We start from the raw sequence: 115,343 nt of genomic DNA on the forward strand, positions 1-115,343 counted from the left end.
AAATATTTTCTTTTCTCCTCTGTCGGTAGCGGGTCTTCCTGAAGCTCTTCTTTCGGAACCTCTGTTGCCTGCGCCGTCGTTATCGCGGTCAGGGCTTTCGTTGTATTTTGCCATATATTGAATGTAATGATGCAGTATCGCTACTGTACCTAAATGTGCGGTAATAATGAATACTTTGTAATAAGTAGCTCAGGATTTACTTGTCAGCCATTTCACCGATGATGTTTTCCTCGGTAGAAAAGTCTTTGAGTTGCGGGAGGTCTTTGATGTGGTTAATGCCGAAGTAGTCCATGAATTTCTGAGACGTGCCGTAGAGTACGGGTCTGCCAATGGTATCGGCCTTACCTTTTATTTCGATAAGTTCTTTTTCTAACAATTTGTGGATGGCATAGTCGCAGCCCACGCCACGAATCTGCTCAACAGCCGACCGGGTGATGGGCTGTTTGTAGGCAATAATTGCCAGGGTTTCCAGCGAAGAAGCCGAAAGCTTTTTCTTTGATTTGTGCTTCAGGTAGGTGCTCACCGTGTCCTGGTACTCGGGCCTGGTCAGAAACTGGTAGCCTCCGCCAATGGCGTATACCTGGAAGGCCACACCCGCCCCAGACAGGGTTTCGTTGATGCCTTCTATGCTTTCCAGCACATCGCTCACCAGCACATCCATACCCAGCGACTCGGTTAAGCAGCGCTGAATTTCTTCGATGCTTATAGGCGACTGGGCACAGAATATGAGGGCCTGAATATGATTCTGCAGAATATCCAAGGGCAAAAGGTACTAGTCGTTACGCTGAAGTTTTGCTTCGATGGTATGCTGTGTGTGCGGTACGGCACGCAGCCTTTCCTTTGGGATCAGCTTACCGGTTACGATGCAGACACCATACGTTCCGTTTTTAATGCGGATCAGGGCGTTCTCCAACTGCTGGATAAACTTCATCTGGCGGGAGGCCAGCTGGTTTAAGCTTTCTTTTTCGGCAGTATCGGCGCCATCTTCCAGCACTTTTGTTGGCGATGCGGTATTATCGGTACCGGAATCGTTACGGCGGCTCAGCGTTTCTTTTATAAAGGCAACCTCTTTGCGGGCATTCGTCAGTTTTTCGAGAATAATATTCTCAAACTCTGCGAGCTCCTCTCTGGAATAACGTTGTTTTTCTTCGTTTGTGCTCATGTTGTTGTTTCAGAACTATAATAAGTTATAACCTTCGCTACTATTCAACTTAACATCAATGCTGCTACAAAGTTCAATTATTGTACAAAAGCTATCGATGCCTGTTGTTAACTTAACAAGAACCACTCCAGATTGTTACGGCAGCAGCCTAACAACTGTTCTTCCTGCTAAATTTGGTGCAAAAGTAGTAGTAATATTTTTACTATACTATTCTGCTACTTTATTTTAATGTTTAATTATCCGGCCGTTTGATCCGTTTTGCCGAGGAGTAGTGGCTATGAAGGCTGCTGCAGTGGATTTGTCTGAATCAGGATTTACTGGATTTTATAATTTACAGGATTCGCTTCTGAGCAGAGGGTGTGGTAGCTGGTACAGAATAAAAAAAGCGCCAGGAACTGCCCGTACAACATGCTGACGGCAGCTCCTGGCGCTCCTCCTGGAACATGTTCCTTCAGAAAGACAGCATGTGCACGGCGGCGGCAGCGGCTTCCACGCCTTTGTTACCATGTTTCCCGCCGGCTCTTTCCAATGCCTGCTCCAGGGTGTTGGTAGTTACCAACCCGAACGATACAGGTTTGTTGAACTTTAGCGCTACGGTGGTCAGGCCGTTGGCTACGGCGTTGTTGATGTAGTCGTCGTGCTTGGTGTCGCCTTTTATTACCACACCCAGGCAGATTACGGCATCTATCTCCTCCTGGAGCGCCAGGAACTGCGCCCCCAGCGTCAGTTCAAAGCTGCCCGGAACGGTGTTGCGGAAAATGTTCTCCCGCTTGGCGCCATGCTGCAGCAGCGTATCGATGGCTCCGGCACAAAGGGCATCGGTGATATCGCTGTGCCACTCGGCCACTACAATGCCAAATTTCTTATCCGAAATGTCTGCAAAGTTCTCTTTGTTATAGTCGTTCAGGTTTTTTAAAGAAGTAGCCATGTTTTGAGTTAATGAGTTTAGGAGTTTGGGAGTTAGAGAGTTTGGGAGGTGTGAATTTCTGTAGGGTTGAAAACTTTAAACCCTGAATATGGGCAGAAAAGTATTTCTGCTGCTTCCTCCATTGCCTCTGCTCCTTTGGTAATTCACGAATCTGCTTTATCCCGGTTCAGTTAAGTAATCTAAATAGTAAATAATCCACACCAACTCTGCTATTAGCGGGCGGTTCTGCAGCTTTCCCATAAGATCCTTCCAGGATGACAAGAGGGGAAGAACTTTTGGAAAAGAGTAAATGCTAGTTGGTATAAATCAAAACAATCATTTAAATTTAAATCCCGGTTCAGACGATATTTCCTGTAAAAACAGAAAGCGCTTCTGCCTTATTGAAAGACAAAAGCGCTTTGCTGTTTTGGCTCACGCCTGGGAACTCAATTAATTAGTGCCAGCCAGTGCTTCTGCCCGTGCTTTGTACTTTTTAGCATCGGTTACCAGTGCAGAGGTAGCATAGTCGTTTATGATTTTATCATACGCTTCGGCCGCTGACTTAAAATTATTGCCAACTTCGAAAGCGGTACCTGCTTTCATCAGGTATTGTGGCGAAAAGTACTCGTTGGCATTGTGGTTGGCGGCTTTCATGTACATGTCGGCTGCTTCGCCATCTTTGCCCTGCTCCAGTAAAGCATCGCCCATCAGGCTGTAGGCACGGGCCTGTAACAGGTAATCGTCCGATTCGAAATCTTCCAGTTGTTCAACCGCTTCGGCAAACTTACCTTCTTGCAGCAAAGCCACGCCGGCATAATACCTGGCCAGGTTACCGGCATCGGTTCCGCTGTAGTCGTCGGCAATGGTAAGCAAGCCTTCGTACTGGCCGTCGCCGTTCAGCGCTTTGCCCAACGAGTCGGCTTCAAAATAATGTACAGCCTGGAACATGGCCTCCTGTGCTTCCCTGTTCTGAGAGGAGCGGTAGTTGTAATACAGGAAACCACCCACAATCAGTGCGGCAATTGCGATAAACACCCCGAGCAGCGTTCCCTTATTCCTCTTTACAAAATCTTCAGACTGCGCGAGGCGGTCTGCCAGCGCATCCGGATTCTCAACTATCTCCTCAAACTCGTTGTGCTTCTTTACTGTTTCTTTTGCCATTGTTTATAATGAAATATAATCTCAAAATTAAAAACTACACCGGTTGTTACACTACCTCCGTTAAGGGGTGAACATCAAAGTGCTGATTTTTAATTCCTAACCTTTGTTATTTTATCAGGTTTTAGTCCATTACGTACGGATAGTCCTGCTCTACATAGATGTCCGTGTAGAGTTCAGACGGATCCGGGTAAGGCGACTCTTCTGCAAACTTAACCGACTCGGCCACCTGCTGCTTCACTTTATCGTCTATCTGGTCCAGTTCCTCTTCTGTTGCCCAGCCCTGGAGCAGGATAGTGGCTTTTACAGCTTCGATGGTATCGCGGCCTTTGTAGTCTTCCAGTTCTTCTTTGGTGCGGTACTTGGCAGGGTCCGACATGGAGTGGCCTTTGTAGCGGTAGGTTCTGAACTCGAGCAGGGTTGGTCCTTCGCCGGCACGGGCACGCTCTGCCGCTCTTGCTACAGCTTCGTGTACGTTTTCTACCGACATCGCCTCTACCGGCTCGGATGGCATATCATAGGAAAGACCCAGTTTGTACAGTTCCGTAACGTTAGACGTACGCTGCACGGAAGTACCCATGGCGTAACCGTTGTTCTCGATTACGAAGATAACCGGCAGCTTCCAGAGCATGGCCAGGTTCAGAGCCTCGTGGAATGCACCCTGACGCACGGCACCGTCGCCCATGTAGCAGATAGCCAGGTTGCCGGTGTTGTTATATTTCTCAGTGAAGGCAAGACCAGCTGCCAGTGGCACCTGCGCCCCAACAATACCGTGTCCGCCTACAAAGTTTACTTCTTTATCGAAGATGTGCATGGAACCGCCTTTGCCTTTGGAGCAGCCGGTGGCTTTTGCAAACAATTCCGCCATGATAGCGTTCGGGCTTGTACCCAGGCCCAGCGGGTGCGCGTGGTCGCGGTAAGCTGTAATCCACTTATCGTCTTTGGTAAGTGCTGTAATGGCACCTGCCGCACAGGCTTCCTGCCCGATATATAAGTGGCAGAAACCTTTAATTTTCTGCTGACCATACAGCTGTCCGGCCTTCTCCTCAAAGCGGCGCATGAGCTTCATCATCTCATACCATCGCATGTAAGTCTCTTTTGAAAATTTTGGTTCTCTCTCTACCTTTGCATTCGCCGGCTCCGCTATTGTTTTTTCTTTCGTATCAGCCATGGGTAATTATTAATTAATATCCGTTACGCGTTTTTAAGAAATTCTACTCCAGAAATCAAGGGTTTACACCCTTATTTGGTTTAGCTTGCGAATTTAAGGAAAAAGAAATCAAAGAAGAAACTAATGTTCCTCGAAAATATCAATTTACTCTTCTTCAAGAACTACGACGAGGCATCGGTTAGTTTCTCTCCGCATATAAACTGCTTTATAGGCGACAACGGAAGCGGCAAAACCAACCTCCTGGACGCCATTTACTACCTCTCCATGACCAAGAGCGCCTTCAACAGCACCGATGTGCAGAGCATTAAGCAGGGCGAAGATTTTTTTATGATAAAAGGGCGCTTTCTGGTGGAGGACGAAAAGCACACGGTGCAGTGCAGCCTGAAGGCGGGGCAAAAAAAGACGGTAACACACAACAAAGCTATTTATGATAAGGTGAGCGACCACATCGGCCGTTTCCCGGTGGTGCTCATTTCGCCGTATGATACCGACCTGATCCGGGAGGGCAGCGAAGAGCGCCGCAAGTACTTCGACAGCCTGATCTCGCAGCTGCACCACCCTTACCTGGACCAGCTCATCAGTTATAATTATGTGCTCAAGCAGCGCAACTCGCTCCTGAAGCAGTTTGCCGAGCGCAACTACATCGACCGCGAGTACCTCCACATCCTAAATGAGCAACTGGTGCCGCTGGGCGAGCAGCTGGCCCAACAGCGGCAGGCTTTCCTGGAAACCTTCGTGCCCGTGTTCCAGAAGCACTACCGCCACATTTCCGACAGCAGCGAGACCGTTACCCTTACCTATAAAAGCCAGCTCCTGCCCGAACCCAGCCACTTTGCGCAGCTGCTGGAGCAACACGAGCGCAAAGACCTGGCCCTGCAGCGCACCACCGTGGGCACGCACAAAGATGATTTCGTGTTCCTGATGGATGGCAACCCCGTCAAGACCTTCGGCTCGCAGGGGCAGCAGAAAAGCTACGTCATCGCCCTGAAGCTGGCGCATTTTGAGGTGATTGCCGAGCAGCATCACCACAAGCCCCTGCTCCTGCTCGACGACATTTTCGACCGCCTCGACGAAAAGCGCATCGCCAAGCTCATGCAGATGGTAGCCGCCCACACCTTCGGCCAGATCTTCCTGACGGACACGCACCTGGAGCGGACGGATAAAATTCTGGAGAACCTGTCAGAACAAATCCGTAGATTTAGGGTGAAGGAGGGGACGGTGAAGGTGATTGCTTGATGGTTGAGCTTTTTTAAAGGCAATATCTTATTTAACCACCTTCGCTGTTAGAAATCGTAAATAAAAGTGTTATGGCGGCTATTGCTATTAAAGACTACATTCATACCGACCCGGAAATTTTAGGCGGTCAACCAGTTTTCAAAGGAACGAGAGTTCCAGTAGAAACACTTTTCCTGCACCTGGAGAAAGGCATCTCATTAGACGAATTTCTTGAAGATTTTCCGACTGTAAGCAAAGAACAGGCTATTGCTGTATTAAAGAATAACACAAAATCATTTTAACCCCACCCCGTGCGCTACATATTTAAAAAGAAAAGAGAAGAGATTGACAAGCGGAAGGCTGACATTCAGCCGATTGGCGACAGCATTAAGGCGCTGCTGAAGGCGTACCGGCTGCAGGGCAAACTCAGCGAGGTGAACATTGTGCAGAACTGGGAGCGGCTGATGGGCAAACCCATTGCCCTGAAGACCAAGGAAGTTTATTTTAAAGACCACAAGCTGTTTGTGCGGCTTACATCGGCCCCGCTGAAGCATGAGCTGAACATGTCGAAATCGAAGGTGCTGGAACTGCTCAACCGCGAAGCTGGCGAGGAGGTGGTAAAGGATGTGGTGTTCCTGTAAGCTTTGGCAGAAACCGGCGCGGCAGGCAAAGCAGCCCGGAAGAACCAATGCAACGATAACATCCTAAAAACCAATAATTTTGTATTTCTGAATTCCTCCTTTACATTTGTCCTCCGACTGAGAAGTAAACCAAAAAAGATTTCAATTTTAGTGTATTCATGAAGAACCTTAGCAGCTACCGTCCTGTCTCTTATTCCCGTACCACGCTTACCGAACTGATGATTCCGAGTTATGCCAACTTTGGCGGCAAGATTCACGGGGGCATTCTGCTTTCGCTCATGGATAAGGTGGCCTATGCCTGTGCGGCCAAACATGCCGGTAATTATTGTGTAACGGTATCGGTAGACGGCGTGAATTTCCTGCAGCCTGTGGAGGTGGGTGAGCTGGTGTCGCTGATGGCTTCGGTGAACTACGTGGGCAATACCTCTTTGATGGTGGGCATAAAAGTAATTGCCGAAAATATAAAATCCGGCCTGGTAAAACATACCAACACCTCCTACTTCACCTTAGTAGCCAAAGGCGATAACAACAAGCCGGTGCAGGTGCCGGGCCTTGTGCTGGAAACCCGCAACGATACCCGCCGCTTTCTCGAAGCCCTGAAACGCAGAGAGCTTACCCAACGCTACCAGACCGAACTAACGCAGGCCAAAAACGTGCTGGCTGTTGAAGAAGAACTGCACCTGCTGGAGGGCGAGCGCTGCCTGCTGGGGTTCCACGTGTAAGAAAGGTAGGTTCAGCAAAATTTTGTAAACGCCGGCCATTGCACAGCAGCTGTGGTGGCGGGGGCAGCAAAGCCAAAACTGCCAATTTTAGCTTTAAAAAGCCTTACTGCTCCTGCCACCACAGCCTTAGCTCCTCCACATCCGTAACAAAAGCTACACTTTCGTCCGTACCCCCTGCAGCTTTCTTTTTCATCTTACCGAAAAGCTGCCTACATTTAGCGTAGCAACAACAGCTACAGAGAAATGAAGTACACATCCTATTGCTACCTGCTCACCTGCTTCTGCCTGCTGGTTGCGGTAGCGTTTCCGGCACGTGTGGCAGCGCAGGTTCACGCCAACCAAGACCCGGAAATACAGCAGATGGTAAACGAAATCTCGGCGCAGAACCTGAAGGCGCTGGTCGAGAAAATGGTTTCCTTTGAAACCCGCCACACCCTCAGCTCCACCACCGATAAAAAGCGCGGCATAGGCGCTGCCCGCGCGTGGGTGAAATCGGAATTCGAAAAATACGCCAAAGCCTCCGGTGGCCGCATGACCGTAGAAATGGACCGGTTCGTGGTGAAAGGCGATGGCCGCCGTGTGCCCCAGGATACGGAAATGGCAAACGTGATGGCGATCTTAAAAGGCACCGACCCCACCGACAACCGCGTGATCATCGTGGGCGGCCACCTCGACTCCCGCGCTACCGACGTGATGGACGCCAAAAGCAAAGCCCCGGGTGCGAACGACGATGCCTCTGGTGTGGCCATTGTGATGGAAATGGCCCGTATTATGGCTTCGCGACCGTTTGCGGCTACGCTTGTTTTTGTGGCTTTCCAGGGCGAAGAGCAGGGGCTGTACGGGTCGAAGCACCTGGCAGCGCGGGCTAAAAAAGAAGGCTGGAACCTGGTAGCCATGCTCAACAACGACATCGTGGGTAACTCCTACTCCGCCGAAACCGGCATCCGCGACAACACCCGCGTGCGCGTGTTCAGCGAAGGCACTCCCGCTGCCGAAACACCAGAAGCCGTAAGCCTCCGAAGAACCTTGGGCGCCGAAAACGACAGCCCCAGCCGTAACCTGGCCCGCTACATGAAGATGGTTGGCGAAGCGTATGTAGACCAGCTGGAGGTAGTACTCGGCTACCGTGCCGACCGCTTCCTGCGCGGCGGCGACCATACGCCCTTTAACCAGCAGGGTTTTGTGGCGGTGCGCATGAGCGAGATGAACGAAGATTTCGACCACCAGCACCAGGACGTGCGTGTGGAGAAAGGCGTGCAGTACGGCGACCTGGTGGAGTTTATGGATTTTGAATACCTGCGCAAAAATGCAGGCGTGAACTTAGCAACCATGGCCTCTCTCGGTCGCGCCCCTTTTGCACCCGACAAAGTGAGCGTCCTGACTGCCGCCCTCACGAACAAAACCGACCTGCAGTGGGAAGCACCAACCAAAGGCCCGAAACCGGCAGGCTACTACGTGCTGATGCGGGAAACAAGCAGCCCGGTGTGGGAGAAAAAATTCTTTATGCAGGATACCAACGCAACGCTCAACTACTCCAAAGACAATTACTTTTTTGCCGTACAGGCCGTAGATGCTGCAGGCCATGCCAGCCTGCCGGTGCTACCGGTGCCGGTGCGGTAATAGAAAAATCCCGGCAGGTTTCAAAAACCTGCCGGGATTAAAAGTTACTGCCTCTCCTAATCCCGCTTCACCAGCTTGTTAAAATTCCCGTTCGGGTCGTGGAGCAGGGCCAGTTTGCTGTGCTCGAATTCTTTAAAAAACTCGTCCCAGCTGATCTCCTCAAAGCTCTCGTTGCTGTCGCTCTTTTTAGGGAAGTGGACGCGCAGTACGCCTTCGCCGCTGCCGTCGTCTTCGGTGCCTTTTATGATGCTGGGCACGCCGCCGTGTTTTTTTGCCCACTCCTCAATCTCTTTCCGGTTTGTTGTTTTCTTAGCTTCGCTCATCGTTTTTCTGGTTTAGTATGGTTCGGTTAACCTATACGCACTCCGGCAGGCATAGGATAAGCCAGTACCCCTGAAACAAAAAAGCAACCCACAGAGGCTGCTCCTTTAGTATTAGTATGAAGTTCTTAATATCTCTTTTTCCAGGATTCTGATATTCTGGCGGCAGACGCGGTTTCAGTTTAAGGCCAGCATGCCTTCGAAAGCTACTGTAGCAGCGCCGGAGGCAGCAACAGCAAGCGACGTGCTTGCATAAAGTCCCGTTGCCTTTACCTTATATACCTTATAGCGCCAGCGCAGGCAGCTCAGGCAACAGCAGCGAGAGGAGCAGTAAAACAAGTGTGATCACGGAAAATTTTATCTCTTTCATAGCCTCAGTAATTTAAGGTGTTCTACTCCTGAAGTCCCTGCTATTCCGCCTGAACTAACTTCTGACTAACAGATGCTGAAAAAACAGAAAGGTTGCTTCAGGCAAAATTTTTTTCTTCAAAAAAAGGAACCGTGATGTGCAGCGGGAATGGTGGCAGGAGCAGCAGATATTAATTTTACTCGTGCAGCGGCTTGTTCAGGAGTGCTTGGAAAGCAAAAGCGCCCAGCCCATACAGCAGGACGTCCGGCAGGTCTGCTGTGTGTTTTGTGGTGAGCAGGGGCAGCAGCAGTTCAAAAATAACCGCAAACGCGGCCACTGCCCCGGCTACATAGGCAACAGGCAACACAAATCCAGGATTTTTGAAATAGACGCGTTCGGCAGCTAACGCAAGCGTAAGCACGACCGGCATGCAGAGCAGGTCGTCGAGGTACGCGTGGAGGGGCCAGATATGCCTGCCCGCTAGCTCCAGCAGCTGATTCAGGCAGAAAAGAACAAAACACAACAGGAAAAACGGGTGCCGCAGTGTTTGCATACCGGGTTACAAGGCTACCAGCGCTACCGCTAAAACAATCGTTCCCAGAATCGCCAGGAAAATTTCTGCGGGTGTCATCTTCGGCATTTTCCAGGCTGCCTTTTTTCGCTTGGGCAGGTATTGGCCGCAATACGGGCACAGTTTGGCTGGCGGCACCTCACGTCCGCAGTGCGGGCATTTAATGGTTGGGAAAGCTCCGTTGTTTTCTGTGGTCATATACCAATTTACAAAAAAGCAGATTAAGAATGGGGACTAACGCAAAGGTATTCAAATAAAACAGATCCGGGTTTTCGTAGCGTTTACAAATTTTCTCTTCAGGAACTTACAGGTAAGAGCAGGCAGTGCAAGCGGATTACTGCAGCAGAGGCTGTGGTGGCAGGAGCAGAACGTTTTTGTAATTAAATCAGAAGCTAAAACAGTGGAAGGAGATTCGGCTGATTTGACAGAAGCGCCTTATTGCGGGCTATACAACCGATTGCGCAGAAGATGATAAAAAAATACAACAGGAAGCTTCTTCGCCCTGGGTCGTACGGGCAACTCTTTTAGAAAACGAGCTTTTCGCTAGGCCTCCAGGGCATTAGTAAGTGCGCCCATCACTAAACCTGCCGAAAACACCAGGAACAGCGACAATACATGGGCAGGATGAATTGCTCCAACGCGGGAGAAATGCATCAGCAGCACTACCAGGAATACCAGGACAGCAAATAAAACCGGTTTGTAAAATTTTGTCATACACGTAAACCATCAAAAGTTATGAAACAGTAAAAATTCATTTAATGCGCATGAAGTGGTTGCGTATACATTAAAAGTATGAAATAACTCTGTTTATACAAAATCCTACGCTTAGGTTAGTTCGAAAAAACCTTCTATACGCCAGAAAGGTAAACATAAATCAATTTTATTTTAAACCGCGATGCCCGATAAACAACCTTTTTATAAAATTGTTCCTGGTTCCTCTCCCCTTATTGCCACCGCCATACACGATGGCCACACCATCCGGGCGAATGTAAACAGCCTGCTGTCGCTTACGCCGCCGGAGCGCCTTCGCGAAGAAGATCCTTTTACCGCGCAATGGGTAGCTGTTACCGATACGCAGATCATCGGCCTCAACTCCCGGTTTGAGCTGGACCTGAACCGCCCGCGCCACAAAGCCATTTACCGCAAACCCGAAGACGCCTGGGGCCTTTCCGTCTGGAAAGAGGAGCTGCCCGAAGAGCTGGCGCAGGAGTCGCTGGCCCGTTACGACCAGTTTTATGAAGACGTAAAGCAGCTCCTGACGCAGGTAAAGGAGAAGCACGGCTGCTTTGTGGTGTACGACCTGCACACCTACAACCACAAACGCGAGGGCGAGGCCGGTCCTGCGGCAGACCCCGAAGCAAACCCCGAAGTAAACATTGGCACCGGCAACATGAACCGCCAGCTGTGGGCCCCGGTGGTAGATGCGTTTATGCAGGCACTCCGGTCGTACAACTACCAGGGGCGGCAGCTGGATGTGCGCGAAAATGTAAAGTTTCAGGGAGGCCATTTCATGCGCTGGATACACGACACCTTTCCCGACAGCGCCTGCGTGCTCTCGATCGAATTTAAAAAGTTTTTTATGAACGAATGGACAGGCGAGCCGGACCAGGAGCAACTGACGGCGATAAGACAGGCGCTGCAGCATACGGTGGCGCCGGTACTGGAGGCAAGGGCGCAGGTCTGTCAAAAACTACACCCATGACAGAGACCATCTCAAAGGAATTTATCCATAAAGTAACACGTGGCCTGAAGCGTGGCCGCAAGGTAAGGCGGCGCCTGCCCGATGGCGGCTGGCTGAACATAGACCGCCCCCTGCCCTTCCTGGTGCTCTTCCGGCACCCGGCAGGCGCACCAGACCACGCCACCGCCGACTTCGTGAAAGCAGAGGCTTCCTATATTATCAGCCACCAGGAACAGACTCCGGAACTGGCTACGCTGGTAAAGGAAATCGCAAAGGTGATGTCGGAGAAGTTTGATGCCTTTATGGTGCTGGAGATTTTTGCGGCACCCCAACCGGATGCCGATGCTCCTCATTTCCGGGTGCTGGGGCCGGAACACGCGCTGCCGGCAACCATGCGGGTACTGAAAGAAGAACTGGAGCTCATCCGGTTCCAGGGAGTACCTGCCACTGTTGTTACAGATAGCAACATGCGCCTACTGGAAGGCCCGTACCGGCTCCTGAACGAAGACGAGCTCAAACAGCTTAGCATCCTGATGCTGGGGCTGGAGATAAAACCGCTGTACGTGAACAAGCTCACCGGCAAAGTCTATCCCATCCTTGTTCGTGCCCTGCGTGCCCGTTTATCCGGCGCCATCAAGAAAACCGTGTTCGATTTTGTGCGTGTGCAAACATCGCACCAGCCGGAACATTACCAGGCGCTGGGGCGGCAGGCTGTGGTGCCGGCCGTGTGGCGCATCGATAAACAACTCAGTGCTATCAGCGACCAGTTCCAGTTTCTGCTGCTTGTTACGCCGGTTAATGCCGATAAAGCCTGGGAGCAGTTCAAACAAAACAACTTCGAAAAAGCGCCTGTTTTCCATTACCGGCTCATGCCCATCGATGCCGACCTGCTCAAGCGCGAGCTGTACAACATTCCCGTGGAGAAGGTGGAAGACCCGACGCTGGCGTTCCTGTTCCGCGACAAGCGGCACGAGCTCGACAAAATGATTACCATGCTCGCCGACCGCAACACGCCCCACTTCCTCTACAGCAGCCTGCAGCTCTTTGGCGGCGTAGATGAGCAACTGCTGAAAGTGGCAGAAGGCATACTGGCCGCCATTCCCGAACCGCAACGCGACGACGGTGCAGCCCTTATCCCGGTAGAAGAGTTTGCCGCCCTGGCCCAGCAGGAAATCGACTTCCTGAAAAGCCAGTACCCGGGTGTGGAGTCGGGCGTGGATATCCGTAAAGACATTGTAGGCCTGATTGTATCGAAAGGCAGGTTGAACGTAGGCACAGAGGCGAAAATACCCCGCAGCCGTGCCGAAGCGCTCATTCAGCACGAAGTGGGCACGCATATTCTCACGTATTTTAACGGGAAGGCGCAGCCCCTGCAGCAGCTGTATGTGGGCGTGCCAGGTTACGAGGAACTGCAGGAAGGGCTGGCGGTGCTCAGCGAGTACCTCGTCGGCGGCCTCGACCAGGACCGGCTGCGCCTGCTGGCAGCCCGCGTTATTACGGTACATCACCTGATCCAGGGCTGCAGCTTTACCGACAACTTCTGGCGCCTGAAGCACGACTATAAATTTACTGACGAAACAGCCTTTGACGTGACCATGCGCGTGCACCGCGGCGGCGGCCTTACCAAAGATGCCGTGTACCTGCGGGGCCTCGTGCACCTGCTCCACCACCTGAAAGAGGGCGGCGAACTGGAGCCGCTCCTGATCGGTAAGATCCGGCAGGACTACATTCCCATTGTGCAGGAACTGATTTACCGCAACGTGCTCCGCCCCATCCCCATGAAGCCCCGCTACCTCCTCGACCCCGCCCTTAAGCCAAAACTCGAGCAGCTGAAACAGGGGCTGACGGTATTTAACCTGGTGTAGATGTAGTTATTCGTTATTGGTTATTAGTTATTGGGGAGGGCATTTTAAGATAAAATGTTAAAGGAATTTTTTAACTGCTCCTGCCACCACAGCCGCTGCTGCTTTGTCTGAACCTTTGATTTACGGTGATTTTTCTGATTTACTTGATTTTTTGTCTGAATCAGGATTTACGGGATTTTAGGATTTTCAGGATTGGGTTTGTCTGAGCAATCTGTCTGAACAGGATTAAGAAGATTTAAGGAATAACAGGATTTGGTTTGTTTGTGGTTCGTGCAGGAGACGCGGGCACCGCGTCTCTACAGCCGTACCCTTAACCTCTTTACCTTTCTACCTCCCAAACTCTCTAACTCCCAAACTTCCTAAAGCTGCTCCGCAACCATCGGCGTCAATAACGAGTAACGGTGTAAACAACAAGAACAACACCCATGAACATAGGATTTGTAGTAAACGATATAAAAACAGAACAGGCAGGTTATGCCACCATTTTCCTGGCGCAGCGCATGCACAACCTCGGGCACCAGGTGTACCTGATAGGCGTTGGCGACCTGGCTTATTACCCGGACGGTTTTATGGGCGCCACCGCCACACAGGCAGAGCCCAATCATAAATATAAAACGCCAGCCACCTACATTGAGGCCATCCACAGCGACAAAGCCCGTAAGGTACGAATAACAGCGCCTGAACTGGATGTGCTCATGCTCCGCAACGACCCTTCTTCGGAACCGGAAGGCCGGGCCTGGGCACAGAATGCCGGCCTGATATTCGGGCAACTGGCGCTGCGGCACGGGGTAATTGTGCTTAACGACCCTACTTCGCTCTCCGATGCCGTTAATAAAATGTATTTCCAGCACTTCCCGGAGGCGGTTCGTCCGCGCACGCTCATTACCCGCGATAAGAATGAGATCAAGGAATTTTATAATGAGCAGCAGAACTCCATCATCCTGAAGCCTTTGCAGGGATCGGGTGGCTCCGGTGTGTTTATGGTGAAGAAAGACGATGCCACCAACCTGAACCAGATTGTGGAAGCCATCAGCCGCGACGGCTACGTGATTGCGCAGGAGTACCTGCCGGAGGCCGTGCATGGCGATGTGCGGCTGATTGTGGTGAACGGGGAAGCGCTGCAGTACAAAGGAAAATACTGCGCCATGCGGCGGGTAAACAGCAAGAACGACATCCGCAGCAACATTCATGCAGGCGGCACAGCACAACCCGCCAAAGTAGACCAGACCATGCTGGACCTGGTTGAGCTCGTCCGCCCGAAACTGATCCAGGACGGCATGTTCCTGGTAGGCCTGGACATTGTGGGCAACAAGCTGATGGAGATAAATGTGTTCAGCCCCGGCGGCATTCCCTTCGCCAGCCAACTGGAAGGCGTAGACTTTTCTGAACCTGTTATTGCTGCCTTAGAACGAAAGGTGCATTACAAAACCACCTACGGCGCCCAGATCGATAATAAGACAGTGGCGATGATTTAAATTTCTTATTCGACCAGAGGAATTTCAGTCGGGCTTCCTCTGGTCGAATATTGCCCTGTTGCCTTACTCACCTCTTCCTCTTCTCTCCTACCCTGGGAGTAGTTTGTAAAACTCCTATATATTTCTACAGGTAAGTCAGCATGCCTTGGGAATAGCCCCATATTTAGATGTAGTTTAAAACTACACCCAGTAAAGGGAGCTCTCGTTTGTTATTTAATGGTAAATTTAACCGGCAGTGTGTTACGTACAGAAATAGGTTCACCATCCTGTTCCCCTGGCACCCATGTAGGCATTTCTGCTATCACCCTTACTGCTTCAGCATCAATGGCAGGATGCACCGACTTTTTCACTTTAATGTCTTTCACTTTACCGTCTTTTTCTACAATAAAAGAAACCAGCACCGAACCAGATGCTTTATCCATTATAGCTGCCTTAGGGTATTTTATATTCTGGGCTAAAAAAACGAACAGGGCTTTTTCCCCTCCAGGAAACTGTGGCATCACTTCATAAGGGAAGTAAGGCAGTTTGGCACCATCCTCTGCAAAAACAGTTCCTTCAAGCATCTTACCGTTTTCGTATAACTCTATCCTTTTTACTCTACCGCTCTCATAATAAGTTATTAAAGAATCGTTTCGCTTATTGTTTACAAAGTTTTGCCTCATCACAAGCTTTCCATCCTTGTTCCATATTTTATATTCTCCCGATTTTATTTCCTTTCCAGCTTTATAGGCATCTGCAGCATAGTTTACTTCACTCTGTTTTGTGTCTGTTTCTAAAAAATATCTGGTAACCTTTACCACCGGTGTACCTGCCTGAATAAGTTCTTCGGTTCCATAATAGATAGCTTTCCCTTTAGCTACTTTCTCCCAGTAGGTATTGTAATACTGTCGTTCCTGTGCCATCACCTGTACACTTACCAGAACACATAAAATGAGCAAGGCTCTTCTTAATGATTTCATTGTTTAAAATCTTTCTGTTTATCAATTAATATTTTCTGCTCATTTTAGCTGGCCTTAGTGCAGCTCGCCCACAAGATCCCGGCGGGATGACAAGAGGGAGAAGATATTATGGCAGTGAATAAATGTGATTTAGTTGTTAGCTGCTGTCACCACTTCCTCTGCTGGTTCTTCCTGCGGTACTGGTGGCTCCAGTTGCACGACAAAGGTGTCTTTCACCCGGTGCGACAGGTAGAAGTAGGGTATCCAGATGGCTGCTACCAGAAACCCTCTGCCAATGTCGGTGGCGGCGCTGCTATCGATTGGCAAGTCGAGGGCAGACATGGCTACGTATTGCAGCACCGGTAGCAGGAAACTGGCGCCGTAAAAAATAACCATCAGCTTGGGCACACTGGTGCGGCGGCTCAGGAACAGGCGGATCAGCACCAGGTTGTACACTAGGAAAGCAATGTTTACCACCAGTTCCAGCGCCAGCATGGCTGCCAGAGCCGGCGAGTACGAAACAGACGAAGCGTTTAACAGTTCCTGCCACACCGTCTGGTTAAAATAGTTGTCTGTAAACAGTGCGCTCAGGGTAGTGATCGGGGTCAGGCAAACGCCAATCGTTACCAGCACCAGCCAGCCACCAATACCTTCGCCACGTCCGGCAATGTAGCCGTCTTCGGGAAGCGGGTCGTAAAAGTACAGTTTATAGGCTCCGAAACAGGCTAAGGCAAAGGCTGCAATGGCTAACAATACCACAGGCCAGCTGGCAGGTGCACCGGCGTCGGCAGCAGTTACAAAGTTCTTGTTATAAGTAATGCTGTAGCCCATATCGTCGAGCATGACCTTCTGGTGCTTTACGTAAGCTGCCATCTGCTCCGGCAGCACATGATCCTTCAGGGTGCTGTAGGCATAGCGCAGGGTGATGAGGTTGGTCCTGCTGTTATAGGTAACGTTGCTGCTGTAGTTAAAAACAGCATCTTTTATTTCTTTGGCTGTCGTGCTCACCGTCCATGATTCTGGCATGTACAGCAGTATTTCCTGCTCCACCTGCGTTGGATAGCTGAGGTACATGGGCATGGTGCGCTTACTGACCCGCGGCGAATTGATGTAACTGCGCAGCACCTGCGGGTAAAATGAAGCTGTCAGCAGGTTTTCGGTGTCATCAGATTCTTCCCAAAGATTTTTGATGGTATACTCCTCCAGCGTGGTAAATTTATTCTCGTTGGGGTAATCAATAAAATCAAGCGCACGAGCCACTTCGATGTCCGGGTAGGAGTTGGCGTAGTAGTTCAGGAAAGCTTTTTCCGTTTCTTTCAGGCTGGTGGTGGCAAAGCGGCTGCGCTGGAAGTCGGCATCGGAGCCATAGTATTCTGTTTTTACCTCCAGCGTTACGTCGCCTCCTATGCCATTAAACGAGAACGCCTCATGCACTTTTACTTTCGCGTTACCGGCGGCAGGGGCTGTTACATCCGTAAGCTTTTTGGTAGCGCCGTCTATCACCAGCGCTTTCTGGTAGTCGGGCAGCGAAATACCGTCGAAGTTGCCGCGCTGCTTGCTGATGGTAGGATCGTACCAGTAGTTTTTACCCCAGAGGCTAACCTGCACAATGCAGTGGTTAAAGGCGTAGGGCGATGGCAGAAAGTTGGTAATCTGGCCTCGCGAAGAAGAATTTACCAATACAGGATACGCCTCGATGTTCAGTTCCCGCAGCATGGTAACCAGCAGCAGGGACTTATCTTTGCAGTCGCCGAAGCGGCGGGCAAACACCTCCGATGGCGATCTTGGCTTAAAGCCGCCTATGCCAGCCTCAAAGCCCAGGTAGCGCACCTCGTCCTGCACAAACCGCAGGGCCGCCACCAACCGCTGTTCGTCGCTGCCAAACTCGTTCCGGATGCTGTCGATGCTGGCCTGCAGGTCCTTGCTCAGCTTCTCTTTCTGTGTGTATAAAGGCAGTGCCCACTTTGCCACCTGCTCCCAGGAAGTGAACTCCGATAAAAATACACCCGGGTAAGCATCGTACCAGCCCGGCGTTTCTTCATCTACGGGGGTAGCCGGCAGGTTTTGGGAGTGCCAGGTATAGGTCGTATAGCCGTTCTGGGTAGCGATAACCGGCTTTTGGGTTGTCTTGTAAAGTTTGTAGTTGATTTTGCGATGCTGCGGCGCTACCACATGCACCAGCAGCTCATCCACGGGGTCGTAGAACTGCAGGTTAAAGGAGTTGAAAAACTTGTCGTTAAACACCGGGTTTTTGCCTGATATGGTGATGGCGTACTCAATTACGTCTCCTATACGGGTATCTTCCAGCAGTACCAGGGCGGTCAGGGTTTCGTCAAAAATCTTCTGCTCCATTCTCTCCTCCCGCTGCACCACTTTCACCTTCTTCAGGTCCAGCTTGTTGATGGGCTTTCCGTTGCGCCAGACAACTACTTTGTGCAGCTGCAACTGCTCATAATTGGGGTCGTAAGAGAACTTCAGTTCGGAGCTGTTTTGTACACCTTCGTCTGTTGTTATCTTATACGTGTTGTGGTAGTAAGTATCGCCGGTAGCTACGTTCCACTGCACCACACGCTGCAGAAAATGATAGCCATCGTTTACCTCTTTCGGGTCGATGGTGGTGCTGATGCGGTGCGGGAGTTGTTTCACCCAGATCGGTTCTGCCGTAACTGCCGGCTGCCGGACCGCGGCCTGCACCTGCAGACTTATACCAAATACTATACTTGCTAAAATGCTAAAAATGCGCGTGTAAATCTGCTTCATACCTCTTTCCTGAAAATCTTTTCAAGATAAATGATATTTGTATATTTCATATAATTTTTCAGGATTTTATTTTGTCTGAGGGGGTAGTGGTATAAATTTAATCGGGCTTGAGTATTACTTTGTAAGTAGCAGTAGTACCGTTTTTACTGCGCTGGATAAATCCATATTAGAAAAAGCTTCACTCTCTTTCCAGCGCCTGCTTACCTGTTCAGTTCTTTGCACTGCATTGGAGCTATAGAGAAAGCTGGAGCTCCTGCAAAAGCTGATAAGTATTGTACTTTATTAAATTTTTTATGTATTTTTATACAGTAGCCTTTTCCCGGCTTTCTCCTATGAAACACTTACTACACCTCCTGCTCTATATATTCCTCTTTGCATCCTGCAAAAAGGACGAAATTAAATTACTTCCACCTATCACCACCTCCGGAGCTAACACCATGGGCGCTATAGTAGATGGCAAAGCCTGGATAGCCAACGGCGGAACAGGATTCCAACCTCCTAAGCCGGTGGAGGGAGGATACCATGGCACCTATTCCTATGATGTGACCCGAAATAATGTTCTCATCACTTCTTATAGTAAAGACAAAACAGGCTTTCAGTTTTACCTTAGGGATGTATCCAAACCAGGAGAATACCTGCTGAACTCCTACACCAACTTATCTGGTGGGGAATTAAAGCAGCCTATGAATTATGGAGCATATTATATACCTGGAAAAGTGTATATGACCACCAGTGAGCATACAGGAAAGGTTATTGTTACCAGAGCTGACACTGTAAACGGCATTGTATCAGGTGTATTTGAATTTACCGCTGTTCATGGGGGGGAGACTGTCACAGTCTCTAATGGTCGATTTGATGTTGATTTAAAAATGCAGTGACAAAATTAATCTTATCCACCAAAATGAAGTTTATTAGACAGCTCCATACATCATAGCTTCAGTGGGTATGGATACAGGTGCAGTAACAAATAACACCCAGCGACGGTTATATTTGTAAACTATCCGGCAGCGGTTACAACTACAGGTATAACATTATGAGCAGCTTGAACAAAGGACAAAGAGGAGGAGCCAGGCAAACGGAGGCGGAAAAGAAAAGCCTGCGGGAGCAGATGGGCGCGCTGAAAAACCTGCCCAAGTTCTTCCGGCTGATCTGGGAAACGAGCAAAGCCATGACCATTGGCAATCTGCTGCTGCGTGTGGTAAAAGCTGCTATTCCGCTGTCCATGCTCTACATCGGCAAGCTGATTATCGACGAGGTTATCCGGCTGATTGATGTGACGGGGGAGCGGGACCTGTCTTACCTGTGGCTGCTGGTGGCGGCGGAGCTGGGGTTGGCTGTGCTGTCGGAGCTCACGAACAGGGGCATAACGCTGCTCGACAGCCTGCTCGGCGACCTGTTCTCAAATAAAACCTCTGTTGCCCTTATAGAACATGCCGCTACCCTGGACCTGGCGCAGTTCGAAGATGCCACCTTCTACGACAAGCTGGAGCGGGCACGCCGGCAGACGCTCACGCGGGTGGTGCTGATGTCGCAGTTGCTGGCGCAGTTGCAGGACACGCTCACTATTGGCTTCCTGGCGGTTGGCCTGGTAGCTTTTAACCCCTGGCTCATCGTGATCCTGCTCATCGCGGTTATTCCGTCGTTCCTCGGCGAAACGCATTTCAACGAGCGCACCTACTCCCTCTCCCGCTCCTGGACACCCGAACGCCGCGAACTCGACTACCTGCGCTACATCGGCGCCAGCGACGAGACCGCCAAAGAAATCAAAACCTTCAACCTCTCCGGTTTCATCGCCAGCCGTTTCCGGCAGCTCTCGGACCGTTACTTCCAGCTGAACAAAAACCTGATTGTGCGGCGGGCACTGTGGGGAAGCGCCCTCTCCGCCATCGGCACCCTCTCCTACTACGCCGCTTACGTGTTCATCCTCTACCGGACCGTGACCGGAGCCATCTCGGTAGGCGACCTCACGTTCCTGGCAGGCTCCTTCAGCAGTATGCGGGGGCTGCTGCAGGGCATCATGATGCGCTTCTCACAGATTGCCGAAAGCGCCCTGTACCTGCAGGACCTCTTCGATTTCCTGGAGCTGAAGCCGCAGATAACGCCTCCTGCCAACCCGCTCCTCGTGCCCAGGCCCATCCAGCAGGGCTTTACCTTCGAGAATGTCGGCTTTAAGTATACCAACAGCGAGAAGTGGGCAGTCCGCCACCTCACGTTCCACCTGCGGGCGGGCGAAAAGCTGGCACTGGTGGGCGAAAACGGGGCAGGAAAAACCACACTGGTCAAGCTGCTCGCCCGCCTCTACGAGCCGACCGAGGGCAGAATTTTATTAGACGGGATTAACCTGCGGGAGTACGACCTCAACGACCTCCGCCACCAGGTAGGCATCATTTTCCAGGACTACGTACGCTTTCAGATGAGCGCCTCCGACAACATTGCCATTGGCCAGATCAGCGACATCAGCAACAAAGACCGCATCCAGGGCTCCGCGCAGAAAAGCCTTGCCGACACCGTAATCAGCCGCCTCCCGGATGGCTATGAGCAGGTGCTGGGGAAACGCTTTGCCAAGGGCGTGGAGCTGTCGGGAGGCGAATGGCAGAAGGTAGCACTGGCCCGTGCCTACATGCGCGACGCCCAGCTGCTGATACTCGACGAACCAACCTCTGCCCTCGATGCCCGTGCCGAACACGAAGTATTCCTCCGCTTCTCGGAACTGATAGCAGGCAAAACAGCAGTACTTATCTCCCACCGCTTCTCCACCGTCCGCATGGCCGACCGCATCCTGTTCCTGGAGCAGGGCCAGCTGAAGGAGCTTGGCTCGCACGAGGAACTGCTGGCGCAGGGCGGAAAGTATGCAGAGCTGTTTACGCTGCAGGCGAAGGGCTATTTGTAAGTTTGGGAGGTAGAGAGTTAGAGAGTTAGAGAGTTTGGGAGGTAGAGAGTTAGAAATTTTGTAGGGGTTGAAAATCTTCAACCCTGTCAGAGAGTTTGAGATTGTAATGTCCATTATCTGTAGAGACGCGGTGCCCGCGTCTCCTGCACGAAACACAAACAAACCAAATCCTGTTATTCCTTAAATCTTCTTAATCTTGTTCAGACAAACCTAATCCTGGAAATTCTAAAATTCTGTAAATCCTGATTCAGACAAAAAATCAACAGTTCAGGCATTCCTCCACGTGGAACACAGGAGCAGCGGGTGTGGTGGCAGGAGCAGAAAACTTTAAAACGGGAAAAAGTATGGAATGATAAGCGAAGCGAGCAGCCAGTAGAGCAGGTTCAGGGGAGTTCCTACTTTCAGGTAGTCGGAGAATTTGTAGTTGCCGGGGCCATAGATCATGGTGTTGGTCTGGTAGCCCATGGGTGTCATGAAACTGAGGGAAGCGGCATAGGCAACGGCCATCAGGAAGGGCCGGGCGCTTACGCCTAACTCATGGGCTGTAACAATCGCAATAGGCGCCAGCAGCGCGGCTGTCGCGTTGTTCGACATGAAGTTGGTGATCATGAAGGTGATGAAGAAGAACACCGACAGCAGCGCGTGGGGCCCGTACTCCCCAACCGAATGAATCAGGAAGTGTGAGAGGTAACTGGCTGCGCCTGTCTTTTCGAGTGCGGCCCCCATCGAAAGCACGCCTGCCAGCATGAAAATAACTTTCCAGTCGATGGCCTTGTACAGCTCGTCGACCTTGATGCATTTAAAGGCAATCAGCAGGATAACGCCAATGATCGAACTGAGCACGATCGGCATCAGGCCGGTGGCTGCTGCCGCCACAATGCCCACACTGATAGACAATACCGGAATAATTTTGCTGAAGTCGTAGTGGCTGCGGTCTGTTTCGGAAATAATAAGCAAATCCTCGTTTCGGCGCAGTTTGGCCGCCTGATCTTTGTCGGCTGCAATCAGCAGCACATCGCCGGCCGATAACTTGGTGTGGGTCAGTTTCTCGTGCAGGATTTCGTTACGGTGGCGTATGGCCAGCACCGTAGCGCCATAGTTCGAAGACCTGAAATCCAGCTCCTTCAGCGACCGTGTCTGCATGTAAGAGTTGGGCGTAACAATGGCTTCGTAGAGTTTGGCGTCCGCGTTGCGCAAATCCTTGTCGCGGAACTTGCGCTCCGACTTCAGTTCTATCCCTTTTTCCTCTTTCAGCTTTTTCAGCTTCTCCACATCGCACCGCACCTTCAGCACATCGTTGGCGTGCAGGATGGTATCGGGGGCAGGCTTGAATTTATTTTTTTTGCCACGGCCAATCATCAGCACGTCCATGTCGAGGTTCTGCACCAGGCCCGACCGCTGCAGGGGCATTCCGACGGATGGCGATTCAGGCAGCAGGACAATTTCGGTCAGGTAATCGCCCATGCCAAAACTCTCGGTCAGGTTTTTGGCCTGCTTGCGGCTGGGCAGCAGGTGGCGACCTACAAAAAACATGTAAACAATGCCTACCAGCAAAAACAGAACACCTGCCGGTGTAAACTCAAACATGCGCAATGGCGCCTCGCCCTGTGCCAGGGCAATACCACTTACCAGTATGTTGGTGGAGGTGCCGATAAGGGTACATATCCCGCCCATCAGCGCCCCGAACGAGAGGGGCATCAGCAGCTTGGAAGGACTGATCCGGATGTCGCGGCACACCTGTATGATGACCGGCATCAGCAAAGCTACCACAGCCGTATCGTTTATAAACGCAGACAGGCAACCGGAAATAACCATGACTGCCAGCAGGCAAAGCAGGTAGCTTTTTCGCCCTACCCGTGTCAGAAGATAACCCACGTTACTCAGTGCTCCTGACTTAAAAATACAGACACTGACGATAAACATGGCACCAACAGTGATGGTAGCAGGATTGCTGAAGCCCGCCAGGCCTTCGGCAGGGGTCAGGATGCCTGTTATCATAAACAGGGTCATGATAAAAACGGCAACAGCATCTATGGGGAAGCGGTCACTGATAAACAGCACAATGGCCAGGGTGATAATAGCCAGTACAATGCCGATTTCAAGTGTCATTTATGCAGGAATAATAAAGCTCTGGCAAAAGAAGCTTACTATATTACCAGTATTGAAGCACCAGGACTTCAATTACCAGATAATTAATGTATAATCACTTTAAAGTATGCCATTACGGGTGCAAAGGCAGTCGTAACGGAAGTTAAATATACAGATATTATCTTCACTGCAAACTAATTTACGATATTAATGTGCAGAAATATTTTTACTGGTTACCGGACAAAATATTGTTAAGTCCTTCTTCTGCAGCTTGTGCGGACGCAAACTTTTTGAGGGGTATGGCTGATTTGTAATACATTTCATCAGCCTGGAGTGTGGCTATTTTATCGGTGGGGCCTATTTGTGCCAGCAGCAGCACACCTGCTTCCAGCATCATACGCCGGGCTTCCTGGTGCAGCGTATTTAACTCCTGCGGCTGGGTAAGCATCGACGAAAAATCGGCCAGTACCGTGAAACCCGGCATGGTGAGCAACAAAATGCGCTTCCAGTCACTTAGAAAATTGGGTACGGCTTCTTTATTTTTCCAAAAACCACGAATGGTAAAATAAATACGATTTTTAGATAAATCGTACAACAGGCCATAGCACGTATTATCTGCTACGCTGAATTTGGATTTAACCGCATCTTTTTGCTTTTCGTTAGTTATCATAATGTATTCTTCTTACGAAGAAAAACACAAACATACTTATACATTATCAAGCAGTTATTGAATTTTTAGCCTAAAATATACTATTTCACACAAAAACTACCGGCTTACTACCTAATAATCAACAATATATATTTTCTTATATACAAAATCTAAAATACATTAGCCAAACCCGTTTCGGGTTTGGCCTGAAAGGCAAATAACCTCACCTGTTCCCGTTGTAAAAGTGTTGGTGTGCTGAGGCAGTGGTGGCTGGTGCAGCAAAACAGAAGGGCTTTCTTATACAATCATTCAGTTGGCTCTTCTCCATGAATTATCAGAGTAGTGTTATCTCGACCGCAGGGAGAGATCTGAAATTCATAACTTCTGCGTTACCAGATCTCTCCCTGCGGTACCAATGACAAAAAATAGTGTGAAATGAAAAGTAATTCTGAAAATTGCCTGCAAGGCCTGTAATCCGGTCTGCAGTTCCTGCCACCACTGCCTCTGCTCCTCTTTACAAAGTCATTACTTTATTTAGCTCGTGCAGCACCCCGTTTTGTAACTGCTGGTCTGCCTGCACAATACGCACGCCATTGAGTAAAGTCTCTCCTTTTTTGCGACAAACCCGGATCTTCTCGCCGCTCAGGGTTTCTACCTGCGCTCCGTCTTTAAAATCCTTCTCCAGGTAATTGCCTCTTAAAATATGCCCTGATAATACCGTTTTGATTTTATCAGGCGATTCGCTCTTTAACGCTGCCAGCGATGCTTCTGAAGGAGCCAGCAACGTAAAGTTATCTTCGTTGGAAAGAATGGCAATCAGTCCGGCGGTGGTTAAAAGCTCTGCCAGCACAGGCCGGTTATCTATTACAAACTGTAAAAGGGAAGGATTCTGCGGCGGAACAGGAGTGATGGCATGCGCATACAAGCGCGGGCAACTGGCTACAATAAATACAATTAGAACCAGGTTATAAACTATATTTTTATATAATGCTTTCATGTCTTAAAATGCTTACTGCTGTCTATATTCAGTACGCATTTTAAGACTAAAAGGTAAATACCTGGAAGTGATTATACTATAAAAAATACAAAATCAGAACAAACTCCAGTTACTGATCTGCTCAATAAAGAGCGGCCCCGCCTTGGGCACCAGCGCCAGGCTGAGGATAAAACCGTACAAAGCGCCGAATAAGTGGGCATCGTGGTTGATGTTGTCGCCCATGCGTTTGCCCTGGTAGTAAGAGTAGATAATGTAGAGGATGCCGAGGATAAAGCCAGGAATACACAGCAGCGCATACAGACAAATATCATCTGTCGGGAAAAAGAGAATACTGGCAAACACCACAGCAGCCACCCCACCAGAGGCACCTAAGGCGCGGTAACCCGGGTCGTGCCGGTGCTTGATATAGGTTGGAATATCCGATACGACAATCGCGCCCAGGTACAGGAGCAGGTAGAGCAGGATGCCGACGGTTGGGCCAAACACGTAGCTGAAAATGTACTCCACATTACTGCCAAAGAAGTAAAGCGTGAACATGTTGAAGAACAGGTGCGTGAAGTCGGCATGCAGAAAGCCCGAGGTAAGAAAGCGGTGCCAGGAGTTGTCGCGCTCTACGCGGTAGGGTTCAAAAATCCAGTTGCGCATCAGGTCGTGATTTTGCCAGGCATACCACGAAATACCAACCGTAACGATGATGATGACAAGGGTAACGTCTAAATCCATTCCGGAGAATTATTTTTTTAAAGTAAATTAACTGTCGCGCTCCATAAGCTGCATGGCCAGGCCGCGAAGCGCTGCTTTACGGGCGTCAGGCACCTGCACAGCACACAGGTGCTGCAACGCTTTCTGGAAGTAGAGATCTATCTGCTCTTCGGTCTGCTGCCGGAGGTCCAGCGCATTATAAACAGCTGTTACAGCCTCCACTTTTTCTAAGGCTATGGCTGCATTGGTCTGGTGCCGCCAGCATGTTAGCACGTCCAGTTGTTGCGGGTTTGCCTGTTCCAGGGCCGTCAGCATCAGGAAGGTCTTTTTATCAGAGAGAATGTCGCCGCCTACCTGTTTGCCGAACTTGGCTTTGTCGCCATACACATCGAGCAGGTCGTCGCGGAGCTGGAAGGCAATGCCGATGTTGTTGCCGAAGGCTTTGAGGTGTTCGGCATCCTCTTCCGGTGCCCCTTGCAGGATAGCACCCAGTTCGAGGCTGAAGCCCAGGAGCACGGCTGTCTTGAGCGTGATCATTTGGATGTATTCGTCGATGCTTACCTGCTCGCGCTGCTCAAAGTTCATGTCGATCTGCTGCCCTTCGCACACCTGGGCGGCTGTTTCGGAGAACTTCTGCAGTACCGTCGCCAGCTTATCAGGCGCAATGCCAAAGAGCAGTTGGTAGGCGCGCACCAGCATCACGTCGCCGCTGAGGATGGCGGTGTTGGCGTTCCATTTTTCGTGCACGGTTTGCTGCCCGCGGCGCAGCGGCGCCTTGTCCATGATGTCGTCGTGCATGAGCGTGAAGTTGTGGAAAACCTCTACTGCTGCGGCAGGCAACAATGCGTTTTCCACATCCTCGTCGTACATTTTTGCCGCTAAAAGCACCAGCAGCGGGCGAATTCGTTTTCCGCCCAGCGACATGATGTAGCGTATGGGTTCGTAAAGTTCCGCCGGGTTTTCGCCGTAGCGAAGTGTTGATAAGGTTTGATTCAGTTTATCAGACAGTACTGCGATATCCACAAAAATCTAATGTTGTTTCAGGGTTTTAACTAGCTCCAGATCGATGGTGCGTTCGGCCAGGTTCGTACTTTTTACCTCTACCACCACTTCGTCGCCGAACGAGATAATACGTTTGCTCTGACGGCCAATGATGCGGTAGTTGTCGGCATCCAGCTCGTAATAGTCGTCGTTGAGGTCGGAGAGGCGCACCATGCCTTCACACTTGTTTTCTTCGATCTCCACAAAGATACCCCATTCTGTGACACCAGACACTATTCCTTTATACTCGTTTCCGATGGTATCTTTCATAAACTCTACCTGCTTGTACTTGATAGAGGCACGCTCGGCATCGGCAGCACGTTTTTCCATGTCGGAAGAGTGGCGGCAGCGGTCTTCGTACTCTTCCTTATCCACCGACTGCCCCCCATCGAGGTAGTGCTGCAACAGGCGGTGCGCCATCATATCGGGGTAACGACGAATAGGCGAGGTGAAGTGCGAATAGTGGTCGAAGGCCAGGCCAAAGTGGCCTTCGGGCTCAGTGCTGTACTTTGCCTTGGCCATCGTCCGGATGGCCAGGTTCTGCAGCACGCTCTGCTCCGGCTTGCCTTCCGTTTCTTCAGCCAGGTTGTTCAGCTCGTTTGATATGTCGCCATCCGGATCAACTTTATAGCCAAACTTGCGGGCGAAAAGCGAGAAGGTGCTCAGCTTATCCGGGTCGGGAGAGCCGTGCGTACGGTACACCATGGTCGGACGTTTTTTGCCCCTGCCCTTGTTAAATACAAACTCAGCTACCTTTTTGTTTGCCAGCAGCATGTATTCTTCTATCAGCTTGTGTGCATCCTTGCGCTCCTTCACATAAATAGAAAGCGGTCTGCCCTGCTCGTCGAGCTTAAACTTCACCTCGATGGTTTCGAAGCTGATGGCGCCGTTTTTAAAGCGTTTGTCTTTGAGCTTTTTGGCAATGTCGTTGAGGGTGTTTATTTCATAGGCGAAATCTCCTTCGCCGGTTTCGATGCGCTCCTGGGCTTCTTCGTAGGCAAAGCGGCGGTCGGAGTAGATAATGGTACGGCCAAACCAGGTGTCGTAGAGTTTACCATTGTCGTCGAGCTCAAACACTACTGAGAACGTCAGCTTCTCTTCGTTGGGGCGTAAAGAACACAAGCCGTTCGACAGCCGCTCGGGCAGCATCGGGATGGTGCGGTCGACGAGGTAAACGGAGGTGGCGCGGTGGAAAGCCTCTTTCTCCAGCAGCGATTTGGGGTGCACGTAGTGCGTTACGTCGGCAATGTGCACGCCAATTTCCCAGTTACCATTTTCGAGCTTCTGTATCGAGAGCGCATCGTCGAAGTCTTTGGCATCGGCGGGGTCGATGGTGAAGGTGGTGACGTCGCGGAAGTCGCGGCGGATTTTTATTTCGGCGGTAGTTATCTTGTCCGAAATGTTTTCTGCTTCTTCCTCCACAGCCTCCGGAAACTCGAACGGCAAGCCAAATTCGGCCATAATGGAATGTATTTCGGCTTCGTGCTCTCCGGCAGGACCAAACACACGCACTACTTCACCAGTCGGGTTCTTATCCGGTGCGTCGGGCCACTCCACTATCTTCACCAGCACTTTGTCGCCGGACTTGGCATCGTTCAGGCCGCGTTCGCCGATAAATACATCGAAGTACAAACGCTTGAAATCGGGCACAACGAAGCCGTAGTTTTTGGAGAGCTGCATAATACCCACCAACTCCGTACGCTGGCGCTCGAGTATCTCCACCACAATGCCTTCCTGGCGACCATTGCGCACCATCGGCAGCACCTCTACCTTCACCACATCGCCGTGCATGGCATATTTCAGGTGCTCCCGGAACACCCGCACATCGTCTTCGGTCTCTTCCGACACAATATAGGCGTATTTGCTGTTGGCCAGGTCCACGCGCCCGGTAATGATGTTTACGCGCAGGTTGAGCATAAACTTATCATCGTCGAGGGCAATCAGTTTGGTTTCCTTTACCAGCCGGCGCAGGCATTCGTTTACTTCCTCGCGGCCAGATTTGGTGTTAATGGCCAGCCGGCGCAGGATCTGGCGGTAGCTGAGTGCGGTATCAGGCGATTGGGCAAAGGCTTCGAATACTTTTGCTTTCATGCCTCTGGGGCCACCCCCGCCGCCACGGGCTATATCTTCCCTGGAGGAGGAACCTGTCAGCAAAGGCCTTTCCCTGGATGGACCGCCCCCGGATGCTCTGCCCCTGGACGAACCGCCGCCACCTCTTGAGGAACCCCCTCTTTTTGAAGATGAGCCGCTCCTGGAGCCGCCCTTCCTGGCTCCGCTTTCTGATCTTTCGCTTCGTTTGCTGTTTCTGCCTTTCATGTTCTATTTTGTCTCTGTGGCGCAACCGGTGGTTGCGCTCTTTGGTGTATTAACCTTTAGCTTGAAAATATGTTCGTATACGCCTGCAAGAGGAGGCGTGGCTAAAGCTGTTTCTTATATCTGCTTCAATTTATAGAAAAAAGTCTATATTTTAGGTATACGAGGTGGCAATTCCGGCGTATGTTTGAATATCTGAATCACGGATTTGAAGGATTTAAGGATTACACGGATTTTTTGGGTAGCGCGTTCCTCTTTCTGAAATGCATGAAACACAAGCGTCACGTAATCTAAAAACGTGCAGTCAGAGCGTATGTAACAGCATCTGTGGAATCTTTAAATCCTTAAAATCCGTGGTTCAGGCAGGAGCAGTGGCTATGGTGGCAGGAGCAGTAACGTTTTTAGCATCAAACCTATTGAAAAACTATGTCAAAGAAGAAAAAGAAATCCGGTGGCGGTGCAGCGCCGGCAAAACTGAGCGACAAAGGCTACCTGAGCAGCGGCCGTGCCCGTAATCTGCCTGTATACAAATGTCTGATAAACGAAGGTTGGGAAGAGCAGGGAATGGCGCAGGTGTATGTGCTCCGCCAGCATGCCAACAGCAATATAACCGTGGGTATTTACCTGGTCGATACTTTTTGCGCGGGCATGAAAGACAGCTTTTATCTTTTCAACGAGCCACTGCACCAGGTGGAAGAAAGGATTGCTTCCCACCCGCTGCCACTGGAGGAGATATCCTACGAGCTGGCCCACAACATTATTTATGGCGCCATCGCCTTTGCCCAGGAATACGGCATTGAACCCGATGCCAGCTTTAGTCTCACGCAAATGATTCTCGAAGAAGATACTGAGGATGTGGAGCTGATCGAGCTGGAGTTTGGCCGGAACGGCAAACCGGTTTTGATGCTTAACCCCGACAGCGGCCCCCGTGTCGACTATTTTAAACGCCAGCTGGAGAAGTACGCAGGACCAGGAAATTATGAAGTGATTGACATGATGGATGATGAATTTGAGGACGAGGACCAATTTGACGATGAAGATGAGGACGATTATTTCCAGTACCCCGAAGACTGGGACGAAGAAGAATGGGAGGATTTTATAGAAGAAACGGAGCCGGAAGCCCTGATAAAGTACCCGGATGTAGGCCTCTACATGTTCGAAAAAGTAGTTTCGGAACCGGCTCGTGCCGAAGAATTACCTCAGTCTGAAACAGTTGCATTTGACATCAATTTTGACCCCTTACCCACTGATTATTCAGAAGAAGAGGCGGAAGAGGTAAAGGAGGTTACAGAACTAATAAATCGTTATAAACCATCAGACGACGAATTAGAAGATCTTAAAGACAGGCTGAAAGCAACTATTGAGCAGTGGCCGGAAAATTTCGTTTTTAAAGAAAAGCTGGTCTATGTTTACCGTGCCCTCGAAGAGGATGCTGCTGCAGATAAAGTAATTGTGGAGCTTTACAATCAGTTTCCAGACGCTATCAAAGCAAAACGGTTGTATACAGAGTACCTACTGGACGAAGGAAGAATAGACGATGTTCCCGCTGTTTTTGACAACAAGTTTAGTTTTGTAAGGCTTTTCCCGGAGCGTAAAACGTTTCATATTTCTGAAATAGCGGATTTTAACTACGCCATGGCGGAATATTTTCTTGCAAAGAAAGATGTACGCGCAGCTAACACTTACTTAGATATTTTAGAAGAATTGGATAGTAATGGCCCAAACAAGGGCAGTGTTCCATTAAGCTCCATGCTATTTTTTACTGTTAAAGCAGCTGTAATACAAGAAATGGAGCCGGTGCTGCGCGAAGCAAAACAGGACGAAGTTAAAAAGCTGCAGCTGATTGCCAAGCTGGTGAAATGATTGTCTGAACCTCAGAATAAGCAGATTTAAGGATGGCGCAAATTTTCCGAAACAGCTTTAATAATGTAAAGCCGGTTTACTATCGAAACGGCTTTACATTCTGCTGTCCCTGCCTGTATAGCTTTGTACTTCTGTTTCAGTGTCTGGTTTATACAGTTACTTCAGGTAAAAACCTATAAAAAGCTGTAAGGACGAGCTTTGAAGACCTACCATATCAACTTCATTGTCGTAATAACTTTTATCTGCACGAAGCTCAACTTCCAAACCTTTTAACATATTTGGAAAGTAAATACCTGCGCCTCCTGAAACACCATATATCAATTCTATATTACTTCCAGGTTCATCGAAAGTATCGTTGTATGTAAATCCATGAGGAGTTCTTTTTATCTGGCTCTTAAAGGCTGTACCAACATGAGGCCCAAATGACAGATAAGGTCTGTATCCCTTGGATGCGAAAGAATAACGGATCAGAACAGGTAACTGTAAGAAATTGGAAGAAATGTTTGCATCTACAGTGGTAAAACTATTAAGAGGAACCTTTAATGTAGCCTCTCCTTCTCTATGAATAAATTGAAGTCCAGGCTGTAAAGCAAAGCCTATATCTTTTCCCAATAATTTTGCAGATATACCTGCCGCAAAGCCTAACGTATGACCAAAAGTTCCACCAGAATTATACTTATTGCTATTACCAAGCCGGAATTGATGCGCATCTAAAGCCAAATTAATTACAGGCTTAACAGAAAACTTCTCAGGAACATAGCTAATAACTTGATTCGCTTTGTGTCCCGTACATGTATTATAGTAGTCTACAAACTCTGATAAGTCATTTAATGTGTACTTGTACTGTTGCTTAGAATTTTTATTACTTAGACTATCACCTGTTTTACATTCTGCTGAAAGGTAGGAGACGAAACTCAAAAAATTAGTAGGGGTAACAACAAATAGGGTATCATTTCGCTTCAAAAAGAAATTTTCTTTTGTATTAGCATACTTTTGCCTGTATAAGCTCAGATAACCCGTTATTATTTCCTGGAAGTATTTATCATGCCCCATTATACCGTGAACAGAAAAATATTTTCCGTCAGTAAATGCTGCTTTTATAGTAGAAGGGGTGTAAAGTTCTTTTTTAAATTGGCTATTCTCAAAAAGAAGAAGAGAATCGTTTTTAATGGCTACCTTCCCTCTTAAAGTATCATTTTGAATTGTTACTATATATCCTTCCATAAGCCTTTTCTGACCATAAGCTTGAAAAGAAATAAAAAAGATAAAAGGAAAAATAAGCTTAGCTACTATATTCACTGCTGTTGGTTATGAATGAAAATATACAAAAAATAATATTCGCAAAGGTAAATTAATTTATGGAATAGAATAATGCATGAGAAATTTAATATTAAAGAATCTTATTTCATTTGTATTTGAATTCATACCATTCCTGCCCGCATCGCCTCCCGCTTCTGCTGCGCGGCCATAATGTCTTCGGGCTCGCCTTTCGGGATGGCGCTGATGAGGGTGCGGGTATACTCCTGCTGCGGGTTGCGGTACATCTGTTCGGGCGTACCGCTCTCCACGATCTGCCCTTTGCTCATGACCAGTATCCGGTCCGACATGTATTTGGCAACGGAGAGGTCGTGGGTAATGAAGATGTAGGTCATCCGGAACTCCTGCTTTAGCTTGTTGAGCAAATTAAGCACCTGCGCCTGCACCGACACATCCAGGGCCGATACCGATTCGTCGCAGATGATGCACTTCGGCTGCAGTGCCAGTGCCCTTGCAATACAGATTCGCTGCCGCTGACCGCCCGAAAACTCGTGTGGATAACGCTGAAAGTGTTCCGGTAGAAGTCCCACCTTCTCAAGCAGTTCCATCGCTTTTCCACGGCGTTCTTTTTCGTTGGCATAGAGCTTATGCACACGCATCGGCTCTATAATGGCATCGCCAACGGTATGCATCGGGTTGAGCGAGGCGTACGGGTCCTGGAAAATCATCTGGAAGTGGCGGCGGCCTTTTCGCATTTCTTCTGAACTCAGTTGGGCAATGTCGCGCCCGTCGAAGATGATGTTGCCGGAAGTCGGCTCCACAAGGCGCAGGAGTGTGCGGCCAAGCGTGGTTTTGCCACAACCCGACTCGCCAACAAGGCCGATGGTTTCGCCCGGGTACACATCGAAGCTCACACCGTCTACCGCCTTCACGTAATCGGTGGTGCGGGAAAAGAAGCCTTTTTTGATGGGGAAGTACACCTTCAGGTTTTTTACCTGTAGCAGAGGTGGCTTCTGCCGGTTTTCCTGCTGCTGCTTAATACTCGTAACAGTGCCTACATATTCGTTTACTACATCCACCAGCGACGGCTCATATACCTGCGGTTTCTTTTCCACAATCCTTCCGTCCGGCGTTTCCTCCATAAAATCCGATACTGTAGGCAGAATAGACTGCGGCTTGGCCGTTAGTTTAGGGCGGCAGGCCAGCAGGCCTTTCGTGTAGGGGTGCTGCGGATTGGTGAAGATATCGAGCACCCTCCCCTGCTCTACCAGCTTGCCTTTGTACATCACCAGGATGCGGTCGGCTATCTCGGCTACTACGCCCAGGTCGTGGGTGATGAACAGCACGGCGGTGTTTTCTTTTACCCGCAGCTCGTCAATCAATTCCAACATGCGCGCCTGCACCGTAACATCTAAGGCAGTGGTGGGTTCGTCAGCAATTAACAAAGAAGGCTCGCAGGCCATGGCCATGGCTATCATTACACGCTGCTTCTGCCCCCCGGATATTTCGTGTGGATAAGCATCGTAAATCTTCTCCGGTCGCGGCAGCCTTGCCTTCTCAAAAAGGACAATGGTGCGTTCCTTGGCCTCTTTTTCGGATAAATCCGTGTGCAGCAGTAACACCTCCGCCACCTGTTTTCCACAGGTATACACCGGATTCAGCGACGACATCGGCTCCTGGAAAATCATGGAAATTTCATTGCCACGCACCTGCTGCATCTGCTTCTCCGAGAGTTGAAACAAATCCACCTGCCCCAGCCGCTCCGACTGGAAGATAGCCGTTCCGCCTGCTATCTTTCCCGGCGGGGTATTGATCAGCCGCATCACCGACAGCGACGTTACCGACTTGCCAGAACCCGACTCTCCTACGATCGCCACCGTCTCGCCCGGGTATATCTCAAACGATACCCTGTCCACGGCCTTGGTGGTGCCGCGGTGTGTGGAAAAAACCGTTTCCAGGTTCCGGACCTGGAGAATGGGAGCAGGTGTAGCCAAAAGTTGTACAGGTTATGCTTCTGGTAAAAATAAGGGTTTACAAAATAGAGAAAAAATGTTATTTTAATTAAATAAATCTGTTTAGCTTGTAATAAAATTATTTATATTTGCAACCGTATAGTACTCGCTAATATACATTTAGTTGCCCCTACCTATCTCCGCTCCGAAAGGAAGAAATAAAACTTGATTCAGTAGCTGAAATAATCTTTTTATACTTCATAAATGAAAAAAAATCTACTAATTCCAAGTATGTTCCTGGTGCCAATGCTGCTGTTTTCCGGTTGTGCATCTATGTTAAATTCAAAATACCAGAAGCTGAATATCACTACCAGTAACACTTCGGCCAAGGTTTATGTTAATAAGGACTTTGCCGGACAGGGCAAGGTTGTTCCTGTTAAGCTGGAAAGGAACTTTAAAGTACAACAGCTTAGGGTAGAGCAGGAAGGTTACAAGCCTGAGTATAAAGTGGCCCTTCAGTCAAAAAGATCGCCGCTTTACATCCTGTCGTGGCTTCCGTTAGGCTCTGTGTTTGTTGTGCCGACTTATGGTATTTTCTCTCTCATGATACCATATTTAGATATGGGGGCTAAAAGCTTCAATTACAAAAAGGATGATATCAATATAAAGCCTGCTTCTAACATTATTGCCAGAAAGGAGAACAACAAATTTATTTACCTTGAGAGCACCTCCTTTAATGTAGGCAAGGAAGATCTGGTTTTTAAGAGCTACAGAAATCACGAAGACTACTACAAAGGGAAGAAAGAAACTTCTTCTACCAAAGGCAAAAGCGACATTAAGTTAGACAACACCATTTTTTCGGACGCCCTAACAGATGTGCTAACCAAATACGGTTACACCGACACTACACGATCTATCTTACGAAACAGGACTAACACGCTGTATATGAGTGCTGAGGTAAAGAACCTTCAGTTTGTGGACCTGTTCAATTATAAAAGAAAAAGAGCCCAAAGCTATTCTATAGGAGAGGCAACTATCGACTGGACCTTTTACGATGTATACGGTCAGAAAAAGTATCAAAAAACAATCACATCAAAATCAGGTGAATTCAGCCCGGACTTTTATGAGGAGCCACAGGACTTTGTTGTTAACATTCTTGAAGACGCTATCACGGCATCTTTTTTTGAGGTACTGAAAGCAAAAGAAGTGCAGACGCTTTTAAATGAAGAAGTAAAAGAAAAGCCTGCTTACCAGCCGCTTGCCATTAAAAAAAGTAACGTATCCTCGCTGGTGAAAACAATAGCCGATGCGCAAAATGCTACCGTAACCATTGCAAGCAAAGACGGGCATGGCAGTGGCATTGTGATAAACAACGAAGGCTATATTTTAACTAACTTTCATGTAATAGCTAACCAAAAGGACAACCTGAAGGTAATATTAAAAGGGGGCGAAAAACTTACCTGCAATGTTGTACGAGTAAACGAATTTGCTGATTTAGCGCTACTTAAAGTAGATAAAGAACTCACCTCTTCTTTTGATTTACCCGACGTGTCTGATTATACTCCAGGAATGGATGTTTTTGCAATCGGAACACCTAAGTCTATCGAACTTGGTCAGACTTTGTCAAAAGGCATTATTTCTGGCATCAGGAATGATAAAGAGTCTGAATGGATACAGACCGATGTGAGCATTAACCCTGGTAACAGCGGCGGTGCGTTGATAGACAAAAATGGTAAACTGATCGGGATTGTAAATTCAAAAGTTACCGGCTTTGGTGTAGAAGGAATCGCTTTTTGTATACCAGCATATAAGGTTACCCAGTTCCTGGCACTAAGTTATGAATAGCATGCTGTAATTTTTTAGAGTAACAGTAACAAAAGCGGCTGCTCCACCTGGGCAGCCGTTTTTGTTTTTACACTCTTTTTGTTCTTGTTTGCGACAGAAGAACATAGCTGTTAACTTTAATACTTAAATTTTCATCGACGATGACCACCAATACCATTATTTTCGATTTAGGTGCTGTTTTAATAGACTGGCACCCGCACCACCTGTACAAGAAGATTTTCGATAACGAAGAGGATATGCACTACTTCCTCGCCAACATCTGCACCCCGGAATGGAACGAGGAACAAGACGCTGGACGCACCTGGGAAGAAGCCACCAACCTCCTGCTGGCCCAATACCCCGAGCACGAAGCCAACATCCGGGCCTACAGCGAACGCTGGATAGAAATGATTGGCGGCCCCATTGAAGGCACTGTCGAAATTTTCCGGGAGCTAAAGGAAAGCAGCCTTTACAAAATCTACGCGCTTACCAACTGGTCGCATGAAACTTTCCCGCTGATGCTGGAGCGCTACGAGTTCCTGCAGTGGTTCGATGGCATTGTGATGTCGGGTGAAGAAAAAGACCGCAAACCTTTTCCGAGCTTTTACCAGCTGCTCCTCGACCGCTACCAGGTAAAGCCAAAAGAAGCGGTGTTTATCGATGATAACCTCCGTAATATACACGCTGCAGAACAGATTGGCATTCCTTCTGTTCATTTTACTTCGCCTGAGGAGCTAAGGGAGAAGCTCGTAGAGCGGGGGGTGTTTTAGATAGTATGACCTCGCAGCGTCTTTCAGACCTGCGAGCGTCTTGCTCGCTACAAAGCAAAGAAGATTTCTCCGCTTCAACAGTTCTAATTTTTATGTCTTTCCTGTAGTATCAGCTATCCCGGAGACGCTCGCAGGTCTTGGAGACGCTGCGAGGTCTGTGCAAATAAAAAAAGGGGCTGCTCCACATGGAACAGCCCCTTTTTGTTTATAAACCCTGCCGCCTCTCGGCTGGCGTATGATTTTCTGGGTGGTGATGGTGCTCGCCGAAGAAACGCTTCTGGTTGAGGAGTATCAGCACTACGCCTATGAAAATGGCCGAATCTGCTACGTTGAAGATGGGCCACAGCGACATGGGTCTGCCGCCGAAAATGGGTACCCAATGCGGAATGATGCCTTCCCAGATGTCAACGTAGAACATATCGATTACCTGTCCGTGGAACCAGGGCGTGGAGGAGCCATAGGGGGCGTTGTCGAACCAGACGCCGTAGAAGGTGCTATCGATGAGGTTGCCGATGGCGCCGCCGAGGATGAGGGCGATGCACCAGACAAGGCCTTTCGGAGCTTTGTGCCTTACCAGGTAGTACAGGTAATAGCCTATACCAAACATGGCCACGAGCCGGAACAGCGTCAGGATGAGTTTGCCGTAGTCGGAGCCCAGTTCTACCCCGAAGGCCATACCCGGGTTCAGGGTGTAGTGCAGCTTCAGCCAATCGCCGATGAGCTTAATCTCGCCTGGCAAACCCATTTCCATGTTGTAGTGCACGATAAGCTTTACCGCCTGGTCGACCAGGATGACAAGCAAGCTCACCAGGTAATATTTCCAGTATTTCATATGGTTAAATTAGGCAGCGCATGCACCGGGTGCATGCGCTGCTGTAAGTTTATCAACTCTGCTAAGGGTAGTATGGTTCAGAAAAATGCGTTAAAACTGTTCTGCACCACCCACCACAGCCTTAGCTCCTTTAGCTACCTAGGCTGTAGCTCCTGCTTTTGCATCTATCAGGATGTACACCTGGTACTCGTCGATATCCAGGAGCGTGCCATTTGGCAGCTCGTCGGCAAAACTGATGCTGAACGCCTGCGTTTCGGTGGCGATGTAGTCCTGGTAGTTTTCTATTGCGGCGTTTACTTCAGGGGCTGCTTTGGCAAAGGTAATATTTATCTTGTCCTGCACCTCCAGGTTGCTGTCTTTGCGCAGGTTCTGGATGCGGTTTACGAGGTCGCGGGCAATGCCTTCCTGCTTCAGCTCTTCGGTGATGGTGATGTCCAGCGCCACCGTCAGCCTTCCTTCGCTTGCCACGAGCCAACCCGGGATGTCTTCCGAGGTGATTTCCACATCTTCTGGCGTCAGTACGGCTGTATCGTCTTCAGCCAGCTGGATGTTGAAACCGCCTTCGCGCTCCAGGGTAGCAATGTCTTCCTGGCCCATCTTCTGAACTGCAGCAGCTACGAGTTTCATCTTCGGACCGAACACCTGGCCCAGCTTTTTAAAGTTCGGCTTGATTTTCTTCACCAGGATGCCGGACGTATCATCGATGTACTCGATGGTTTTCACGTTCACTTCGCTCATGATGAGGTCTTCTACCGCCTGTACCTGCTCTTTTGTTTTCTCGTTGAGCACCGGGATGAGAATGCGCTGCAAGGGCTGACGCACTTTTATCATGTGCTTTTTACGCAGCGAGTGCACCAGCGACGATACCGTCTGCGCCAGTTGCATGCGTTCTTCCAGGTCTTTATCGATAGCGCCTTCGGCTACTTCAGGGTAATCAGCCAAATGCACAGACTCTACGCTGTTACGGCCGCTCACGCTGTTGAGGTCGCGGAACAGCTGCTCGGTGTAGAATGGTGCGATAGGCGAAGCCAGCTTGGCAATGGTTTCGAGACAGGTATAAAGCGTTTGGTAAGCGGCTACTTTGTCTTCGTTGTACTCGCCTTTCCAGAAGCGTTTGCGGTTCAGGCGCACGTACCAGTTGCTCAGGTCGTCTACCACGAAATCCTGGATGGCGCGGGCGGCACGGGTTGGGTCGTAGTCGGCGAGGTTGCTGTCTACGTCCTGCACCAGCGTGTTCAGTTTGGAGATGATCCAGCGGTCGCTTTCGGTTCTGCGCTTAAGTGGAATCTCGTCGCCTTCGAACGTGAAGTTGTCGAGGTTGGCGTAGAGCGCGAAGAACGAGTAAGTGTTCTGCAGCGTGCCGAAGAAACGGCGTTGCGTCTCCACCACCCCTTCCGGGTTGAATTTCAGGTTGTCCCAAGGCGGTGCGTTGGCAATCATGTACCAGCGCACGGCATCGGGACCGTACTGGCCTATCATCTCGAACGGGTCGATGGCGTTGCCGAGGCGCTTGCTCATCTTGTTGCCGTTCTTGTCGAGTACCAGTCCGTTGGCGATTACGTTTTTGTAAGCCACGCTGTCTTCGAGCATCACGGCAAGCGCGTGCAGTGTAAAGAACCAGCCGCGGGTTTGGTCTACACCTTCGGCAATATAATCGGCCGGAAAGTTTTTCTCGAATATTTCCTTGTTCTCGAGCGGGTAGTGCCACTGTGCATAAGGCATAGCGCCGGAGTCGAACCAAACGTCGATAAGGTCTGGTTCTCTGTGCATTGGCTTCCCGGATTTGCTCAGCAGCACGATGTTGTCCACATACGGGCGGTGCAGGTCGTTCAGCTCTATGCCCGCTTCCATTACACCTGCATCCACAGCTTTCGCTATCTCTTTGTTCAGTTGCTCAATAGAACCGATGCAGATTTCTTCGTCGCCGTCTTCGGTGCGCCAGATAGGCAGCGGGGTACCCCAGTAGCGGGAGCGTGACAGGTTCCAGTCTACCAGGTTTTCGAGCCAGTTGCCAAAACGGCCGGTACCGGTAGATTCAGGTTTCCAGTTGATGGTTTTGTTCAGCTCTATCATCCGTTCTTTTACGGCAGTGGTTTTGATGAACCAGCTGTCGAGCGGATAATAAAGCACCGGCTTATCCGTGCGCCAGCAGTGTGGGTAGGTGTGCTCGTATTTTTCTACTTTAAACGCCTTGCCCTGCTCTTTGAGCATGATAGCAATTTTAACATCGGTCGTTTTATATTCTACATGCGTTTCGTCTTCGCCTGTGTAGTTTTTCACATACTGGCCGGCGAAGTCGGTTACCTGCGGCACGAACCTGCCCTGCTTGTCAACCAGCGGCATCGGTTTTCCGTTCTCGTCCTGCACAAGCAGTGCCGGGATATCATTCTGGGCTGCCACTCTAAAGTCGTCTGAACCGAAGGTTGGCGCGATGTGTACGATACCGGTACCGTCTTCTGTCGTTACGAAGTCGCCTATCAGCACTCTGAACGCAGGCTTCTCGGGCTGCACGTACGGCATGAGCTGGTGGAACTCCACGCCTTCGAGGTCGCGGCCTTCAAATTCCTCCACTACCTTATAAGGAATCAGCCTGTCGCCGGGGCTGTAGGCTTCCACATCCAGGTCGGCAGCTTTGGGGTTGAAGTAGCGGCTTACAAGGTCTTTAGCCAGGATAACAGAAACCGGCTCGAAGGTGTAAGGGTTGTAGGTTTTAACCTTTACATATTTGATGCCTTTGCCAACAGCAAGCGCAGTGTTGGAAGGAAGCGTCCAGGGGGTAGTCGTCCAGGCGAGGAAGCAGACTTTTTCGTTCTCGTTGTCGAACAGGAACATGTTGCGCGTGATGCGCTTCACTTCAAACTGCGCCACGATGGTCGTGTCTTTTACCATTTTGTAGCAGCCTGGCTGGTTCAGTTCGTGTGAGCTGAGACCGGTACCTGCACCTGGTGAGTACGGCTGAATGGTGTAGCCTTTGTACAAGTAGCCCATATCATAGAGGCGCTTGAGCAAAGCCCAGCACGACTCGATGTAGTCGTTCTCGAAGGTGATGTACGGGTTGTCGAGGTCTACCCAGTAGCCCATCTTCTCAGTAAGGTCGTCCCACTGGTTTTTGAAACGCATTACCGTTTCGCGGCAGCGCTGGTTGTATTCCTCTACCGTTATTTTCTTGCCGATATCTTCCTTGGTGATACCCAGCTCTTTTTCTACCTGCAGCTCTACCGGCAGGCCGTGGGTGTCCCAGCCGCCCTTGCGGTTTACCTGGTAACCTTTCAGGGTTTTGTAGCGGCAGAAAATGTCTTTCACGGCACGGGCCATCACGTGGTGAATACCAGGTGTACCGTTGGCAGAAGGTGGTCCTTCGTAAAACACGAAGGGTTTGTTGCCTTCGCGTGTCGCTACTGATTTTTCGAAAATGCCGTTCTGTTTCCAGAAAGCCAGTATTTCTTCGCCCAGTTTGGCGTAATTCAGGTTTTTATACTCGTTATACTTTACCATTTTCAGGTTTGTCTTGTTCTAACTCTTTGCGCAGCTGCTCCAGGTCGATATCATCGTCGTCGTCAGCTGTCTCTTCATAGTATTCTTCGTAATCGTCAATCAGCGCATCCGGCTCGTCTACCACGTACCGGCCACTGTCGAAGCTCATCAGCAAGGTAGGCAATATAATCAGGTTTGTTAACATGGCAATCAGCAGGCTGAAAGACATAAGCAAACCCAAGGCTTTGGTACCCCCGAACTCCGAAAAGGCGAAGATAACAAATCCAAAGAACAGAATCATGGACGTGTATATCATACTCGTGCCCGTTTCCTGTATCGTAGTCGTAATGGCCCTGCTTACCTGGAAGCCATTGGCCAGCAACTCGTGCCTGTACTTAGCCAGGAAGTGCACCGAATCGTCGACGGCAATGCCCAGCGCAATACTGAATACCAGCGCCGTGCTGGGCTTGAGCGGGATGTTGAAAAGTCCCATCAGGCCACCTGCAATGATGAGCGGTACCATGTTCGGTATCAGCGAGATAACCACCACACGCACCGACTTAAACAGCAGCGCAATGGTGATAGATACCAACACAAAGGCCAGCAGCAGGCTCGTCTTCAGGTTGTTGATAAGGTATTCGTTGCCTTTGATGAAAAGCAGCGTTGTACCTGTCAAGGTTACTGCCTGTTTGTTGTCGCTGTCTTCGCGGCTGAAGGTGGTGGTATTACCTTCTTCTGCTACCTGTACGTCCTCACCTCCCCATATCTTCTCGATCTCCGGCTTCACCTTTTTCAGGATAAGCGTGTCGAGCTGCCGTGAACCTACATCTGCCACCTTCAACGATATACGTGCCAGTTGGCCTGTACTATCTACAAAAGAGCGCAACAACCGCTGATTTGCCCCCTCGTTCTGTTTTGCAAGATAGCTAAAAATGAAATTGCGTTCGGTATTGTCGGGCAGTCGATACGAGGAAGGGTCGCCTTCGTAAAAAGCCTGCGTTGCTGTTTTTACCAGACCGGCCACCGAAATAGGCGCCGACAGGATGGGCTGCGTGCGCAGGAAATTCTCCAGCCGCTCAATTTTTGCCAGGTTCGGCAGTCGCATCACCCCCTGCTTCACACCCGTGTCAATAATCACCTCCAGTGGCATTACCCCGTTGAAATGCTGTTCGAAAAAGGCAAGGTCGGCGTTTACGCTGCTCTCGGCCGGCAGGTCGTCGACCATATACGAGACCGTCTTCACCTTATAAATGCCCCAGAACGACAGCGCCAGCACCAGCGCCATGAAAAAATAGACCAAGTGGCGCTTGCGGTGCACGATAAAATCGAAGAACTCTAATAATTTGTTCAGCGGCTTCGCATCCAGGTGGCGCAGCTGGCGTGGCGTTGGTGCCGGCAGGTAAGAAAACACCGCCGGTATCAGAATCATGCTGATCAGGAACGTCACAAAAATGTTGATACCTGCTATCACACCAAACTCATACAGGATGGCAATATGCGTGAAGGTAAACACGATAAAGCCGATGGCCGTAGTCGCATTGTTGATAAGTGTCACGAGGCCAATCTTCTTCACCACCCGCGTGAGCGCCAGAATTTTGTTTCCGTGCTTGCGGTAGTCGAGGTGGTAGCGGGCCAGCAGGTAGGTAGAGTTCGGAATGCCGATAACCACAATGATTGACGGGATGAGGCCCGTGAGCAGCGATATCTTGTAGCCCAGCAACGAAATGGAACCCAGCACCCACACCACCACCACACTGATAACCAGGATAGGGAAAAGCACCGCGTAGAACGACCGGAAGAACAGGAATAAACTGACGGCAGTTACCAGCAGTGCCAGCACCAGGAAGAGCTTCATTTCGGCAGCTACCTTGGTCGTCATGACGGCGCGCACAAAGGGCAGGCCCGCGTGGTGCAGTTTAATGCCTGTTTTTTTCGAGAAGCTTTCGGTCCAGCCCGTAATGTTGTTCATCACCTCTACCCTGCGCGACGAGTTCAGGTATTCGGGTGCTACGGTAACAGCTAAGAGCGTGGCTCCTGTTTTAGGATTAATGATTTGCCCGTCGTAGAATTGCAGGTCCCGGACCTCCTGCAGCAGCGAGTCGAGCTGCTCCTGCGTCTGGGGGAAAGGTTCAAAAACCTGTTTTGTTACAAACTTGCGTTCGGCAGTGTCTTTGGCGACGCGCACCAGGTTGGGGAGCGAAATTACCGCCTTCACCCCTTCTACCTGCTCCAACTCTTCGGTTAGCTGCCGAAGTTCCTGGAAATTTTTTAGTTCGTACACGCGGTCGTCCTGCATGCCCACCACCAGTATGTTTCCGTCCTCACCAAACGTTTGTTTAAAGCGACGGAAGTACTGCATGTCCGGGTCGTCCTGCGATACCACGTTGGCAAAGTCGTAGGACATTTCCACGTCTTTGGCATGGTAGGCCATAAACGCCGTAAGAACAGCTAGTAAAATAATCAGGCGAAGCCTGTTTTTGATAATAAAGATTCCTATTCTAGTCCACATGCTCGGCTACAATTCGGCAAAGGTACGGAATTAATGTGCTAATTATTTAATGTGCTGATGTGTTAATTGCTAATTGGCTGAAATGTTTGCGGGTTGAGGTGAGGAAAGATGTTTGTCTTGACCTTTGATTTTTGTGATTAGATTGATTTATCTGATTTTGTCTGAATCAGGATTTACAGAATTTTAGAATTTTCAGGATTCAATAGGCTGAATTATTTTAAAATTCTGTCATTCTGGAAGAATCTTGTGGGCAAGTCTCAGAAACGCTTACTAACAGCATCTCTCAACTATTATAGAACAGCAGCAGAGGCTGTGGTGGCAGGTGCAACAAAGCTAAAAATGCTGTTTTAGGAAGCAGCCAAAACATCAGAACCAAATCAAGCCGATCAATTCAATCACAAAAATCAAAGATCGAGACAACTACTGCTGCACCTGTTCCACGCGGAACGGCGGGGCCTGGTAATCCTGCGGGAGGTAATCTGCCGGAATGGTAGTGGCATTGCCGTCGCGTTGGGCGCGGTAGTGCGGCGACAGAATTTCGATACCTGCTTCGTTAAACTTGTCCTGGATGTTCTGGTGAATGCCGGAGTAAATGACTGCCATTTTTTGAGCAGAATAAGTATAGGCGTTCAGCTGGTAGCTTACATAAAAATCGTCGAGGCTGGTTTGCAGAACAAATGGCGACGGCTCCTGCAACACCAGGTCTGTGGCAAGGGCGGCATCTATCAGCGCCTGCTGCACTTTTGGCCAGGGCACGTCGTAGCCAATAGTCACGGTGGTGTGGAGAACTACTCCCCGCTGCTGTTCACAACAGGTGGTGTAGTTGGTCGTGTGGCTGTTGAGAATCATGGCATTTGGAATGGTGATGTCTTCGTTCTTGATGGTGCGCACCCGGGTTACCAACAGTGTCTTTTCCACCACATCACCGGAAATATCGCCTATCTTGATGCGGTCGCCCAGCTTAAACGACCGCATGTAGGTAATTACCAATCCTGCCACCATGTTGGCAATGGCCGACGAAGAGCCAAGTGAAAACAGGATACCTAAAAACACCGAAACGCCTTTAAAGATATCGGAATCGGAACCTGGCAGGTAGGGCCAGATTACTACAAACATAAAGGCATACAGCAGAAAACGGACAATATTATAAGTCGGCCTGGCCCAGTCGTTGTAAAAGCCGGGGACTTCCAGTTTGCCTGTCTCTATTTCACCGGCTAAAAAGCGCAGCAGTTTTACAGCATAGTGCGTTACCACCACAATTACCAGGATGGCAAGTAAGTTGGGGATGTACCCGATAATGCCGAGGCCTATTTTACGGAGCGGGGTAAGTATGTAGTGCAGCAGGGTATCGGCGTAGCCTTCGGTCCAGGGGAAGATGCTGAACAGCACCGGCAGCAGGAAGTAGACCAGCAGAAAAAGCACCAGCACCCTTATAAACTTTGCCAGCACCAGCACCATGTACACCACCCGCTTGGGCGTGAGCAGTTCGTAGTCTTTTACCTTTACCCCCTTCAGCCGTTTGTTCTGCTGGCGTTTTATTTTTACAAAGATGTACCGGAACAGCTTGTTTATATACCTGAACAGCAAATAGAAGACGAGCAGCGCAATGATGGCCAAGCCAATCTCGAGCAGGATGCTTTCCAGGCTGTGCTGTTGCGCCGACTCCAGCACACTTTCTTTTATCCTGGCACTATAAATATTAGCCAGTTCCTCTTGCGACTTTTCTGCTAGTTCGGCATCAGGTTTTGTAACGCTCATCAGTACCAGGTCGCCGTACACCACATCCGTAGACAATGCATGCTCCACCACCTTTACCGAATCTGCTTTAAAAAACCGGTCGTCGGCCAGTTTCCGAATACGTGCGCTTACCGCATCGGCACGTTCTTCTTTCGTGAAAGAACCAACCGGGTTATAGAGCAGGAAGAGCGTGTCGTTGTAAAGCACGACCGGAGCACCAGCAGGAGTAGCACGCGTGGTATCAGCAGTCTGAGCAAACGTAGCTGTAGTTGTAAAATAAGCTAATATCCATACCAGGAGTTTTAACTTCATGAAGCAGGTAACAATAGGTTTATTGATGAAATTACTAAAAAACATCTTACTGAACAGAAAGTTTTGCAGTTTTCGGCAAAATTAATTGCGGTAATGTGGGATCAAACAGCTGTTGCTATTATACCTTTTTGCTGTTTCAGATAGTTAATTTTTGTGCAGATGAAGTAGTGTATTTTCTTTTACTAACAATTTTTCGCTTTCTCCACTTGCTCTAGCCTATATAGCTCTTGCTTTAATCTGTGGATAATTCCTTTTGCACTGCTGTTTATATCTCTAAGTTTTTTACCTTTTTTCTTTTCTATAGCTGTAATTAGCGGATTTCTGGCCTTTGTTTTCCATACTCTTCCCTCTCTTAAATACTGCGATTATACACAAAAGACTCTTTGCTTTATTTTACATAACATTTAAACTATTCAACTAAACGCAAGAGATTATTCATGTAGCAATGAGCTGACAGTTGTTTCAATCTAGATTCAGGAAAGGCTTTATTCCAAATAGTAAAAAGGATCTTACATTACGATTCTGCTTTTAGCAGATGTTTCTGCAGCTAGCCCACACGATCCCCCGAACCAAGTTCGGGTTTTTCAACCTCCGGGATGACAGGTGGGAGAAACATTTATATGGAAGCGAATAAATACTATGTGCTATAATCTGTGAAATCCCTAAATCTGTTTACTTCTGGTTCAGACAATCTACTGCAGCAGCCACCACAGCCTTTGCTGCTGATATTAACTTAAATGCCAGGACTTATTTCGGCAGATGATGAATCAGGAGGAGGTAAGTGAGGCTGCTGTGGGAGCAACTAATTTTATTCAGGATTAGCAGCTATTTTACGCATCCTCTCTTACCCAGTAGGATAAATAAAAAAGGCAGTAAGACTTAACATCCTACTGCCTCTCCTTTTCTGACAGGTTTACTTATGCCAGCTTCTCAAAAATGTTTTTGAAGCTAACAGCCTTCTCAATATAAGCTTTCAGTTCGCTGATTGGCATACGTACCTGCTCGCGTGTGTCGCGGTCGCGGACGGTAACGGTATCGTTTTCCAGCGTTTCGTAATCTACTGCTATACAGAACGGCGTTCCGATCAGGTCCTGGCGGGTGTAGCGTTTACCGATGGCATCGCGCTCTTCGTACACCAGGTTGAAGTCGTACTTCAGTGCATCGAAAATTTCGGTTGCTTTTTCCGGTAAGCCGCCTTTCTTCACGAGTGGGAAGATGGCAGCTTTTACAGGAGCTAAAGCCGGATGCAGTTTCAGGAAAGTACGCTTTTTGGTTTCTTCGCCATCTGTTACCTCTTCTTCGGTATAGGCATTGCACAGCGTCATCAGGAACAGGCGGTCGGCACCTACCGATGTTTCTACCACATAAGGTACGTAGTTGCCATACGGTTTGCCATTTTCGTTCAGGTCGTTGTCGAAGTACTGGATTTTCTTTTTGCTTAGCTCCTGGTGCTGCGTCAGGTCGAAGTCGCTGCGGGAGTGGATGCCTTCTACTTCTTTAAAGCCGAACGGGAACTGGTACTCGATATCAACAGCAGCTTTGGCATAGTGCGCCAGCTTTTCGTGGTCGTGGTAACGGAGCTTATCGGTTGGTATACCCAGTGCTTCGTGCCATTTCCGGCGGGTTTCTTTCCACTTGTTGTACCACTCGTCTTCAGTGCCAGGGCGCACAAAGAACTGCATCTCCATCTGCTCAAACTCCCGCATCCTGAAAATAAACTGGCGGGCCACGATCTCGTTCCGGAAGGCTTTACCAATCTGCGCAATACCAAAAGGCACTTTCATGCGACCCGTTTTCTGCACGTTCAGGAAGTTTACGAAAATACCCTGGGCCGTTTCGGGGCGCAGGTAAATGGTGCTCGACTCGTCGGCAACGGAACCTACCTGTGTGGAAAACATCAGGTTGAACTGGCGCACTTCGGTCCAGTTGGAGGTGCCGGAGATGGGGCATTTGATTCCTTCTTTGATGATGAGTTCACGGACAGCATCCAGTTCTTCGGCTCCCAGCAGGCGGCCCATTTCCACAAGCAGTTCTTTGGCTTTGTCGTAATGGCCTTCGGCTTCGTACTGCGCTGCCTTCTCCTCCAGCAGCACATCGGCACGGTAACGTTTCTTGGAATCCTTGTTATCGATCATCGGATCGTTGAAGCTATCCACGTGCCCGGAAGCCTTCCAGGTAAGCGGGTGCATGAATATGGCCGCATCTATACCCACTACGTTCTGGTTTAGCTGCGTCATACTTTTCCACCACAGGTTCTTGATATTGTTCTTCAACTCCACGCCCATCTGCCCATAGTCGTAAACGGCCTGTAAGCCATCGTACACCTCGCTGGACGGAAAAACGAATCCATACTCTTTCGCGTGCGAAATAATATCTTTCAGTTGTGTGTTCTCTACAGTTGTTTTCTCTTGTGTCGCCATATCGCAAAGATAATTATTTCGGAATGTATTATGCCATAGGTAATTTACTGTTTTTAGGTTCTTCTTTGCCGGTTGCTTACAACAAAAGCTTTTTATGTTTAGAATCCACTGATTTTCTGACAATATTTGTAAGGGAACAGGAAGAGGTAACAATTTCTTAACATTGGCTTTTCCCTCCGGCTGTGCATTTTATTTTAACTTGCGCAGTTTTTCATTTTCAGCAAAATATGGTCAAAATGGCTAAGCGTAAAAAAGGCAGTACCAAAAGAATTGTAGTCCCCACCCAACCCTATAAGTTCAGAAAGCGATTCGGCCTTTTTGACATTCTGATTGAGAAAGAAAAAAAATTCCTGTATTTCATTGCCTTCTCCCTCATTCTGGCCGGTGTTATTTATCCCTATGCTTCTATTGCGATGTGGGTAGGTTTTGCTTTTGCAGGTTACTCTGCCATTGCCAACGACAGTATACAGACCATCGGTACCTTTATCGTTTCCAATGAAGATAAGAAATGGTACTGGCAGTGGCTGTTTATGGGTTCCATATTTTTGGGCACTGTTTTTTACAGCTGGTACATGTTTAACGGCGATGTAACCTACCAGCGGCTTGCCTCCAAAGGCTTCGACCAAAATCCGGACAACTTCGTGTTTCTGCAGCTGGCGGCTCCTATCATCCTGATGCTGCTTACCCGCTTCCGTATTCCGGTGTCTACCACCTTCATGCTGTTAAGTGTGTTTACGGTGAGTTCCGGTGCCATTCTAAGCATGATCAATAAAAGTTTGATGGGCTACATTGCTGCTTTTGTTGCTGCCTTGCTTATTTACCTGGCCCTTTCGGGCTTATTAAAGCGCCTCATCAAAGGCGAAGCACATGGCGCCTGGGTTGTAGCGCAGTGGGTAATCAGTGGTTTCCTGTGGCACACCTGGCTGGCGCAGGATTTGGCCAACGTGGCAGTATACCTGCCCCGCAGTTTGTCCACCGGCGAGTTTACTGCTTTTGCAGCTTATATTTTCCTGGGCATGGGTTTCCTCTTCTACATGAAGGGCGATAAAATCCAGCACATCATCAACGAAAAGTCGGAGGTGCGGGATGTCCGAAGCGCCACCATCATTGACCTTGTTTACTCCATCATTCTTTATTACTTTAAAGAAGTTAACAACATCCCAATGAGTACTACCTGGGTGTTTGTGGGCTTGCTTGCCGGACGTGAGCTGGGTATCCGTATCCGCTCGCAGGACAGCACAACCAAGTTTGCAAAAACCTTCAGCCTGATTGGCCGCGATATTTTGTCTGTCGCAATTGGTTTGATTATCTCTATTATTTTAGCTGTTGCGATCAATCCTGTTATTCAGCAGGAGATTAAAGATTTCCTTTTTAAGTAATTCCTTTTCTGAAACAGAAACAAGAAGAGCCGGGTATTTATCCGGCTCTTCTTGTTTCTGCACTTTCCTTGTTTTAATTTCTGTGAATAACACGGCTGTCCCTCCATCCATTTCCGGAAATGATTTTCTTCAATAGGGCTACCAGAAGCCTTTTTCCTGCTGTTTATTCACTTCACCTGGAGTTATTCCTTTGGCTATTTTACACACAGTCTGTCTGCCGTTCTTCTGACCTTTTCCGCTCTGTTTCTGCTCTCCTTTTAACCCTGCTGAGCAATTTTTAGCAGAAGCAGTGGCTATGGTCGCAGCAGCAGTAAAGTCGTTTATTGCCTGAACCGGCCTTTGAAACAGACAGCAGCTTTTACCGGGTGCCCGGGACCTGATCACAGGAAGATGTGGTTACTGTTTTTGTTCTGCTGCGCCAGCCACCACAGCCTCTGCTGTTAAGTACCAGTTACAAAAAAAATCCCGGCCAGCATTGCAGCCGGTCGGGATGAGTTAAATGTATGTAGTGGTAAATTATTTCTCGGGCCAGATAACATCCAGGTTATCGTTGATAAACACACCGAAATTTACTGCTATCAACTGGTCATCGTCAAAATACAGATCGATCATTTCCTTTTCGTAAGAAACGCGGGTTTCGCCGGTTTCCATCTCTTCTTCATCCAGATCGGAGATATCATTATCGGCAAAGAGTTGTTTTACCTGCTCAGGACTCATTTCGAAAATCCGTTCGCCCCAAAGCTGCACTTCCCGGTTTGCTGTTTCTATACAGCTAAGCCTGTAATCATCTTCTTTATCAAAGTAAAGCGAATAACCTTCTTCCCAGTAGTTCCAGGCTTCGTGTTCAAACTCATCTTCCTCTTCTGACTCTTCTATTTCTTCGGGATCTCCTATCAGGTCTTTTACTTCTTCCATTGTTAGGCCAAACTTGATCTTACCAAGTCCTTTACCCAACCTGATGTCTTTGTTAATCATGATATTATGCTATGTTTCTTATTAATGCAAAGATAATTGAAATCCTAATTTTGCAAATTCGTTAGCAAGCAATTTACCATTTTTCAGTTTTTTTCATACCTGTTTCTGCTTTAAAAGTTTCGCAGGTGCTTTGGGTTACCTCTTTTTTCGTGCTTTGTTTTCTGGTCTTATACTTTCTCGCCCTTGTTGCTGGCAGCTTTTACCTGGCTGTCGTTGTATACCACGGGGTATTGCTCCGGATATACAATGATAAAACTGTTATGCTTGTAGTTCCGCGAAAGTACCCGTGGCACGTAATCCATGTTGCTGTTGTACGATACTGTTCCTCTCCTGCCCAATATCACCACTACCATATCGTCCTTTACTATTTCCGAATTCTTGTTTTCGAAATCGCGCATGCCCCCAAAAAGCTGGTAATCTACTTCCACTTCCGGCTTGTTAGCTTTTACTGCACTTTTCAGCTTGTTTAGCGACCTTCTGTTGGATTGGAACACGATTCTGGCCCCCACCTGATGCGCCAGCAGCTTCATTGCGCGTACCCACCTTAAAAAGCCCCGTTCGAGCTCTGCATTTTTCGGTACGACTATCACAATCCGCTGCGTGGTGTTGAGTGGCTGCATTAGTTTGCACACCAGGATCATCTGCTCCGTATTCTCAAGCAGGCTATCCAGTATGGTTCCGAATATTCTGTCGCGGGTTGTTATTTTAGCGTTCCATCCCAGGATAACTTCGGTTATCATCAATTCCTTTATAGCCCGCAATATTCCGCTGGCTATGTTGATGTCGATTTTCGAAACCAGCTGCACGTCGCTGTCTGTGGCTGAAGCGTATTTTAAAGCCTCCTGCAGCATTTTGTTTTTCTGATATATCTCTTCTTCGGCCTGGTCGTTATCTATGACCACAGCCAGCGGATAAATGGGCTGCTTGTAATCGGGGTTCTTGAGCATGATAGCCAGATCGATCAGGTTCTCTATCGTTTCCGGATTGGCAATCGGCACCAGTATCCTGTCGGGTTTTTCGCTCAGGTTGGGTTTTCGCCTGCTCTCGATAATGGCCAGCTTTCTGGCTGTTTTTTCTGTTGCAAACGAACTGACCACACTCGAAACTAAAATCAGCACGACAGCTCCGTTCAGGGCGCTTTCGCCAATCAGCCCTATCTCGTAGCCAGCCAGTACTACTGCCAGTGTTGCGGCTGCATGGGCGCTGCTTAAGCCAAAAATCAGGTTGCGCTGCAGAATGCTGAACTTAAATATTTTTTGTGTCAGAAAAGCGGCTGCATATTTAGCCAGCGGAGCCAGTACAACGATCGTTCCCGCAATAAGCATAGCGTTGGTATCTGTAAACAGTTCCGTTACGTCTACGAGCATGCCTGTACTGATCAGGAAGAAGGGAATAAAGATGTTGTTGCCCACAAACTCAATCCTGTTCATGAGCGCCGATGTGTGCGGAATCAGCGGGTTCATGGCAAGGCCTGCCAGGAACGCCCCGATGATAGGTTCCATTCCTGCCAGTTCCGAAAGAAAAGCTGCCGCAAATATCACAGTCAGTACAAAGATATACTGCGCTCCTTTTTCACTTTCCAGCTGCTTAAACATCCATTTCGCCATTTTCGGAAACAGCCACAGTACCACCACCACAAATATGATCATCTCTATAACCATAAATACCCAGAACCACATGCCTGTGTCGCCGTGGGTTGTATTGATGATAACTGCCAGTACAAACAGTACTGCTGTATCTGTTACCAGTGTGCCTCCAATGGTTAAGGTTACTGCTTCATTTTTGCTTAAGCCCAGCCTGCTTACGATGGGGTAAGCCAGCAGGGTATGTGGCGAGAACATGCTGGCCAGTAATATTGCTGGTTTTATCTGGTAGCCGTGCAGGTAGAAAAATACGGCTGTTCCCAGTAATATGGGTATCAGAAAGGTTAGTGCTCCAAATACGATACTTCTAATTTTATACTTTTTAAAATCAATCATATCGATTTCGAGCCCTGCCTGGAACATTATGTACAGGAGCCCTACTGTTCCGAACAGAACAATACTTGCATCGCGTTCCAGCACGCCGAAACCGTTTGGTCCCAAAATCACCCCCGCCAGTATCAGCCCCACTATTCCTGGTATTCTGAGCCTGTTCAACACGATTGGCGCAACCAGAATAATGAGCAGCACCAACGTGAATATCAGGATCGGATCTTCGAAGGGTAATGTCAGCTTTAATAAATATATCATAGTTTAGTTTCTGCTGCGTGTGCTTTATGATCTAAATATACACTTCTTTTTTTTTGAATTTCCTCTTCCAGGCTTCTCTTTTCTCTCCCCTTTTCCTCCTTTCCACATTTTCAACTTTCTATTTATTTTAAAAAACTTAAACTTTTAAATATTCTTTCTTTCATTATTTAGGCTGTTTATAAGTTGATAAGTTGCCCCTTCTGGTCCTTCTGCGCATAACTTGTTCATACTTTTCCTTTATTCACTTTTCTTCCCACAGCTTTCCTTTTTCCTTTTTTCTCACTTCCAGTTCTTTACTTCACTTATACACTTTTCCATATTCTGTGTGTATTACGTTATACACGCTGCACATATAAGTGGATAATAGGTTTTGTTGCTCATATTTGTGCACCTCTTTCCACTTTTTGCATGTTTCACGGCCGTTCTCCCCTCCTCTTGCCTCTGGTGTTTCTGAGTTATCAGAATCTTGTTCACATTTATCCACAGTTTTCCCCCAGCAGCTGTTGATTAATCTGGCCTTGTTTCTGAATTCGCTTTTTTTCTTCCTGATGAAGATTTCTCATACGTGTATTCCGGAAATTTTTTCCCAGAAAGTGGTAATTAAGTTTTCCTGCTGCACTTGTTTTTACTCATTTGTTATTGTGGCAGGAAGTACTTGCCCAGGTTGGCTGTGAAAGAACTTCAGACTGGATATACTCCTTTAAATTTGCTTCCGTGGCCAGCAGTGGCTATGCAGCAGTGGGAGAATCTTGTGCACCAAAAGTGTTACGGTTTACAAGAAGGTGAAATTTCATCGGCTGATTTTTGGTGAAGGAATTTGAAGTCAGAGCAGGTTTCATTTAGCTCCTTCTGCCTGATCAGTTTCTATTGTTGTAGCTGTAAGCCTGGCTTAGTATTATAGGTCTCCCGTTTTTTCAGCGGGTAAAGAAGCTATACTATCACAAGCCTTTCTTCCTGGTTGTGCAGTAACTGTGGTGGCTGGTGCAGAAGATTGATGGTAGGATAAATGAAGCTGGGGAAGTAGGTAGAGGTAAGGATAAGCTTTATCGCGCTTCGGTTCTTCTGATGCTGCAGTTACGTTGCAGCTGCTCGTTCAGGGTTAGTTTGTAGTCTGGCTCTGGAGGTGCAGGTGAGGAAATGGTGGCAGTAGCTGCAGAACATTTCTGGTTTCTTTGCAGCTGCCAGATTTGCTTTCTTATTACCACCGGTACAAGCGATAAGCTTTGTCTTCTGCTGCTGTTTATAAAGCTGGATTTAGAGCGGCTGTTGCTGTTAATAAACCTTGCTGTATGCTTTCGGAAGCTACTGATATCCTTTTTGGGGATTGTTTGTCCACAGCTGTTATGGTTTGGAGCAGAGGGTGTGGTGGCAGCTGCAGCAGACTTTTTAATTCAATTTTTAACTTATACCAAATAGTATTTACTCAGTTCCACAAACCATTCTCCTTTGTCATCCCAAAGGGATCTTGTGGTCGAACTGCACATTGGTTAGCTAAAATGATCTTTCATTTTAAACCTACTTATAGCTGGCCTAAGTGCAGCTTGCTCACGAGATCCCTTCGGGATGACAAAAGGAGTGTTTTTTGTGGAATAGGTTATTTGCTATTTGGTATTACCTGTGCATATTTCATGGGAGTTGAGCTTCTGCAGGCGGTCTTCAAAAGCCGCATGAACAAAAAAAGGAGCCGTGGTGGCTCCTTTCATTATTTTCTGCATTTGCTTCTACTCCTGCTAAAACACTAGCCTTACATCATCCAGGTCCCAGTTGGCTCTTATTTCAATTGGTTTTGGGTACATGTACACCTTCTCCGGTTCCTGGCGAAGCTTTGGATCCCCGGATCGCCATTTGCCATTATTGTCTTCGTCTACCAATACCCTGATGGCATAGGCACCAGGCTCCAGGTTCCGGAAGTGGAATGTTTTCTGGTTCTGGACTTCCTTTAAAAGTTGCCCTTCGGAGTTCAGCAGCTGTATAAAATAAGATTTGTAGTCGGAAACAACAGCGCCTTTCACACTTCCTGTGCCTTTTTCTTCGGCTTTGATGATGGTAAGGTTAGGTAGTTGGAGAGGTGCACCTTGTACAGGAACTATGGCTGTACTATCTAATTTTACGATCAACTGGTTTATTTTATTGTTTGTAGCAGGCAGTGTAAAAGTTAATTCGGTAGCTGTTTTGTCCAGGGTGATTTGTTCCGGGTACTTTATGTTCTGTACTACCACAGAGTCTGCCAACAATGCGATGGGTTCCGGGCCTGTTACTTTAACGGGTGTCTGCATTTCTATGGTTACCGGCTGTCCTTTCCGATAGGTTGCAGTTGTACCGCCCTTGCCTCCTGCTACTTTAAAAGCTGCTCCCCGAATCAGTTGAGATCGCTTGCCTTCAAATGCCACTGTTAACGAATCTACGGACTGGTTGCCTGCAGAGTCTGCTACCGAAAACACGGCTCTACCTCCTGTAAAGCCATTTCCGGCGAAGATATGCACAATCTTTCCGTCTTCTTGCATCTTATAAAGAATGGAATCTTTTGGGTTTTCCACAGGTGTTCCTTTAATGCTTGTCAGGCCTTCGTTATAGGTTAGCAGCACTCTGTCCTGGAACTGCTCCCGCCTTGGAGGCAGTGGTTTCTTGGTATCGATGCGCACGGTCTGGAGTAATACCGAATCTGTTGTTGGGGTAACGCTGATCGGATTTTCCTTATAGCCTATCCGCTCGCTTTCGTTGTCGTAGTAGCTGTTTTTGTTTTTATCGATAAGGGCAAACAGCCTGTACTCCCCTTCTTTGATATTCTCGAAACTGAACTCCCCTGCCTCGTTAGTCATGGCCTGGTAGTACGGTGGATTTTTCCGGATGTTCAACGTATCAGTTATGGGATAAAGTGCTACGATGGCTTCTTTTTCGGGGGTCTGGGTAAGGAGCTGCATTACTTTTCCACTTACCCTGCTGGAGTCTATATAATTGCCGGTACTAAATGTAAGCCGCAGGTCTTTTGCAGGATTTTTCTCGGTGATGTCCTGTACGCCCTCTCTGAAGTTAAGGGTGTAAGTTGTATTTTCTTCCAGCGGTTTCTCAAATGTAAGCTGCAGCCGTTCTCTCTTAGACAACACCGTAAACTTATTATCTACATTGGGTGTAATGAGGAGTTCCGAATTCAGTTTATTTGGCTGCACTTCCTCATCAAAATCTAAAGTTATTACCTGGGTTTTTACATTCAGTTCTCCCTGGGTTGGTGTGCTGCTAACCAGTGATGGATTTGTTTCGTCTTTTGGTCCGCCTTCGGGTGAACTTACCGATGCACATGCACCCAGTATGCCTGTGGTTGCCGCCGTTAGTAGTAAGTGGGCTAACTTCATTTAGTCTGGTAGGTTTTAAATTAAAAGAGGCAAACTTTCGTCTGCCTTCTATGGTTGTTAAGCTTTAACAGCTTTTAGATTTGTTTATTTCCGTTTTGCTACAAATATGAGGCTGGAATAATCGTTCCCGTTTTTCTCTGCATAACTATTCGATTTTAAGCCACTCAGTACGCTGCTGATCATTTTTGTTTTACCCTCCTTATGTTTTTCGCTAAGCATGCTTACATAATAAGCGTCAAACTTCATCGGGAGTACTTCTTCCAGCACCATTTTATGCTTCTTCAGCAAACGCTTCATGGTGGGTTGTGTGAAGTGGTACAGGTGACGCGGAACGTCGTAGGCCGCCCAGTCTTCCCGGTACTGCTGGGCATCGTGCGAGTCGGCATTGGGCACTGCTATGATCAAGGTTCCATCTTCCTGAAGCAGCGACAGTATTTGTTCCAGCGTTTCGTTCAGCCTGTGAATATGTTCCAGTACATGCCACAGCGTAATCACCTCAAACTTTTCGCCCTCTATTTCATCCAGTGATTTTGCGATAATCTCACCTGTTTGCTCCGATGCTATTGCCCTGGCTTTCGCATTTGGTTCTACTCCTCTTATTTCCCAACCGTCTTTTTTTGCTGCTGTCAGGAAAATACCGGTGCCACAGCCATAGTCCAGCAAGCTTCCTTTTCCGTGTGAGTACCTGTTGATAAGATCTACTTTCTGACGGGTAGTAATAGAGCGCACCATGTGGTACGCTCTGTTAATAATGCCGGTTTTTATGTTGCTGTGCGAGATGTAATCATCTGATTCGTAGTAGGCTCCTATGCTTGCCTCGTCGGGTCTGGGGTTCGTAAATTTGAAACTGCAGTTCTCGCATTCCACAATTACGAAACTCTCTTTAGATACAGCGTTGTCAGTTACTACTAAAAAATTTTTGAACTCTTGTTTGCCACAGATCGGGCAGTTTTCCAGTCTTTCGTAGCTCATTTATTTTCCTAGGTATACCATTAGCACTGAAATATCGGCTGGCGAAACACCACTTATGCGCGATGCCTGCCCTATTGTTTCCGGGTTTACTTTGAGTAATTTCTCCCGTGCTTCTGCCGATAAGGCAGGTATTTTTCTGTAATCGATTCGTTCTTTGATGATGTAGTTTTCCAGCTCGCCCATTTTAGCAGCCATCAGATGCTCTTTGTCAATATAGCTTTCGTACTTCACAGCTATTTCAGCTTGTTCGATGCTATCGACTTTGAACTTCTTCAGGAACTCTGCTACAGCCGGTACTGCTGCTGCCAAGTATTTAATTTCTACATTAGGCCGTTTCAGCAGTTGCCCTGCCCGTTGCTTTTCTACAATTGGCGCCGACCCCAGGCTCTCCAGCATGCTGTTGATTTCTCCGGCTTCAATTGGCTTGTTCTGTAAGTATTGAATGATTTCGGCTGTTTCGGCAATTTTGTTTTCCACATCTTTTAACCGGCTTTCATCGGCCAGGCCAAGGTCGTAACCAAGTTTGGTCAGGCGGATATCGGCGTTGTCCTGGCGCAACAGAATTCTGTGTTCGGCACGCGACGTAAACATACGGTAAGGCTCTTCTGTGCCTTTGTTTACCAGGTCGTCTATTAAAACACCAATGTAAGCCTCCGAACGTTTTAGTACAAACGGCTCTTTGTTGTTGATCTTGTTGTGTGCATTGATGCCGGCCATCAGTCCCTGGCAGGCTGCTTCTTCGTAGCCTGTTGTTCCGTTTATCTGGCCTGCAAAGTAAAGGTTTTCTACCAGCTTTGTTTCCAGAGTCAGGTTCAGCTGTGTTGGCGGGAAGAAGTCGTACTCGATGGCATAGCCCGGGCGGAACATCTTTGCATTCTCAAATCCAACAATTTTACGAAGCGCTTTGAGCTGTACATCTTCCGGCAAGGAACTGGAGAAACCGTTTACATACACTTCCACGGTATTCCATCCTTCCGGCTCCACAAAAATCTGGTGACGGTCGCGGTCAGCAAAGCGGTTAATTTTATCTTCTATCGACGGGCAATAGCGTGGGCCAAGGCCTTGTATACGTCCCTGGAACATCGGCGATTTTTCGAAGCCGGTTTTCAGGATTTCGTGTACTTCGGAGTTGGTATAGGTAATAAAGCAGCTGCGTTGTTTTGCCAGCGGCTCTGTTTCGGTATAAGAGAATTTAGAAGGATTCTCGTCGCCGAACTGTTCTTCCATACGGCTGTAGTCGAGCGAGCGACCATCTACGCGCGGAGGTGTTCCGGTCTTCATGCGGCCTGCTTCAAAGCCTAGTTCAATCAGCTGCTCTGTCAGGCCTTTGGCTGATTTTTCGGCGGCTCTTCCTCCTCCCAGCTGCTTCTCCCCTATGTGGATAATGCCATTCAAAAACGTGCCGTTTGTAAGCACAACCGCTTTTGCACGTATGGTTATCCCCAGGCTGGTGCGTACGCCTGCTACTTTTCCATTCTCTACAACCAGCCCCACGACCATCTCCTGCCAGAAGTCTACGTTCTCTGTTTGTTCCAGCGAGAGGCGCCATGCTTCGGCAAACCGCATGCGGTCGCTTTGTGCGCGCGGGCTCCACATAGCAGGTCCTTTCGATTTGTTCAGCATGCGGAATTGGATCATGGTCTGGTCGGTAATGATTCCGCTCATGCCTCCCAGTGCATCCACTTCGCGTACTATCTGTCCTTTGGCCACGCCACCCATTGCAGGGTTGCAGGACATTTGGGCAATTGTATTCATGTTCATGGTTGCCAGCAGCACCTTTGAACCCATTTTTGCTGCAGCTGCCGCGGCTTCACAGCCTGCATGCCCGGCACCAACAACTATAATATCGTATTCAGCAAACATGTATTTTCGATTTAAATGATGTTTCACGTGAAACATCAGAAAGAGAAGGTATAATTCCTTTAGTGATTAAAAATTACGCAAAGATAAGGAAGAATCTTCTTGTTTACGCATTTGCTCTGCCTCCTTCTTTGTTTTGTCTTTGAAACCAAGCAGGTGAAGAATGCCATGTATCATGACGCGGTGCAGTTCGTCTTCGAAAGACAAGCCAAGGGATTGGGCATTGTCGCGCACGCGATCTATGCTTATAAAAATATCACCTTCAATGATGCCCTCTTCGTCGGCATTATTGAAGGTGATGATATCTGTGAGTGTGTCGTGATCGAGGTACTCCAGGTTAATGTTGTGCAGGTAATCGTCGGAGCAAAAAATGTAAGTTACTATTCCTAACTCCTGCTTATGCTGCTCTATTACCCTGGTAATCCATTTTGCAATCTGTTCTGGGTTTGTAAGCGCGAAGTCGATGTCTTCGCTTACAAACTCAATTTGATGATCCATTCTGTGGCGCTGTGATGTTAAATACAAGTTGAACTCTTTTGCCGTTCTCCATAAAGTTTACCTCATCGCAAAGGTTCTGCATTAAGAAGATACCACGGCCACCGGGACTTTCGAGATTTTCGGGTGCGGTTGGATCCGGAAGATTGTTGTAATCAAAACCAGGACCTTCGTCTTCAACTTCAAACTTTAATAGATTATCTTCTACCTGGAGTGTGAGGTAAACATTTTTATCCTTGTCGAATTTATTGCCATGGCGGATAGCGTTGTTAACCGTTTCGGTAACAGCTACCATTATGTTCCCATAAATATCATCCTCAAACTCGAATTCTTCCTTAGAGTTATCGATAAAGCTCTCGATCACTCTAATGTTCTCGATCAGGGAAGGAATCTGAATTTTAACTTGATTCATAATAAAAAGTGTATGGCTGTTGGTGCGTAATTAAATATCAGTTTTTTGAAAATACTCATTTACCTTTTGCTTATAGTAGGGCGACAACGACGGTGGCACTGTTTTAAGCAATTCGGTTTGTTTTTCTTTTGCTTTTAAATAACGTTCAAAAGATTCCGGTACTTTTCGCGGAATATCCTGCGCGGTTCTGGCTTCACGTTTGTTGTCCAGTTCCCGCTCCTTCATGGAGTTTTCGGCTTCGAGTAAACGCGTCAGTATTTCCCGTTGTCTCATAAGCGTTTGCTCAGTCAGTCGTTTATTAACGAGATCAGTTTCGGTTTGTTCCATCATCTTGCTAATATTTCCCATGTCGCCGTTCTTGCCGTTTTCGCCGGGTTTCTGACCTTGCTGCTCCATCTCTTTCAAGGCATTTCGGAGGGCTTCCTGCTCTGCAGCCAATTTAGCTAATTCTTCAGAAAGTGCCTTGCCTGACTGGTTGCCTTTTTTCAATTCTTCTATCTTTTTATTCAGTTGCTGCTGCATTTGCCCTAAATCGCCGGGTTTTGGTTTGTTCCCTTTCTGTTTTCCAGACTTGCTGCCCGGCATCTGCTGCTGCATCGCTTCCTGCATTTGCTTGAGGGCATCGTTGAGCATCAGGGCCAGATTGTTCATCGAGGTCATGGCCATTTGCTGCTGCGCCGTGGCACGGCCCACATTCCGGTCTTTGAGTTCTTTCATGCTGTTGTCCATGCTCTGGTTCATTTGCGACACTTCGCGCGTTACAAACGACTGCAGCTGGAATACCTTTTTGGCCAATGCAAACAAGCTGTCTTCAATTACCTTGGCGTTGTCGCGGAGGTTGAGCTGCTGTTGCGATAAGGTAACAAAACGCGGATCGCTCTGGTTAACACCCCGGAACGACTTCATGAGCGCTTCCTGGTCGAATGATAGCTTGATCAGGTTTTCGAGGATGTCGCGGAGGTTGTCGAGGTTCTGCGCCTGGTTTTCCTGGCTCATGCTGCTCTGCATCTCCTGCATTTTCTGAGCCATCTGCTGCATCTTCTGCCCTGCCTTCTGCTGCGACTCGCTCGCCTTTTTGTTCTGTTGTTTCTCAAGCTGTTCCTGGCCTTTCTCCATGTCCTGTTCTATCTGCTGCTCCATCTGGTCCTGCTGTTCCTGGTCCATCTGGTTCGGTTGTTCCAGTTTATCGTTCAGGTCTTTTAGCTCGTCCATCTCCTTTTTCAGGTCTTCGAACTCCTGCTTTATCTCTTCCTGTTGCTGCTGCAGTTGCTCGTTGTTCTCTTTCTTTTCCTGCTTCGTATCGGTCTCTTCGGTTTTCTGAGCCAGGTCCTTTTGCTCTTTGGCCAGCTCATCCAGCTTCTTGGTTACGTTGTCGAGCTTCTGCTCAAACTGGAGCTGCTTAAATAATTCTAGCGCTCGCTCCAGCTCCTTCTCCAGGTTACGTTCCTTGTTGTCGAGCTGGCTCAGTAGTTTTTGCAGTTCGGGGTCGTTAGGGCGCTGCTCCTGCAGGAGTTTCTCCAGTTCTTCGTAAAGCTTCTTCGTTTCCTCATCCAGCAGGTTCTCCATCAGCTTCTGAAGTTCCTTTGCTTTTTCGGCCAGCTGCTTGTCCTGCTCCGACATCATGTTCTGCTTCTGGTTGAGCTGGTCGAAGAGCTCTTTCATGGAATTAATATCCTGCTCCAGCTGCTTTTTCTTTGCCACCAGGTCTTCCAGCTTCTTCTTGTCCTGCCAGGTCATGTCGCGCTTGGTCTTCATCTTCTCCTCTGTTCGGGCCAACTCCTGCTGGAGCTGGGTAGCCTTCTGGAGCGACTTGCTTATCTGGCCCTCCACCGACTGCGCATTATTTGCCAGCTCTTTTTCCAGGTCTTTTTTGGTAGGGACCTTAAACTCGAAAGAGCGGGTGCGGGCGTTCTTGCGGCCATGGATGCCGTCGTTGTCCCAGACCTGTACGAAGTACTCCAGCTTGTCGCCGGGTGCCAGGTTCAGACTGCTCGTGTTCCATTGGTAGTAATAGGTCTGGCTAAGCTGCTGCTTGTTGAGCGGCAGCGGTATGCTTTTGTATTTGGCATCCTGTGCCGATTTATCGTTGCTGACACGGTACTTGAGGGTCAGGGCGGTGAGGCCATAGTCGTCAGACACGTCCCCTCCTACTACCAGGAACCGGAACAGAGCTGTATCCCGGAACTGCTCGATTGTAATCTGCGGATGGCGGTCCGGGATGGTGTTGATCTGGTAGCTGATGTCTTCTTTGTTGGTGCTGTGCGCATTCTGCAGCTTAATAGAGTAAGCCTGGCTTTGGTTGAACTGCTTGCTGGCCGTGAAAACATTTCCATTTTCTTCTGCTTCTATAGTTTGAGCAGGCTCCGGAAATGACAGGTTTATGCTTTCGGTTTCGGTAGCATCGAAGCTCCAGTTCAGGGTGCTACCTTCGGGAATGGTGGCATTGCCGGTGTTTTTTACTACTTCAGGTTTACGTCCTAGATAAGAAGGATATACCACCTCCATCTGGAAATTTTTCAGGTTGGGGCGCGAAAGCAGTTGCAGGTTATATTCATCCGACATAAACCCGGACCCTTCCAGCTGGAATTCTACCGGCTTCTGAAGTTGCTTGAAGGTATAGCTGTACTGGTTGCTGTTCTTGTTCTTTACCAGCTTCTGTCTGCGCCCGTTGTAGTGGATGAATACCTCGTTGGGGAGAGCACGACCTTCAATATCAACTTTCAGTTCAAAGTCTTCTCCCCTGTATGTCCTGAGTTCATCGTTCAGCACATTGAACTCGAAAGGCGCAGCCGGCGCATAATGCTTGTCGTAGTTGATGATGCGCTCGGTGCCCTGTACAAAAATGGTCGGATACACTAAAGCAATCAGCAGGGCAACGACGGTGGGCAGGGCAATATACTTGAGAAGCGGCTTGTTCTCTTTGTACGTAACGGCATCTGTAAACCGGAAGGGCAGCAACTGGCTTGAGCGCTGTTCGATACTCGCTGCTATCAGTTCGTTTGTTTTATCGAGGTCGCGCAGCTGGATGGCGTTCAGGAGCTTGTCCTTTATCTGGGGATAATGCCGGCCCACCCGGAGAGCTGCCTGCTCATCAGAAAGCAAGCGCTTCAGGTTGGCAAGCGCTGTAAGGGGTAGTACAATCCAGCGTACAAACACATACACCACTATCCCGACAAACGAAAACAGCAGTATCGCCCGTACCACCTCCGGAAAGTAAAACATGTACTCCAACAGGCTGAAAACGATGTAGATAGACAGGAGAAGCCCGACAGCAAAGATGCTGCCTCTCAGTAACATATTCAGATAAAACTTCTTCTTGAACTCCTGAAGCTGATTCATCAGCTTGTCTAAAGCGCCATTCTTTTCCATGCGTTTCCTTCCCCAGATTTGTGATTACATACGGGCTTTGCTATAGGTAAAGTTTCAGTTCTTAAACCTCTGACTTTTAATTCATAAGACGTACGTAGTTTAACTTAAATTATAAACTTAAATTTACTCATTTTAGTATGTATTTCAATGCGCTATTTCCAATAAAACAGGGCAATGATCGGAATGTAAGGCATCTTTCAGGATAGCAGCCCGCTGCAAGCGCTCCCGCAGGTTCTCCGTTACCATATTATAATCAATACGCCAGCCCAGATTTTTGTTGCGTGCTCCTGCACGATAACTCCACCAGGTATAATTATGCGGCTCCTGGTTAAAGTGCCGGAAGGTATCTATAAATCCGCTCCCGATAAATTTGCTCATCCAGCTGCGCTCTTCCGGCAGGAAGCCCGAGCTGTTTGCATTGGCTTTCGGATTATGAATATCAATAGGCTGGTGGCAGATATTGTAGTCGCCGCTAATTACCAGCCCGGGCAGTGTCTGCTTCAGCTGACCGATATAATCGTAAAAGTCGTCAAGCCACTGCATCTTGAAATCCTGACGCGTTTCGCCACTAGACCCTGAAGGCATATATACGCTCATTACCGAAAAATTATCATAGTCGGCTCTTAAAACCCGGCCCTCCATGTCGTAGCACTCTATGCCGCAGCCTACCTGCACGTGGTTGGGTTCTGTTTTAGAAAGGATGGCTACCCCACTATACCCTTTCTTGAGGGCCGGGTGCAGGTATACGTTATAGCCCAGTTCCTGGAATACGGCTTTGTCGAACTTGGTTTCGTCTGCTTTAATTTCCTGCAGGCAGAGCACGTCGGGGTTCGCAGCGCGCAGCCAATCCTGGAAACCTTTGGAGAGGGCGGCGCGGATGCCGTTTACATTGTAAGAGATAATTTTCATTTTTTAAATTTCATTCATCCGGTTGAAATACTCGAGTATGTGCCACTTGAGCATTTGTTCCTGTTCTTTAAGATTGGTAAAAGGAATAGGTTTAACAGATTTATAATGAGGCCAGCCGTCTTCGTCGAGGCCCGTTAACTCGTAGTAGCCCGACAGGCTGAATACTTTGCAGGTGGCAATGTGCATCAGGTCCTGCTTCTGTTCTTTGGTAAAGTCGCTGATGCCCTGCCCCAGTTCCTGAATGCCTATCAGAAACAGGATAGCATTGAGGTCAGGCTTCTTGCCAAACTGCTTCATCAGTTCGGCCCGCAGGTTTGCCCACCTATGATCGAGATTAGAGGATTCTTCCATATTAATAAGTTAGAAAGTTTAGAAGTTAGAAAGGTAAAAAGGTAGAAAGTTAGAAAGGTAGAAAGTAAGAATTTGTAGGGGTTGAACATTTTCAACCCTTTCAGGGAGTTTGAGATTGCAACATGCATTTTTGTTGTAGAGACGCAGGCACCGCGTCTCCTGCACGAACCACAAACAAACCTAATCCTGAAAATCCTAAAATTCTGCAAATCCTGATTCAGAAAAACAATCCTGTTGATCCTTCAATCATTTAATTGTGTTCAGACAAACTTAAAATTACAGAAATCATTCCATCCTGCCATCAACGGTTCAGACAAGCAGCAGAGGCTGTGGTGGCAGGTGCAGAAAAGAAATTGTAGGGTTGAAAACATTCAACCCTACAAAATGTCTACCTCTCTACCTCCTAAACTCCCAAACTTTCTAACTCTCTAACTTTAACAGTTCTTCCCAATACTCCACTGCCCGGCGGAAGTGAGGAATCACGATGGAGCCGCCAACCAGGTTGGCGATGGCGAATACTTCCATTACCTCCTCGGTACTTACCCCCTGCTCATAGCATTTGCCCAAGTGGTACTTAATGCAGTCGTCGCAGCGCAACACCATGGAAGCCACCAGTCCCAGCATTTCCTTTGTCTTCACATCAAGGGCACCCTCCATATAGGTATTGGTGTCGAGGTTGAAGAAGCGTTTGATTACTTTGTTATCGTACGACATAATGCGCTCGTTCATACGTTCGCGGTAGTCGTTGAATTCTTTCACTATGCTCATTGTTGTTCTTCCGTTAGAAATTAACTTAACAGGTGCATCACCTTTTACTATTTGCAAAGTTACTAAGATTAAGCCTGAATAAATTGCTGCTTATGCTACACGACCTGCTCTCGCTGCTGTTTCCGGAAGTTTGTTATGCCTGCGATGGCGTGCTGGCGCGTGGCGAGAAGTATATTTGTACCGGTTGTAACGTAAAGCTGCCCTATACCGATTTTCATGCGCACGGTGCTACCGAACTAAATACATTGCAGCGGCGGTTCTGGGGCAAAGTGCCGGTGCGGTTTGCTTTTGCTTACCTGCACTTCAGGGCCAAAGGCCGGGTGCAGCGCCTGTTGCACCGGCTCAAGTACAAGGGGGCCCAGGAACTGGGCGAGCACCTGGGACTAAGATACGGCTCCCTCCTTTCCGAGTACCACTATCCTACCGAGTTTGACCTGGTACTGCCGGTGCCCCTGCACAAGACCAAGCTCCGGAAGCGCGGCTACAACCAGTCCGATAGTTTTGCCAAAGGCATAGCTGGAGCTATGAAGCTACCCTGGAACAATAACACCCTTGTCCGTACTACCAATACCGAAACCCAGACCCGCAAGAACAGGCTGGCCCGCTGGCAAAATGTGGAGGAGGTGTTCCGGGTGGCGAAGCCGGAGGCGGTTAAAGGAAAACGGGTGCTGCTGGTAGACGATGTGCTTACCACAGGTGCTACCTTAGAGGCATGTGCCGTGGTTCTGCTGGCGGCCGGATGTGCTGAAGTGAGTGTGGTGACTATTGCAGCAGCGTAAATTAGTCTTCTGCACCTGCCACCACTCCCTCTCCTGCTCTTTTTGTAGAAGAAAAGAAAAGATGCTGTAGCAAAGATTTTTTTGCTGGTGCGAGCTTGTAGCTCGTACTTACATGCCACGAAGTAAAGCATGATGTAACGATTCGCAATGCTAGTGTAGGTAGAAATGCAGCAATTTTGATTGGGAAATTAAAGTACGAGCTGCAAGCTCGCACCAGTGCACCCATTTCAGGTTTTTCCTTACAAGATTAGCTCCTGCTGCCTGAACCGTTGATGGTAGGTTGAAATGAGACTGCTGATAGTAGTAATGGAATGACGGGTGTGATTTTACATTTTCTCCAACAATTTAACAATTCAGCCATTAAACCACTCCCCCATTAGCACATCAACACATTAAAAAATTAGCACATTACCCCTCCGTCTGCTCCCGGTGCCTTTCCGACAGGCTGGGCTCTGCGTATTCAATCAGTTCCTGTTCCTCCAGTTCGTCGAGCCGCTGCTTGATTGGTTTGTAGTCTGCTGCTGCGGGTACTTCCATGGCAAAGAAGTAATCGTTCATTTTTTCTGATACACAGCCATACTCCATAAAGCTTTGCCTGATTTCTTCAATGTCAGGAGCATCGTCTGCCAGAACAACATGTATGATGGAGTTGCCAGAGAAGGTTACGGTTTTCTGGTACACCAGGTGCTCTTCCTCCGGATCGTATACTGCCTGCACCACATCATCAGAGGCAATCATAGGTACATAAAAAGGAAGGCTGTCGATCCGGTAAAACTCCTGTGCTTTGTCAGTTTCTACTGCCCATAGCACTTCTGTCATTTCCTGCTCGAATGTATCGCTGTAAAAGCGGAATAAAATTTCAGTGTGTTGTGCTGCCATGCTGTTTTATGTAAAAAGCAAAAAGCCTGGAACATCTCCAGGCTTTTTGCTTTTTAATATTTCTGTTTAATGCTTATCTGTTAGAACCTGTATTGATCATGGCACAACGGAAACCGATAGTAGCAGTAGCAGAATCCTGTGTCAGGAATCTTCTGGTGCCCGGAGACAGCCAGTATGCTACATCTTTCCAGGAGCCGCCTTTGTATACACGCACCTCGTCGTTTATAAGCGAGTGGAAGCCTGCATTGGAATCATAGTTTTCACTCTCATCCAGGAAGCCGTCTCTACGGAAAGGGTTAAGGTCTTCTACATCCTGGTACGAAAGCGGACGGTACAGGTCCTGTACCCATTCGTTTACGTTTCCAGCCATGTTATACAAACCAAAGTCGTTTGGCGGGTAGTTGTAAACATAGTCTGTAATCATGGCGCCGTCGTTCAGGGCGCCGGCTATACCGGCATAGTCGCCGCGGCCACGCTTGAAGTTTGCCATAAACAAGCCCATTTGCTTGCCGTGCGGGTTGCGCAGTTGGTGGCCATCCCACGGATACAGTCTGCGGTTGTTCTGGTTTTCGTCTTCGGAATACTGCGTTCCGATCATAGCCTGGGCTGCATATTCCCATTCAGCTTCTGTAGGCAGGCGGTAATTCGGAAGCACATAGCCGGACTCGATAGAAAGGGCATTCACAGTAGTTTCTTCAGGCTCGTTTCTTCTTCTCCTTCTTCCGCCGCCCATTTCTTCCTGGGCCAGCTTTGCCAGGTTTTCGTTAACCTTGGCTGTACGCCACAAGCAGAAATCGGTAGCCTGCAGCCAGCTAACACCTACTACCGGGAAAAACCGGAAGCCAGGGTAGCGCAGGTAATAGGTAACATAAGGGTCGTTGAAAGATAACTGGCGTGACCAGACAGTGGTATCCGGCAAAGCAGCCTGGTATACTTCCGGTACGGAGTCGCGCTTCAGGTAGTGCAGGTACTCCAGCCAGTGGATGTTGGCCACTTCGGTTTCGTCCATATAGAAAGATGCTACCGTAACGGTACGCTCCATATTGTCGCGTGTTAAGGCGATATCTTCTTCCATGGAGCCTAAAACGGTCCGGCCACCTTCTATAAACACCAGGCCGGGGCCCTGTGGTGTCTCTATATAGTCTGCAACCTGGAAGCCATCTTCTTCTTCATTATAAATAGTACCGGTCGTAGTACTTTCCCAGCCGGGATCGGTACTGGTTGGCCGGCGGTTTCTAGAACAAGCGCTTAGGAGAAGAACTCCCATGAACAGGACCAAAAATAGCTTATTAAGATTCATAAAATAGTACCTAAATTAGATAAGGTTCTCGTAAGGTAATTTAACATGCAATTATAACTAAATTCAGAACGACGGACAAGCAATTAGCGAGTTTAATTTCCCATTATTCCTGCTTCCGGAAAAATTACTTAAATCCAGTTGCTCAAATACCAGCGAAATTTCGTTTGCGCCACCTGCCTGTTTGCTAAACCCTTTAAGGCCAGCATCGTGACTGAAGCCGATTTTGATTTTTTCGAGTTTTAAACCTACAACTACGGCTAATGCCTGGTCTTGGTTCGTGTTACCGGTTACTGGTAACCCTTTGTACATTAAACCTAACGTAAGCGGCGTATAAATAGTATAAATTCCAACGTCGGTTCTTCTGAAATTTTGCTGTTGCGTATAGGTAACAGCCGGGCTGACGCTTAACTCAAACAGCTGACCCTGTTGCTCATAGGACCGTAAGTAAAATTTGTAACCGGTATTAACCGTAAAACGGAGTGGCAGTTCTGTTGCCTCGTTAAAGCCATAAGCTGGCTGGTTCATATTGGCGGCAGTTAAACCGAACCAGAACTGGCTGGAATAAACCAGTCCGCCTGCTGTAAAGCTAACATAACTTTCAGGATTAAAGTTGTTGACTTCTGCAGAGCTTAGCGCCGTTTGGCCGTTGTCGGTTAATTGGTCGCCAAAAACGAGGTTGTCAAAATTAACACGAAGCGCAGCTATGCTAGGTTGTAAGGCTGCCGAAAAGACCCATTTATCGGAAATATTGGTCTGGTAAGCATAAATGGCGCTGGCCTGCAGCTTTTGCAGTCCGCCCACGCCTGCCCTGTCCTGTTGCAGTACCAGCCCAAAAGAGCTTTTTTTACCGGGCATCCTGTAATCGGCTGCAAACTGGTTGGTAATAAAGGAGCCGTTTAAGGCAGGCCACTGGTTCCGGTGTGTGGCAGACAGGCTCCAGTCGTGGTTAAGGCCGGCAAAAGCAGGATTCAGGTACAGCCGGTTTGCGTACTGTTGCGTAAACGCAGCATCCTGGGCTGTAACGGTATAAACCCACAGGCAAAAGAAACAGTAGCAAACAATTATTTTTCCCGGCATCCTATACTAAATAACCACAAATAAACGGTTAACCAATAAATACTAGTATGATAATTGCAAATGTTTTAATTATGTAAATAGTTTCGCCCAACAGAAATATCAAACCAACAACATGAAAAAACTAGTAATCGGCTTTTTTGTCTTTGTGCTGCTGCTTATAGCGTTGGCAGCATTGGTGCCCGTATTGTTCAAAGATAAAATTAAAGAAGCCCTCGATAAAGAAATTGCCAAAAACATTAACGCTACGGTTATCTACGAAACCGATGACGTCAGCCTTTCTATTTTCCGCGACTTTCCGGATATTTCGCTGGGCGTGGATAACCTGACCATTGTGGGGCAGGATTCCTTTAAACTGGATACACTGGCCCAGGTTCCGGCTTTCCGGCTCGGGCTAAACCTGATGAGCGTCATCAGCGGCGATGAGCTGAAGGTAAACAAAGTAGTGCTCGACGAGCCTGTTATCCGGCTGGTCGTACTCAAAAGCGGCAAAGCCAACTGGGATATTTTTGTACCCGACACGGCTGCCACTGCACCCGGCGATACGGCAGCCAGCGATTTTAAAATGGCGATCAAAGGCTGGGAAGTTAATAACGGCACCCTCTACTACGACGACCTCAGCATCCCTTTCGGACTGGCAGGTTATAATGTGAACCACGAAGGCAGCGGCGATTTCGAGAAAAGCGTGTTCGATATGAAGTCCACCACCACCGCCGACCGCTTTACCATGACCTATGCCGGCACCAATTACATCCAGAACGCAAAACTGAACGCCGATGTGACCATGGAGATGGACCTCGATAAGTACAGGTACACCTTTAAAGACAACAACATCCGCATCAACGAATTTCCTTTCCAGTTTGCGGGTACCATTCTCATGCCCGATGAGAACATCGACATGGACCTGACCTTTAAGGCAACCGAAACCGAGTTCCGGAATGTGCTGTCGGTGGTGCCGGGCATGTACACCGAGGAGTTTAAAGACATCAAAACAGAAGGAAAGTTAAGCTTCGACGGTTACCTGAAAGGCCGCATGAACGACAGCCTGATGCCAGGCTTTGGCACCGACCTCAAAATTATTGACGGCATGTTCAAGTACCCCGACCTGCCGCAGGCGGCCCGCAACATTAACGTAGATATGAGCATTGCCAACAAAGACGGCAACGTGGACAACACGAATATTGATGTGCGCCGGTTCCACATGGACCTGGGCAAAAACCCCGTAGATGCGAAGGTGCTGATACAGGGGCTGGAGCCGATGAAGGTAAACGGCAACGTAAAAGCTAACATCGACCTGGATGAAATGACGAAAGTTTTCCCGGTGGAAGGCATGACGCTGCGCGGCCTGCTGAAAGTGGACGCCGACGCCAAAGGTACCTACTCCGAGAAAAGTATGCCGGTGATAAATGCCGATATGCGCCTGACCAACGGCTATGTGAAATCCAAAGACTTCCCGGCGCCTATCCAGAACCTGAACATGGTGGCCAACATCCTCAACACCACCGGCAACACCGACGACACCCGCATCAACATCCAAAACTTTAACATGACCCTGGATGGCGAGCCGCTGGAGGGGCGCGTGCTGGTGCAGGGTATTGACCAGCCGGCTTTCGATGCCAACATAAAAGGTATCCTCGACCTGACAAAGCTTACCAAGATTTTCCCGCTGGAGAATACCACTCTCTCGGGCCGCATCAATGCCAATGTGGCTGCCAAAGGCAAGATGAGCGACATTGAGGCTGAAAAATACAGCAACGTAACCGCCAACGGAAACATGGCCATCAGCAACCTGAGCTATGTGAGCACTGACCTGCCGCAGGGTATCCGGATTACCAAAGCCGATGCCGTATTTAATAATGAGCGTGTTCAGCTCCAGAACATGTCGGGTTTCCTGGGCAAAAGCGACATACAGGCCGCCGGTACGGTTTCGAACTACCTGGGCTATGCGCTGGCAGAGAACCAGTCGTTGCGCGGGAATTTCAACATCAGCTCCAACCGCTTTAATGTGAACGAGTGGATGGTGGACGAGAACACCGGTCAGCCGACTTCTGCTGAGCAGGAGGCGCAGGGCGTGGTGGAGGTACCGGCCAACCTCGATGTAACGCTGAACGTGGATGCCAAAGAAGTGCTCTACGACAACCTGAACCTGAAAAACCTGAGCGGAAAAGTGCTGGTGAAGGACAAGGTAGCCCGACTGCAGGAGGTAACTTTCAACACGCTTGGTGGCACCTTCGCCACCAGCGGCAGTTACAATACACAGAACCTGCAGCAGCCGCTTTTCGATTTTAACCTCGACATCAAAAACCTGCAGTTCAAAGAGGCTTTCAACGCCTTTAGTACCATAAAAGCGCTGGCGCCCATTGCCGGTTTGCTGGAAGGTACCTTCTCCACGAAGTTTAATTTTGCCGGTGAAATTGGCCAGGACATGATGCCTGTGCTCTCGTCGCTGGATGGCAGAGGTGTGATAGATGTGGTGAAAGCAGCAGTACGGAATATGGAGGTGCTCAACAAGATCAGCAACCTGACCAACCTTGCTGAACTGAAGAGCTTGATAGTAGAGAACAGGCGCATCGATGCTCAGATAGTAGATGGCAGCCTGGTAGTAAGTCCGTTCGACGTGCAGGTGGGTAATATAGACATGACCGTGGGCGGAAGCAACAAGCCAAACGGTGAAATAGACTACGTTACGGCCCTGAACGTGCCTACCGGAAAAGTTGGTCGCGAACTGAACTCCCGCCTGGCTGGCCTGGTGGGGGGCGATCAGCTGAAGGCAGCCGAGCGGGTTACGCTTAACCTGAACATCGGCGGTACCCTGACCAGTCCAAAAGTATCGCTGGCAGGCGGCAGTGTGAAGGCACAGGCGAAAGACATTGTAAAGGAAGCTGTTCAAACCAAGCTCGACGATGCCAAGGCCAAGCTGGAGGAGCGCAAACAGCAGGTGCAGGACAGCATCACCAACGAGCTGAACCGCCGCAAACTGGAAGCAGAACAGAAAGCCCGTGCCGAACTGGAGAAGAAGCGCCTGGAGGCTGAGCAGCAGTTAAAGCAAAAAGCAGCCGATAAGCTTGGCGGTTTCCTGAAGTCGAAGACGCAGCCACAACCGCAGCCTGCAGCAAAACCAGATACAGCAAAGGCAGCGCCCAACCAGTAACAACCATTATCAGCAGATATTACAACCTGATAATTAGTCGGTTACCTGTAGCCCATGTGCCTGAAATGGTACATGGGCTATTTAATTTTAAAAATTTTTTTATCCGATTATATACTTTTTCTGATGTTCGAGCGTATTAAGGGGGCTAATCATTAAACAATATGAAGAATACACGCATGAAGACAAATTTCATTTTACCTCTGTTGCTCCTTTGCCTTGTTTGTTTCAGCGCCTGCGACGACGGTAAGGAAAGTACAGGAACTGCCAGAATGCAGGTACGCCTGACAGACTCACCCGGCGATTTTGAAGAAGTGAACATCGACATCAGATCCGTGCAGATTCACCGCGAAGAAACAGACAATGGCACCGACTGGATCACGCTCGGCGAAATAAACCCGGGGGTTTACAACCTGCTCGACTTCGCCAACGGAGCAGACACCCTGTTAGCCAGCCACAGCCTGCCCGCCGGTAAAATTTCGCAGATACGCCTGGTACTCGGCGATAACAACACCCTGAAGCTGAAAGATGGTACAGTGGTAGACCTGAAAACGCCAAGCGGCCAGACATCGGGGGTAAAACTGGATATTGATGCGGTACTGGAGGCAGATGTAACCTACATGGTGCTGCTCGACTTTGATGCTGCCAAATCGGTAGTGGCCAGAGGAAACGGACAATATAACCTGAAGCCGGTGGTGCGCACCATCACGCAGGCGATTGCAGGAGGCATTAAGGGTAAGGTAACACCTGCTGAATACAAGCCGGGCATTTATGTTATCTCTGCTGCTAACGATACCTTAGGAGGTTTTGCCAACGAGAACGGCGATTTCCTGATAAAAGGTGTGCCGGCCGGAACTTACACGGTTAAGTTCTACACCGAGGACGATGCCCACAATAAAACAGTTGAGAACGTAAGCGTAACCCAGAACCAGATAAAAGACTTAGGTACAGTTGAGTTACCATAAGCAGGTAGCACAGTCCTAAAAAAAACAGGCAGCTTTCGATAAGAAAGCTGCCTGTTTTTTTTATGCTATTGAGCAGCAGCGGCTGTGGTGGCTGCTGCAGTAATGCTTTTTTGTCTGAACCGCTGATTCTTGTGATTATTTGTCTGAATCAGGATTTACAGAATTTTAGAATTTCCAGGATTAGGTTTGTCTGAACAAGATTGAGAAGATTTAAGGATTAACAGGATTGGATTTGTCTGTGGTTCGTGCAGGAGACGCGGGCACCGCGTCTCTACAGCCATACCCTTAACCTTTCTACCTCTCTGTTACAGGGTTGAAAATCTTCAACCCCTACAAAATTCCTACCTCTTTACCTCCTAAACTCTCTAACTCTCTAACTCCCAAACTTAATACACCTGCCCCATGAGCTCGCGCACATAGGTTACATAATCGGTGTTGGGTGGGGTGTGGCCGTTTTTGCGCAGGTCTGTGGCGGTCTGGGCGCGGTGATAGGTGGCATGGTTAAAGGCATGCGTCAGGATGTCGAGCACGCGGGTGCTGTACCGGTTGCCCAGGCTGTTGCTGTAGTCGATCAGGCGGTTGAATTCTGCTTCGTCGGCGTTGGCTACTAACTTTGCAAGGCCATAGGAAGAATGCTCGTGCAGCTTCTTCAGCTCGTCCAGGTTGTGCTCCTGCCACACTTTTACCGGGCTTTCGGTGCCTGTGATACGGGCAATCCAGATCGCCTGCGCATTTAAGGCATGGCTGAAAAGGCGGGCCGCGTTAGCGGGTATTTCCGGCAACGATGAAAATACATCCAGCATCGTTTTGTTGGCCCAGATGTTATACTCCGAAAGGTTTTTTAGTACGTCGTTTCCTGTCATTTTACGATATCATTTAAGTGATACATCTTTCTAAACTGAATTGCTGCAGTACCGGTTATAAAAACTGTACTGCACCTGCCACCACAGCCACTGCTGCTGTATAAGCCTGCAGACAGAGCAGAGGCTGTGGTGGCAGGTGCAGTTAGCTGCCGGGGCTTCGCCAAAGGTACTAAACCCGTACCTGTAAATAAAATGTTTACACCAAACTGTTGATGTAGCGTAGCAAATAAGGTAGAAAAATAATAGCGCCTATTACAGCTGCCGTTGCTGCTGCCATCAGTACCGCGCCAGCCGCCAGATCTTTCGCTTTGCCGGCCAGCGGGTGCCACTCCGGCGACACCAAATTCGTTAGCGTTTCGATGGCTGTGTTAAACACCTCCGCCATAATCACCAGACCGATACACCCGGCCAGCAGGCACCACTCCACGCGGGTAATGCCAAAAAAGAAACCGGCTACCACCACCGCTACCGCCGACAAAATGTGCAGGCGCATGTGCGGCTCCGAGCGCAAAGCAGAAATTAACCCACGGAAGGCGAAGGTAAAGCTGTTGTAGCGTTTCTTAAAGTAAGTCAAGTGGCGCAGTTATTTTTGGAAAGGTATACCCCGCGTAGGCGCTTTGGGTTAAGTTAAGCTGAATGCCGGTAGAAAAGCAACTTCTGCAGCCTTATTTATTTTGTGCTTTCGGTTAAATTAATCGAATCTGCATTAATGCAGTACCGGACATGGGTTGGCGTGCGGGCATCGTCGAACAGGTGGCCCAGGTGCAGTCCGCAGGTGTGGCAGAGCAGCTGAATGCGGTTTCTGCCGTAGGTATCGAGCGGCTTTTGATCTACATTGTTGGCGATATGTGCCCAGAAGCTCGGGAAGCCGGAACCCACCTCAAACTTCTTGCTGGCTTCAAACAAAGCAGTGCCACAGCGGGCGCAGGTGTAAGTGCCCCGCTCCTGCTCACGGGCGGCAGGGTTAATCTTCTGGTTTCGGAGCATACACCTACGGCAGAACTTCCTTTTGCTGCTAGGCTTCCTTCTCTACCTGCTCTATCGGCATAAAAGTAAGCGACAGGGAATTTACGCAGTGGCGGACATTTTTGGGTGTCAGGTATTCGCCCTCAAACACGTGCCCCAGGTGCGCGCCGCAGTTGGCGCAGACAATCTCGGTACGGCGACCATCGGGGTCCGGAATCCGTTTTACAGCCCCGGTAATCTCATCGTCAAAGCTGGGCCAGCCGCAGTGCGATTCAAACTTATACTCAGAGGTATAGAGCGGGGCGTTGCAGCGCTTGCACAGGTACACGCCTTCTGCCTTAAAGTTGTTATACTTGCCTGTGCCCGGAAACTCTGTTCCTTTCTGAACAATAATTCTTTCTTCTTCCGGGGTAAGCTTATTATACTCAGATGGGTCTTTCGCTATTTTCATGGCTGATGTTTGGTTTGCTCTTTTATACGTGTGGTTTCAGGAAGAGAGAATACAGAAAAAAGTTTTATGAGTGCCTTTGAGAATAAAACTAACATCCTGCTATCTATTTAAAGCGAATCATGAAAAGAAAAAAGCAGCCCCAACCGGAGCTGCCTTTCTTCTTTTTATCTGAAAGTAAATTAAAAACTATTTCAAGCTGCCAATCATATCGCCCGGCTTTACCCACTCGTCGTACTGCTCGCTGGTGAGCAGGCCGAGCTCGATAGCTGCCTGGCGAAGGGTAGTACCTTCTTTGTGTGCTTTTTTGGCAATTTTAGCGGCGTTGTCGTAGCCGATGTGCGGGTTCAGGGCTGTTACCAGCATGAGCGAGTTCTCCAGGTTGTTTTTGATAACCGGGTGGTTTGGCTCAATGCCCACGGCACAGTGCTTGTCGAAAGAGTCGCAGGCATCGCCGATCAGCTGGGCGCTCATGAGCAGGTTGTAAATCATTACCGGCTTGAACACGTTCAGTTCGAAATGGCCGTTCATGCCGCCAACCGATATGGCTACGTCGTTACCGATTACCTGGGCGCACACCATCGTCATAGCTTCGGCTTGCGTAGGGTTTACCTTGCCTGGCATGATAGAAGAGCCCGGCTCGTTTTCCGGGATCAGGATTTCGGCAATACCCGAGCGCGGTCCGGAGGCCAGCAAACGGATGTCGTTGGCGATTTTCATCAGGCTTACGGCCAGCTGCTTCAGGGCGCCGGAGGTTTCTACCATGGCATCGTGTGCTGCCAGGGCTTCGAATTTGTTTGGTGCCGTGCGGAACTCATGACCGGCAAATTCAGAAATTTTCGTGGCTACCAGTTCGGCATAACCTTTTGGTGTATTCAGGCCGGTACCAACGGCAGAACCGCCCAGGGCAAGGTCTTTCAGGTGGTCGAGGGTGTTGGTAAGGGCTTTCATGCCGTATTCCAGCTGCTTCACGTAACCAGACAGCTCCTGGCCCAATGTGAGCGGCGTAGCGTCCATCAGGTGCGTGCGGCCGATTTTTACCACATCCATAAACTGCTCCGATTTGCTGTGCAGCGTGTCGCGCAGCTTCTCTACCATCGGCAGCGTGTGCTCTACTACTTTCTTGTAAGCAGCAATGTGCATAGCCGTCGGGAAGGTGTCGTTAGAAGACTGCGACTTGTTTACATCGTCGTTCGGGTGGATCTTCTTTTTCTCGTCCTGCAGGTCGCCGCCCAGCAGCACGTGTGCGCGATTCGCCACCACCTCGTTCACGTTCATGTTCGATTGCGTACCGGAACCTGTCTGCCACACCACCAGCGGAAACTGGTCGTCGAGTTTGCCTTCCAGGATCTCGTCGCACACGGTACCGATAATTTCGGCTTTCTCCTGTGGCAGCACGCCCAGTTCGGCATTGGCAAAAGCTGCAGACTTTTTGAGAATGGCAAAGGCCTGCACCACCTCTTTCGGCATCAGCTGTCCGCCAATGGTAAAGTTTTGTTTAGAGCGTTGCGTTTGCGCTCCCCAGTACTTATCTGCAGGCACCTCTACAGGGCCCATGGTATCTTTCTCTACACGAACTTGCATATAGGTTTATATTTAATTTTGATAAAAATCTTCCGGAACAAATCTATAAAATAATTCAATACAATGTGGTGTCGTCTGCTAATGCCTGCTAGTTCGCTGCTAAAAAAACTGCAACTGCAGCTGTTGCACCCTCTCCGGCACACCCTTTCTCTTTATTGAAAGCCTTTTTCCTTTGCAGGGGGCTGTTATTCTGATACGACAACGCTCCTAATTACCGTATCACCCGCGTTCCCGACCGTTCTGCCAGCAGGGCAATCATCTCCAGGTTTACCGGCTTCAGGTAAGCGGTGTTGATGGAGGTCTGGTCGGTAAAGGAAATGAGGTACTCCCCTTCTTTGCCCAGGTAGCGGATCTCTTTGATAGCCTCCAGGCGGTAGGTGCTTTCCTGCTGCAGCAGGTTGGTTATTGTTAGCTCCTTTGCCGATACCACCACATGCCAGCGGAGCGCAAACCAGGCAGCAACACAGGACAGCACGAGCATGATAACCAGCAGCACGTAATACGCCCGTACGGAGTTGGCGCCTTCCTGCTGGCGCATGTAGGTTTTATACAGGTCGTACTCCTGGCCAAGCAGGCTCTTTTGTGCAGCACGCAGAGGCAATGTGGCCAGCGTAAGCCCCAGCAGCAGCCCCGGTGCAAACATGGCCCTGAAATTAGGGGTGAGCACGTACAGGTGCTCCCGCGACATATGGATGATGCTCGAAAGCAGCGCCAGTCCACCAGTGCAGATCACGGCCAGGATACAGGCAAAAATGTAGTAGAAAAACGTAAGCTTACGGTCCTGTTTCTGTGCGTAAGCCACTTCATCGGGGCTCAGCGCCGGTACGTTTCCGGCAGGCGACATCCTGCGAAGAGCGTACCGAACTACGGGTAACAGCACTGCTACCACCACAAAGCTGATCAGCAGGCTTTTCAAAATATCAAACATAGGCAAAAATTAATGCTGCAAAGGTAATACAGTATTGGCAGTTTTACCCCGTTGCGGCAGCGAATGCAGCAGGTGCTGCGCTGAAATACAACTAATGCAGCAGGAGCAGTGGCTATGGTGGCAACTGCAGCAGAACAAAATGCACCGGAAAAGCTGCCAAAATAGTTACAGTACCAGCCACTGTTTTACCTGTAGCCTGTTTTGATTTGCTGCAGCTGCCACCACAGCCACTGCGCCTGCTGCTTTGATTAAGTTTTTGTAAGCAGACTATAACTGAAGCGTTTAAGAGTATACTGCAGCTGCCACCATTGCTGCTGCTAAAACAATCCGGGCAGTTTTTCGTTTTGATAAAGCTGTTAGTATCTGAAACCGGAGCGGCTTGGGTTTTAGCAGTTTTTTTATATATTTGAACCTGGACCTTGTTTGGATTATAATTTGTTAGTGTTTTCTGCAGGAACCTGCGATAGCTTTTTTTACGTTCGTTCCATTGTGCTTCGGCAGTCGCTGGGCCTGCTTCAGAAAAAAAATTAAAACGGGTTTGAAGGTATTCCTGAAGAAATTATCGGCAGCCTCACTTTTCCTGTTGCTGAAACAGCGGAAAGCTTACCCGATTTGCCATAACAGATAACGCATGAAACTTGCCAGACTGGCTTCCTTTGTAAGAGATTACCTTCTTGCGGTCGCATCTTTTTTCCTTATTTTCCTGCTAACGCTGATCGTGTTTACCGAAACAAAGCGCAAGGCAGAAGAAAGGAACGAAAAAGTGTTTGAGCTGAAGGCCATGCAGGCTACCAGGTCTATTGAACTCCGCATGCGCGACTACCTGCAAATCCTGATCGGGGCAAAAGGCTTGTTTATTGCCTCAGACACCGTGGAGCGGGAGGCCTGGCAGCGGTACTATAAAAACCTGAATCTGGAGAAAAGATATCCGGGCATACAGGGCATTGGCTATGCTGTTTTTATCAAATCAGAAGATTTAAAGAAACACGAAAACCTCGTCCGGCGCAAAGGCTTTCCCGATTACCGGGTATGGCCGGAAGGTAAACGCGATGTTTACACTTCCATCATTTACCTGGAGCCCTTCACAGGCCGGAACCTGCGTGCTTTCGGGTACGACATGTTCAGCGAACCTATCCGGAAGTCGGCCATGCAGATTGCCCGCGATACCAGGCAGGCTACCATGAGCAGCAAAGTCCGGCTGGTGCAGGAAACAGGGCAGGATGAGCAGAACGGTTTCCTGATGTACCTGCCCATCTACCAGAACGGCTCCGAACCGGTTTCTATCCAGGACCGGCAGCAGCAAATCAAAGGCTTTGTGTACAGCCCTTTCCGGGCAAAAGACCTGATGGAAGCCATTCTCGGCGATAATTTTAACGACATCGATATTGAAGTTTACGATGGCGCCACTCCATCCGCAGAATCCGTGCTGTTCAGCACCGATTCCACATTATATTACGGGCGCACCAGGGTCAGGCCATTCCAGAAGTTAAGTACCATCAACATCGGGAACCACACCTGGCGCATCTTAAGCTCTGCCAATCCCCTGTTTTTCCGGTCAGCCGACAATGCCCTGCCTTACTTTATCCTGGCAGGCGGTACCATCATGAGTTTCCTGATGTTCTTTATCATCTGGTCGCTCTCCAACTCCAGGCGCTCCAACAAAATAAAACAAAGCATAACCGACAATGCCACCGCAGCGCTGTTTATGATGGATACCGACGGCTACTGCACCTTTATGAACCCGGCGGCAGAGGAAATGACGGGCTATACCTTCGAGGAAATATCGCAGAAGCCGCTGCACGATATGATCCACCACACCCACCCGGACGGTACACCTTACCCGCGCAGCGAATGCCCGATTACCAAAGCGCTGCCTACCTACACCACCCTTCGCGCGCACGAAGATGTGTTTATCCGGAAAGATGGCTCCTTCTTCCAGGTTACCTGTGCGGCCCGCCCCATCATTGTACATGGGCTGCCAAACGCTACCATACTCGAAGTGCGCGATATTACCGACGAAAAGCGGGCCCAGCAGGCCATTATCGAGAGCGAAGCCCGTTTCCGGACCATGGCCGACAATGCGCCTGTTATGATCTGGGTGGCCGATGCCTGGGGCCAGTGCCTGTATGTAAACAAGCAATGGATTGATTTTACGGGGCAGCCGTTCGAGAAAAGCATCAACTTTGGCTGGCACCAGGCCATAGAACCGGCAGATATGGCTGCTTTTGATTCCGTTTACAAAAAAGCGGCCACCGAGGCTTCCTCTTTTAAAACAGAGCTTCGCATTCTGCGCCACGACGGGCAATCGCGCTGGGTTATCTGTACCGGAACGCCTCGCTTTGGCGCCAACAACGAGTTTTTAGGCCACATCGGTTCTATCATCGATATATCAGAGATAAAAGAAGCTGAACGCAAGGTAAAACAGAACGCAGACCTGATCCAAAAGCTGTTCCTGGAGGTGCCGGCGCTAGTCGGGCTGGTACGGGCGCCGGACCAGCAGTATGTACTGGCAAACCCATCGTACCGGAAGCTTTACGGCAACAGGCAGCTGGTAGGCAAAACCGTACAGGAAGCACACCCCGGCTCGGAAGGGCGCGACTTTATAGAGCGGCTGAATACGGTTTTCTCCTCCGGGAAGTCTTTTGTAGGCAAAGAAGTGCCGGCCGTTATCGACCGGGAGAACAATGGCGTATTGCAGCCCTGCTACTTTAATTTGGTGTACCAGCCGCTTGTGGATGGCAATGGCAGCGTAGAAGCGGTGCTGGTGTTTGCGGTGGAGGTGACAGAACTTGTGGATGCCCGTAAAAAGCTGGTTTTTACCAACGAGAAGCTTAGCCAGAAGAACGACGAGCTGCTGCGCATAAACGACGACCTCGACAGCTTTGTGTATACCGCCTCCCATGACCTGAAGTCGCCTATTGCCAACATGGAAGGGCTTGTGACACTGCTACGCGATATCCTGAACGGCAAACTGAACGAGGAAGATGCGCAGCTGCTGGATATGGTGGCTTCGTCTATCAACAAACTCAAGCAGACCATTGCCGACCTGACCGAGATCACCAAAGTGCAGAAGGACCTGCAGTCTTCCCTGGAGCCACTCTCCTTTTACGAGGTGTTGGAAAATGTAACAGGAGATATTAACGCCCTGCTCCAGGAAACGGAAGCGACTGTTACAACCGATTTTGAGGTACCGGGCATTATGTATGCCCGCAAGAACCTCCGCAGCATCATCTATAACCTGGTGTCGAACGGCATAAAGTACCGCTCCCCTGACAGAACGCCGCAGGTACACATCAGAACCTTTAAGCAAAATGATTATGTGGTGCTGCAGGTAAAGGATAACGGCCTGGGAATAAAAGACGAGCAGTTACACAAACTGTTTGCCATGTTCAGGCGCCTCCACACGCACGTAGAAGGTACGGGCATCGGCTTGTACATCGTGAAACGCATCATTGAGAATAACGGCGGCCGCATTGAGGTAACAAGCAAGCTGGGTGAGGGTACTACCTTTACGGTGTACTTTAAGCAGGAGCCCATTGCTGTGGCTACCAGTGTGTAGGGGCACTGCTAGGAATACTGTTGGGTTTCCTGATGTCCTTCCCTTAGAGGGTGAAGCCGGTCGTTACCTGGAAGCCTGAGAAAAAAACGGTGCTGCTGTACTGGAAATCCAGCAGCAGACGGTTACGGCTTGTGATATTGTAGTACAAGCCCGCACCTCCCACAAAACCATTTGACCAGTTTCTAACGCCCTCTGTTATTGTTTTCGAGTTTCTGGTAGCATCGTCTTCAGCGTATTTTATTTCGTGCACGATTACCGGATCAAACAAATGCGTAAAGCTAAGCCCTGCATTCAGGTATGGCTGTGTTTTAAGCAGCCGGGGAAGCTTGAACTGGAGGAGAAAGGGCATTTGTATCGCATTTGCTTTAAAATCGAAGGAGCGCGTATATCTTGATTCCTGTACCGTATGACTGCTTTTATACTGCTTATACAGCAGTTCTGCCTGGAGCATCAGGTTGCTGCCCGGTTCAGAAATATTAAGAAATACACCTGCTGCCAGGCCGGGTGCCAGAGGAACTTTGTTGTTAAAATGCTTTTGAAAAAAGGTGTAGTAGTTCTTGTAAATAATATTGCCAAAGTGGCTGCCGATTTGCACCCCAACCAGGTAATTAATTTTTGTTGGTCTGAACAGTATTTCTGAATGCTCATCTGGATGACTGCAGGTGTTGTAGGCATGGATGGTGTTGCTAAGATGTCCGCCTGAATATTTGTTCTTCCGGGAATTGCTGCTGTTGCTTTCCATTTCGGGGCAGTCGGAAAGCATGTAGTTTAGCTCCGCCAGGTTGTGGCGTTTCTGTAACTGTACAACCTGCTCCCCGGGCCGCTGCACATAAAATTCGCCTGCACTGCTCAGGTTATCGGCAGCATAGAGCCGTGTAGGTCCGTTTACCAGTACTTTTAAGAATACCGGTTGCTCCTCCGCCTTTACCTCCCGGGCTACAAACAGCAGGCTGTCGCCAATGCCATAGGCTTTGATTTGAGCAGGACTATAGCTGGTAAAGCTGTTTTCGCCGACAGGTTTAAAGCGAATACTTCGCAGCCGTTTTTTCTCCTTCTGTAGTTTCAGTTCGCCCTGTACGGTGTCGTTGGCTGTTGTTACAAGGTAGGCCGCTACATTTTTATGTTGCGCATAACCGGAAAAAGCTGTCAGGAGAGCAGGCAGAAAAAAGAAGGCAATCTTAAACTGAATGGACATGAAAAAGTGTGGTAACAGAATTTAATGCAATTTAGGGATGTAATTTTCTTGATAAAAATAAAAGGTTAACTGCAGCTGCTAAAGCGTTATTCCGGTGGTAAGTTGAAGTCCGGAGAATGTAAACCTGCGAGGTCCGGGGCTGCCGATCGGGTCCCGTTGGTATGTCCGCACATAATCGGTGTTATATCGGATATCCAGTGCTAGCCGATTCTTACTTGTAAGACTGCGCTGAATTCCTGCTCCTATAGCGTAGCCAAAACTAAAATGTGAAATATCTTCCGTTCTGTTATCAACGGAACTGCTGGTATATCTTATTCCATATTTAAAGTTAGAGTTAAAAGTGTAGCTGAAGACAGGACCGGCAATAAAGTAAGGTTGCGCATACTGCTTTCCAGGCAGTTTGTACTGCAATAGCAGCGGTAACTGCAGCATGTTTGTTTTAAAATTGACAACACGGGTATATGGTACTCCACTTACTCCACCTTCCTCAGCCGTATAATCTTTTGCGTAACGCTTAAAGAGCAACTCTGCCTGTAGCGCAAATGGCTTGTGTGCTTTAAAAATATTTACAAAGGCACCTCCTGTCACACCTGGAGCAAGAAAAAACTGTTCTTTAACTTCTCCTCGCGTAAAACCCTGATTTGCCATGTATTCCATACGGCTGAACTGGGTTCCTACTCGCAGGCCGAACCGTAAAAGAGGTCCATCCTTAAAAAGAAATCTTTGAGAAGGTTCTTGAGGATACCGGCAGGCATTATAGGCATGTACAGCAGAAGAAAGTTTTTCATCTGTAAATTTCAGTTTCTTGGCACTCTTATTATCTACCTTAAATTCAGGGCACTCAGAAAGCAGTAAATTTAGCTCTCCCAGGAAAACTTTTTTCCGTAACTGATGTGGTTTTTCTCCAGGCTTCTGGACCAGGTAAGTATCTCCGTTGCTGAGGTCATCAGTTGCATATAAGTTAACAGGCCCTTTCACCAGCACTTTCATAAATACAGTTTGCTGCAAATCATCTTCCTTTACCTCCTGCGAAACATACTGAATGCTGTCTCTGATGCCATACGCTTTAATTTGGGCCGCACCATAACTGGTAAAACCGCTTTCGCCTGCAGGTTGAAAGCTGATGCCGCGCAGGCGGTGTTTTTCTTTCTGCTGCTCCAGGAGGCCCTGTATCGTATCGTTGGTAGCCGTTACAATGTAAGCATCAATTGTTTTCGTCTGCGCATAACCGGCAGCGGCTGTTAGAATAAGGAACAAAGCGAAGAGGGTAATCTTGAGCCTAAATGACATAAGTAGGAGGTGTTGAACAATTCATCAGCAAGATAGGACTGGGGACGGAAATAAAAAATTATAAAGAGAGTTCCTGCTCCGAAAGCGGGAGTTTCTGCTCAAATTTTTGTATTTTTAATACTTGTTTAACATCGAATGGCTAAAATAAAAACATCCTATTTCTGTCAGAACTGCGGCGCCCAGTCGGCTAAGTGGATTGGCAGGTGCCCCGCCTGTGGCGAGTGGAATACGTACGTGGAGGAGGTAGTACAGCGCGAGGAGGTAACACCTACCACCGCCTGGAAAGTAGGGAGCACCTCCACACAGGTAGCCTCCAAACCCAAACCCATTGCCGATATAAGTTTCCAGGAGCAGCACCGTGTCCAGACGCGGGACCAGGAGCTGAACCGCGTACTGGGCGGCGGCATAGTACCGGGTTCTATGGTATTGATAGGCGGTGAGCCGGGCATTGGAAAATCTACCCTGATGCTGCAGATCGCGCTGAGCCTGCAGGGGCTGCGGGTGCTGTACGTGAGCGGCGAGGAAAGCGAACAGCAGATAAAGATGCGGGCCGAACGCCTGCAGGCCCAGACCTCCGACTGCTTTATCCTGACCGAAACCGGTACCCAAAACATCTTCAAACAGATTGAGCTCCTGCGACCACAGGTGCTGATCGTAGACTCCATCCAGACGCTACACTCTTCTTTTATAGAGGCCGGGGCAGGCAGTGTAAGCCAGGTGCGGGAGTGTACGGCCGAGCTGCTGAAGTTTGCTAAGGAGAGCGGCACACCAGTTTTCCTGATCGGGCACATCACCAAAGAAGGTAACCTGGCAGGCCCCAAGATACTGGAGCACATGGTAGACACGGTGCTGCAGTTCGAAGGCGACCGCCACATGACCTACCGCATTCTGCGCACCACCAAAAACCGCTTCGGCTCCACTTCCGAACTGGGCATTTACGAAATGCTGGGCTCCGGCCTGCGCGAAGTCAGCAACCCTTCCGAAATCCTGATCTCGCAGCGCGAAGATGCCTTCAGCGGCATTGCCATTGGCGCTACTTTAGAAGGAAACCGCCCGCTGCTCATCGAAGTGCAGAGCCTCGTAAGTCCTGCCACCTACGGCACGCCCCAGCGCACCAGCACCGGCTTCGATGCCAAGCGCCTGAACATGCTGCTGGCCGTGCTCGAGAAAAGAGGCGGCTACAGGCTGGGCAGCCAGGATGTGTTCCTCAACATTGCAGGCGGCTTAAAAGTAGAAGACCCGGCGCTCGACCTGGCGGTGTGCGCTTCCATCCTTTCGTCGTTCGAAGACCTGGCTGTACCGTCCACCACAGCCTTTGCTGCCGAAGTGGGGCTGGGAGGCGAGATACGGGCCGTAAACCGGGTGGAGAACCGCATTTCCGAAGCCGAGAAGCTGGGTTTCCAGGATATCTACATCTCCAAATACAACAAAAAAGGCGTAGACCTGAGCAAGTTCTCCATCAGGATCCATGCCTTCGGAAGGTTAGAGGAAGTTTTTGGGGAGTTGTTTGGATAATAGGATTATTTATAGCTGTTAAATTAAGTATCTCAGGAAGTATTAAATAATTAAGGAATAATGAATTAATTTATTGCGGTGTGTTGTTCAGGGAAATATCTTGGTAAAGGGCATAGTTAGCCTGTTGCCTCTGGTGTTCTTTAGATTAGTATTTTTATCATTTAACCCATATCTATTACTGAAGCTGAACTTCTACCCTTAGTACATGAAAAGAGTTTCGTTATTCCTGCTGTTGGCGCTCCTGCTGACAACCAATGGCCTGCTGGCCCAGTCCAAAGTGGTTATTACCGGCAAAGTTACCAAGCCTCTATCCGAGTATGTAACTGTTGTAACCTATCCATCGCCTTTTGTGCCCGAAGAGGTAGAGAACGAGGTAGAACTGCAGGGCGAGCAGTTCAGGCTGGAAATACCGGTCAGCAAAGCCATGGTGGCAGAACTGGTGCACGGCGACGAAGTGGTGCCGGTGTACCTGGAGCCAGGCTTTGAGCTAAACCTGTCTTTTAACGGCGGCAAATTCCTGAAAACCATCAAATACGAAGGCAAAGGCGCCAACGAAAACAACTACCTGGCGCAGTCGGTACGCAGGTTCAGCGAGATTGAAGAATACCAGGTGCTGCCCGATAACGTTAAACTGCGGGAAGGTGAGTTTATCGAGTTCCTGGATTACCGCAAAAATGACCAGGAGAATTTTTTAGAAAAATTCACGGCAAAAGCTCCTGTGTCGGCTACCTTTAAAAGCTTTGCGCAGGCAGAAATAGATTTTGCCTACGCCGACGACCGCATCACGTATTTCGACATCCGGGAGCAGGTGATACGAACAGAAGGCAGGTTAACACCCTCTCCTTCCTATTTCAAGTACCTCGAAACACTGGATATGCAGCGCCAGACCAACCTGCTGAGCCCGGCCTTTACCAGCTTCCTCCGCAATTACACCACCTATTACACAAAGGCAGCAGGCATACAGGAAACAAACAAAGAGTATTACATAACAGGTTATAACCAGGCTAAGAAAAAGCTCACCGCAGAAGTACAGGCGCTGGCCCTTGCCCAGGTACTGAGACAGTCGCTGCAGAAGGGGCACCTGAAATACTCTGAAGAAATGCTCCGCGATTTTCTGGCAATAAACAAACATCCAGAGGCGGCAGACTACCTGCAGAAACTGTACGATAAAAATAAAGACTTTGCCATAGGCAGCCCTGCCCCTAACTTTAAACTGACCAATGCAAACGGAGATACTGTTGCTTTAAGCGACTTTAAAGGCAAAGTTATTTACTTAAGCTTCTGGCGCTCAGACTGCGGCCTTTGCCTGATAGACCTGCCGCACCTGCAGGACCTTACCTCCAGGCTGGAGAATGAAAGTCTTGTGTTCCTGAACGTAAGTATGGATGAAGACGCAGCAGCATGGCGTAATGCTGTGGCAAAAAAGCGGCTGCAGGGCGTACAGCTTCACATGAAAGAAATGGATGCCGATCTGGTAAAACGGTATGAACTAAAGAATGTGCCGGCTTATTTTCTGATAGATGAAGAAGGCAACCTGATTACAGCCAAACCGCGCCGCCCCAACGACCGGGAAGTAGAGAAAGATTTGCAGCGCCTGACGGAAAATATACAGGCATCTGCCCGCTGATAAAATTTACAGTAGTAACATAAGAACCACCTGGTGCTGTTTTGTGCCAGGTGGTTCTTTGTTTTACAGCGGGTCTGCCGGCTAACATACCGGAGTTTAATAACCGTTTTTTTGATCTCTGCGTAATTAAATTCCTACCCCCTTCTTATGTTAATAAGAAGTTTTATTGCCGTTCATTTTTTTAATGAAACTCTACTTAACACTATAAAATTATGGCATTGATCAAACAAAAAGACATTGAGAAGCTGATTAATGTACAAAGTAACACAAACACTTTGTGCATTTCTATCTACCTGCCCACTCACCGTGCCGGTAAAGAGACACTGAATGGTATGGATAGCATCGCGTTCAAAAACCAGATACGCGAAACCAGGGAGCTTTTGGAAAAACATGATCTGTCGGAGGCTGAAATAGCTGCTTATCTGAAGCCGGCCGAAGACTTACTGAATGACAATAACTTCTGGCGCCACCAGGGCGAGGGTCTGGCAGTGTTTATCACCAAAGGCTTCTCTACATACTACACCCTCCCAATCACGATGCCAACCATGGTGTATGTGCTGGATCATTTCTACTTTACACCCATATTGCCGCTTCTCAGCCAGAATGGCCGTTACTTTATTCTTTGGCTGTACCGCGAAAAGGTCTGCTTCTACGAGGCTACCATCGATAAAATCCGGCAGATTGACATTAGTTCGATCGTGCCCGAAACCATGAACAAAGCGCTTAAGTTTGATGTCAAGGGTCATGACCAGGACTTCACGCATTCCAATACTACGGTAAACGGTACTAACATTGTACACGGGCCGGGCGCATCCAAAAGCGACGAGGAGTATGAGCGGGTAAGAGAGTTTATGCTGGAAATAGATAACAGCATGCAGCAGATACTGCACGATGCCACAGAGCCGCTGATCCTGGCCGGCGTTGACCACTACTGCAGTATTTACCGCAACATCAGCAAGTACAAAAATATTGTACCGAAAAACATCAACATGAACGAGGGGCAGGAAAACATAAACCTGCTGCACGAAAAAGCAGTGGCCATTATGAAACCACTCATGCAGCAAAGCCACTCCGATTCGCTGGACCGTTATCAGAATGTAGCAGGTACTGGTGTAACGTCTGAAAACATTGCCACCGTGGCGGCAGAAGCTGTTCATGGCCGTGTAGACACGTTGTTTATTGCGCCAAGCAACCCTGTATGGGGCACCTACGACGAAAAAAGCGCCACCGCGGTGGTGCATGACCAATACCAGCGCGGCGACCACGACCTGATAAACCTGGCAGCTATTAAAACCATCTCGCAGGGTGGTAAAGTGTTTGTGAGCGACTACAATGGCCTGTCAGAGGCTGGCGAAGGAGTCAGTGTGAAAGCGCTTTTCAGGTACTAACAGCAGCAGTGGCTTTGGTGCCGGCAGCAGTAATTATTTTGGGGCAGCCTGAACAGCTGCCCCTTTTTATGGTTTATAAGTTAAATGTGGTGATATTGCCATGTTTTAACTTTTTGCGCTATATTTCAGCAAATGAAGTTTCACCTGACAGATGCCTTTAATTTTCTTTCCAAGCTAACGCCGCTGCGTGTACTCAACGCCGCTCAGGTTACAGGAAGCTACGTGGTGTCGCGGTTAACAGGCAGGGCCTGGCACTGGGGCGTACCTCTTAGCATTTCGTTTGAACCTACTACCTCCTGCAACCTCCGTTGTCCCGAGTGTCCCAGCGGTCTGCGCTCCTTTACCCGCCCCACCGGCATGCTCGAGGATTCGCTTTTTAAAGCAACTATCGACCAGCTGCACCGGCAGTTGCTCTACCTTATTTTTTACTTCCAGGGCGAGCCCTACCTGCACAAGAACTTCCTGGAACTGGTACAGTATGCCTCCCGCAAAGGAATTTACACGGCGACTTCTACCAACGCGCATTACCTGAACGACGAAACCGCCCGGCAGACCGTAGAGTCCGGGCTGGACCGCCTGATCATTTCAATAGACGGCACCACCCAGGAAACCTATGCTGCTTACCGGGTAGGCGGAAAGCTGGAGAAGGTGCTGGAAGGAACGCGTAACGTAGTGAAGTGGAAAAAAAAGCTGAAATCGAAAACACCGCACCTCATGTTTCAGTTTTTAGTCGTACGTCCCAACGAGCACCAACTCGAAGACGTACAAAAGCTGGCAAAAGAGCTCGGTGTAGACGAAGTAGTGTTTAAAACAGCCCAGATCTACGATTACGAAAACGGCTCTTCGCTTATTCCCACCATCGATTATTATTCGAGGTACAGGAATAACGGCAACGGAACCTACTCCATCAAAAACAAGCTGCTGAACCACTGCTGGAAGATGTGGCACTCCTGCGTGATCACCTGGGATGGCTTAGTAGTGCCCTGCTGTTTTGATAAAGATGCCGAATACCGGCAGGGCGATCTGAAAAAAGAAACCTTCCGCAGCCTGTGGCGGGGCGCCAGGTACCGAAACTTCAGGCAGGCGTTAATTAAGTCGAGGTCGGAAATTGAAATGTGCCGTAACTGTACCGAAGGTACCCGGGTATGGGCCTAAACCGGCAGGCATTAAGATGATGAACATGTAAAAAACAAGCATTATGAATAATCTTGACAGAGCGCTGGAGCTCCTGCTCAGCAAGCTGGAGAATTGGGGGGTTTATATTGTACAGATGTTGCCCAACTTCTTTGTGGCCATTGTGCTGGTAATTGCTACCTTTTATGTAGCAGGGCTTATCCAGAAAGGGTTAGACAGCATTATCAGCCGGTTCTCCCAAAGCGCAGCAATCAATAACCTGATTTCTACAATACTATACCTGCTGCTGCTCCTGGTCGGGTTCTTCTTTGCCTTAAGCATTCTGCAGCTCGACAAGGTAGTAGTTTCGTTGCTGGCCGGTGTCGGTATCATTGGTTTGGCTCTCGGTTTTGCGTTTCAGGACATTGCGGCTAATTTTATTTCGGGGGTTATTATTGCCGTGCAAAGGCCTTTTAAAGTAGGCGACATGATCCAGACCAACGAGTACGACGGTGTGATCGAGCGTATTACGCTGCGCACCATCGATGTGCGGCAAACCACGGGCGAGCTGGTAAAGCTGCCCAACAAGCTGGTGTTTGAAAAGCCGGTAACCAACCTCTCCTACTACAACGCCCGGCGTGTAGACCTTCCGGTAGGCATATCCTACTCCGAAGACCTGGAACGGGTACAAGGCATTGTGAAAGAGGCGCTGGAAGATGTGAAGAACCGTATTAAGACACGAGAAGTGGAGGTGATGTACGATGAATTTGGCGATAGCTCCATCGTGTTTAAAGCACGCTTTTGGATTACCTATAAGCGGCAGGTTGATTATGTGGGCGCCAAAAGCGATGCTATCATCCGGATAAAGAAAGCGTTTGACCAGAATAACATCACGATTCCGTTCCCTATCCGGACACTGGAGTTTGGTGGAGAAGACGGCGAGAAACTGTCGGAGAAGCTGGAGGCCCTGCGGGCATCGGTAAAAGAAGGGAAGCAGAATTTAGAGTAACCGCAGAGTTAAGAATAATTGATAGGTTGAAATTAAAACAGAAAGGGCCGATTTGTTCGGCCCTTTCTGTTTACTTGTCTTTTTTATCAAGGTCTTTCCCTAAATCTTCTACTTGTTTCATAAAAGTATCGATGTTTTCATCGGCATAGGGACCATACGAATTGGAAATTGTTCCTTTTAACCCGTTAGTGGTTTCAAGCACATACAAAATAGACATGTCATCGGGATCGCTTTCACCTTCAAACCGGTAGAAGTCCACGATGCGCACCTGGTCCGGGCGGAAGTCTTCTTTTCCATCCATCGTAGTCAGGCGTCCGTCTTCCGTAACTTTGAAATCAAGGGTACAACCACCCTCTTTTTTGAGGCGGTTCAACACGTTAACGAGAGATCTTTCTTCAACTTTATCTTGCATAACATATAGATTTTTAGTGATATCATTTGCAGGTATAGACCTATACGCAAAAAAGAAGCAAGGATACAGTTTTAGAGCAGAAATTCTGCTGAAGGAGGTTGGGAAGTTAGAGAGTTAGAGAGTTTAGGAGTTTGAGAGGTAGAAAGGTAGAGAGGTGAAAGTTTTGTAGGGGTTGAAGATTTTCAACCCTGTAACAGAAAGGTAGTAAGGTTAAGGGTATGGCTGTAGAGACGCGGTGCCCGCGTCTCCTGCACGAACCACAGGCAAATCCAATCCTGTTATGCCTTAAATCTTCTTAATCGTGTTCAGACAACCCCAATCCTGAAAATCCTAAAATTCCGTAAATCCTGATTCAGACAACAGCAGTGGCTGTGGTGGCAGGAGCAGAAAGGCTTTTTATGGCGAAAGCCATCTTTGGTGATGAGTAGCTACTGTAACTACTGCATCTTCTTTTGCAGCTGCTTTTGCTCCAGGTCCTGCTGAATCTTTTTGAAGTCGATGGTAGAACAGGCGCTGCCACAGCCTTTGGCGCAGCCGCTGCCTTTGCTGCTGAAATTCCTGTACAGCAGGCGTGCCATGTAAGCCGCCGCCGCTATAAAAATGATAAAGATTATTATTTCCTGTATCATATCTCTTTAAAGTTTAAGAGTTTGGGAGTTAGAGAGTTAGAAAAGTAAAAAGGTAGAGAGGTTGGAGGTCTGGCTGTAGAGACGCGATGCCCGCGTCTCCTGCACGATCCGCAAACAAACCAAATCCTGAAAATCCATAAATCTGGCGAATCCAAATTCAGACAAAAAACCTTTCTGCTCCTGCCTCCATAGCCTCTCCTCTTCTGCCTGAATCAGGATTTACAGAATTTTAGGATTTTCAGGATTTGGTTTGTCTGAACACGATTAAGAAGATTTAAGGAATAACAGGATTAGGTTTGTCTGTGGTTAGTGCAGGAGACGCGGGCACCGCGTCTCTACAGCCATACCCCCAACCTTACTACCTTTCTGTTACAGGGTTGAAGATTTTCAACCCCTACAAAATCTACCTTTCTACCTCCTAAACTCTTAAACTCCCAAACTTCTAAACTTTCTAACTTCAATCTCCTCCCCAATAACGAATAACTAACAACCAATAACCAAAACAAGTTTAAGCTTTCTTCCAGAACTCCGAAATTGTTTCCATTACCTCCGAATGAATATGACCGTTGCTGGCGGCTATTTCGCCTCCGAACAGGTAATCGCCGTTGAGGTCGGTGAAGGTGGAGATTTTGCCGCCTGCCTCTTTAATCAAAAGTACACCGGCTGCTACGTCCCAGGGGTTCAGGTTGTACTCGAAGAAAGCTTCGAAACGGCCTGCTGCCACGTATGCCAGATCGATAGCGGCAGAACCGAGGCGGCGGAAGCCATGCGATTTTGCCAGGAACGACATCAGGATCTGCATGTATTGCTGCGTGAGGCCCTGCTCCCGGTACGGGAAGCCGGTCGCGATCAGCGCATCTTTCAGGGCAGGCGCTTCCGATACTCTTATAGGCTTGCCGTTCAGGTAGGCGCCACCGTCTTTCCAGGCATAAAAGCACTCGTCGCGCGACATGTCGTACACCACGCCGGCCACTACCTCGTTGTATTCCATCAGGCCAACGCTGATACAGAAAATAGGCAGGCCATGCGTAAAGTTGGTCGTGCCATCCACGGGGTCAATTACCCAGTTGTAGCGCTCCTGCTGTGTGCTGTCGGTGCCTTCTTCGGTTATGAAGCCAGCCTCAGGTAAGAGCTCGCGCAGCGCAGCCACCAGCTGTACTTCCGCCTCCTTGTCTACATACGACACCAGGTTGTTAAAACCTTTGAGTTCTATTCTGCCGCGGTCGAAGTTTTCGGCTTCGTACCGGATAAATTCACCTACTTTTCTGGCAACAGTATTCAGTTTCTGTGAAAGGTGCTCTAAATTCATAGTTCGATGTTTAATAGTTTAAGTAAAGCTTCCTGCTTCTGCGGCAGGAAAAATTAAGCAGGCTGCATGTTTTTGGGCCGCTTGCGGCGGATAGCGCCTTTTACCACTGTGCCGAGCAGCATGACCAGCGCCAGCGACTGCAGCGTATTGCCAATATACTCCCCGTTGCGGCTGTAAAAAGTTTGCTCCGTATTCGACAGGATGGTCTGGCGCAAAGCGGCAGGTACCCACCACCCGGAGCGGTCTGTAATTTCGCCTTTCTGATTGATAAAGCCGGAGATGCCGGTATTGGCAGAGCGGGCAATGCTGCGGCGGGTTTCGATGGCGCGCAGGGTGGCATATTGCAAATGCTGCCTGTAACCGGGCGAGTCGCTCCACCAGCCGTCGTTGGTAATCACAAAGATCAGGCTGGCTCCTTTGCGTACGTACCCCGACACATAATCGCCATACACCGATTCGTAGCAGATTACCGGAGCAGCGCCCATTTCTGCTTGCTGCTGATGGAAGAACACGTCGCGCTCCAGTTGGCTGCCCTGGCTGCCCACAGTGCCGCCCAAGTCTATGGCGAAAGGCCCCAGAAATTTAAAGAACTGCGGGTAAGGCAGCTTCTCGACACCAGGCACCAGTTTCGACTTATGGTAAAGGTCAACCTGGCCGTTGCTGTTGATGTGCATGCCGGTGTTAAAGGAGTCGTAGTAGCCGAAGCCTTCCATGTAACGGACGGTAGGGCTGGCGTCTTTCCGGTCGCCGTAGAAGGCATAGGTATCGATTCCGGTTACCAGCTCCAGCCCCGGGTGCTGCGCCAGAAAATCTTTGATCTCCTTGATGTACGGATACACATCGATCGTTTCTTCCCAATAGCCCTGGTCGATACGCAAAGCGGTTTCAGGCCACACCAGGAATTTAGTTTCCGGCGTTAGCTGCTGCTCCGACAGGGTAATGAGTCGTTGGAGCTGCTCCGGGTACGGAATAAAGTTGTCGTGGCCCGAGAATTTTTCGTGATACGGGTCGATGTTTGGCTGCACCACCACTACCTCCACAGGCTCGCCCTGCTGCTCGTACTTGGCCAGTATCAGGTAAGAGATAAGGATCGGAACAAGTAGGACAGCCGTTGGCAGCAGCAGTCTTTTCAGCTTCACCGGCTGGTACGGGTAATAGCGAATAGCCCGGTAGATCAGGATATTAACAGCCAGCACCCACACCGAACCTCCCAGGAAACCGGTGTACTCATACCACTGCACCCACTGGTTCAGGGTGGCAAAGCCATTGCCCAGCGTCAGCCAGGGCCACGAGAGGTCCCAGGTCAGGTGCAATTGCTCGAAGGCGATCCAGTAAGCAATAAGTGAAATGTAGCCGATGGTACGGCCGAAGTATTTCTTGGTGTAGAAAAAAGCCATCAGCGGCATGCTTTGCAGCAGCGCGTTCAGAACCACGGCCGCTATACCGCCGGGCAGCGTGGAGTGCATTACCCACCAGGTGGTAAACAGGTTCCAGAGCAGCAGCATCAGGTAGCTGTTCTTAAAGAACGTAAAGCCCGGTGCTTTGTGTTTGTTGCTCTGGCTGATGAGCTGCTCCATGTACAGCCACGGCACCCACCCGATAAACAGGAAGAACGCCAGCGGCTTCACGGGCCACCCTAGCCAAAGGAAAAAGGCACTGTTCAGCGCCAGAAACGGGTATATAAAACGGCTATTTAGCGCCTTGTACGACAATGACGAATTCACCTTTGATTGCTTTGGTAGTAAAAATTTGAATCAGCTCGTCTAAAGTACCGTTAATGGTTTCTTCAAACATCTTCGAGATTTCACGTGAAACAGAAGCCATGCGTTCGCCGCCAAAGTACTCTTTGAACTGCGTGAGCGTTTTGAGCAGGCGGTGTGGCGATTCGTAAAAAATCATGGTCCGTTCTTCGTTTGCCAGACTCAGCAGGCGCGTCTGGCGGCCCTTTTTCAGTGGCAGAAATCCTTCGAAGGTAAAACGGTCGGTACTGAAGCCCGATTTCACCAGCGCCGGCACAAAAGCAGTGGGCCCCGGAAGGCACTCCACTTTCAGGTTGTGGCGCAGGCACTCCCGGACCAACAAAAAACCGGGGTCAGAAATTCCAGGCGTACCCGCATCCGACACCAGCGCCATCACCTCCCCTGCCTGCATGCGCTCTACCAGGTGCGCAGACGCCTTGTGCTCGTTGTGCAGGTGGTGGCTGTGCATGCGCTTCTCGATGCCCAGGTGTTGCAGAAGCTTTCCGCTGGTGCGGGTGTCTTCCGCCAGAATCACGTCTACCTCCTTCAGCACCCGGATAGCCCGGAGTGTAATGTCCTCGAGGTTACCGATGGGCGTCGGCACTAAATACAAATTGGTTTTCTCAGGTTCCTGCATAAAGCAAAGTTACTAAGATTAAAGCTATCGCTTAGAAAAATGTCCTTTATCAAATAAACATTTCAACCACTCAAACTCCCGGGCCTGTAAAAGGGTTGAAGATTTACAACCTCTACAAATTTTCTAACTACCCAACTCTCTAACTCCCAAACTCCCAAACTTCTCCGCAATGGCATCGATGCGTCGGGCAAGGCTGTGGTCGCGGGAGGTAACGGTGTTTCCGGCATCGTGTGTGGTGAGTTCGATGTTCACTTTGTTGTACACATTGCTCCACCACGGATGATGATTCATATCTTCCGCTGCTTCAGCCACCTCGTTCATAAACGCCATGGCTTGTTTAAAATCTTTAAACGTAAACTGCCGCTTTAACTTGTTGTCTTCTTCTGTCCACATAAAATGTACCGTTCCTGTTCTGTCTTTTCGGTTATAAAATACTGCTGCTCCTGCCACCACAGCCACTGCTCCTTTGTCTGAACTGTGATTTGTGTGATTTTAATGATTCAACTGATTTTTTTGTCTGAACACGATTAAATGATTTAAGGATAAACAGGATTTCTTGTCTGAATCAGGATTTTCAGGATTAGGTTTGTTTGTAGTCCGTGCAGGAGACGCGAGCATCGCGTCTCTACAGCTAAACCCTTAACCTTTCTACCTCTCTGTTACAGGGTTGAAGATTTTCAACCCCTACAAAATAACTACCTTTCTACCTTTCTACCTTTCTAACTCTCAAACTCCCAAACTCCCAAACTCCTAAACTCCCAAACTCTCTAACTCATAAACTTTCTAACTTCCATGCCCTCCCTATTAACTAATAACGAACAACCAATAACTAAAACAAAACAAGCATAAAAGAGCAGGCGTATAGGTTAAGGCTGCAACAGCGGCTAAGTACCATCTAAAACTATGAAAACTATGGATAACAAACCAGAATCTTTACCACCACAGGAACAGGATGTTCAGCCGGGCAAGGAAACCGAGATGAACCCGAAGCCCGAGATTATCCGGGACTCCTACAAAGGCAGTGATAAACTGAAAGGAAAAGTGGCGCTGATAACAGGAGGTGACAGTGGCATAGGTCGTGCCGTTGCTGTTCATTTCGCCCGCGAAGGGGCCGATGTAGCTATCGTCTACCTGAACGAAGACAAAGACGCCCGCGACACCAAAGCGCTGGTGGAGAAGGAAGGGCGCAAATGCCTGCTGCTTGCCGGCGACATAGGCGATGAAGCATTTTGTAAAGAAGCCGTGCAGAAAACGGTGAAGGAACTGGGCAAGCTGGATGTGCTGGTAAATAATGCTGCCGAGCAGCACGAGCAGAAAGATTTGCGGGATATAAGCAAAGAGCAGCTGCAACGCACGTTCCAGACAAATATTTTCTCCTTCTTTTACATGACCAAAGCCGCCCTGGAGCACCTGAAAGAGGGAAGCGCTATCGTGAACAGTACCTCTGTAACTTCCTACCGGGGCAGTCATCACCTGATGGATTATGCTTCTACAAAAGGCTCTATCACGGCCTTTACCCGCTCCCTGTCAGCTAACCTGGCCGATAAAAAAATAAGAGTAAACGCTGTAGCGCCAGGCCCTATCTGGACACCGCTTATTCCGGCTTCTTTTGATAAGAAGAAGGTAAAAGAGTTTGGCCAAAATGTGCCGCTGAAGCGTCCGGGACAGCCATCGGAGGTGGCGCCGGCCTATGTATTCCTGGCCAGCGACGATGCCTCTTATATTACCGGGCAGATCATCCATGTGAACGGTGGCGAACAGGTAGGCTCGTAAAAGAGCTAAACCATAAGCAGCTGTTTTAAGTAAAAGATTTATATGCTGTCGCTTTTCAGAAGCCGCAGCTGTTAAATTGAAATGACTATGGAAAATCAAAAAGGAGCTAACGCACCACAGGACCAGCCGCACAAAGGCAAAGGCCCCCACGACAGACCTGTGCGTGTCATAGAAGACGATACTTCAGAGCAGGAAATGCGTGCAGGGCATAGAATCCCGGATGCTGACCCACCAAAAAATGAAAATCAGCGCGGTGGCTTCGGCAACCGCGATGGCAAAGAAGGCTATGGCAGCGATACTGCCGGCCAGGGTCCATCGGCCACAGGCGTTAACGATTTCGCCGACGATGGCGTACAGCCACCCGATAATATGCGTACCGAAGGGGAAGGCAGAGGCTCGTGAAGTGGTACTAAAGAATAATTTTAGGCGCTGGAGCAGCATTTTAGTAATGCGAGGTTTCAGGCCATTGTTTAACTATAAAGAAAGAGGAGGTAATTATGCCATCATATAAGCATACGAAGCCCAGTAGTGAGAACGAGGGCAGACCAAGCGGAAGAGGACAGGACAAAGCCGCTGGCGGAAAACCAGTAGATCCGGGCCAGCAGACCCGTGCGGAGCACGAAGAACTGGAGGATAAGTACACTACCGGACCTGATGAGACAGGGGAAAACGTTCGGATGAGTCACCCGAACCGTAACCTGAATAAACCTGATATAGATAAGGGTAAGTATAATTAATAAATAATTAGCTATATTTAGCAGAAATAGCACCGGACTAACCGGTGCTATTTCTGTGTATAGTGCAGCGCACTTAAGTGCTGTTGCCCCTGGAGAAGCGCTAATTAACCTTTATGGCCCGCTACGCCTTAACCGACATTCATGGCTGTGTCCTGACCCTGAAAGCCCTGGTGCTGGATCTGTTAAATCTTCAGAAAGAAGACGAGCTTTATATTTTAGGCGATCTCGTAAACAAAGGCCCGGACAGCAAAGGGGTGATCGACTTTATCATGCACCTGCAAAAGCAGCACTACCAGGTGTTTTGCCTGCGCGGCAACCACGACCAGATGCTGGTTACGGCTGCCAAAGCCGGCGACTGCGCCGTAAAGCTTAGCAACACCGAAAAAGAACTGACCCTAAGCAGTTTCGACATCAAAGATTTCCGGCACCTCCCCGACAAATACCTGCACTTCCTGCAGGACCTGCCCTTTTACCTGGAGCTGCCCGACTACTTCCTGGTGCACGCCGGCTTCGATTTCAGGCAGGACGACATCTTCCGCGACACCGATGCTATGCTCAACATCCGGAACTACAAGCCCGACCGGAAAAAACTTTCAGATAAATACCTGCTGCATGGCCACACGCCTCAACCGCTGCACGCCATTAAAAAAGCCATTTCGCATAACGACATTCGCATGAACCTGGATGCGGGCTGTGCTTACTACAAAAATGCCCCCCTCGGCAATCTGGTCGCCCTGGACCTGGATAGTTTTGAGCTGTTTATCCAGAACAACCTGGACCGGCCTTACCCGGTGAGGAGGAAGAGTTAGAATCAGAAACACAATTCAGATCTTTAACACAACATTTACCCGGTTGTTTCTGCACCAGTCACTACACCTGTTTAAGTTATTTCTCCTCGGCTGTACATGCCACCATTCTCGCTGCTCCTCATTTTTATTATAGAAATTCTGTAACACCTGTAGTCTGTCAGCAAATCTTTCCATTGTCCTTAAGTGAAGCTTAATATTAGGTATAGTAAAGGGTTTATTGACAGGTATATATCATGAATTTATCTTTTTTGTGTAGTTTGAGATATTTAAATATTACAAAAATATAATTGTAACATTGTTTGTATTTGGAAAATAAATTTTACATTTACAACAATATAAATATTAAAAGAATGTTATTGTTTAATAGCAATAATAAATTATAATATTTTTATACAATAGTTGGTGCAGTATTAAGGCAAATATTTGGCATGCGTTAACATAAGTTAGGGTTTGAAAGACTTTGCTTGTGCTTCACAATTCCTAAGAAGCGATAATAATGATGTTAACTGTAACTGGGGATGGTTTGAGCCAAGTACTGATTATTGGTTTGAATAGGAAAATAATTAGTTTTGGTTGATTTGAAAAAAAGCTTTCAAAATCAGAAGGACTTGATAGTATATAATAAAATTTTAAATATAAATAGTAATCTTTTAATTTTTAGCCAAAATGTTATGAAGCAATGTTACTCAGTTTGCAAAACTATGCCTTTGCACCCAGCATGGTTTGATTCCCACAAGCTTCTCTGCGCTTTCCTGGTTCTGGTCTTTTTCTTTTTTGGGATGAAGATCAGCTATGGGCAGGTAAACGATAACCAGCCCTGGACCCTGCATAGTACAAGCGGAAAAGTGAGCGTGTATTACACATTCTCCAAATGTGAACAGCAGGATGTTGTGCTGATTAAGTTCAGCAATGCGGGCAATAAGCCTGTAGAAGTTTCCTGGAAAGAAAAGCTCTCTTTGAGGGGCAAGGATATACAGATAAATAACAGCGCATCTAAAACACTGCTGCTCGCACCGGGAGAAACAGTTGCTAAAGATTGTGCTGATGGTTCTTCTGTTCTTGTTACGCCAGCCTATCAATATGTGTCGCTGCTAAGACCCGGGCTGACCAGGTTCGAAATCTATGATCTTGTAGTTGTTGAACAGAAATAAAGAATGTGTATATGAAAAGAAGAATTCTACTCTTACTCCTCTGCTTGTTTGCTGTAACAGGCAGCTTCCAGGCCTTTGCTCAAAAGAGCGTGTATTTGCGCACCAATACCTGCGGTGCCTTCTGGAACTCCAGCGGAAATGAAAAAGCCCTGAATGCCGTGCTTGGGGAAGGAAACTGGCAATACAAGTACTTCGAAACAGTTGATGTGGCCTCTCTGTTAACCAAAGATATCGACTTTCTTTTTATAGAAGGAAGCAACTGCGGCACAGAAGAAATGGTTGCTTTCCTGGATAATCACCGCGCTGCAATCGAAAATTGGGTGAGCGAAGGAGGTAACCTGCTTCTAAACGCTGCACCAAACGAAGGACCCGATCTGATACAAGTTGGCTTTGGCGATCTACTGCTGACGTGGGTTGGGGATGGTTCTTTCGGTGCCTTTGGAGAAAGTGCTAATCCAAATCACCCTATGTTTAAAGGTCCGCTTACACCAACAGGAAGCGTGTGGAGCGGTGGTGCTTTTGCCCATTTCCAGGTTTTTGGTTCAGATCTCTCCAGTGTTATTAAAGACGCTGAATCCGCCGAAGTATACCTGGCTGAAAAAGAATGGGGAAATGGATCAGTGATGGTTGGCGGTCTGACGTTAGCTTATTTCCAGGAGGAGTTCAAGGCATGGGCACCTATACAGGAAGTATCAAACATTCACAAGAACCTGATTTCTTACATGGCGAGAGGTCGCAAAGGCTCCGAAACATCCGAAGAGCCTGTTACCGAAGTGCCTGCTGAAGAGGAAGAGATATCAGCTGTGGTTATAGAGGCACTCACTAATAATTCTTTCTGTCAGGGAACAGAAGTAAGTGTGCCATTTACTGCCACCGGTACTTTTAATACCGGTAATACATTTTCAGTTCAGCTTTCTGACGCTTCAGGAAATTTTAGCTCCTTTACCACCATCGGAACCGTAGTGGGTACAGGATCTGGCGAAATAAAAGTAACAGTTCCTGCTAATCTCTCTTTTGGAACAAACTATCGCATTAGAGTGGTAGCAAGTAGTCCTGAAATTGCTTCAGAAAGTTATGCTGTTGTTATTAATCCATTGCCTGCCATTACTGCTCCTGCTGCTTTAACTGTTAACTGCACTCCTGGCTTATGTGGTGCTACAGGTGTAGCGCTTGGTGTGCCTTTCATAACACAAAATTGTGTTGCAAGTCTTGTAAATGATGCTCCAGCCACTTTCCCTATTGGCACAACGGTAGTTACCTGGACACTGACAGATGTAGCCGGTAATAAGGCAACTGCCACACAAGAGGTGACTGTTATCGGTGCTATTCCTGTTCCGGCAATAAGTGGTGTTTCTTCTGAGGGTGTTTATGTGGCAGGCGGAGAGAAAGTATTTTACCTGGGCTATGGCGATAGCCAGGTTACACTAACTGCTTCTAACAGTACGTCTGCGCCTGCTGCTACTACCTACGAGTGGTCGTCTGCAGCTGGATTAAGTAACACAACGGGGGCGAGTACAGTGGTTCAGCCAACAGCCGGTGGTGTATATACTGTTTCTGTAACAGCTACTAATGAGTTCGGTTGTAAAGCTACTACCTCTGTAACAATTACTGTGGTAGATGTACGTTGCGGCAATAAGAATGATAAAGTGCTTGTGTGTCACAAAGGACAGGAAATATGTGTTGCACCAAGTGCTGTTCAGGCGCATCTTGACCACGGCTGTTCCCTGGGGTCATGCAATGGCGGTGAAGCAACTGCAACAGCAGCATCTAAAGTAACAGGTCTGCAGACAGAGGCTACCAGTCTGGTTGTATATCCAAACCCATTCAACGAATCTGCTACCATAGGTTTTACCTTAAAGCAAGCTGGCAGTTACCGTCTGGAGCTAATGGATGTTAAAGGAGCCCTGGTGAAGGAAATTGCTGCCGGCGAAGGCTTGGCAGGATCTTCCTACAACTATCAATTAGGAAATAGTAAATTGCTGGAAGGCATTTATGTGGTTCGTATTGTAACTCCTGGTGAGGTTAAAACAATGAAGGTAATCTATAAGAAATAACTTTCATTTAACAGTAAAATAGCAAGGAGGCTGCCCGGTAATTCTGGCAGCCTCTTTTGTTTTACCATTTTTTGTATGCCTGCCAAAACTGACTGTGTGGTAGTTGCAAGAGTAGTGATTAAATGATTTACTCCTTTTTATCTGATTAGACAGAGTGCGTGCTTGCATTTCCTTTTTTTTCGCAATGTCTGATGTTGATAAGAACTTGCAGGTGGTTGAATAATATTGCGAATGTTTTATATTAAACATTATTAAGATATGTTTTTTGTGAAATAAAAATAAATAATAGTAAAATATTATTATTTTAGTTCTTGTTTTTAAGGCTTGTGTTCAGCAAGATGAAAAAGTATGGTTAAAGTGCAAGGCTGTTGTAAGCTGAAAAAATACCTGAAAGTAGGTATAGCTAATAACTCTGCCTCAATTTATATTTGCTTGAAAATCAGTGTAGTTAAAAAAAGCTCTTTTTTTTAAAAAAATTTAAGGTTTTTTGAAATTATTTACCTCCTTCGGTTGTCTATGATGAAGCTATTATAAAACTTAATATTCAAAAAACGCTATGGAGCAACTGTTTACTGTTATTGAAATCTTTAAATTTTGGCTGAAAAGTTATTTTGGTCAGAAAAAATCGAAAAAGTATTCTTTTGTTTTTGTTTAAATCATTATTTATTTAATACTTTTGTAAGATTTTAAGAATCTTCTCCGGAAAATCATCATTCATTAATTTTTAGCCATGTTAAAAACTTTTACGCCAAATTTAAAAAAGCTGCTGGTACCGCTTGCGGTACAGTGTATGCTTTTCGTATGTGTCGTAGCCACCGGCTATGGGCAGGGACGGGAAACAATTTTCCAGGAATCATTTGGGATTGGTGCTGTGCCAAGCGCACTTGCCGATTATACAGATTACACACATAATACGAGTGCAGCTATCTCTGGAACAGCATCAATAAAAGGAGATAGCCCCAGTGATTATTCAGGTGCGTCAGCAGGTAATAATGCTGACTTTACCAAAAATCAAGATTTAATAATCTCAGGCTTAAACACAGAAGGTTATTCAACTGTAGATTTAGCTTTTGGTGTATTTCGCACAACAGGTGCAGCACTTACTGTAGAGTATCGTATTGGCACCGGATCATGGGTTGCTGTACCTTCTCTTGCTGTGTCAGGTGCAGCAGGTTGGACTTATCTAAACAGCCAGGACAATCCTTTCCCAAAAGTAGCAAACTGGAGTCTGCGATTTTCACATACAGGAAGCAGGGGTACTCTTAAAATAGATGATATAAATCTCTCAGGTGGGATATCCACGCCAACCATTACAAACATAGCGCCTCAAGTAGGGGGAATTGGAACAGAAGTGACTGTAAGTGGCTATAATCTGGAGAGTGTTTTTGAAATATATTTTGTTGATCCTGCAAAATCTGCTTATGCTTATGATGTAACTTCTACTTCATTTAAGTTTAGGGTTCCAGCAGGTGCAAGCACATCTATGCTTGAATTTTATGATGCTACTGCCGAAGTGCTTCTGGCAGTAAGTAGCGAACCATTTGAAGTTATCATCCCGACTATTACTATAATCGATCCGATACAAGCTACTCCCGGAACTTTAATTACAATTACTGGTACAAACCTGGAAGCGGCAAATACTATTATATTTGGCGGAGCTGGTAATGCGTCTCCTGCTTCTGTCCCAACGGCTACTCAGGTTCAGGTAGTAGTTCCAGCAAATGCTGAATCTGGTAGAGTTGATGTAGTAACAAGTAATTACGGTACAGCTTATAGCTCGCAAAATTTTACGGTACTTAAGCCTTCTATTACCAGAATAGAAAACGCATCAGGTACAACTATCACAAGTGCAAGAGAAGGTGCCTCTATAACAATAGTAGGTACAAGGCTAAATATAGGAGGTACACCAACAGTGGTGTTTGGTGGAGGAATAGCAGCGAGTGTAACCTCTGTTAGTGAAACAAAAGTAGTTGTAACAGTTCCAGCTGGTGCACAAACAGGTTCAATAAGTCTGACAACAACTGAAAGCTCTGCCACTTCTGCATCGTTCACCATTATCAAACCTTCTATCACAATAACAGGAACACCTCTGGCTGCTTTCCAGTCTGTTGAAAATACTGCCTCTGCTGTACAGCAATATACTGTTTCCGGTACGAACCTGACAGGTGGTATTACTGTATCGGCTCCTGCTCATTTCCAGATATCAACTGATAATGTAAATTTTGGTCAGACTGCATCTCTGTTCCTGCAACCTGGTGGTAATGCTTCCGGTACGGTATATGTAAGATATTTGCCAACCGCAGTAGGTTCACACACTGGATTTATTGTACATGAGTCATCTGGAATTTCTGAAAGTGTTCAGGTGCAAGGAACTGCAACTGAGGCGTCACTTGCTATTACAAGTGTGAACCCAACAAGTGCCAAGTTAAATCAGACCATCACTATTAATGGTACTAAACTTAATGTAGGCGGTAACCCGGTTGTAACATTTACAGGTGGAGCAACTGGTACAGTAATCAGCGCAAGTGCAACAGCTATTGATGTGAGAGTTCCAACTGCGGCTCAGACAGGACCTATAACAGTTACTACAAGCGAGGGCACGGCTACATCAGCTAGCTTCACAGTGTTAAGTCCTGTAGTAACTATCACTCAATCTTTAAGCCCTTTTAGCACTGTTGCAGGTAAAACAACAGCATCACAACAGTATACTGTAAGAGGTACAAACATTGCAACAAACCTTACTATTACGGCCCCTGCAAATTTCGAGGTATCGGTTAACAATTTTACCTTCTCCTCTTCTGTAACTATGTTGCCATCAGCTGTGGAAAATACAAACAAAGCAATATATGTAAGATACAAGCCGACTGCAGTAGGAAACCACAGCGGAAACTTAGTACACACTACAGAAGGCGCAACCGAAAGCTTTGCAATCTCCGGTACAGCAGTTGAACCGCTTAGCATCACAAGCTTATCACCAAATAACGGTGCAGTAGGTGCAACGGTACAAATCAACGGTTACAGACTGAATCAGGGTGGTACACCAACAGTAGTATTTGGCGGAGGAGTAGCGGCAACAGTTTCTTCTGCAACTGCAACGGCTGTTATTGTAACAGTTCCTGCCGGAGCACAAACCGGTGCCATCAGCCTGACTACAACAGAAGGTACTGTAACTTCAGGTACATTTACGGTAACGCCAACGCTTAATGTATCTGGTACATTAACCAGCTTTAGCACAACGGTAGGCGAGGCTTCAGCAGTACAGAACTATTCTATTTCTGGTACAAACTTTACAGATAAAGTAACAGTTAGTGCACCATTAAACTTCCAGGTGTCCTTGAGCTCTGACGGTGGTTTTGGTACATCAGTAGATGTTATACCTGGTGCAGACGGAAGCATTCCGGCAACACCAATCTATGTAAGATATTACGCTACTACTGCAGGTTCACATTCTGGTAATATAACCAATGCATCTGCCGGAGTTTCTACAGTAAACGTAGCAGTGCAAGGCGAAGCTACTCCTCCTGAGGGTGCTCCACTTCCAGTAGAACTTGCCTCTTTCACCTACGTGCAGCAGCAGGACGGTGTGCTGTTAGAGTGGAAAACAGCTTCTGAGAAAGACAACTCGCACTTCGATGTTGAAATGTCCTATGACCCGACCAGCGGCTTTGAGAAAATCGGACGCGTAGACAGCAAAGTGGTTAACAGTGCAACACTTACAAAATACCAGTACAAGCACAGCTACACCACAGGCGGCACACGCTACTACAGATTAAAGCAGGTTGACCTGGATGGCACTTCTGAGTATAGCAACGTGCTGGCAGTGGAGTCTGTAGTACAGGTAGTGGAGTCCGTAACGGTTGCTCCGAACCCGATCAACTATAACTCCAAAGTATTTGTTACAGCGCTAAGCGAAGGAAAAGCAGTAGTTCGTTTATACAGCCTGGAAGGCAAGCAGATCTACACCAGAGAAGCGGCCGTTCGTAAAGGTGAAAACGAAATACAGCTGCCGGTATACGACCTGTTAACAAAAGGAGTATATATGCTGACAGTAGAATTAAACGGTACTGTACATAAAGTGAAAGTGCTGAAGCAATAGTCTCTTTAGAAAGTACGAATACTTAACAAAGCCCGGTAGCCCGTCTGCCGGGCTTTGTTGTTTTCTGAGGATTCTTTTCCGTCAGGATATACTGCTGCCCCAGTCACCAGACCCACTGTTCTCTTGCATCTTTTCAAATCAATCATTTCCCCGAAATTCTTCAGGATCTTCGACATTACTCCTGTCAGCGGTTCAAACAAGTTTGCTGCTGCTGTCACCACAGCCTCTGCTCCTGCAGGAAACATCTTTGGATTCCTTTTAATCAATGTAGAACCCGAAGAGCAGGAAAAGGCTTGTGTATCAACAAACCGGAATACACGGCGGCAACGTATATTGACCCGCGAAACATTGGTTTATTCAGGTGCATACCTTAATTTTGAACTTTCATCACAAGCAACTGTAGCAATGCAAAAAGATTTAGCCATTTTTGACCTGATCGCAAAAGAAAAGGCACGCCAGACACATGGCATCGAACTGATAGCATCTGAAAACTTCGTATCGGGCCAGGTGATGCAGGCCATGGGCAGCGAAATGACAAACAAGTATGCCGAAGGCCTTCCGGGCAAACGCTACTATGGTGGTTGTGAAATTGTTGACCAGTCGGAGCAACTGGCCATCGACCGTGCCAAAGAACTTTTTGGTGCCGAATGGGCAAATGTACAGCCGCACTCAGGCGCGCAGGCAAACGCTGCCGTTATGCTGGCCGTGCTGCAGCCGGGCGATAAAATCCTGGGTTTCGACTTGTCACACGGTGGGCACCTGACGCACGGTTCGCCGGTAAACTTCTCGGGTAAACTGTACCAGCCTACGTTTTATGGGGTAGAGCAGGAAACTGGCCGCATCGATTTCGATAAGGTAGTAGAAACAGCACGCCGCGAGAAACCAAAACTGATCATCTGCGGTGCATCTGCCTACTCCCGCGACTGGGATTATAAAAAACTGCGCGAAGCTGCCGACGAAGTAGGAGCGCTTTTAATGGCCGATATTTCGCACCCATCCGGTCTGATAGCGAAAGGCCTGCTGAACAATCCGTTTGAGCATTGCCACATCGTTACCACCACTACCCACAAAACCCTCCGTGGGCCAAGAGGCGGTATGATCATGCTGGGCAAAGACTTCGAAAACCCATTCGGGCTGAAAACACCAAAAGGTGAAATCAGAATGATGTCGTCGCTGCTCGATGGCGCTGTGTTCCCGGGCACACAGGGCGGACCGCTGGAGCACGTGATTGCTGCCAAAGCCGTTTCTTTCTTCGAAGCCCTGACCGACGATTACCAAAGCTATGTGGAGCAGATTCAGAAAAACGCACAGGCGATGGCCAAAGCATTTGTAGACCGTGGGTATGCGATCATCTCCGGTGGCACAGACAACCACATGATGCTGATCGACCTGCGCTCCAAAGGCTTAACCGGTAAACTGGCCGAGAACGCGCTTGTAAAAGCCGACATCACCATCAACAAAAACATGGTGCCTTTCGATGATAAGTCTCCGTTTGTGACTTCCGGTATGCGCGTAGGAACTGCTGCCATCACCACAAGAGGTTTAAAAGAAAATGACATGGAGCGCATTGTATCGCTGATAGATGATGTGCTGGCAAACCATGACAATGAAAGTAAGATCAGTGCGGTACGTGGCGAGGTAAACAACTGGCTGCAGCAGTACCCGCTTTTTGCTTACTAATAGTATCTAGTAGATTACCCTTTACATGAACAAGCCCTATATGGAAGAAGAGCAGCAGGAGATGTCCTTTGTGGATCATCTGGAGGAGTTAAGGTGGCATATTATCCGGTCTCTTGCCTCCATCCTGGTATTTTCCATTATAGCCTTTCTGGCCAAAGGGTTTGTTTTTCATGACATTATTCTGGCTCCCGCCCGCACAGACTTTTTTAGCTACAGGTTTCTGTGCGAGCTGGGAGAAAGAATAGGATCTGATGTGCTGTGCATCACAGACCTGGGCTTTACCATCCAGAGCCGCCAGATGAGCGGGCAGTTTGCCATGCATATTATGGTGTCGCTGGTGCTGGGCTTGTCCTGTGCCTTTCCGTATGCGTTCTGGGAAATTTGGCGCTTTGTGAAGCCGGGGCTTTACCCGCAGGAGCAGAAGAGTTCGCGTGGAGCCGTTTTCTTTGTGTCGATACTCTTTATCATGGGGCTGCTGTTTGGCTATTATGTGGTCTCCCCTATCTCCATTAATTTCCTGGCCGGCTACCAGGTCGATCCTACAATCCAGAACGAGTTCGACCTTTCGTCCTACATCTCTACCCTTACCACGTTGTGCCTGGCCTGCGCTTTTATGTTTGAAATGCCGGTAATCGTGTACTTCTTTACGAAGGCGGGATTGCTGTCGCCGGAGATCATGAAGCTGTACCGTCGCCACTCTATCATTGTTATTCTTGTATTGTCGGCCGTGATCACACCTCCGGATGTGATAAGCCAGTTGTTGATAGCCATGCCGTTGCTGGTGCTTTACGAAGTAAGTATCAGCGTTTCCAGATCTATTCAGAAAAGCGATTTAAAGCGACTAAACGAAAATAATACCTACTAAATTATTATGTCTTACAAAGTAGCAATTGGAGGCGACCATGCCGGTTATTCCTACAAAAATGTATTGAAAGAAGTGCTGGCAGAGCTTGGCCATGAAGTGCAGGATTTCGGACCTGATTCTGATGCCTCGGCAGATTACCCGGACCACGTACACCCACTGGCGCAAGCCGTAGAAGCAAAGAAGTTTGACTTTGGCGTGCTGGTGTGCGGCAGCGGAAACGGCGTAGCTATTACAGCCAATAAATACCCACAGATAAGAGCGGCGCTTTGCTGGCAAACTGCCCTGGCTAAACTGGCCCGTGAGCACAACGATGCCAACATTATCTGCATTCCTGCCCGGTTTTTGTCTGTAGAAGAAGCCGTAGACATGATGAAGGTGTTCCTGTCGACTGATTTTATGGGAGGACGCCACGCAGAGCGTGTACGTAAAATAACCGGCTGCTAATTTCTGCTGTAGATTTTAGCAGTTTCTCCGGTACCGGCAGGTTTGTAGTTCCCGAAAATTTCAGGAAGCTTGTACTGCAGCTCAGGCATGAGCCCTGCCTGGTCTACTATTATCTCGGGAGCTTCCGCTGTAAAGTTCTTGTAGAGTTCAAACACAGCCTGGTATTCGTTCAGGTGGCTGAAGTGCCGTTGCGAAAGGTGCCAGTCAAGATAAGGCGTAGCCAGCTTGTTATGGGCATAGTACGTAATGTCATCGCCCAGCACCAGTATGCTTTTACCTTTTACGGACGTTGCCTGCTCTTCTGGCAACACCAGGCGCGACTGGTCTATTGTAAGAACCTGGTGTAGCCCCAGCACCTGCCGGTAACGCAGCACCACTACCCCCGACAGCACCAGCAGGTAAATCAAGGTAAGTATCCAGGCTTTCAGGCGGCCGGTAAAGAGGTACTCGCCGAAGTAAGCCAGCGGCGGAAGCAGGACAACAAAAATCCACGCCGATACCTCGTTGGGCGCCACTACTACCAGCATACTTACCAGGAGCCACACCACCATCAGCTGCTGAAACTTTTCCTGGAACACCAGCCGTTGGGGCAGCGAGAATACAGAAAACAACGACAACACCAGCACCAGCGCCGGCAGTACGAGTATTTTGGCCAGGTCGAGAGGCGGAATAATAAACTCCGTTCCAAACTGCCACGACCGCAGCAGGTGCAGCTCCAGGAAACCGCCTAAGGCCCCGGTATAAAAGTAATAGCTGAAAAGTACGGCATACGGAAAAGCAAACCCACACAGCATAAGCAGAAAGCTCCGGAAGGTGCTGGAGGCAAAGAAGAACACCGCAACAGAAGCCAGCAGCAGGAAGAGTGTCAGGGGCAGGTAACTCAGCGCGGCCAGGCCCAGCATAAATCCCCCGATAAACAGGCGGCTGTTGTCGAGCCCCTCCCTCGAAACCGTAACGATGTAAGGCAGCGACAGGATAACAAAGGTATTGCCTATCAGCAGCGGCGTGAGCATGTCGAACTCAAACGTGAGGCAGCCAAAGGTAAGGTACAGCAGCGCCGGAATGTAGTTTTTGTGGCCATACACATGGAGCCTGTTCAGGATGCTGTTAAACAGGAGCGCCTGCAGTAAAAGCAGCGCAGCCGCCACCATCCGGTAAGCCAGGTAAGACCTGCCCACCAGCAAATCGATCAGCCAGTACACCATAGCCGAAAGCGGGGCCATGCTGTCATAAATGTCGCGGTACAAGGCTGCGCTGTCAGCCATCCGCTCTCCTACCAGCATAGCGTATAGCTCCGGAACAGTAGCCGGCAGATTCAGAAAAAGAAGCGGCAGCCGGATGGCAAGGTAAAGCACCACGAGCAGGATCAGTCGGGAAGGCAACAGACTTCGGAAGTAACTAATCACGTGCAGGAGGAGTTAATAACAACGATAAATTTATTTTAGAGCATGTTTAAATTCCGTCCTTTGCGCTGCAAATTGCCCGGAAAGGAACCTGACTTCATATTTTTCTCGCACCATAACGCTGCTATGCTGCTCAAAAAACATTTCGTCAGAACCCTTCCCGAACAATTTTCGCTTGCAAAAACGAAATTTAAACATACTCTTACCGGAAATGAGTAAGGTGCTTTTGGGGTAAAAATGCGAAATTAATATGATATTTGCATCTTCATATGGAAAGTAAAAGACAACAGAAATTTTCCCGCCTGATTCAGAAGGAGTTGGCGGAGATCTTTCAGCGAGAGGTTCCGCATTTATTTGAGGGAGCTTATATATCCGTGAGTGTGGTGCGTGTTTCGCCTGACCTGGGCCTGGCACGTGTGTACCTGAGCGTGATGCTGGCTAAAAACAAGGAAACCTTGTTGCTGGAGATCAGGGCAAATACCAAAACCATACGCCACCTGCTGGCGCAGCGCATTAAAAGCCAGGTGCGTGTTGTGCCGGAGCTTGTATTTTACCTCGACGACAGCGCCGAATATGCTGCACAAATCGAAAAACTTTTTTCCAACCTGGACATACCTCCTGCCGACGAAGAGGATTCTTCCGAAGAAGACGGCAAAAAAAATGACCAATAGCTTTGCACCGATAGTATGCAGTACGATCCGATAAAGCGTGTTCTTGGCGATGTATTCAACAAGACACCTTTTCTGCGCCGTGTTTTTTATAATTTGCTGGACCTGCTGTTGCTGCGTGCGTGGCACGTGCACAAAGAGCTTAACGTGTGGGCTGCCCCCCGTAAAGGCAAAGAGCAGTATATCCTCGATGCCGGTTCCGGGTTCGGGCAGTACACCTACTACCTCTCCTCCATGAGCAATAAATGGAGTATACTGGCCGTAGATGTAAAAGAAGAACAGATATCGGACAGCAACCAGTTTTTCAGGGCCATAGGGCGGCACAACGTGTTTTTTAAAATTGCCGACCTGGTGCAGCTGCGGCAGCCAAACTCCTACGATCTGATATTGTCGGTAGATGTGATGGAGCATATCGAGGAAGATGTGGCCGTGTTCCAAAATTTTTATGCCTCGCTCCGCTCTGGAGGAATGCTGGTTATCTCTACCCCGTCCGACCAGGGCGGCTCGGATGTGCACGGTGGCAGCGACACTTCGTTTATTGAAGAGCATGTGCGCGATGGCTATAACATACAGGAGATACAGGCTAAACTTCGCAAAGCAGGTTTCCGTAAAGTGGAGGCCCGTTACTCTTATGGCAAACCCGGACAGGTTTCCTGGCGTTTGTCTATGAAATATCCGTTACTGATGCTGGAGGTATCCAAACTGTTCTTCGTAGTACTACCGTTTTACTACCTGTTTACGTTCCCGGTAAGCCTGGTGCTGAACTGGATGGATGTGAATGGCAAACATGAAACCGGCACCGGACTGATTGTAAAAGCCTGGAAATAGAGCTTGGAAGTTTAGGAGTTGGGGAGTTAGAGAGTTTAGGAGTTAGAAAGTTAGAAAGGTGGTGATTTTGTAGGGGTTGAAGATTTTCAACCCTGTAACAGAAAGGTAGAGAGGTTGGGGTATGGCTGTAGAAACGCGATGCCCGCGTCTCCTGCACGAATCACAAACTAACCTAATCCTGAAAATTCTGAAATTCTGTAAATCCTGATTCAGACAAAAAATCAATTAAATCAAAAGAATCAGCGGTTCAGACAGCAGCAGAGGCTGTGGTGGCAGGTGCAGAATAAATTTTAGGAAGCGGCAGCAAAGCTTTTTCTGTTTCAAAGGATCATACATAGAGTTAGTTAATAATAAGTCAGAAGCAAACGAGACGCGGCACACGAAACAATGAATGTAGCTTTTCTGATAGCGAACCGGTATTTTTTCTCCAGGAAGAAGCGGAACATCATCAGCATTATTTCCAATATTGCGATGATTGGGGTGGCTGTCGGGTCTATGGCGCTCATTATTGTGCTCTCTGTTTTTAATGGCCTCGAAGATCTAATCCGCTCCATCTACAGCAGCTTCGATCCGGATCTTAAAATTTCTTCCGCCGAAGGCAAATCTTTTGAAACCGATACCGAATTTATGAACCGCATCCGCCGCACACCGGGTGTGGCGGTGGTATCGGAAGTGATAGAAGACAACGCGCTGCTCCGCTACAACGACCGGCAGATGGTGGTGAAGGTAAAAGGCGTAAGCGAAAACTTCTTCGATCAAAATGAAATAGATTCGGCAATTGTAGAGGGAACACATGACCTGTACCGGAACGATGAGTATTTTGCACTGGTAGGGCGCGGCGTGCAGTACCAGCTGTCCATCCGACCCTCCAACCAGTTCGTGTCGATGCAGTTCCTGTACCCCCGCAATACCAAGTTCAATCCGCTTAACCCGGAAGGCTCTTTTAACACGCTTAACATCAGGCCCGCAGGTGTGTTTGCCATAGAGCGGCAGTACGACGATGCCTATGTTTTTGTGCCGCTCAGGTTTGCCGAGGAGTTGCTGGAGTATGGCCGCCGCCGCACCTCGCTTGAAATTAAAGTAGAAAGAGGTTTTAAGATTAGCACTGTAAAGCGATCGCTGCAGGAGGTGCTGGGGCAGAACTTTAATGTGCAGGACAGCGATGAGCAGCACACGAGCCTGCTGCGTGCCGTTAAGGTAGAAAAGCTGTTCGTATTTATCACGTTTGCCTTTATCCTGCTGATAGCCTCGCTGAATATATTCTTCTCGCTCTCGATGCTCGTGATCGATAAAAAGAAAGATATTGCCATACTGGCTGCCATGGGAGCTACCGCTGCCACCATCCGGAACATTTTTCTGCTCGAAGGAGCGTTGGTGGCTTTTATCGGGGCCGCTTATGGGCTGTCGATGGGGATGCTGGTGTGTAACCTGCAGCAGACCTTCGGATTGGTGTCGATGGGCATGGCTACCTCTGTCGTGGATTCGTACCCTGTAAAGATGCAAGTTTCTGATTTCGTGATGACGGGCGTAACGATTGTTGTAATAACACTGCTTGTTTCTATCAGGCCTGCCTATCGGGCTGCTGCTATGTCTGTTACAGAAAACATATAAAATGACATTCCTCCTGGTCATGCCTTAAAAAAATGATAATAATCATCTTCAAAACTTAAAAAAGTTCTAGGAAGTCAGGCAGTTTAAGGTTATTTTTGGAACCCTTAAATTGTTTTGGCATGAAAGTATTTACCACCCAGCCTTTTCAGGTAATATATTCGCTGTTCGAGCACGAATATCTGGGTTATTTGTTTGAGTCGTTTGTAGTGCAGGAAAACAGCAAGGGGCAGCTAACTTTGCAGCACCAGAACATATCTGCAAAAAATGCCGAAGAGTTTGCCTCACGCCTGGATGCCAATGATTTTAAACTTATCCCGCTGATAGACCAGATTCAGCAGGATGCTGTTTTAAAGAAGTTCTCCACAAAAAAGTTATCTTCTACAGATTTTTTCCTGAAAGTATACGACCCCGAGAAAGGCGATAAAGCGCTGCAGGAAGAGATCGGCCGTTACATTCAGGTGCGGATGGGGAAGATACTGGAATTGCTGAAAGGCAAGATGACCTTTATTATGGGCAAAGATGGGGAGCCAACCTGGAAGCAGATTACGATGGCCCCGGAGAAAGCTACGGTACTCTTCCACTTCAGGCGTAACACCGATAACACCCATTATTTCCCTACGTTAAAATATGCCGGCGAAAAGCTGGAGTTCCAGTACCGGAATGCAGCGCTGGTATGCTACGAGCCCGCCTGGCTGTTGCTCAACGATACCATTTATGGCTTCGAAAAAGACATTGACGGTAAAAAGCTGCAGCCTTTCCTGAACAAGAAGTTTATTGTAGTGCCGCGTTCGGTGGAGGAGAACTACTACCGCAAGTTCGTGGCGCCGCTGGTCGAGTCTTTTGACGTGTATGCCAAGGGCTTTGATATTCGCTCCGAACGCTTCAAGCCCAGCCCCTGCCTTACCTTTGCAGAAATGAAAGCCGCAGATGCGCCGGCCCTACTTTCCGGTGCTTCGGGTACCGATTCAAAAGCAGAACGTGCCGTGGCCAGCGATAAAATATTGTTCGACCTTTCGTTTAAATACGGCGACTACACCATCCAGACACAGGAGGCGAAACGGGTAAGCGTTAGCATGGAGAAAACCAGCGACTCTTATGTGTTTCACCGCCTAATCCGGGATGTGAACCATGAGAAAGAATTTATAAAGGAACTTTCTAAGCGGGCACTGGAAGTTAAAAACGGCAAAGCCGTGCTGGATAAAAGTATCGCTTTTTCCTGGCTGAACAACCACCTGGCAGACCTGGAGAAGCTGGGCTTTACCGTTCGCCAGTCGGAAAAAAGCAACAAGAACTACTTTATCGGCGAGATTACCATCAGCATCGGCATAACCGAAAACAACGACTGGTTTGATGTGTATGGTACGGTGCAGTTTGGTGAGTTTGCGGTTCCTTTTATTAAACTAAAAAGCCACATCCTTACCAAAAACAACGAATTTATGCTGCCCAACGGGCAGGTTGCCATTATCCCGGAGGAATGGTTTACGCAATACATCGAGCTGTTTGCCTTTGCGGAGGGCGAGCACGCGCTTACCCTGAAGAAGCACCACATGGCGCTTGTAAACGATTTGCAGGGCGGCAACCTGGCCACCGTTACCATGAGCCGCAAACTTGA

At 48.4% G+C, this 115,343-nt stretch carries 92 protein-coding genes (2 of these 92 cut by a window edge); 37 read left to right on the forward strand and 55 right to left on the reverse strand.

The features are described 5' to 3' along the window. The 6 genes from DCW36_RS07055 to pdhA all read right to left on the reverse strand — a co-directional run. Positions 1-114, reverse strand: the start of a protein-coding gene (locus DCW36_RS07055; protein ID WP_114777634.1) for a pseudouridine synthase. 1,572 nt of this gene lie to the left of the window's left edge; the window shows 114 of its 1,686 coding nt (coding positions 1-114); it begins with the start codon at positions 112-114; its stop codon lies beyond the left edge, outside the window. Between the two features lie 82 nt (positions 115-196). Then, positions 197-760, reverse strand: a complete 564-nt coding sequence (scpB, locus tag DCW36_RS07060; RefSeq protein WP_114777635.1) for an SMC-Scp complex subunit ScpB — start codon at positions 758-760, stop codon at positions 197-199. Positions 761-772: 12 nt separating this feature from the next. Continuing rightward, the gene (locus DCW36_RS07065) at positions 773-1,162 is read right to left on the reverse strand and encodes a TraR/DksA family transcriptional regulator (RefSeq protein ID WP_114777636.1); all 390 of its coding nucleotides are present in this window, start codon (positions 1,160-1,162) and stop codon (positions 773-775) included. Positions 1,163-1,613: 451 nt separating this feature from the next. Further along, a complete protein-coding gene (gene ribH, locus DCW36_RS07070; RefSeq protein WP_114777637.1) occupies positions 1,614-2,090 on the reverse strand; it encodes a 6,7-dimethyl-8-ribityllumazine synthase in 477 nt (158 codons plus the stop codon). A gap of 429 nt (positions 2,091-2,519) precedes the next feature. Beyond that, positions 2,520-3,230 carry a tetratricopeptide repeat protein gene (locus tag DCW36_RS07075; protein ID WP_114777638.1) on the reverse strand — a complete coding sequence of 237 codons (711 nt, stop codon included), beginning with the start codon at positions 3,228-3,230 and terminating at the stop codon, positions 2,520-2,522. A 121-nt stretch (positions 3,231-3,351) separates the two neighbouring features. Then, complete coding sequence (gene pdhA, locus DCW36_RS07080; protein ID WP_114777639.1) at positions 3,352-4,398, reverse strand: pyruvate dehydrogenase (acetyl-transferring) E1 component subunit alpha; 1,047 nt, start codon at positions 4,396-4,398, stop codon at positions 3,352-3,354. Positions 4,399-4,521: 123 nt separating this feature from the next. On the opposite strand from pdhA, the gene recF reads away from it, so the two are divergent. The 5 genes from recF (at position 4,522) to DCW36_RS07105 (ending at position 8,596) form a co-directional block, all read left to right on the forward strand. Then, positions 4,522-5,634, forward strand: coding sequence for a DNA replication/repair protein RecF (recF, locus tag DCW36_RS07085; protein ID WP_114777640.1), 1,113 nt, complete (start codon positions 4,522-4,524; stop codon positions 5,632-5,634). 71 nt (positions 5,635-5,705) lie between these two features. Beyond that, on the forward strand, positions 5,706-5,915 hold the full coding sequence (locus DCW36_RS07090) for a DUF433 domain-containing protein (RefSeq protein ID WP_114777641.1): 210 nt from the start codon (positions 5,706-5,708) through the stop codon (positions 5,913-5,915). 9 nt (positions 5,916-5,924) lie between these two features. Next, positions 5,925-6,254 (forward strand): DUF721 domain-containing protein, encoded by a 330-nt coding sequence (locus tag DCW36_RS07095; protein WP_114777642.1) that lies wholly within the window; start codon positions 5,925-5,927, stop codon positions 6,252-6,254. Between the two features lie 158 nt (positions 6,255-6,412). Beyond that, on the forward strand, positions 6,413-6,976 hold the full coding sequence (locus DCW36_RS07100) for an acyl-CoA thioesterase (protein WP_114777643.1): 564 nt from the start codon (positions 6,413-6,415) through the stop codon (positions 6,974-6,976). A 243-nt stretch (positions 6,977-7,219) separates the two neighbouring features. Beyond that, positions 7,220-8,596: a M28 family peptidase gene (locus DCW36_RS07105; RefSeq protein ID WP_114777644.1), complete on the forward strand. Its 1,377-nt coding sequence runs from the start codon at positions 7,220-7,222 to the stop codon at positions 8,594-8,596. 56 nt (positions 8,597-8,652) lie between these two features. Here the strand turns inward: DCW36_RS07105 and DCW36_RS07110 are convergent, their stop codons facing one another. From DCW36_RS07110 to DCW36_RS22515, 4 genes are all read right to left on the reverse strand, one after another. Further along, the gene (locus DCW36_RS07110) at positions 8,653-8,919 is read right to left on the reverse strand and encodes a hypothetical protein (RefSeq protein ID WP_114777645.1); all 267 of its coding nucleotides are present in this window, start codon (positions 8,917-8,919) and stop codon (positions 8,653-8,655) included. A gap of 542 nt (positions 8,920-9,461) precedes the next feature. Beyond that, positions 9,462-9,818 carry a magnesium citrate secondary transporter gene (locus DCW36_RS07115; protein ID WP_114777646.1) on the reverse strand — a complete coding sequence of 119 codons (357 nt, stop codon included), beginning with the start codon at positions 9,816-9,818 and terminating at the stop codon, positions 9,462-9,464. A 6-nt stretch (positions 9,819-9,824) separates the two neighbouring features. Then, on the reverse strand, positions 9,825-10,034 hold the full coding sequence (locus DCW36_RS07120; RefSeq protein WP_125185100.1) for a zinc ribbon domain-containing protein: 210 nt from the start codon (positions 10,032-10,034) through the stop codon (positions 9,825-9,827). A gap of 345 nt (positions 10,035-10,379) precedes the next feature. After that, positions 10,380-10,550, reverse strand: a complete 171-nt coding sequence (locus DCW36_RS22515) for a hypothetical protein (protein ID WP_164891050.1) — start codon at positions 10,548-10,550, stop codon at positions 10,380-10,382. A 181-nt stretch (positions 10,551-10,731) separates the two neighbouring features. Between DCW36_RS22515 and DCW36_RS07125 the strand changes: the two genes are divergently transcribed. The 3 genes from DCW36_RS07125 to DCW36_RS07135 all read left to right on the forward strand — a co-directional run bounded on the left by DCW36_RS07125 (position 10,732) and on the right by DCW36_RS07135 (position 14,857). Continuing rightward, positions 10,732-11,538: an N-formylglutamate amidohydrolase gene (locus DCW36_RS07125; RefSeq protein WP_114777647.1), complete on the forward strand. Its 807-nt coding sequence runs from the start codon at positions 10,732-10,734 to the stop codon at positions 11,536-11,538. Then, entirely contained in the window at positions 11,535-13,382 is a 1,848-nt protein-coding gene (locus tag DCW36_RS07130) for a flavohemoglobin expression-modulating QEGLA motif protein (protein WP_164891051.1), read from the forward strand. Before DCW36_RS07125 ends, DCW36_RS07130 begins: the two co-directional genes overlap by 4 nt. A 425-nt stretch (positions 13,383-13,807) precedes the next feature. Then, positions 13,808-14,857: a glutathione synthetase gene (locus tag DCW36_RS07135; protein WP_114777649.1), complete on the forward strand. Its 1,050-nt coding sequence runs from the start codon at positions 13,808-13,810 to the stop codon at positions 14,855-14,857. Positions 14,858-15,066: 209 nt separating this feature from the next. Here DCW36_RS07135 and DCW36_RS07140 read toward each other — a convergent pair whose 3' ends face one another. After that, entirely contained in the window at positions 15,067-15,816 is a 750-nt protein-coding gene (locus DCW36_RS07140) for an energy transducer TonB (protein WP_114777650.1), read from the reverse strand. A 129-nt stretch (positions 15,817-15,945) separates the two neighbouring features. Further along, complete coding sequence (locus tag DCW36_RS07145; protein ID WP_114777651.1) at positions 15,946-18,555, reverse strand: DUF3857 domain-containing protein; 2,610 nt, start codon at positions 18,553-18,555, stop codon at positions 15,946-15,948. 332 nt (positions 18,556-18,887) lie between these two features. Between DCW36_RS07145 and DCW36_RS07150 the strand changes: the two genes are divergently transcribed. Together DCW36_RS07150 and DCW36_RS07155 are read left to right on the forward strand one after the other, a co-directional pair. Next, on the forward strand, positions 18,888-19,433 hold the full coding sequence (locus tag DCW36_RS07150) for a DUF6252 family protein (RefSeq protein ID WP_125185101.1): 546 nt from the start codon (positions 18,888-18,890) through the stop codon (positions 19,431-19,433). A 155-nt stretch (positions 19,434-19,588) separates the two neighbouring features. Further along, on the forward strand, positions 19,589-21,445 hold the full coding sequence (locus tag DCW36_RS07155) for an ABC transporter ATP-binding protein (protein WP_114777653.1): 1,857 nt from the start codon (positions 19,589-19,591) through the stop codon (positions 21,443-21,445). Between the two features lie 327 nt (positions 21,446-21,772). Here the strand turns inward: DCW36_RS07155 and DCW36_RS07160 are convergent, their stop codons facing one another. From DCW36_RS07160 to rnr, 6 genes are all read right to left on the reverse strand, one after another. Then, complete coding sequence (locus DCW36_RS07160; RefSeq protein WP_114777654.1) at positions 21,773-23,554, reverse strand: SLC13 family permease; 1,782 nt, start codon at positions 23,552-23,554, stop codon at positions 21,773-21,775. A gap of 205 nt (positions 23,555-23,759) precedes the next feature. Then, positions 23,760-24,203, reverse strand: a complete 444-nt coding sequence (locus tag DCW36_RS07165) for a hypothetical protein (RefSeq protein ID WP_125185102.1) — start codon at positions 24,201-24,203, stop codon at positions 23,760-23,762. Between the two features lie 493 nt (positions 24,204-24,696). After that, positions 24,697-25,179 (reverse strand): fasciclin domain-containing protein, encoded by a 483-nt coding sequence (locus DCW36_RS07170; RefSeq protein WP_114777656.1) that lies wholly within the window; start codon positions 25,177-25,179, stop codon positions 24,697-24,699. A 93-nt stretch (positions 25,180-25,272) separates the two neighbouring features. Further along, entirely contained in the window at positions 25,273-25,902 is a 630-nt protein-coding gene (locus DCW36_RS07175; RefSeq protein ID WP_114777657.1) for a rhomboid family intramembrane serine protease, read from the reverse strand. Positions 25,903-25,929: 27 nt separating this feature from the next. Further along, positions 25,930-26,904, reverse strand: coding sequence for a polyprenyl synthetase family protein (locus DCW36_RS07180; RefSeq protein ID WP_114777658.1), 975 nt, complete (start codon positions 26,902-26,904; stop codon positions 25,930-25,932). 6 nt (positions 26,905-26,910) lie between these two features. Further along, entirely contained in the window at positions 26,911-29,238 is a 2,328-nt protein-coding gene (gene rnr, locus DCW36_RS07185; protein WP_114777659.1) for a ribonuclease R, read from the reverse strand. A gap of 423 nt (positions 29,239-29,661) precedes the next feature. Between rnr and DCW36_RS07190 the strand changes: the two genes are divergently transcribed. Next, positions 29,662-31,098, forward strand: a complete 1,437-nt coding sequence (locus DCW36_RS07190; RefSeq protein ID WP_114777660.1) for a hypothetical protein — start codon at positions 29,662-29,664, stop codon at positions 31,096-31,098. 156 nt (positions 31,099-31,254) lie between these two features. On the opposite strand, the gene DCW36_RS07195 is transcribed toward DCW36_RS07190, so the two are convergent. Together DCW36_RS07195 and DCW36_RS07200 are read right to left on the reverse strand one after the other, a co-directional pair. Then, complete coding sequence (locus DCW36_RS07195) at positions 31,255-32,397, reverse strand: porin family protein (RefSeq protein ID WP_114777661.1); 1,143 nt, start codon at positions 32,395-32,397, stop codon at positions 31,255-31,257. 122 nt (positions 32,398-32,519) lie between these two features. Further along, a complete protein-coding gene (locus DCW36_RS07200) occupies positions 32,520-34,349 on the reverse strand; it encodes an ABC transporter ATP-binding protein (protein WP_114777662.1) in 1,830 nt (609 codons plus the stop codon). 291 nt (positions 34,350-34,640) lie between these two features. On the opposite strand from DCW36_RS07200, the gene DCW36_RS07205 reads away from it, so the two are divergent. Both DCW36_RS07205 and DCW36_RS07210 read left to right on the forward strand, forming a co-directional pair. Then, on the forward strand, positions 34,641-36,152 hold the full coding sequence (locus tag DCW36_RS07205; RefSeq protein WP_164891052.1) for a S1C family serine protease: 1,512 nt from the start codon (positions 34,641-34,643) through the stop codon (positions 36,150-36,152). Positions 36,153-36,292: 140 nt separating this feature from the next. Beyond that, positions 36,293-36,901, forward strand: a complete 609-nt coding sequence (locus tag DCW36_RS07210; protein ID WP_114777664.1) for an HAD family hydrolase — start codon at positions 36,293-36,295, stop codon at positions 36,899-36,901. A gap of 205 nt (positions 36,902-37,106) precedes the next feature. Here the strand turns inward: DCW36_RS07210 and DCW36_RS07215 are convergent, their stop codons facing one another. The 5 genes from DCW36_RS07215 to DCW36_RS07235 all read right to left on the reverse strand — a co-directional run bounded on the left by DCW36_RS07215 (position 37,107) and on the right by DCW36_RS07235 (position 48,185). Next, positions 37,107-37,733: a lipoprotein signal peptidase gene (locus DCW36_RS07215; RefSeq protein ID WP_114777665.1), complete on the reverse strand. Its 627-nt coding sequence runs from the start codon at positions 37,731-37,733 to the stop codon at positions 37,107-37,109. A gap of 138 nt (positions 37,734-37,871) precedes the next feature. Beyond that, complete coding sequence (gene ileS, locus DCW36_RS07220; RefSeq protein WP_114777666.1) at positions 37,872-41,228, reverse strand: isoleucine--tRNA ligase; 3,357 nt, start codon at positions 41,226-41,228, stop codon at positions 37,872-37,874. Further along, positions 41,215-43,716: an efflux RND transporter permease subunit gene (locus tag DCW36_RS07225; protein ID WP_114777667.1), complete on the reverse strand. Its 2,502-nt coding sequence runs from the start codon at positions 43,714-43,716 to the stop codon at positions 41,215-41,217. Before DCW36_RS07225 ends, ileS begins: the two co-directional genes overlap by 14 nt. Positions 43,717-44,136: 420 nt before the next feature. Beyond that, complete coding sequence (locus tag DCW36_RS07230; RefSeq protein ID WP_114777668.1) at positions 44,137-45,765, reverse strand: mechanosensitive ion channel family protein; 1,629 nt, start codon at positions 45,763-45,765, stop codon at positions 44,137-44,139. A 917-nt stretch (positions 45,766-46,682) separates the two neighbouring features. Next, on the reverse strand, positions 46,683-48,185 hold the full coding sequence (locus DCW36_RS07235; protein WP_114777669.1) for a glycine--tRNA ligase: 1,503 nt from the start codon (positions 48,183-48,185) through the stop codon (positions 46,683-46,685). A gap of 236 nt (positions 48,186-48,421) precedes the next feature. On the opposite strand from DCW36_RS07235, the gene DCW36_RS07240 reads away from it, so the two are divergent. Next, entirely contained in the window at positions 48,422-49,564 is a 1,143-nt protein-coding gene (locus tag DCW36_RS07240; RefSeq protein WP_170312504.1) for a hypothetical protein, read from the forward strand. A gap of 516 nt (positions 49,565-50,080) precedes the next feature. Here DCW36_RS07240 and DCW36_RS07245 read toward each other — a convergent pair. The 11 genes from DCW36_RS07245 to DCW36_RS07295 form a co-directional block, all read right to left on the reverse strand. After that, on the reverse strand, positions 50,081-50,539 hold the full coding sequence (locus tag DCW36_RS07245; RefSeq protein WP_114777670.1) for a hypothetical protein: 459 nt from the start codon (positions 50,537-50,539) through the stop codon (positions 50,081-50,083). Positions 50,540-50,706: 167 nt separating this feature from the next. Continuing rightward, positions 50,707-52,770, reverse strand: a complete 2,064-nt coding sequence (locus DCW36_RS07250) for a cation:proton antiporter (protein ID WP_114777671.1) — start codon at positions 52,768-52,770, stop codon at positions 50,707-50,709. Between the two features lie 1,730 nt (positions 52,771-54,500). After that, complete coding sequence (locus DCW36_RS07255) at positions 54,501-56,120, reverse strand: Ig-like domain-containing protein (protein WP_114777673.1); 1,620 nt, start codon at positions 56,118-56,120, stop codon at positions 54,501-54,503. Positions 56,121-56,204: 84 nt separating this feature from the next. Further along, positions 56,205-57,092, reverse strand: coding sequence for a class I SAM-dependent methyltransferase (locus tag DCW36_RS07260; RefSeq protein ID WP_114777674.1), 888 nt, complete (start codon positions 57,090-57,092; stop codon positions 56,205-56,207). Next, complete coding sequence (mnmG, locus tag DCW36_RS07265) at positions 57,093-58,955, reverse strand: tRNA uridine-5-carboxymethylaminomethyl(34) synthesis enzyme MnmG (protein WP_114777675.1); 1,863 nt, start codon at positions 58,953-58,955, stop codon at positions 57,093-57,095. It lies immediately after the preceding gene. Between the two features lie 66 nt (positions 58,956-59,021). Continuing rightward, on the reverse strand, positions 59,022-59,450 hold the full coding sequence (gene ybeY / locus DCW36_RS07270; protein ID WP_114777676.1) for an rRNA maturation RNase YbeY: 429 nt from the start codon (positions 59,448-59,450) through the stop codon (positions 59,022-59,024). After that, positions 59,434-59,859 (reverse strand): ATP-binding protein, encoded by a 426-nt coding sequence (locus tag DCW36_RS07275; RefSeq protein WP_114777677.1) that lies wholly within the window; start codon positions 59,857-59,859, stop codon positions 59,434-59,436. Before DCW36_RS07275 ends, ybeY begins: the two co-directional genes overlap by 17 nt. A gap of 30 nt (positions 59,860-59,889) precedes the next feature. After that, positions 59,890-63,228, reverse strand: coding sequence for a DUF4175 family protein (locus tag DCW36_RS07280; protein WP_114777678.1), 3,339 nt, complete (start codon positions 63,226-63,228; stop codon positions 59,890-59,892). A 144-nt stretch (positions 63,229-63,372) separates the two neighbouring features. Continuing rightward, positions 63,373-64,137, reverse strand: a complete 765-nt coding sequence (locus tag DCW36_RS07285) for an exodeoxyribonuclease III (protein ID WP_114777679.1) — start codon at positions 64,135-64,137, stop codon at positions 63,373-63,375. A gap of 3 nt (positions 64,138-64,140) precedes the next feature. After that, entirely contained in the window at positions 64,141-64,488 is a 348-nt protein-coding gene (locus tag DCW36_RS07290) for a hypothetical protein (protein ID WP_114777680.1), read from the reverse strand. Between the two features lie 420 nt (positions 64,489-64,908). Beyond that, a complete protein-coding gene (locus tag DCW36_RS07295) occupies positions 64,909-65,256 on the reverse strand; it encodes a carboxymuconolactone decarboxylase family protein (protein WP_114777681.1) in 348 nt (115 codons plus the stop codon). Positions 65,257-65,348: 92 nt separating this feature from the next. On the opposite strand from DCW36_RS07295, the gene DCW36_RS07300 reads away from it, so the two are divergent. Continuing rightward, the gene (locus DCW36_RS07300; RefSeq protein WP_240676085.1) at positions 65,349-66,035 is read left to right on the forward strand and encodes a ComF family protein; all 687 of its coding nucleotides are present in this window, start codon (positions 65,349-65,351) and stop codon (positions 66,033-66,035) included. Positions 66,036-66,443: 408 nt separating this feature from the next. On the opposite strand, the gene DCW36_RS07305 is transcribed toward DCW36_RS07300, so the two are convergent. The 3 genes from DCW36_RS07305 to DCW36_RS07315 all read right to left on the reverse strand — a co-directional run bounded on the left by DCW36_RS07305 (position 66,444) and on the right by DCW36_RS07315 (position 69,291). Continuing rightward, positions 66,444-66,914 (reverse strand): DUF4265 domain-containing protein, encoded by a 471-nt coding sequence (locus DCW36_RS07305; RefSeq protein ID WP_114777682.1) that lies wholly within the window; start codon positions 66,912-66,914, stop codon positions 66,444-66,446. A gap of 73 nt (positions 66,915-66,987) precedes the next feature. Next, positions 66,988-68,214 (reverse strand): gliding motility lipoprotein GldJ, encoded by a 1,227-nt coding sequence (gene gldJ, locus DCW36_RS07310; protein WP_114777683.1) that lies wholly within the window; start codon positions 68,212-68,214, stop codon positions 66,988-66,990. A 63-nt stretch (positions 68,215-68,277) separates the two neighbouring features. Then, entirely contained in the window at positions 68,278-69,291 is a 1,014-nt protein-coding gene (locus DCW36_RS07315; RefSeq protein WP_114777684.1) for a PorP/SprF family type IX secretion system membrane protein, read from the reverse strand. A 112-nt stretch (positions 69,292-69,403) separates the two neighbouring features. Here DCW36_RS07315 and DCW36_RS07320 point away from each other — a divergent pair, with 112 nt between their 5' ends. Together DCW36_RS07320 and DCW36_RS07325 are read left to right on the forward strand one after the other, a co-directional pair. Further along, a complete protein-coding gene (locus DCW36_RS07320) occupies positions 69,404-72,439 on the forward strand; it encodes an AsmA family protein (protein ID WP_114777685.1) in 3,036 nt (1,011 codons plus the stop codon). Positions 72,440-72,615: 176 nt separating this feature from the next. Continuing rightward, positions 72,616-73,401 carry a DUF4382 domain-containing protein gene (locus DCW36_RS07325; protein WP_114777686.1) on the forward strand — a complete coding sequence of 262 codons (786 nt, stop codon included), beginning with the start codon at positions 72,616-72,618 and terminating at the stop codon, positions 73,399-73,401. A gap of 386 nt (positions 73,402-73,787) precedes the next feature. Here DCW36_RS07325 and DCW36_RS07330 read toward each other — a convergent pair whose 3' ends face one another. The 6 genes from DCW36_RS07330 to DCW36_RS07355 form a co-directional block, all read right to left on the reverse strand. Further along, positions 73,788-74,264 (reverse strand): DinB family protein, encoded by a 477-nt coding sequence (locus DCW36_RS07330; RefSeq protein WP_114777687.1) that lies wholly within the window; start codon positions 74,262-74,264, stop codon positions 73,788-73,790. A gap of 196 nt (positions 74,265-74,460) precedes the next feature. Continuing rightward, positions 74,461-74,838: a diacylglycerol kinase family protein gene (locus DCW36_RS07335; RefSeq protein ID WP_114777688.1), complete on the reverse strand. Its 378-nt coding sequence runs from the start codon at positions 74,836-74,838 to the stop codon at positions 74,461-74,463. Positions 74,839-74,933: 95 nt separating this feature from the next. After that, entirely contained in the window at positions 74,934-75,251 is a 318-nt protein-coding gene (locus DCW36_RS07340) for a peptide-methionine (R)-S-oxide reductase (protein ID WP_114777689.1), read from the reverse strand. A 28-nt stretch (positions 75,252-75,279) separates the two neighbouring features. Next, positions 75,280-75,681: a methionine-R-sulfoxide reductase gene (locus tag DCW36_RS07345; RefSeq protein ID WP_114777690.1), complete on the reverse strand. Its 402-nt coding sequence runs from the start codon at positions 75,679-75,681 to the stop codon at positions 75,280-75,282. A 186-nt stretch (positions 75,682-75,867) separates the two neighbouring features. Beyond that, positions 75,868-77,262, reverse strand: coding sequence for a class II fumarate hydratase (gene fumC / locus DCW36_RS07350; protein ID WP_114777691.1), 1,395 nt, complete (start codon positions 77,260-77,262; stop codon positions 75,868-75,870). 211 nt (positions 77,263-77,473) lie between these two features. Then, entirely contained in the window at positions 77,474-78,190 is a 717-nt protein-coding gene (locus tag DCW36_RS07355) for a hypothetical protein (protein WP_114777692.1), read from the reverse strand. A 631-nt stretch (positions 78,191-78,821) separates the two neighbouring features. On the opposite strand from DCW36_RS07355, the gene DCW36_RS07360 reads away from it, so the two are divergent. Beyond that, entirely contained in the window at positions 78,822-81,749 is a 2,928-nt protein-coding gene (locus DCW36_RS07360) for a CHASE domain-containing protein (protein ID WP_114777693.1), read from the forward strand. A 43-nt stretch (positions 81,750-81,792) separates the two neighbouring features. Here the strand turns inward: DCW36_RS07360 and DCW36_RS07365 are convergent, their stop codons facing one another. Both DCW36_RS07365 and DCW36_RS07370 read right to left on the reverse strand, forming a co-directional pair. After that, positions 81,793-82,944, reverse strand: coding sequence for an outer membrane beta-barrel protein (locus DCW36_RS07365; RefSeq protein ID WP_114777694.1), 1,152 nt, complete (start codon positions 82,942-82,944; stop codon positions 81,793-81,795). 78 nt (positions 82,945-83,022) lie between these two features. Continuing rightward, the gene (locus tag DCW36_RS07370; RefSeq protein WP_164891053.1) at positions 83,023-83,952 is read right to left on the reverse strand and encodes a porin family protein; all 930 of its coding nucleotides are present in this window, start codon (positions 83,950-83,952) and stop codon (positions 83,023-83,025) included. A 417-nt stretch (positions 83,953-84,369) separates the two neighbouring features. On the opposite strand from DCW36_RS07370, the gene radA reads away from it, so the two are divergent. From radA to DCW36_RS07395, 5 genes are all read left to right on the forward strand, one after another. After that, complete coding sequence (gene radA, locus DCW36_RS07375; protein ID WP_114777696.1) at positions 84,370-85,749, forward strand: DNA repair protein RadA; 1,380 nt, start codon at positions 84,370-84,372, stop codon at positions 85,747-85,749. A 205-nt stretch (positions 85,750-85,954) separates the two neighbouring features. Beyond that, positions 85,955-87,376: a TlpA family protein disulfide reductase gene (locus tag DCW36_RS07380; RefSeq protein WP_114777697.1), complete on the forward strand. Its 1,422-nt coding sequence runs from the start codon at positions 85,955-85,957 to the stop codon at positions 87,374-87,376. 212 nt (positions 87,377-87,588) lie between these two features. Next, positions 87,589-88,764: a baeRF7 domain-containing protein gene (locus DCW36_RS07385; protein ID WP_114777698.1), complete on the forward strand. Its 1,176-nt coding sequence runs from the start codon at positions 87,589-87,591 to the stop codon at positions 88,762-88,764. Between the two features lie 132 nt (positions 88,765-88,896). After that, positions 88,897-89,919: an SPASM domain-containing protein gene (locus DCW36_RS07390; RefSeq protein ID WP_114777699.1), complete on the forward strand. Its 1,023-nt coding sequence runs from the start codon at positions 88,897-88,899 to the stop codon at positions 89,917-89,919. Between the two features lie 43 nt (positions 89,920-89,962). After that, positions 89,963-90,886, forward strand: coding sequence for a mechanosensitive ion channel family protein (locus DCW36_RS07395; protein ID WP_114777700.1), 924 nt, complete (start codon positions 89,963-89,965; stop codon positions 90,884-90,886). 70 nt (positions 90,887-90,956) lie between these two features. Here DCW36_RS07395 and DCW36_RS07400 read toward each other — a convergent pair whose 3' ends face one another. From DCW36_RS07400 to DCW36_RS07425, 6 genes are all read right to left on the reverse strand, one after another. Continuing rightward, positions 90,957-91,262, reverse strand: coding sequence for a hypothetical protein (locus DCW36_RS07400; RefSeq protein WP_240676087.1), 306 nt, complete (start codon positions 91,260-91,262; stop codon positions 90,957-90,959). A gap of 473 nt (positions 91,263-91,735) precedes the next feature. After that, a complete protein-coding gene (locus DCW36_RS07405) occupies positions 91,736-91,927 on the reverse strand; it encodes a FeoB-associated Cys-rich membrane protein (RefSeq protein WP_114777702.1) in 192 nt (63 codons plus the stop codon). 508 nt (positions 91,928-92,435) lie between these two features. Next, positions 92,436-93,236: an inositol monophosphatase family protein gene (locus DCW36_RS07410; RefSeq protein ID WP_114777703.1), complete on the reverse strand. Its 801-nt coding sequence runs from the start codon at positions 93,234-93,236 to the stop codon at positions 92,436-92,438. A gap of 53 nt (positions 93,237-93,289) precedes the next feature. Next, positions 93,290-94,960 (reverse strand): apolipoprotein N-acyltransferase, encoded by a 1,671-nt coding sequence (gene lnt / locus DCW36_RS07415; protein WP_240676088.1) that lies wholly within the window; start codon positions 94,958-94,960, stop codon positions 93,290-93,292. Further along, positions 94,926-95,612, reverse strand: coding sequence for a 16S rRNA (cytidine(1402)-2'-O)-methyltransferase (gene rsmI, locus DCW36_RS07420; RefSeq protein WP_114777704.1), 687 nt, complete (start codon positions 95,610-95,612; stop codon positions 94,926-94,928). Before rsmI ends, lnt begins: the two co-directional genes overlap by 35 nt. A gap of 123 nt (positions 95,613-95,735) precedes the next feature. Then, positions 95,736-96,005: a 4a-hydroxytetrahydrobiopterin dehydratase gene (locus DCW36_RS07425; protein WP_114777705.1), complete on the reverse strand. Its 270-nt coding sequence runs from the start codon at positions 96,003-96,005 to the stop codon at positions 95,736-95,738. A gap of 510 nt (positions 96,006-96,515) precedes the next feature. On the opposite strand from DCW36_RS07425, the gene DCW36_RS07430 reads away from it, so the two are divergent. The 7 genes from DCW36_RS07430 to DCW36_RS07460 all read left to right on the forward strand — a co-directional run bounded on the left by DCW36_RS07430 (position 96,516) and on the right by DCW36_RS07460 (position 106,232). Next, entirely contained in the window at positions 96,516-97,385 is an 870-nt protein-coding gene (locus DCW36_RS07430) for an SDR family oxidoreductase (protein WP_114777706.1), read from the forward strand. An 87-nt stretch (positions 97,386-97,472) separates the two neighbouring features. Continuing rightward, entirely contained in the window at positions 97,473-97,787 is a 315-nt protein-coding gene (locus DCW36_RS07435; RefSeq protein ID WP_125185103.1) for a hypothetical protein, read from the forward strand. A 95-nt stretch (positions 97,788-97,882) separates the two neighbouring features. Then, positions 97,883-98,122, forward strand: coding sequence for a hypothetical protein (locus DCW36_RS07440; protein WP_114777708.1), 240 nt, complete (start codon positions 97,883-97,885; stop codon positions 98,120-98,122). A gap of 113 nt (positions 98,123-98,235) precedes the next feature. Next, complete coding sequence (locus tag DCW36_RS07445) at positions 98,236-98,931, forward strand: metallophosphoesterase (protein ID WP_114777709.1); 696 nt, start codon at positions 98,236-98,238, stop codon at positions 98,929-98,931. A gap of 569 nt (positions 98,932-99,500) precedes the next feature. Next, the gene (locus DCW36_RS07450) at positions 99,501-100,082 is read left to right on the forward strand and encodes a hypothetical protein (RefSeq protein ID WP_114777710.1); all 582 of its coding nucleotides are present in this window, start codon (positions 99,501-99,503) and stop codon (positions 100,080-100,082) included. 158 nt (positions 100,083-100,240) lie between these two features. Then, complete coding sequence (locus DCW36_RS22520) at positions 100,241-102,136, forward strand: T9SS type A sorting domain-containing protein (protein WP_164891054.1); 1,896 nt, start codon at positions 100,241-100,243, stop codon at positions 102,134-102,136. Positions 102,137-102,866: 730 nt separating this feature from the next. Beyond that, positions 102,867-106,232, forward strand: coding sequence for an IPT/TIG domain-containing protein (locus tag DCW36_RS07460; protein ID WP_114777711.1), 3,366 nt, complete (start codon positions 102,867-102,869; stop codon positions 106,230-106,232). Between the two features lie 5 nt (positions 106,233-106,237). Here the strand turns inward: DCW36_RS07460 and DCW36_RS07465 are convergent, their stop codons facing one another. Next, entirely contained in the window at positions 106,238-106,477 is a 240-nt protein-coding gene (locus DCW36_RS07465; RefSeq protein ID WP_125185105.1) for a hypothetical protein, read from the reverse strand. A gap of 160 nt (positions 106,478-106,637) precedes the next feature. Here DCW36_RS07465 and DCW36_RS07470 point away from each other — a divergent pair, with 160 nt between their 5' ends. Genes DCW36_RS07470 through rpiB form a run of 3 tightly spaced genes read left to right on the forward strand, consistent with a single transcriptional unit; the run spans position 106,638 to position 109,221 of the window. Then, positions 106,638-107,912, forward strand: a complete 1,275-nt coding sequence (locus tag DCW36_RS07470) for a serine hydroxymethyltransferase (RefSeq protein ID WP_114777712.1) — start codon at positions 106,638-106,640, stop codon at positions 107,910-107,912. A gap of 25 nt (positions 107,913-107,937) precedes the next feature. Then, positions 107,938-108,777, forward strand: a complete 840-nt coding sequence (tatC, locus tag DCW36_RS07475) for a twin-arginine translocase subunit TatC (RefSeq protein ID WP_240676089.1) — start codon at positions 107,938-107,940, stop codon at positions 108,775-108,777. A gap of 6 nt (positions 108,778-108,783) precedes the next feature. Then, complete coding sequence (rpiB, locus tag DCW36_RS07480) at positions 108,784-109,221, forward strand: ribose 5-phosphate isomerase B (RefSeq protein WP_170312505.1); 438 nt, start codon at positions 108,784-108,786, stop codon at positions 109,219-109,221. Here the strand turns inward: rpiB and DCW36_RS07485 are convergent. Continuing rightward, the gene (locus DCW36_RS07485; RefSeq protein ID WP_128396957.1) at positions 109,218-110,627 is read right to left on the reverse strand and encodes a hypothetical protein; all 1,410 of its coding nucleotides are present in this window, start codon (positions 110,625-110,627) and stop codon (positions 109,218-109,220) included. The two genes, rpiB and DCW36_RS07485, sit on opposite strands and share 4 nt — an antisense overlap. Positions 110,628-110,893: 266 nt before the next feature. Here DCW36_RS07485 and rbfA point away from each other — a divergent pair, with 266 nt between their 5' ends. The 4 genes from rbfA to DCW36_RS07505 form a co-directional block, all read left to right on the forward strand. After that, on the forward strand, positions 110,894-111,295 hold the full coding sequence (rbfA, locus tag DCW36_RS07490) for a 30S ribosome-binding factor RbfA (RefSeq protein ID WP_114777715.1): 402 nt from the start codon (positions 110,894-110,896) through the stop codon (positions 111,293-111,295). 15 nt (positions 111,296-111,310) lie between these two features. Beyond that, positions 111,311-112,120 (forward strand): class I SAM-dependent methyltransferase, encoded by an 810-nt coding sequence (locus DCW36_RS07495; RefSeq protein ID WP_114777716.1) that lies wholly within the window; start codon positions 111,311-111,313, stop codon positions 112,118-112,120. Positions 112,121-112,507: 387 nt separating this feature from the next. Then, entirely contained in the window at positions 112,508-113,731 is a 1,224-nt protein-coding gene (locus DCW36_RS07500) for an ABC transporter permease (RefSeq protein WP_114777717.1), read from the forward strand. 119 nt (positions 113,732-113,850) lie between these two features. Continuing rightward, positions 113,851-115,343, forward strand: partial view of a DEAD/DEAH box helicase gene (locus tag DCW36_RS07505; RefSeq protein WP_114777718.1) — the 5' portion only. It continues 1,441 nt past the right edge of the window; 1,493 of the gene's 2,934 nt are visible here — the first part of the coding sequence; its start codon is at positions 113,851-113,853; the stop codon falls past the right edge of the window.

Source organism: Botryobacter ruber (genome assembly GCF_003347595.2).
In the GTDB taxonomy this organism is placed as follows: domain Bacteria; phylum Bacteroidota; class Bacteroidia; order Cytophagales; family Hymenobacteraceae; genus Pontibacter; species Pontibacter ruber_A.

Excerpts from the sequence above, each read along its gene's own strand:
- DCW36_RS07065 (WP_114777636.1), bottom strand. The coding sequence starts at position 1,162 with ATGAGCACAAACGAAGAAAAACAACGTTATTCCAGAGAGGAGCTCGCA.
- ribH (WP_114777637.1), bottom strand. The coding sequence starts at position 2,090 with ATGGCTACTTCTTTAAAAAACCTGAACGACTATAACAAAGAGAACTTT.
- DCW36_RS07075 (WP_114777638.1), bottom strand. The coding sequence starts at position 3,230 with ATGGCAAAAGAAACAGTAAAGAAGCACAACGAGTTTGAGGAGATAGTT.
- pdhA (WP_114777639.1), bottom strand. The coding sequence starts at position 4,398 with ATGGCTGATACGAAAGAAAAAACAATAGCGGAGCCGGCGAATGCAAAG.
- recF (WP_114777640.1), top strand. The coding sequence starts at position 4,522 with ATGTTCCTCGAAAATATCAATTTACTCTTCTTCAAGAACTACGACGAG.
- DCW36_RS07090 (WP_114777641.1), top strand. The coding sequence starts at position 5,706 with ATGGCGGCTATTGCTATTAAAGACTACATTCATACCGACCCGGAAATT.
- DCW36_RS07100 (WP_114777643.1), top strand. The coding sequence starts at position 6,413 with ATGAAGAACCTTAGCAGCTACCGTCCTGTCTCTTATTCCCGTACCACG.
- DCW36_RS07105 (WP_114777644.1), top strand. The coding sequence starts at position 7,220 with ATGAAGTACACATCCTATTGCTACCTGCTCACCTGCTTCTGCCTGCTG.
- DCW36_RS07110 (WP_114777645.1), bottom strand. The coding sequence starts at position 8,919 with ATGAGCGAAGCTAAGAAAACAACAAACCGGAAAGAGATTGAGGAGTGG.
- DCW36_RS07115 (WP_114777646.1), bottom strand. The coding sequence starts at position 9,818 with ATGCAAACACTGCGGCACCCGTTTTTCCTGTTGTGTTTTGTTCTTTTC.
- DCW36_RS07120 (WP_125185100.1), bottom strand. The coding sequence starts at position 10,034 with ATGACCACAGAAAACAACGGAGCTTTCCCAACCATTAAATGCCCGCAC.
- DCW36_RS22515 (WP_164891050.1), bottom strand. The coding sequence starts at position 10,550 with ATGACAAAATTTTACAAACCGGTTTTATTTGCTGTCCTGGTATTCCTG.
- DCW36_RS07125 (WP_114777647.1), top strand. The coding sequence starts at position 10,732 with ATGCCCGATAAACAACCTTTTTATAAAATTGTTCCTGGTTCCTCTCCC.
- DCW36_RS07130 (WP_164891051.1), top strand. The coding sequence starts at position 11,535 with ATGACAGAGACCATCTCAAAGGAATTTATCCATAAAGTAACACGTGGC.
- DCW36_RS07135 (WP_114777649.1), top strand. The coding sequence starts at position 13,808 with ATGAACATAGGATTTGTAGTAAACGATATAAAAACAGAACAGGCAGGT.
- DCW36_RS07140 (WP_114777650.1), bottom strand. The coding sequence starts at position 15,816 with ATGAAATCATTAAGAAGAGCCTTGCTCATTTTATGTGTTCTGGTAAGT.
- DCW36_RS07145 (WP_114777651.1), bottom strand. The coding sequence starts at position 18,555 with ATGAAGCAGATTTACACGCGCATTTTTAGCATTTTAGCAAGTATAGTA.
- DCW36_RS07150 (WP_125185101.1), top strand. The coding sequence starts at position 18,888 with ATGAAACACTTACTACACCTCCTGCTCTATATATTCCTCTTTGCATCC.
- DCW36_RS07155 (WP_114777653.1), top strand. The coding sequence starts at position 19,589 with ATGAGCAGCTTGAACAAAGGACAAAGAGGAGGAGCCAGGCAAACGGAG.
- DCW36_RS07160 (WP_114777654.1), bottom strand. The coding sequence starts at position 23,554 with ATGACACTTGAAATCGGCATTGTACTGGCTATTATCACCCTGGCCATT.
- DCW36_RS07165 (WP_125185102.1), bottom strand. The coding sequence starts at position 24,203 with ATGATAACTAACGAAAAGCAAAAAGATGCGGTTAAATCCAAATTCAGC.
- DCW36_RS07170 (WP_114777656.1), bottom strand. The coding sequence starts at position 25,179 with ATGAAAGCATTATATAAAAATATAGTTTATAACCTGGTTCTAATTGTA.
- DCW36_RS07175 (WP_114777657.1), bottom strand. The coding sequence starts at position 25,902 with ATGGATTTAGACGTTACCCTTGTCATCATCATCGTTACGGTTGGTATT.
- rnr (WP_114777659.1), bottom strand. The coding sequence starts at position 29,238 with ATGAAAGGCAGAAACAGCAAACGAAGCGAAAGATCAGAAAGCGGAGCC.
- DCW36_RS07190 (WP_114777660.1), top strand. The coding sequence starts at position 29,662 with ATGTCAAAGAAGAAAAAGAAATCCGGTGGCGGTGCAGCGCCGGCAAAA.
- DCW36_RS07205 (WP_164891052.1), top strand. The coding sequence starts at position 34,641 with ATGTTAAATTCAAAATACCAGAAGCTGAATATCACTACCAGTAACACT.
- DCW36_RS07210 (WP_114777664.1), top strand. The coding sequence starts at position 36,293 with ATGACCACCAATACCATTATTTTCGATTTAGGTGCTGTTTTAATAGAC.
- DCW36_RS07215 (WP_114777665.1), bottom strand. The coding sequence starts at position 37,733 with ATGAAATACTGGAAATATTACCTGGTGAGCTTGCTTGTCATCCTGGTC.
- ileS (WP_114777666.1), bottom strand. The coding sequence starts at position 41,228 with ATGGTAAAGTATAACGAGTATAAAAACCTGAATTACGCCAAACTGGGC.
- DCW36_RS07225 (WP_114777667.1), bottom strand. The coding sequence starts at position 43,716 with ATGTGGACTAGAATAGGAATCTTTATTATCAAAAACAGGCTTCGCCTG.
- DCW36_RS07230 (WP_114777668.1), bottom strand. The coding sequence starts at position 45,765 with ATGAAGTTAAAACTCCTGGTATGGATATTAGCTTATTTTACAACTACA.
- DCW36_RS07235 (WP_114777669.1), bottom strand. The coding sequence starts at position 48,185 with ATGGCGACACAAGAGAAAACAACTGTAGAGAACACACAACTGAAAGAT.
- DCW36_RS07240 (WP_170312504.1), top strand. The coding sequence starts at position 48,422 with ATGGCTAAGCGTAAAAAAGGCAGTACCAAAAGAATTGTAGTCCCCACC.
- DCW36_RS07245 (WP_114777670.1), bottom strand. The coding sequence starts at position 50,539 with ATGATTAACAAAGACATCAGGTTGGGTAAAGGACTTGGTAAGATCAAG.
- DCW36_RS07250 (WP_114777671.1), bottom strand. The coding sequence starts at position 52,770 with ATGATATATTTATTAAAGCTGACATTACCCTTCGAAGATCCGATCCTG.
- DCW36_RS07255 (WP_114777673.1), bottom strand. The coding sequence starts at position 56,120 with ATGAAGTTAGCCCACTTACTACTAACGGCGGCAACCACAGGCATACTG.
- DCW36_RS07260 (WP_114777674.1), bottom strand. The coding sequence starts at position 57,092 with ATGAGCTACGAAAGACTGGAAAACTGCCCGATCTGTGGCAAACAAGAG.
- mnmG (WP_114777675.1), bottom strand. The coding sequence starts at position 58,955 with ATGTTTGCTGAATACGATATTATAGTTGTTGGTGCCGGGCATGCAGGC.
- ybeY (WP_114777676.1), bottom strand. The coding sequence starts at position 59,450 with ATGGATCATCAAATTGAGTTTGTAAGCGAAGACATCGACTTCGCGCTT.
- DCW36_RS07275 (WP_114777677.1), bottom strand. The coding sequence starts at position 59,859 with ATGAATCAAGTTAAAATTCAGATTCCTTCCCTGATCGAGAACATTAGA.
- DCW36_RS07280 (WP_114777678.1), bottom strand. The coding sequence starts at position 63,228 with ATGGAAAAGAATGGCGCTTTAGACAAGCTGATGAATCAGCTTCAGGAG.
- DCW36_RS07285 (WP_114777679.1), bottom strand. The coding sequence starts at position 64,137 with ATGAAAATTATCTCTTACAATGTAAACGGCATCCGCGCCGCCCTCTCC.
- DCW36_RS07290 (WP_114777680.1), bottom strand. The coding sequence starts at position 64,488 with ATGGAAGAATCCTCTAATCTCGATCATAGGTGGGCAAACCTGCGGGCC.
- DCW36_RS07295 (WP_114777681.1), bottom strand. The coding sequence starts at position 65,256 with ATGAGCATAGTGAAAGAATTCAACGACTACCGCGAACGTATGAACGAG.
- DCW36_RS07300 (WP_240676085.1), top strand. The coding sequence starts at position 65,349 with ATGCTACACGACCTGCTCTCGCTGCTGTTTCCGGAAGTTTGTTATGCC.
- DCW36_RS07305 (WP_114777682.1), bottom strand. The coding sequence starts at position 66,914 with ATGGCAGCACAACACACTGAAATTTTATTCCGCTTTTACAGCGATACA.
- gldJ (WP_114777683.1), bottom strand. The coding sequence starts at position 68,214 with ATGAATCTTAATAAGCTATTTTTGGTCCTGTTCATGGGAGTTCTTCTC.
- DCW36_RS07315 (WP_114777684.1), bottom strand. The coding sequence starts at position 69,291 with ATGCCGGGAAAAATAATTGTTTGCTACTGTTTCTTTTGCCTGTGGGTT.
- DCW36_RS07320 (WP_114777685.1), top strand. The coding sequence starts at position 69,404 with ATGAAAAAACTAGTAATCGGCTTTTTTGTCTTTGTGCTGCTGCTTATA.
- DCW36_RS07325 (WP_114777686.1), top strand. The coding sequence starts at position 72,616 with ATGAAGACAAATTTCATTTTACCTCTGTTGCTCCTTTGCCTTGTTTGT.
- DCW36_RS07330 (WP_114777687.1), bottom strand. The coding sequence starts at position 74,264 with ATGACAGGAAACGACGTACTAAAAAACCTTTCGGAGTATAACATCTGG.
- DCW36_RS07340 (WP_114777689.1), bottom strand. The coding sequence starts at position 75,251 with ATGCTCCGAAACCAGAAGATTAACCCTGCCGCCCGTGAGCAGGAGCGG.
- DCW36_RS07345 (WP_114777690.1), bottom strand. The coding sequence starts at position 75,681 with ATGAAAATAGCGAAAGACCCATCTGAGTATAATAAGCTTACCCCGGAA.
- fumC (WP_114777691.1), bottom strand. The coding sequence starts at position 77,262 with ATGCAAGTTCGTGTAGAGAAAGATACCATGGGCCCTGTAGAGGTGCCT.
- DCW36_RS07355 (WP_114777692.1), bottom strand. The coding sequence starts at position 78,190 with ATGTTTGATATTTTGAAAAGCCTGCTGATCAGCTTTGTGGTGGTAGCA.
- DCW36_RS07360 (WP_114777693.1), top strand. The coding sequence starts at position 78,822 with ATGAAACTTGCCAGACTGGCTTCCTTTGTAAGAGATTACCTTCTTGCG.
- DCW36_RS07365 (WP_114777694.1), bottom strand. The coding sequence starts at position 82,944 with ATGTCCATTCAGTTTAAGATTGCCTTCTTTTTTCTGCCTGCTCTCCTG.
- radA (WP_114777696.1), top strand. The coding sequence starts at position 84,370 with ATGGCTAAAATAAAAACATCCTATTTCTGTCAGAACTGCGGCGCCCAG.
- DCW36_RS07380 (WP_114777697.1), top strand. The coding sequence starts at position 85,955 with ATGAAAAGAGTTTCGTTATTCCTGCTGTTGGCGCTCCTGCTGACAACC.
- DCW36_RS07385 (WP_114777698.1), top strand. The coding sequence starts at position 87,589 with ATGGCATTGATCAAACAAAAAGACATTGAGAAGCTGATTAATGTACAA.
- DCW36_RS07390 (WP_114777699.1), top strand. The coding sequence starts at position 88,897 with ATGAAGTTTCACCTGACAGATGCCTTTAATTTTCTTTCCAAGCTAACG.
- DCW36_RS07395 (WP_114777700.1), top strand. The coding sequence starts at position 89,963 with ATGAATAATCTTGACAGAGCGCTGGAGCTCCTGCTCAGCAAGCTGGAG.
- DCW36_RS07405 (WP_114777702.1), bottom strand. The coding sequence starts at position 91,927 with ATGATACAGGAAATAATAATCTTTATCATTTTTATAGCGGCGGCGGCT.
- DCW36_RS07410 (WP_114777703.1), bottom strand. The coding sequence starts at position 93,236 with ATGAATTTAGAGCACCTTTCACAGAAACTGAATACTGTTGCCAGAAAA.
- rsmI (WP_114777704.1), bottom strand. The coding sequence starts at position 95,612 with ATGCAGGAACCTGAGAAAACCAATTTGTATTTAGTGCCGACGCCCATC.
- DCW36_RS07425 (WP_114777705.1), bottom strand. The coding sequence starts at position 96,005 with ATGTGGACAGAAGAAGACAACAAGTTAAAGCGGCAGTTTACGTTTAAA.
- DCW36_RS07430 (WP_114777706.1), top strand. The coding sequence starts at position 96,516 with ATGAAAACTATGGATAACAAACCAGAATCTTTACCACCACAGGAACAG.
- DCW36_RS07435 (WP_125185103.1), top strand. The coding sequence starts at position 97,473 with ATGGAAAATCAAAAAGGAGCTAACGCACCACAGGACCAGCCGCACAAA.
- DCW36_RS07440 (WP_114777708.1), top strand. The coding sequence starts at position 97,883 with ATGCCATCATATAAGCATACGAAGCCCAGTAGTGAGAACGAGGGCAGA.
- DCW36_RS07445 (WP_114777709.1), top strand. The coding sequence starts at position 98,236 with ATGGCCCGCTACGCCTTAACCGACATTCATGGCTGTGTCCTGACCCTG.
- DCW36_RS07460 (WP_114777711.1), top strand. The coding sequence starts at position 102,867 with ATGTTAAAAACTTTTACGCCAAATTTAAAAAAGCTGCTGGTACCGCTT.
- DCW36_RS07465 (WP_125185105.1), bottom strand. The coding sequence starts at position 106,477 with ATGTTTCCTGCAGGAGCAGAGGCTGTGGTGACAGCAGCAGCAAACTTG.
- DCW36_RS07470 (WP_114777712.1), top strand. The coding sequence starts at position 106,638 with ATGCAAAAAGATTTAGCCATTTTTGACCTGATCGCAAAAGAAAAGGCA.
- tatC (WP_240676089.1), top strand. The coding sequence starts at position 107,938 with ATGAACAAGCCCTATATGGAAGAAGAGCAGCAGGAGATGTCCTTTGTG.
- rpiB (WP_170312505.1), top strand. The coding sequence starts at position 108,784 with ATGTCTTACAAAGTAGCAATTGGAGGCGACCATGCCGGTTATTCCTAC.
- rbfA (WP_114777715.1), top strand. The coding sequence starts at position 110,894 with ATGGAAAGTAAAAGACAACAGAAATTTTCCCGCCTGATTCAGAAGGAG.
- DCW36_RS07495 (WP_114777716.1), top strand. The coding sequence starts at position 111,311 with ATGCAGTACGATCCGATAAAGCGTGTTCTTGGCGATGTATTCAACAAG.
- DCW36_RS07500 (WP_114777717.1), top strand. The coding sequence starts at position 112,508 with ATGAATGTAGCTTTTCTGATAGCGAACCGGTATTTTTTCTCCAGGAAG.